This window comes from Devosia sp. FKR38 (assembly GCF_005222805.1).
Classification (GTDB): Bacteria; Pseudomonadota; Alphaproteobacteria; order Rhizobiales; family Devosiaceae; genus Devosia.
Genome location: NZ_STGC01000005.1, coordinates 1,513,638 through 1,626,092, shown reverse-complemented (window position 1 = coordinate 1,626,092; position 112,455 = coordinate 1,513,638). Strand labels below are relative to the sequence as shown.

Annotated in this window: 113 protein-coding genes and 4 tRNA genes (2 of these 117 running past the window's edge); 84 read left to right on the top strand and 33 right to left on the bottom strand. The window is 63.3% G+C overall.

The genetic code is table 11. From position 1 onward, the window contains the following. The 4 genes from E8M79_RS12825 to E8M79_RS12810 form a co-directional block, all read right to left on the bottom strand. On the bottom strand, positions 1-990 hold the 5' portion of the coding sequence (locus tag E8M79_RS12825) for a VCBS repeat-containing protein (RefSeq protein WP_137152274.1). The gene continues 24 nt to the left of window position 1, outside the view; 990 of the gene's 1,014 nt are visible here — the first part of the coding sequence; its start codon is at positions 988-990; the stop codon falls past the left edge of the window. A 145-nt stretch (positions 991-1,135) separates the two neighbouring features. After that, on the bottom strand, positions 1,136-1,897 hold the full coding sequence (locus E8M79_RS12820) for an RES family NAD+ phosphorylase (RefSeq protein ID WP_137152273.1): 762 nt from the start codon (positions 1,895-1,897) through the stop codon (positions 1,136-1,138). Then, a complete protein-coding gene (locus E8M79_RS12815) occupies positions 1,857-2,240 on the bottom strand; it encodes an MbcA/ParS/Xre antitoxin family protein (protein ID WP_205747910.1) in 384 nt (127 codons plus the stop codon). The genes E8M79_RS12820 and E8M79_RS12815 overlap by 41 nt, the downstream gene beginning before the upstream one ends. A gap of 911 nt (positions 2,241-3,151) precedes the next feature. After that, complete coding sequence (locus E8M79_RS12810; protein ID WP_248304985.1) at positions 3,152-3,718, bottom strand: TetR/AcrR family transcriptional regulator; 567 nt, start codon at positions 3,716-3,718, stop codon at positions 3,152-3,154. A 216-nt stretch (positions 3,719-3,934) separates the two neighbouring features. On the opposite strand from E8M79_RS12810, the gene E8M79_RS12805 reads away from it, so the two are divergent. The 8 genes from E8M79_RS12805 to E8M79_RS12770 all read left to right on the top strand — a co-directional run bounded on the left by E8M79_RS12805 (position 3,935) and on the right by E8M79_RS12770 (position 11,076). Further along, on the top strand, positions 3,935-4,489 hold the full coding sequence (locus tag E8M79_RS12805) for a hypothetical protein (RefSeq protein ID WP_137152271.1): 555 nt from the start codon (positions 3,935-3,937) through the stop codon (positions 4,487-4,489). 57 nt (positions 4,490-4,546) lie between these two features. Then, a complete protein-coding gene (locus tag E8M79_RS12800) occupies positions 4,547-5,263 on the top strand; it encodes a DUF4386 family protein (protein WP_137152270.1) in 717 nt (238 codons plus the stop codon). Between the two features lie 33 nt (positions 5,264-5,296). Continuing rightward, the gene (locus E8M79_RS12795; protein WP_137152269.1) at positions 5,297-6,229 is read left to right on the top strand and encodes an NAD-dependent epimerase/dehydratase family protein; all 933 of its coding nucleotides are present in this window, start codon (positions 5,297-5,299) and stop codon (positions 6,227-6,229) included. A 465-nt stretch (positions 6,230-6,694) separates the two neighbouring features. After that, positions 6,695-7,594 carry a siderophore ABC transporter substrate-binding protein gene (locus tag E8M79_RS12790; RefSeq protein WP_137152268.1) on the top strand — a complete coding sequence of 300 codons (900 nt, stop codon included), beginning with the start codon at positions 6,695-6,697 and terminating at the stop codon, positions 7,592-7,594. A 3-nt stretch (positions 7,595-7,597) separates the two neighbouring features. Further along, positions 7,598-8,569, top strand: a complete 972-nt coding sequence (locus tag E8M79_RS12785) for an ABC transporter permease (RefSeq protein WP_137152267.1) — start codon at positions 7,598-7,600, stop codon at positions 8,567-8,569. 52 nt (positions 8,570-8,621) lie between these two features. Then, entirely contained in the window at positions 8,622-9,518 is an 897-nt protein-coding gene (locus E8M79_RS12780) for an iron chelate uptake ABC transporter family permease subunit (RefSeq protein WP_248305063.1), read from the top strand. Continuing rightward, complete coding sequence (locus tag E8M79_RS12775) at positions 9,515-10,288, top strand: ABC transporter ATP-binding protein (protein ID WP_137152265.1); 774 nt, start codon at positions 9,515-9,517, stop codon at positions 10,286-10,288. Before E8M79_RS12780 ends, E8M79_RS12775 begins: the two co-directional genes overlap by 4 nt. Next, positions 10,285-11,076: a siderophore-interacting protein gene (locus E8M79_RS12770; protein WP_137152264.1), complete on the top strand. Its 792-nt coding sequence runs from the start codon at positions 10,285-10,287 to the stop codon at positions 11,074-11,076. The genes E8M79_RS12775 and E8M79_RS12770 overlap by 4 nt, the downstream gene beginning before the upstream one ends. Before the next feature lie 515 nt (positions 11,077-11,591). Here the strand turns inward: E8M79_RS12770 and E8M79_RS12765 are convergent. The 8 genes from E8M79_RS12765 to ugpC all read right to left on the bottom strand — a co-directional run bounded on the left by E8M79_RS12765 (position 11,592) and on the right by ugpC (position 20,314). Continuing rightward, a complete protein-coding gene (locus E8M79_RS12765; RefSeq protein WP_137152263.1) occupies positions 11,592-11,996 on the bottom strand; it encodes a hypothetical protein in 405 nt (134 codons plus the stop codon). Next, positions 11,993-13,861 (bottom strand): DUF2264 domain-containing protein, encoded by a 1,869-nt coding sequence (locus tag E8M79_RS12760; protein ID WP_282568118.1) that lies wholly within the window; start codon positions 13,859-13,861, stop codon positions 11,993-11,995. Before E8M79_RS12760 ends, E8M79_RS12765 begins: the two co-directional genes overlap by 4 nt. 74 nt (positions 13,862-13,935) lie before the next feature. Beyond that, positions 13,936-14,721, bottom strand: a complete 786-nt coding sequence (locus E8M79_RS12755; protein ID WP_137152261.1) for a TIM barrel protein — start codon at positions 14,719-14,721, stop codon at positions 13,936-13,938. Continuing rightward, complete coding sequence (locus tag E8M79_RS12750; RefSeq protein ID WP_248304983.1) at positions 14,721-15,713, bottom strand: hydroxyacid dehydrogenase; 993 nt, start codon at positions 15,711-15,713, stop codon at positions 14,721-14,723. Before E8M79_RS12750 ends, E8M79_RS12755 begins: the two co-directional genes overlap by 1 nt. A 107-nt stretch (positions 15,714-15,820) precedes the next feature. Next, a complete protein-coding gene (locus tag E8M79_RS12745; protein ID WP_137152259.1) occupies positions 15,821-17,389 on the bottom strand; it encodes an extracellular solute-binding protein in 1,569 nt (522 codons plus the stop codon). A gap of 8 nt (positions 17,390-17,397) precedes the next feature. Further along, on the bottom strand, positions 17,398-18,279 hold the full coding sequence (locus E8M79_RS12740) for a carbohydrate ABC transporter permease (protein WP_137152258.1): 882 nt from the start codon (positions 18,277-18,279) through the stop codon (positions 17,398-17,400). A gap of 11 nt (positions 18,280-18,290) precedes the next feature. Then, on the bottom strand, positions 18,291-19,211 hold the full coding sequence (locus E8M79_RS12735; RefSeq protein ID WP_137152257.1) for a sugar ABC transporter permease: 921 nt from the start codon (positions 19,209-19,211) through the stop codon (positions 18,291-18,293). Further along, the gene (ugpC, locus tag E8M79_RS12730; RefSeq protein ID WP_137152256.1) at positions 19,208-20,314 is read right to left on the bottom strand and encodes a sn-glycerol-3-phosphate ABC transporter ATP-binding protein UgpC; all 1,107 of its coding nucleotides are present in this window, start codon (positions 20,312-20,314) and stop codon (positions 19,208-19,210) included. Before ugpC ends, E8M79_RS12735 begins: the two co-directional genes overlap by 4 nt. 266 nt (positions 20,315-20,580) lie before the next feature. Between ugpC and E8M79_RS12725 the strand changes: the two genes are divergently transcribed. The 10 genes from E8M79_RS12725 (at position 20,581) to E8M79_RS12680 (ending at position 33,634) form a co-directional block, all read left to right on the top strand. Continuing rightward, complete coding sequence (locus E8M79_RS12725; protein ID WP_137152255.1) at positions 20,581-21,657, top strand: LacI family DNA-binding transcriptional regulator; 1,077 nt, start codon at positions 20,581-20,583, stop codon at positions 21,655-21,657. A 428-nt stretch (positions 21,658-22,085) separates the two neighbouring features. Beyond that, complete coding sequence (locus E8M79_RS12720) at positions 22,086-24,398, top strand: helix-turn-helix transcriptional regulator (protein ID WP_137152254.1); 2,313 nt, start codon at positions 22,086-22,088, stop codon at positions 24,396-24,398. 213 nt (positions 24,399-24,611) lie between these two features. Next, on the top strand, positions 24,612-26,168 hold the full coding sequence (locus E8M79_RS12715) for an ABC transporter substrate-binding protein (RefSeq protein ID WP_137152253.1): 1,557 nt from the start codon (positions 24,612-24,614) through the stop codon (positions 26,166-26,168). Between the two features lie 97 nt (positions 26,169-26,265). Further along, the gene (locus E8M79_RS12710; protein ID WP_137152252.1) at positions 26,266-27,291 is read left to right on the top strand and encodes an ABC transporter permease; all 1,026 of its coding nucleotides are present in this window, start codon (positions 26,266-26,268) and stop codon (positions 27,289-27,291) included. Next, a complete protein-coding gene (locus E8M79_RS12705; RefSeq protein WP_137152251.1) occupies positions 27,288-28,172 on the top strand; it encodes an ABC transporter permease in 885 nt (294 codons plus the stop codon). Before E8M79_RS12710 ends, E8M79_RS12705 begins: the two co-directional genes overlap by 4 nt. Further along, on the top strand, positions 28,169-29,014 hold the full coding sequence (locus E8M79_RS18725; RefSeq protein ID WP_137152250.1) for an ABC transporter ATP-binding protein: 846 nt from the start codon (positions 28,169-28,171) through the stop codon (positions 29,012-29,014). The genes E8M79_RS12705 and E8M79_RS18725 overlap by 4 nt, the downstream gene beginning before the upstream one ends. Further along, positions 29,011-29,886: an ATP-binding cassette domain-containing protein gene (locus E8M79_RS18720; protein WP_137152249.1), complete on the top strand. Its 876-nt coding sequence runs from the start codon at positions 29,011-29,013 to the stop codon at positions 29,884-29,886. Before E8M79_RS18725 ends, E8M79_RS18720 begins: the two co-directional genes overlap by 4 nt. Positions 29,887-29,905: 19 nt before the next feature. After that, the gene (locus tag E8M79_RS12690) at positions 29,906-31,453 is read left to right on the top strand and encodes a hydantoinase/oxoprolinase family protein (protein WP_137152248.1); all 1,548 of its coding nucleotides are present in this window, start codon (positions 29,906-29,908) and stop codon (positions 31,451-31,453) included. Beyond that, positions 31,443-32,540 carry a DUF917 domain-containing protein gene (locus E8M79_RS12685; protein WP_137152247.1) on the top strand — a complete coding sequence of 366 codons (1,098 nt, stop codon included), beginning with the start codon at positions 31,443-31,445 and terminating at the stop codon, positions 32,538-32,540. The genes E8M79_RS12690 and E8M79_RS12685 overlap by 11 nt, the downstream gene beginning before the upstream one ends. Positions 32,541-32,551: 11 nt before the next feature. Next, positions 32,552-33,634 carry a DUF917 domain-containing protein gene (locus E8M79_RS12680; protein WP_137152246.1) on the top strand — a complete coding sequence of 361 codons (1,083 nt, stop codon included), beginning with the start codon at positions 32,552-32,554 and terminating at the stop codon, positions 33,632-33,634. Positions 33,635-34,461: 827 nt separating this feature from the next. Here E8M79_RS12680 and E8M79_RS12675 read toward each other — a convergent pair. The 3 genes from E8M79_RS12675 to E8M79_RS12665 all read right to left on the bottom strand — a co-directional run bounded on the left by E8M79_RS12675 (position 34,462) and on the right by E8M79_RS12665 (position 36,768). Continuing rightward, complete coding sequence (locus tag E8M79_RS12675; RefSeq protein WP_137152245.1) at positions 34,462-34,971, bottom strand: hypothetical protein; 510 nt, start codon at positions 34,969-34,971, stop codon at positions 34,462-34,464. Positions 34,972-35,175: 204 nt separating this feature from the next. After that, positions 35,176-35,251, bottom strand: a tRNA-Thr gene (locus E8M79_RS12670). Between the two features lie 77 nt (positions 35,252-35,328). Then, the gene (locus tag E8M79_RS12665) at positions 35,329-36,768 is read right to left on the bottom strand and encodes a mannose-1-phosphate guanylyltransferase/mannose-6-phosphate isomerase (protein ID WP_137152244.1); all 1,440 of its coding nucleotides are present in this window, start codon (positions 36,766-36,768) and stop codon (positions 35,329-35,331) included. Between the two features lie 77 nt (positions 36,769-36,845). On the opposite strand from E8M79_RS12665, the gene E8M79_RS12660 reads away from it, so the two are divergent. The 3 genes from E8M79_RS12660 to cysN all read left to right on the top strand — a co-directional run bounded on the left by E8M79_RS12660 (position 36,846) and on the right by cysN (position 39,951). Then, entirely contained in the window at positions 36,846-37,079 is a 234-nt protein-coding gene (locus E8M79_RS12660) for a hypothetical protein (RefSeq protein ID WP_137152243.1), read from the top strand. A 71-nt stretch (positions 37,080-37,150) separates the two neighbouring features. Next, positions 37,151-38,065: a sulfate adenylyltransferase subunit CysD gene (gene cysD / locus E8M79_RS12655; RefSeq protein WP_137152242.1), complete on the top strand. Its 915-nt coding sequence runs from the start codon at positions 37,151-37,153 to the stop codon at positions 38,063-38,065. Continuing rightward, complete coding sequence (gene cysN, locus E8M79_RS12650; protein ID WP_137152241.1) at positions 38,065-39,951, top strand: sulfate adenylyltransferase subunit CysN; 1,887 nt, start codon at positions 38,065-38,067, stop codon at positions 39,949-39,951. The genes cysD and cysN overlap by 1 nt, the downstream gene beginning before the upstream one ends. A 3-nt stretch (positions 39,952-39,954) precedes the next feature. Here the strand turns inward: cysN and E8M79_RS12645 are convergent, their stop codons facing one another. Next, a complete protein-coding gene (locus E8M79_RS12645; protein WP_137152240.1) occupies positions 39,955-41,172 on the bottom strand; it encodes an ROK family protein in 1,218 nt (405 codons plus the stop codon). Between the two features lie 225 nt (positions 41,173-41,397). On the opposite strand from E8M79_RS12645, the gene xylF reads away from it, so the two are divergent. From xylF to E8M79_RS12610, 7 genes are all read left to right on the top strand, one after another. Next, a complete protein-coding gene (xylF, locus tag E8M79_RS12640) occupies positions 41,398-42,441 on the top strand; it encodes a D-xylose ABC transporter substrate-binding protein (protein WP_137152239.1) in 1,044 nt (347 codons plus the stop codon). A 138-nt stretch (positions 42,442-42,579) separates the two neighbouring features. Further along, on the top strand, positions 42,580-43,881 hold the full coding sequence (locus E8M79_RS12635; RefSeq protein ID WP_248305061.1) for a sugar ABC transporter permease: 1,302 nt from the start codon (positions 42,580-42,582) through the stop codon (positions 43,879-43,881). Between the two features lie 12 nt (positions 43,882-43,893). Then, positions 43,894-44,676, top strand: coding sequence for an ATP-binding cassette domain-containing protein (locus E8M79_RS12630; protein ID WP_137152238.1), 783 nt, complete (start codon positions 43,894-43,896; stop codon positions 44,674-44,676). A 58-nt stretch (positions 44,677-44,734) separates the two neighbouring features. Then, positions 44,735-45,370, top strand: coding sequence for a DUF1345 domain-containing protein (locus E8M79_RS12625; protein ID WP_137152237.1), 636 nt, complete (start codon positions 44,735-44,737; stop codon positions 45,368-45,370). 70 nt (positions 45,371-45,440) lie between these two features. Then, positions 45,441-46,568, top strand: a complete 1,128-nt coding sequence (locus tag E8M79_RS12620) for an S-(hydroxymethyl)glutathione dehydrogenase/class III alcohol dehydrogenase (protein ID WP_137152236.1) — start codon at positions 45,441-45,443, stop codon at positions 46,566-46,568. 4 nt (positions 46,569-46,572) lie between these two features. Next, positions 46,573-47,040: a YaiI/YqxD family protein gene (locus E8M79_RS12615; RefSeq protein ID WP_137152235.1), complete on the top strand. Its 468-nt coding sequence runs from the start codon at positions 46,573-46,575 to the stop codon at positions 47,038-47,040. A 165-nt stretch (positions 47,041-47,205) separates the two neighbouring features. Beyond that, complete coding sequence (locus E8M79_RS12610; RefSeq protein WP_248304982.1) at positions 47,206-48,018, top strand: polysaccharide deacetylase family protein; 813 nt, start codon at positions 47,206-47,208, stop codon at positions 48,016-48,018. Between the two features lie 3 nt (positions 48,019-48,021). On the opposite strand, the gene E8M79_RS12605 is transcribed toward E8M79_RS12610, so the two are convergent. The 4 genes from E8M79_RS12605 to E8M79_RS12590 all read right to left on the bottom strand — a co-directional run bounded on the left by E8M79_RS12605 (position 48,022) and on the right by E8M79_RS12590 (position 50,373). After that, a complete protein-coding gene (locus E8M79_RS12605; protein ID WP_137152234.1) occupies positions 48,022-48,414 on the bottom strand; it encodes a hypothetical protein in 393 nt (130 codons plus the stop codon). After that, the gene (rlmB, locus tag E8M79_RS12600) at positions 48,414-49,166 is read right to left on the bottom strand and encodes a 23S rRNA (guanosine(2251)-2'-O)-methyltransferase RlmB (protein WP_137152233.1); all 753 of its coding nucleotides are present in this window, start codon (positions 49,164-49,166) and stop codon (positions 48,414-48,416) included. Before rlmB ends, E8M79_RS12605 begins: the two co-directional genes overlap by 1 nt. Before the next feature lie 93 nt (positions 49,167-49,259). Next, positions 49,260-49,344, bottom strand: a tRNA-Tyr gene (locus E8M79_RS12595). A gap of 174 nt (positions 49,345-49,518) precedes the next feature. Further along, positions 49,519-50,373: a sugar phosphate isomerase/epimerase family protein gene (locus E8M79_RS12590; RefSeq protein WP_137152232.1), complete on the bottom strand. Its 855-nt coding sequence runs from the start codon at positions 50,371-50,373 to the stop codon at positions 49,519-49,521. Positions 50,374-50,470: 97 nt separating this feature from the next. On the opposite strand from E8M79_RS12590, the gene E8M79_RS12585 reads away from it, so the two are divergent. After that, a tRNA-Gly gene (locus E8M79_RS12585) sits at positions 50,471-50,544 on the top strand. Between the two features lie 199 nt (positions 50,545-50,743). On the opposite strand, the gene cydX is transcribed toward E8M79_RS12585, so the two are convergent. From cydX to E8M79_RS12570, 3 genes are read right to left on the bottom strand one after another with little or no spacing between them, the layout of a single operon-like run. Then, positions 50,744-50,839 (bottom strand): cytochrome bd-I oxidase subunit CydX, encoded by a 96-nt coding sequence (cydX, locus tag E8M79_RS12580; RefSeq protein ID WP_137152231.1) that lies wholly within the window; start codon positions 50,837-50,839, stop codon positions 50,744-50,746. A gap of 9 nt (positions 50,840-50,848) precedes the next feature. Continuing rightward, positions 50,849-51,997 (bottom strand): cytochrome d ubiquinol oxidase subunit II, encoded by a 1,149-nt coding sequence (cydB, locus tag E8M79_RS12575; protein WP_137152230.1) that lies wholly within the window; start codon positions 51,995-51,997, stop codon positions 50,849-50,851. Then, on the bottom strand, positions 51,994-53,565 hold the full coding sequence (locus E8M79_RS12570) for a cytochrome ubiquinol oxidase subunit I (RefSeq protein ID WP_137152229.1): 1,572 nt from the start codon (positions 53,563-53,565) through the stop codon (positions 51,994-51,996). The genes cydB and E8M79_RS12570 overlap by 4 nt, the downstream gene beginning before the upstream one ends. A 208-nt stretch (positions 53,566-53,773) precedes the next feature. Here E8M79_RS12570 and cydD point away from each other — a divergent pair, with 208 nt between their 5' ends. Further along, entirely contained in the window at positions 53,774-55,429 is a 1,656-nt protein-coding gene (gene cydD / locus E8M79_RS12565; RefSeq protein WP_205747909.1) for a thiol reductant ABC exporter subunit CydD, read from the top strand. Beyond that, positions 55,426-57,093, top strand: coding sequence for a thiol reductant ABC exporter subunit CydC (cydC, locus tag E8M79_RS12560; protein WP_137152227.1), 1,668 nt, complete (start codon positions 55,426-55,428; stop codon positions 57,091-57,093). Before cydD ends, cydC begins: the two co-directional genes overlap by 4 nt. Before the next feature lie 2 nt (positions 57,094-57,095). Here cydC and E8M79_RS12555 read toward each other — a convergent pair whose 3' ends face one another. From E8M79_RS12555 to E8M79_RS12540, 4 genes are all read right to left on the bottom strand, one after another. Beyond that, a complete protein-coding gene (locus E8M79_RS12555; protein WP_137152226.1) occupies positions 57,096-58,013 on the bottom strand; it encodes an esterase in 918 nt (305 codons plus the stop codon). Positions 58,014-58,057: 44 nt separating this feature from the next. Further along, positions 58,058-60,037, bottom strand: a complete 1,980-nt coding sequence (locus E8M79_RS12550) for a glycoside hydrolase 43 family protein (RefSeq protein ID WP_137152225.1) — start codon at positions 60,035-60,037, stop codon at positions 58,058-58,060. Between the two features lie 160 nt (positions 60,038-60,197). Continuing rightward, complete coding sequence (locus E8M79_RS12545) at positions 60,198-61,553, bottom strand: HAMP domain-containing sensor histidine kinase (RefSeq protein WP_171015843.1); 1,356 nt, start codon at positions 61,551-61,553, stop codon at positions 60,198-60,200. Between the two features lies 1 nt (position 61,554). Next, the gene (locus tag E8M79_RS12540; RefSeq protein ID WP_137152223.1) at positions 61,555-62,232 is read right to left on the bottom strand and encodes a response regulator transcription factor; all 678 of its coding nucleotides are present in this window, start codon (positions 62,230-62,232) and stop codon (positions 61,555-61,557) included. Between the two features lie 199 nt (positions 62,233-62,431). Between E8M79_RS12540 and E8M79_RS12535 the strand changes: the two genes are divergently transcribed. Together E8M79_RS12535 and E8M79_RS12530 are read left to right on the top strand one after the other, a co-directional pair. Then, positions 62,432-63,124 (top strand): ROK family protein, encoded by a 693-nt coding sequence (locus E8M79_RS12535; RefSeq protein WP_137152222.1) that lies wholly within the window; start codon positions 62,432-62,434, stop codon positions 63,122-63,124. A gap of 5 nt (positions 63,125-63,129) precedes the next feature. Continuing rightward, positions 63,130-65,430 (top strand): glycoside hydrolase family 15 protein, encoded by a 2,301-nt coding sequence (locus E8M79_RS12530; RefSeq protein WP_137152221.1) that lies wholly within the window; start codon positions 63,130-63,132, stop codon positions 65,428-65,430. Between the two features lie 418 nt (positions 65,431-65,848). Here the strand turns inward: E8M79_RS12530 and E8M79_RS12525 are convergent, their stop codons facing one another. Together E8M79_RS12525 and E8M79_RS12520 are read right to left on the bottom strand one after the other, a co-directional pair. Further along, on the bottom strand, positions 65,849-66,262 hold the full coding sequence (locus E8M79_RS12525) for a hypothetical protein (RefSeq protein WP_137152220.1): 414 nt from the start codon (positions 66,260-66,262) through the stop codon (positions 65,849-65,851). A gap of 156 nt (positions 66,263-66,418) precedes the next feature. Continuing rightward, entirely contained in the window at positions 66,419-67,327 is a 909-nt protein-coding gene (locus E8M79_RS12520) for a LysR family transcriptional regulator (protein ID WP_137152219.1), read from the bottom strand. A 191-nt stretch (positions 67,328-67,518) separates the two neighbouring features. On the opposite strand from E8M79_RS12520, the gene E8M79_RS12515 reads away from it, so the two are divergent. From E8M79_RS12515 to atzF, 8 genes are read left to right on the top strand one after another with little or no spacing between them, the layout of a single operon-like run. Further along, positions 67,519-68,646, top strand: a complete 1,128-nt coding sequence (locus E8M79_RS12515; RefSeq protein ID WP_137152218.1) for a BMP family ABC transporter substrate-binding protein — start codon at positions 67,519-67,521, stop codon at positions 68,644-68,646. A gap of 4 nt (positions 68,647-68,650) precedes the next feature. Beyond that, a complete protein-coding gene (locus tag E8M79_RS12510) occupies positions 68,651-69,775 on the top strand; it encodes an ABC transporter permease (RefSeq protein WP_137152217.1) in 1,125 nt (374 codons plus the stop codon). Continuing rightward, positions 69,772-70,698 carry an ABC transporter permease gene (locus E8M79_RS12505; protein ID WP_137152216.1) on the top strand — a complete coding sequence of 309 codons (927 nt, stop codon included), beginning with the start codon at positions 69,772-69,774 and terminating at the stop codon, positions 70,696-70,698. The genes E8M79_RS12510 and E8M79_RS12505 overlap by 4 nt, the downstream gene beginning before the upstream one ends. 10 nt (positions 70,699-70,708) lie before the next feature. Further along, positions 70,709-71,386 carry an isochorismatase family cysteine hydrolase gene (locus tag E8M79_RS12500; protein WP_137152215.1) on the top strand — a complete coding sequence of 226 codons (678 nt, stop codon included), beginning with the start codon at positions 70,709-70,711 and terminating at the stop codon, positions 71,384-71,386. Then, complete coding sequence (locus E8M79_RS12495; protein ID WP_137152214.1) at positions 71,383-72,900, top strand: ABC transporter ATP-binding protein; 1,518 nt, start codon at positions 71,383-71,385, stop codon at positions 72,898-72,900. Before E8M79_RS12500 ends, E8M79_RS12495 begins: the two co-directional genes overlap by 4 nt. Then, entirely contained in the window at positions 72,897-73,565 is a 669-nt protein-coding gene (locus E8M79_RS12490) for an isochorismatase family cysteine hydrolase (protein ID WP_137152213.1), read from the top strand. The genes E8M79_RS12495 and E8M79_RS12490 overlap by 4 nt, the downstream gene beginning before the upstream one ends. Then, a complete protein-coding gene (locus E8M79_RS12485; protein ID WP_137152212.1) occupies positions 73,555-73,899 on the top strand; it encodes a cupin domain-containing protein in 345 nt (114 codons plus the stop codon). Before E8M79_RS12490 ends, E8M79_RS12485 begins: the two co-directional genes overlap by 11 nt. Positions 73,900-73,934: 35 nt before the next feature. Beyond that, positions 73,935-75,728, top strand: a complete 1,794-nt coding sequence (gene atzF, locus E8M79_RS12480; RefSeq protein ID WP_137152211.1) for an allophanate hydrolase — start codon at positions 73,935-73,937, stop codon at positions 75,726-75,728. Positions 75,729-75,822: 94 nt separating this feature from the next. On the opposite strand, the gene E8M79_RS12475 is transcribed toward atzF, so the two are convergent. Next, positions 75,823-76,410, bottom strand: a complete 588-nt coding sequence (locus E8M79_RS12475; protein WP_137152210.1) for a HupE/UreJ family protein — start codon at positions 76,408-76,410, stop codon at positions 75,823-75,825. Between the two features lie 201 nt (positions 76,411-76,611). Here E8M79_RS12475 and E8M79_RS12470 point away from each other — a divergent pair, with 201 nt between their 5' ends. Both E8M79_RS12470 and E8M79_RS12465 read left to right on the top strand, forming a co-directional pair. Further along, positions 76,612-77,004 carry an MAPEG family protein gene (locus tag E8M79_RS12470; RefSeq protein ID WP_137152209.1) on the top strand — a complete coding sequence of 131 codons (393 nt, stop codon included), beginning with the start codon at positions 76,612-76,614 and terminating at the stop codon, positions 77,002-77,004. 56 nt (positions 77,005-77,060) lie between these two features. After that, positions 77,061-77,136, top strand: a tRNA-Trp gene (locus E8M79_RS12465). Positions 77,137-77,219: 83 nt separating this feature from the next. On the opposite strand, the gene E8M79_RS12460 is transcribed toward E8M79_RS12465, so the two are convergent. Continuing rightward, on the bottom strand, positions 77,220-77,501 hold the full coding sequence (locus E8M79_RS12460; RefSeq protein ID WP_137152208.1) for a hypothetical protein: 282 nt from the start codon (positions 77,499-77,501) through the stop codon (positions 77,220-77,222). Between the two features lie 278 nt (positions 77,502-77,779). Here E8M79_RS12460 and secE point away from each other — a divergent pair, with 278 nt between their 5' ends. The 40 genes from secE (at position 77,780) to E8M79_RS12260 (ending at position 109,786) form a co-directional block, all read left to right on the top strand. Next, positions 77,780-77,977, top strand: a complete 198-nt coding sequence (secE, locus tag E8M79_RS12455; RefSeq protein WP_137152207.1) for a preprotein translocase subunit SecE — start codon at positions 77,780-77,782, stop codon at positions 77,975-77,977. A gap of 42 nt (positions 77,978-78,019) precedes the next feature. Further along, positions 78,020-78,550, top strand: coding sequence for a transcription termination/antitermination protein NusG (nusG, locus tag E8M79_RS12450; RefSeq protein WP_137152206.1), 531 nt, complete (start codon positions 78,020-78,022; stop codon positions 78,548-78,550). Between the two features lie 222 nt (positions 78,551-78,772). Then, positions 78,773-79,201 carry a 50S ribosomal protein L11 gene (rplK, locus tag E8M79_RS12445; protein ID WP_137152205.1) on the top strand — a complete coding sequence of 143 codons (429 nt, stop codon included), beginning with the start codon at positions 78,773-78,775 and terminating at the stop codon, positions 79,199-79,201. Positions 79,202-79,204: 3 nt separating this feature from the next. After that, positions 79,205-79,897, top strand: coding sequence for a 50S ribosomal protein L1 (rplA, locus tag E8M79_RS12440; RefSeq protein WP_137152204.1), 693 nt, complete (start codon positions 79,205-79,207; stop codon positions 79,895-79,897). 312 nt (positions 79,898-80,209) lie between these two features. After that, positions 80,210-80,731, top strand: a complete 522-nt coding sequence (gene rplJ / locus E8M79_RS12435) for a 50S ribosomal protein L10 (RefSeq protein ID WP_137152203.1) — start codon at positions 80,210-80,212, stop codon at positions 80,729-80,731. Between the two features lie 66 nt (positions 80,732-80,797). Beyond that, a complete protein-coding gene (gene rplL, locus E8M79_RS12430) occupies positions 80,798-81,169 on the top strand; it encodes a 50S ribosomal protein L7/L12 (protein WP_137152202.1) in 372 nt (123 codons plus the stop codon). Between the two features lie 348 nt (positions 81,170-81,517). Next, on the top strand, positions 81,518-85,660 hold the full coding sequence (gene rpoB / locus E8M79_RS12425) for a DNA-directed RNA polymerase subunit beta (protein ID WP_137152201.1): 4,143 nt from the start codon (positions 81,518-81,520) through the stop codon (positions 85,658-85,660). A 78-nt stretch (positions 85,661-85,738) separates the two neighbouring features. Further along, positions 85,739-89,923 carry a DNA-directed RNA polymerase subunit beta' gene (gene rpoC, locus E8M79_RS12420; RefSeq protein ID WP_137152200.1) on the top strand — a complete coding sequence of 1,395 codons (4,185 nt, stop codon included), beginning with the start codon at positions 85,739-85,741 and terminating at the stop codon, positions 89,921-89,923. 446 nt (positions 89,924-90,369) lie between these two features. Further along, positions 90,370-90,741, top strand: a complete 372-nt coding sequence (rpsL, locus tag E8M79_RS12415) for a 30S ribosomal protein S12 (RefSeq protein ID WP_046136734.1) — start codon at positions 90,370-90,372, stop codon at positions 90,739-90,741. Positions 90,742-90,753: 12 nt separating this feature from the next. Continuing rightward, entirely contained in the window at positions 90,754-91,224 is a 471-nt protein-coding gene (rpsG, locus tag E8M79_RS12410) for a 30S ribosomal protein S7 (protein WP_137152199.1), read from the top strand. Between the two features lie 12 nt (positions 91,225-91,236). Next, positions 91,237-93,327, top strand: a complete 2,091-nt coding sequence (gene fusA, locus E8M79_RS12405; RefSeq protein ID WP_137152198.1) for an elongation factor G — start codon at positions 91,237-91,239, stop codon at positions 93,325-93,327. 72 nt (positions 93,328-93,399) lie between these two features. Further along, positions 93,400-94,590: an elongation factor Tu gene (gene tuf, locus E8M79_RS12400; RefSeq protein WP_137152197.1), complete on the top strand. Its 1,191-nt coding sequence runs from the start codon at positions 93,400-93,402 to the stop codon at positions 94,588-94,590. Positions 94,591-94,660: 70 nt separating this feature from the next. After that, a complete protein-coding gene (gene rpsJ / locus E8M79_RS12395; RefSeq protein WP_056232628.1) occupies positions 94,661-94,969 on the top strand; it encodes a 30S ribosomal protein S10 in 309 nt (102 codons plus the stop codon). A gap of 85 nt (positions 94,970-95,054) precedes the next feature. Next, on the top strand, positions 95,055-95,756 hold the full coding sequence (gene rplC / locus E8M79_RS12390) for a 50S ribosomal protein L3 (RefSeq protein WP_137152196.1): 702 nt from the start codon (positions 95,055-95,057) through the stop codon (positions 95,754-95,756). Next, positions 95,757-96,377 (top strand): 50S ribosomal protein L4, encoded by a 621-nt coding sequence (gene rplD / locus E8M79_RS12385; protein ID WP_137152195.1) that lies wholly within the window; start codon positions 95,757-95,759, stop codon positions 96,375-96,377. Then, positions 96,374-96,667, top strand: a complete 294-nt coding sequence (locus E8M79_RS12380; RefSeq protein WP_137152194.1) for a 50S ribosomal protein L23 — start codon at positions 96,374-96,376, stop codon at positions 96,665-96,667. Before rplD ends, E8M79_RS12380 begins: the two co-directional genes overlap by 4 nt. A gap of 16 nt (positions 96,668-96,683) precedes the next feature. Further along, positions 96,684-97,523, top strand: a complete 840-nt coding sequence (gene rplB / locus E8M79_RS12375; protein WP_137152193.1) for a 50S ribosomal protein L2 — start codon at positions 96,684-96,686, stop codon at positions 97,521-97,523. A 3-nt stretch (positions 97,524-97,526) separates the two neighbouring features. Continuing rightward, a complete protein-coding gene (gene rpsS / locus E8M79_RS12370) occupies positions 97,527-97,805 on the top strand; it encodes a 30S ribosomal protein S19 (RefSeq protein ID WP_137152192.1) in 279 nt (92 codons plus the stop codon). Position 97,806: 1 nt separating this feature from the next. Beyond that, a complete protein-coding gene (gene rplV, locus E8M79_RS12365; RefSeq protein ID WP_137152191.1) occupies positions 97,807-98,187 on the top strand; it encodes a 50S ribosomal protein L22 in 381 nt (126 codons plus the stop codon). After that, positions 98,187-98,927 carry a 30S ribosomal protein S3 gene (gene rpsC, locus E8M79_RS12360; RefSeq protein WP_137152190.1) on the top strand — a complete coding sequence of 247 codons (741 nt, stop codon included), beginning with the start codon at positions 98,187-98,189 and terminating at the stop codon, positions 98,925-98,927. Before rplV ends, rpsC begins: the two co-directional genes overlap by 1 nt. Before the next feature lie 15 nt (positions 98,928-98,942). Continuing rightward, positions 98,943-99,356, top strand: coding sequence for a 50S ribosomal protein L16 (rplP, locus tag E8M79_RS12355; protein ID WP_108398529.1), 414 nt, complete (start codon positions 98,943-98,945; stop codon positions 99,354-99,356). A gap of 11 nt (positions 99,357-99,367) precedes the next feature. Further along, a complete protein-coding gene (gene rpmC / locus E8M79_RS12350; protein ID WP_137152189.1) occupies positions 99,368-99,562 on the top strand; it encodes a 50S ribosomal protein L29 in 195 nt (64 codons plus the stop codon). Between the two features lie 12 nt (positions 99,563-99,574). Continuing rightward, positions 99,575-99,832, top strand: a complete 258-nt coding sequence (gene rpsQ / locus E8M79_RS12345) for a 30S ribosomal protein S17 (protein WP_137152188.1) — start codon at positions 99,575-99,577, stop codon at positions 99,830-99,832. Continuing rightward, positions 99,829-100,197, top strand: a complete 369-nt coding sequence (gene rplN, locus E8M79_RS12340; protein WP_035102635.1) for a 50S ribosomal protein L14 — start codon at positions 99,829-99,831, stop codon at positions 100,195-100,197. The genes rpsQ and rplN overlap by 4 nt, the downstream gene beginning before the upstream one ends. Beyond that, on the top strand, positions 100,197-100,508 hold the full coding sequence (gene rplX, locus E8M79_RS12335; protein WP_137152187.1) for a 50S ribosomal protein L24: 312 nt from the start codon (positions 100,197-100,199) through the stop codon (positions 100,506-100,508). Before rplN ends, rplX begins: the two co-directional genes overlap by 1 nt. Continuing rightward, positions 100,501-101,058, top strand: coding sequence for a 50S ribosomal protein L5 (gene rplE / locus E8M79_RS12330; RefSeq protein ID WP_137152186.1), 558 nt, complete (start codon positions 100,501-100,503; stop codon positions 101,056-101,058). Before rplX ends, rplE begins: the two co-directional genes overlap by 8 nt. 30 nt (positions 101,059-101,088) lie before the next feature. Next, a complete protein-coding gene (gene rpsN, locus E8M79_RS12325; RefSeq protein ID WP_137152185.1) occupies positions 101,089-101,394 on the top strand; it encodes a 30S ribosomal protein S14 in 306 nt (101 codons plus the stop codon). A gap of 12 nt (positions 101,395-101,406) precedes the next feature. After that, complete coding sequence (gene rpsH, locus E8M79_RS12320; protein WP_046172880.1) at positions 101,407-101,805, top strand: 30S ribosomal protein S8; 399 nt, start codon at positions 101,407-101,409, stop codon at positions 101,803-101,805. Positions 101,806-101,844: 39 nt separating this feature from the next. After that, the gene (rplF, locus tag E8M79_RS12315) at positions 101,845-102,378 is read left to right on the top strand and encodes a 50S ribosomal protein L6 (RefSeq protein WP_137152184.1); all 534 of its coding nucleotides are present in this window, start codon (positions 101,845-101,847) and stop codon (positions 102,376-102,378) included. Between the two features lie 12 nt (positions 102,379-102,390). After that, positions 102,391-102,753, top strand: a complete 363-nt coding sequence (gene rplR / locus E8M79_RS12310; protein WP_137152183.1) for a 50S ribosomal protein L18 — start codon at positions 102,391-102,393, stop codon at positions 102,751-102,753. A gap of 22 nt (positions 102,754-102,775) precedes the next feature. Next, complete coding sequence (rpsE, locus tag E8M79_RS12305; protein ID WP_056232660.1) at positions 102,776-103,309, top strand: 30S ribosomal protein S5; 534 nt, start codon at positions 102,776-102,778, stop codon at positions 103,307-103,309. A 23-nt stretch (positions 103,310-103,332) separates the two neighbouring features. Then, entirely contained in the window at positions 103,333-103,521 is a 189-nt protein-coding gene (gene rpmD, locus E8M79_RS12300; RefSeq protein WP_137152182.1) for a 50S ribosomal protein L30, read from the top strand. A gap of 14 nt (positions 103,522-103,535) precedes the next feature. Continuing rightward, positions 103,536-104,036, top strand: coding sequence for a 50S ribosomal protein L15 (gene rplO / locus E8M79_RS12295; protein ID WP_137152181.1), 501 nt, complete (start codon positions 103,536-103,538; stop codon positions 104,034-104,036). Positions 104,037-104,165: 129 nt separating this feature from the next. Next, entirely contained in the window at positions 104,166-105,506 is a 1,341-nt protein-coding gene (gene secY / locus E8M79_RS12290; RefSeq protein ID WP_137152180.1) for a preprotein translocase subunit SecY, read from the top strand. Next, positions 105,503-106,066: an adenylate kinase gene (locus E8M79_RS12285; protein WP_137152179.1), complete on the top strand. Its 564-nt coding sequence runs from the start codon at positions 105,503-105,505 to the stop codon at positions 106,064-106,066. Before secY ends, E8M79_RS12285 begins: the two co-directional genes overlap by 4 nt. Before the next feature lie 176 nt (positions 106,067-106,242). After that, entirely contained in the window at positions 106,243-106,611 is a 369-nt protein-coding gene (gene rpsM / locus E8M79_RS12280) for a 30S ribosomal protein S13 (RefSeq protein WP_137152178.1), read from the top strand. A 78-nt stretch (positions 106,612-106,689) separates the two neighbouring features. Further along, on the top strand, positions 106,690-107,082 hold the full coding sequence (gene rpsK, locus E8M79_RS12275; RefSeq protein WP_137152177.1) for a 30S ribosomal protein S11: 393 nt from the start codon (positions 106,690-106,692) through the stop codon (positions 107,080-107,082). Between the two features lie 100 nt (positions 107,083-107,182). Continuing rightward, entirely contained in the window at positions 107,183-108,208 is a 1,026-nt protein-coding gene (locus E8M79_RS12270; protein WP_224703708.1) for a DNA-directed RNA polymerase subunit alpha, read from the top strand. A 32-nt stretch (positions 108,209-108,240) separates the two neighbouring features. Next, complete coding sequence (gene rplQ, locus E8M79_RS12265) at positions 108,241-108,672, top strand: 50S ribosomal protein L17 (protein ID WP_137152175.1); 432 nt, start codon at positions 108,241-108,243, stop codon at positions 108,670-108,672. A gap of 76 nt (positions 108,673-108,748) precedes the next feature. Next, positions 108,749-109,786: an NAD-dependent epimerase/dehydratase family protein gene (locus E8M79_RS12260; RefSeq protein WP_137152174.1), complete on the top strand. Its 1,038-nt coding sequence runs from the start codon at positions 108,749-108,751 to the stop codon at positions 109,784-109,786. On the opposite strand, the gene E8M79_RS12255 is transcribed toward E8M79_RS12260, so the two are convergent. Together E8M79_RS12255 and E8M79_RS12250 are read right to left on the bottom strand one after the other, a co-directional pair. Continuing rightward, positions 109,783-110,322: an AAA family ATPase gene (locus E8M79_RS12255; protein WP_248304981.1), complete on the bottom strand. Its 540-nt coding sequence runs from the start codon at positions 110,320-110,322 to the stop codon at positions 109,783-109,785. The two genes, E8M79_RS12260 and E8M79_RS12255, sit on opposite strands and share 4 nt — an antisense overlap. Before the next feature lie 169 nt (positions 110,323-110,491). Beyond that, positions 110,492-111,673 (bottom strand): type III PLP-dependent enzyme, encoded by a 1,182-nt coding sequence (locus E8M79_RS12250; protein WP_137152173.1) that lies wholly within the window; start codon positions 111,671-111,673, stop codon positions 110,492-110,494. A 198-nt stretch (positions 111,674-111,871) separates the two neighbouring features. Between E8M79_RS12250 and E8M79_RS12245 the strand changes: the two genes are divergently transcribed. Continuing rightward, positions 111,872-112,455 carry the start of a Do family serine endopeptidase gene (locus E8M79_RS12245; RefSeq protein ID WP_171015842.1) on the top strand. Its footprint extends 880 nt past the window's final position, so 584 of the gene's 1,464 nt are visible here — the first part of the coding sequence; its start codon is at positions 111,872-111,874; its stop codon lies off the right edge, out of view.

Sequence of the window (112,455 nt, the reverse complement as noted above, 5' to 3'; positions counted from 1 at the left end):
CGCCGTGCTCAGGCGATAGGCGCGCCAGCCGCTGGCGGTTTCGAGCAGCAGGTCGTCAATGCCGTCCTTGTCATGGTCTTCCACGGCCACCAGCTTGAGGCCGTTGTAATCGCCCAGCGACAGCGCCTTGCCGGTGCCCAGGGCATAGAGCCAGCCGCTGGGCCGCTGCAGCAGCACCTGGGCGGCGCCATTGCCCTCAAACTTGCCGACCGCCAGGGGCTGGCTGTCGCCGGCCTTGCCCAGATCCAGCGCACCGGCCTTGAGGCTGAGGGCGAAGAGCCAGGCGGAATCGTCGCGGCGCAGCACCACATCGGCCAGGCCATCGCCATCCACATCGCCCAGGCCGACGACGCTCATGCCGGCCACCGAGCCGATATCGACTGTGCTGCCGTCGGGCTTGGCGAGATAGAGCCAGTCGCCGGCGCGCAGCAGCGTGTCGGGCGCGCCGTCGCCGTCGAGGTCGGCTGCAGGACCGCCCAGGAGGGCGGCAACCGACAGGCTCTCCGGAGGCGTGGATGCGGCGGGCTTGCTCTTGCCGACCGGCTCGGCTGGTGCTGTGATTGCGGCGGTGGCGATGGGCGCCGCGCCATCGAGCAGCTGGCCGATCGGACCTGCGGCAGCGGGGGTCAGCGGGCCGGCGCTGCACAGCGTCTGAATGCCGCCCTTGGCGCAGAGCGCATTGATCTGGGTGATGGTGTCGGCGGTCAGCAGGCCCGTGGGCCCGGCCCTGCGCAGGCCCTGGTCCACGAGACCCTGCTGGACCAGATAGACATAGAGATTGGCATTGACCGCCACCAGATCCGGCAGCAGCGTGCCCAGGGCGGCCCCGGCGGCCTTGATGTCGCTGCTGGCTTGCTCAAAGCCGGCGGGCCCGTTGATGCCGCCGAGGCCGGCGATCAGGTCGGCCTGTGAACTGGACTGCCCCAGGGCTGGTCCGACCGTCGGCCCAGCCAGAAGAATGGCGAAGGCGAGAGCTTGATGGGCTTTCATAGCGCGTCTCCATTGCATGGTAAACGCAAGGTTACGGTTTTTGCATCCAAACAACCAGAGCCTGCAGCGCAGTAACAATCCCAGTAGACGCAATGCAGCCGTGAAGTAGGCGCGAGTGCGGGTCAATGCCATGCGGCGCGTTAGCTCAGACTACTGCGCCCCCTAGCCGCGGATCGGCGGCGAAGTCGGCAATGGCGAATTCGAGCGATGCCCGGGGGAAATCACAGAGCGCCTGCACAAGGCCTGGGCCGAGGCGGATCTTCCAAGTCTGGCGTGCCAGCGGGGCTGGCCGGGCGAAGGCGCTGCAGCTCAGCACGGCCAGATTGGCGCCCCGGGCGGGATCGCGCACGGATTGGTAGCGCAGAATGTTGACCGAAGCGCTGCGCGCGGCGTCGGCCAGGCTCTGGCAGGCGGCGTAGTCGACGGGGTCCGACCACAGGGCGGCGTCGCCCGAAAGCGGCGGCGCGGTCAGATCCAGCGCCAGCGCAGTATCGAGCTCGACCGAGAAGGCGGTGTAGTCGGCCGCACCCTTGGGCGGGTCGGTGTCCGGGGATTCGGCAAAGAACAGCACGCGATAGAAGGCCAGTTCGGCCACTGCAGTCTCGACGGCTTCGGCGGCATAGAACACGCCCAGGGTCTTGCCGGCCCGGCGGAAGCGCGAGCCATGGGGATAGGCGGCGCCATAGCGGAAGGGCGCGGCCAGCAGATAGTCGAGCCCCTGGCATTCGGCCGGCACGGTGGGCTTGCTCTCGTCGAGGATCTGCTCGAGCAGATGCTGCTCGGCCAGATTGTCGACCAGCCGCAGCGTCGAGACGCGGTGCTGCGCCTCCACCAGGCGCCAGGCGGTGCCGGCATAGGGGCGGGCGCTAGACGAGAGCGCGGCGGGCGTCCAGATAGGCAAGGACATCGGTCAATCCGGCAATGGTCTGGAGCTTGTCGATGGGCTTGCCACCCAGCGCGGTATTGGGGTTGGCCAGCCATTGCTGCATGACGCGGCTGTCGCCACCCACAATGGCATCGAGCGAGCGAAACAGCCGGATCAGCAGCACGGCGAGCTCATAGGGCTTGCTCTGGGGAGCCAGCACAAAGCCGCCCGCTTTCATGCGCGAGACCGTCGGTTCGCTGGCGCCGATGACCGCAGACAGCCGCCGGGCCGTCAGGCCCATGGCATCAGCGGCCCGCAGCACCGCCTTGGTGACCACCGGGCCCATCTGGGGCTGTTCATGTATCGGCAGTCCTGCCGGGTCCATCGTTCCCTCCGAAAGTTTCCTACGTTTCAATTTCTTCAGAAAGGTAGTTTGCCCTGCGGTGAAATGCAAGACCGCAGGCTTGATTGGGGTTGCGACTGCGCCAGGTCGACGTTTCGCTGCAGCACGGGCCGCGCGGCCCGCAGACGCTGCGCGCCAACAGGCCGACAGACGCATATTGGCGAGGTCGAACCGCAACGCGTGAGGATTTCAGAACGGGTGATGGTCGGGAGAAATCTGGTGCCGGCAGCAGGGTTCGAACCCGCGACCCCCTGATTACAAATCAGGAGGTAAAGTCGCGAAACCCTTAGGAAAATTGGGGGATTTTGTCCTTTGGTTTACAGGGCAGGGTTATATCGTCGGCCGTTTTGCAAGCGTCTCCGGTATCCACTGTAAACCAATCAATTGCCACGGAAGGCCCTCGGCCCGCGTTTGCGGTGGTTCGGCATGACGTTCTTTACCTTCACCCACAGCGAGCCTGTCGGGACCCGTCGACGTCTGAGAGACTTGGAACGCCACGGCCTGCGCGTTGACTTGCTGGCGCGCAAAAATCTGAGGCTAGCCTCGCATGCTTCCGCCGTTTGCCCAGAGCCGACCGTCTCCACGGCACAGGTCGGCTCGGTCAAAGACCGGCAATGGCTGCATCGGGCCCAACCTCGGCGTGACAGCATTTGCGTCCGATCGCGCAACATCATTTGCATGCAGTGGTTCAGGTCTTCGGCGAGCTCGAGTGAATGTCCACAATCTGCGGCGTCGGCAACGCGCCCCATTCCGGCCGTTGGCGCGGGCTCGACCGTGTCTCGAAAGCGGTCGTCCCCCTGACAGGCTGGCGCCGCATTAACGGGTTGGGCGGCGAAGAATCCGCGCAATGTTCCGACGTGCGACGTGCGACGTGCGACATGGACGGGCACGGACTATCGTGAGCCGTAGACCAGCTGGATCATGTGGCCAATCGCGGTTTCCAGGCGGTCCCAGTCTGCGTCAGATTCGAGCGCGAGGCCGGCAAAGACGCCCTTCGCCTGTGCCGAGACGACCAGATGCTGGACCGCCGCGATGATGATGGCGTTCATCGCCGGCGCATCCACGCCGGTTGGCGGGGCCAGATCGCCGCGTTGCGCCGCCATCCATGTCGTCAGGGCCCTAGACCGCGCCGCATTGAGCTTGGCAACGAGCGGGGAGGGCGCCGCCAGTTCCCAGACGATGATCCTTTGCAGCAGCGCGTCGCACCGCAGAACCGCGATCAGGCCGCTCGCCAGGCGCTGCATGAGGTCGGCATAGCTCGCCGCCGGTTCCCCCACCGGCGGAAGCGCATCAGCGAGGTCGGTCGACAATCGGGTGCCCAGGGCCTCGATCAAGCCGTCCAGGCCCCCAAAATAGCGATAGATCAGTTGCTTGTCGCAACCGGCGCGGCGCGCCACCGTATTGATCCCAAGCCCCTGGAAGCCAGTTTCTGCCAGCACGGCGGTGGCAGCCGAAATCAAGAGTGCCTCTGTGCCATCCCGGTCCTTGGTTCGGGGCGCTGAAACGGTCTTGTTGTCGCTATCAGGCATTGAACCTCCCTGTCGTCACTGCGTGGTGACTTACGCCAGGGGCTGCTGATTGTCCATGTCAAACACGCCCCGAAAAAGGAAGTTGCCAAATGTCACCGACCGGTGATATGCGATGTGTCACCACGCAGTGACACTAGGAAATGCGCGATGCTGACCTCCGCCAATCTTGACCTTCGCTTTTATGGACTATGGACCGTAGTCTTCCTTGCCTTCCCCATTGCCGGTCTTGTGGCGAACTGGGCGACCGGTGGGATCACCGATGTAGGCCGCGCCTTGTTAGGTGGCGCGTTCGCTGGTCTGATCCTGGGCGCAGCGCAATACGGGGTGCTGCGCACTGTCCTGCCGCTCACGGCCGTCTGGATCGTAGCCACCGCCATCGGGCTGGCCCTGGGCCTCGCCGCGGCCACGCTCGGCCTCGGCACCGCGGTCAACGACAACAGCTTGCTGTTTCGGGGCCTTGTCACCGGGGGCGTTCTCGCCCTCGCACAGGCTGCCGTGCTGCTCCCACTCGGTCCGCTTGCCGCCGTGTGGGCCGTGGTGGTTGCCCTGGCCTGGCCACTCGGATGGTGGGTCACGCGCAGCATCGGCGTCGATCTGTCGCCGCGCTGGGTGGCCTTTGGCGCGTCGGGCGCAATCGTCTTTCAGTTGCTGACCGGTGCTGCACTCCGCCTCGGCCTCGGCTTGCTCATGTCAGGCCGCTGACCGCCTCACGACCCAATACAACCTCGTCCCTTCACCGATAAACAAAGGATCTGCACCATGACCATCCTGATCAAGCCTCAGTCCACACTCGCGCTTGTGACCATTGCCTATGCCGTCGCCTTCAACCTGCCCTATGCCAACCTCACGCGCATCTTCGACTATCCCGGCATTCTGCGCGAGCCGGCGGGGGTCGTGATGACCCTCTTTGCCGAGCGCGGCACTGAACTTATCCTGACCTGGCACGGCTTCGCTCTGGCGGGACTGCTCCTCGTGCCCTTCGCTGTGGCACTGGCCATCACGCCCTCCCGGATGGCCCAGCGTCCCGCTCTGGCAATAGGGGCAGCGATCGCCGGTGCGCTGGCGGGACTGGCGCAGGCATTCGGCCTCTGGCGCTGGGTCTTCGTGGTGCCGGACCTTGCACGCACCTATCTCGGTGATACCACCAGCGAGGCAGGCCGGATTGCTGCCGAGCAGGCCTTCACCATTCTCAACCTTTATGGCGGAGTCGCCATCGGCGAGCATATGGGCCAATTGCTCACCGCGCTCTTCGTCGTGCTGATGAGCATCCTGCAACTAGGTGAACGCCGTCGGCTGACCGCCATCTTCGGCTTTTTGACCGCGGGGGCCATTGCTGTTGGCACAACGGAGGGGCTCGCCATTGCCCTCGGACAGTCGGGCGATCTGTTCAGCCTTTTTACCATCATCGGCTTCCTCGGCCTCACGGCGTGGCTGATCGCTACCGGCATCACGCTGCTGCGGCCGGCCCAGGCTTGACCAGCCCGACGCCCTCTTTCTCTGGAGACCACCATGTACACCTCCATTCACGTGATCGGTTACGGCGCCCTTGGCCAGGACGTCGTGCGTCAACTCGTTGCCCAGGGCCGCACGGTCACCGTGCTGCAACGGTCCCGCCCGCGGGCTCTTCCCGTCGGGGCTGTGTTTGCTGCCGCTGACACACTTGATGCCGCGTCTCTCACCCAGGCGCTTGCAAAAGCGCGGGTTGTGGTTTGCGCTCTCGGTTTCCCTTATTCCGCTTCGGTCTGGCGCGATGCCTGGCCAACCGCCATGGCCAACGTGCTCGAGGCCTGCGCTGCCAGCGGTGCGAGACTGGTCTTCGCCGACAATCTCTATCTCTATGGCCCTCACGACGGGCCGTTGACCGAAGATCTTCCCGCGGTCGATTATGGCATCAAGCCGGCGGCACGGGCACAGGTCACCCGCCTCTGGCAAAGCGCCCATGCTACGGGTCGCGTCCAGGTCGCTGCAGTGCGCTCGCCGGATTTCTATGGCCCGGGCGTGACCCAGTCCGTCTTGGGGGAGGGGTCGCTCATGGCTCTGGCCCGCGGCAGGAGCGCCGTTCTGCTTGGAGAGGCCGACCTCCCGCACGATGTCGCCCATGTCCGCGACTACGGGCGGGCTGTGATCAGCCTCGTCGACGCCAGCGATGACGCTTACGGTCAGGCGTGGCATGTGCCCTGCGACGACACGCTGACCTTGCGGCAGCATCTGGAAATCGCGGCAAAGGCACTCAACGTGCCACTTCGGCTGACCCTGCTCCCGAGGTGGACTGCACCGATCCTTGGCCTGGCCGTCCCCATCGTCAAGGAGGGTATCGAAATGCACTTTTTGTTTGATCGGCCCTATAGAGTCGATGCGACCAAGTTCCGGAACCGGTTTTGGTCCGACGTGACGCCCCTGCATGTCGGCATCGCCGAAGCCGCCTTGTCGTTCAGGCAATAGGCGTGGTGTCCCAGCAGATATCCTGAGATCCGCGCAGGGCTCCGACCTTTGCCAGGCAACATGCGGTGCTGTCGCCACACGATGAGGCCGAACTGCAGGTCAACGACCACTACAGATATTCTGGTCAGAAGCCGCGCTGATTGTTCCCCGCACCGACGCTGCCCAGCGTAGCTGGAACCGGCCGCAACGCGGCCCACATTGGCCGTTCAGACCACCTCTCCGATTTCCTAAAAGCATCCGATCCTCGCAACGCCAAGCAATGACAAATATGGGGAGGACAAAGCCTCGTGTGCTTTCAGCCTGCGGCTCAACAACCCGCCATTGAATTGTCAACGGCGCCCCCAAGATGGTGGGTCAGCTTTCTCGCCTTGACGACACGGGTGCCACTCGGAATAGGGTGGAATTTATCTTGATCAAAATACTCATGTTATATAGTGGAGGGCGACAACCAGAGGAGTCGTTCAGATGAAATCCCTTGCAATCCTGGCCTTGAGCGTTGCGCTGGCTTTGGCCGCGCCGACGATGGCAGAAGACATCGTCGTTGCCCATGCCCAGGGCGAGACCACAATTGCGCAAAATCCACAGAAGGTGATCACCTTCGACTTCGCCTCGCTCGACACGCTGGACGCACTTGGGGTGGAGATCGCCGGACTGCCCGGTTCCAACCTGCCTGAATACCTGGGCAAATATGCCGACGAAAAATACCTCAAGGTGGGCACACTCTTCGAGCCCGATTACGAGGCCGTTGCAGCCGCAGCACCGGACCTGATCATTGTCGCCGGCCGCTCTGCCGGGGCTTTTCCCGAGCTTGCCAAGATCGCTCCGACCATCGATTTGACCAATGACTGGACGCGGTTCGAAGCCTCGATCAAGGACAATAGCCGGATCCTCGGCGAAATCTTCAACAAGACCGCCGAAGTCGAGGCGATGATCGCAGCCCTGGACAGCAAGGTCGCTGCCATCAAGGCCAAGGCCCCCGAAGCCGGCACCGCATTGGTGGTGCTGACCAATGCCGCCGAGGTCACCGCATTTGGTCCCGGATCACGCTTCGGCTGGCTCCACGACACCCTGGGGCTTGCACCGGCCGGCGCCAAGGTGCTGGCCGAAACCCATGGCGACGTGATCTCGTTCGAATATTTCCTTGAGGCCAATCCCGACTGGCTCTTCGCCATCGATCGCGATGCGGCCACTGGTACGGGGTCTTCGGCCGCCATCCTCGACAATGAACTGGTCAACCAGATCAATGCCGCCAAGGCCGGACATGTGGTGACGCTCGACCCAGTCCGCTCCTATATCATCAACGGCGGACTGCCGGCCTTCACGGCGCTTGTCGACCAGGTCGGCACCGCCATCGGCGCTTTCTGAGGGTTGTCGCCGTCCCTCAAACTTGGACTGGGGCTGCTGGCCGTGCTCGCCTTGAGTGCGGTCAGCCTGTTCATTGGCGTCAGCGACGTGTCGCTGGCGAGCCTGCTCTCGTCGGCTGACGAGGACCGGCCAATGCAGGTATTGCTGATCAGTCGCGTGCCGCGCACTGTGGCGCTGATCCTGGCGGGCAGCGGCCTCGCGGTTTGCGGCCTGATCATGCAGATGCTTGCACGCAATCGCTTCGTCGAGCCGTCCACCGCTGGAACGGTCGAGTCGGCGAGCCTGGGGCTCCTGGTCGTTACCCTCCTGGCGCCGGGCTGGCCGCTGTTTGCCAAGATGCTGGTGGCGGCGGTCTTCGCGCTGGCGGGCACAGCGCTTTTCATGCGCCTGCTCGCCGCGGTGCCGTTGCGCTCGCCCTATATGGTGCCGCTGGTCGGCATCATGCTGGGCGGCGTGATCGGCTCGCTCACCAATTTTGTTGCCTATCGATATGACCTGCTGCAGACGCTGGGGGCCTGGACCATGGGGGACTTCTCCGGAATTCTGCGCGGCCGCTACGAACTGCTCTGGCTGAGTGCCGGGCTCACCATCGCCGCCTGGTTTGCCGCCGACCAGTTCACCCTCGCCGGCCTGGGCGAGGCCTTTACCACCAATCTGGGCCTCAACTATCGCCGCGTGCTGAGCTTGGGCCTTTGTATCGTCGCCATGGCGACGGCCGTGATCGTCGTTACCGCTGGCGCCATCCCTTTCCTGGGGCTCATCGTGCCCAATCTGGTCAGCGCCCTTATGGGCGACAACATGCGCCGCTCGATCCCCTGGATTGCGCTGATGGGCGCGGGCCTGGTGCTGGCCTCCGACATCGTCGGGCGCCTGATCCGCTTCCCCTATGAGATTCCCATCGGGACCGTCTTCGGGGTGGCCGGCAGCCTGGTGTTCCTCTGGCTGCTGCTGGGGCGGAGGCGGCACTTTGACTAGTCTGCGTCCGCGCCAAGTCCTGCTCGGCCTTGCTGGCCTGGCCCTGTTCAGCATGGTTCTGTTCATGGTCTGGAATGCCAAGGGGGCCTGGGACTTTGTTCTGCCCTTCCGTGGCCGCAAGCTCTGGGGACTGTTGCTCTGCGCCTGGGCAATCGCGGTTTCGACCGTGCTGTTCCAGACCGTGACCGGCAACCGCATCCTCACGCCGGCGATCATGGGCTTCGATGCGCTCTACCAGATGGTGCAGACGCTGTTCGTCTTCGCCTTTGGCGGCTTCGCCTATCTGACATTGCCCGCCGAACTGCGCTTCCTGGGCAATGCAGTAGTCATGGTCGGGCTGTCAACGCTGCTGTTCCGCTGGCTGTTTGGCCGTCATGGTGGCAGTTTGCACCTGCTCGTCCTGGTGGGCATTGTCTTCGGCGTCCTGCTCCGGTCGCTGGCCGGCCTCATGCAGCGGCTGATCAACCCCAATGATTTTGTCGTGCTGCAGGACGCCATGTTCGCCAGCTTCGGCGCTATCGCGCCGACCTTGTTGCTGATCTCGACCATCGTCCTGGGGCTCGCGAGCCTCGTCATCCTGCCGCTGCTGCCGCAGCTGGATGTGCTGCTGCTGGGCCGGACGCCGGCGATCGGCCTGGGCGTCAACCATAAACGCACCGTGTCGCTGGTGCTTGGCGTGGTCGCGGTGATGGTCAGCGTTTCGACCGCTCTGGTCGGTCCGGTGCTGTTCTTTGGCCTGCTGGCGGCCAACCTGGCCTATCTGATCATGCCGACCCATCGTCACGCCGCCGTGCTGCCGGCCGCCGCGCTCCTTGCCGTGATCGGGCTGGTGGCTGGCCAGGCGGTGCTCGAACATGGCTTCGGCTTCGACACCGCGCTGTCGATCATCATCGAGTTCGCCGGCGGCCTCGTGTTCCTTATCCTGCTGCTGAGAGGAGGCAACCGATGATCCGCATCGCGGGCCTGCGCAAGTCCTATGGTTCGACGCTGATCGTCGATGACGTCTCGCTGACGCTGCCGGCGGGCGGCATCACCGCAATCATTGGCCCGAACGGCGCCGGCAAGTCGACCTTGCTGGGCATGATCAGCCGACTGCTGCCCATGGATGCCGGCACGGTCACTGTCGACGGGCTGGACGTGACCCGCACGCCCTCCGACGTGCTGGCAAAACGCCTCGCCGTCCTGCGGCAGGACAATCACATCGCTGCGCGGCTCACCGTCCGCGATCTCGTCGCCTTCGGCCGCTACCCGCACGCCAAGGGCCGCCCGACAATTGCCGATGAAAACAAGATCAATGAGGCCATTGCCTTCCTCGATCTGGGCGCGCTGGAGCACCGTTTTCTCGATGAGCTCTCTGGCGGCCAGCGGCAACGGGCTTTTGTCGCCATGGTGCTGGCGCAGGACACTGACTATGTGCTGCTCGACGAGCCGCTCAACAATCTCGACCTCAAGCATGCCGCGCGGATGATGCAGCTGCTCCGGCGGGCGGCGCGCGAACTGGGCAAGACCATCGTCATCGTGCTGCATGACATCAACTTCGCCTCGGTCTATGCCGACCACATCGTCTGCATGCAGGCCGGGCGCGTCGCCCATCAGGGGCAACCCGAAACCATCATCACGCCCGAGGTTCTGTCCTTAGTCTACCAGCTGCCGGTGCGCGTCGAGCTGATCGACGGCCAGCGCATCTCGATTTACTATCAAGAGGATAGAACGCCATGAAGCCATCCGTCGAACGCATTCGGCACGAGCTCAAGTTTCGCATCGCCGAAGTTGTCCGCTGCCAGCGTCTGACCCCACGCATGGCGCGCATCACGCTGCACCATTCCGATTTCGCGCAGTTCCCCTCGCTGGCCTATGACGACCACGTCAAGCTGTTCATTCCGCAGGCCGGAGTGCCGCTGGCCATGCCCATGGCAGGCCCCAACGGCCTTGTCTGGCCCGAGGGGGCCGCGCGCCCGGAGGGGCGGGACTATACGCCGCGCAGCTTCGATCAGGCCCGGCAGGAGGTGGTCATTGACTTCGTGCTGCATGGCGACGGACCGGCCTCCACCTGGGCAGCCAGGGCGCAGCCCGGCGACCGGCTGGGCATTGGCGGGCCGCGCGGCAGTTTCGTGGTCAAGGGAGAATTCGACTATTATCTGCTGGTCGGCGATGAGACTGCGTTGCCCGCCATCGGGCGGCGCATCGAGGAACTGCCGGCCGGCGCCCGGGTCATCGCCTACATCGAGATTGCCGATGCGGCCGAGCGACAGGCCTTTGCCACTGCGGCCACCGTCGAGATCCATTGGCTCGAGCGCGCCGCTGGCGCGCCTGGCCTGCTCGCGGCTATCGGCGCGGCGGACCTGCCAGATGGCCGCGGCTATGCCTTCATTGCCGGCGAGTCCGCCACGTCGACCGCCATCCGCGACCACCTCGTCACCGATCGCAATCTTGATTCAGACCTGATCAAGGCTGCTGGCTATTGGCGGCGCGGCGAAGCCGACCATGATGACGGCCACGAGCACTAGCGCCCGGAGCCTTGGCTCGGCACCAGGTGAGAGACTACTTGCCGGCCACCGAGAGCCCGTTGATTCCCCGGTCGGCGGGCACGCCTGAGCCACTTGGCGCGCGCTGCAGTCTGGCAACGCGACCCACTATCCAGAGCAGGGGGCCGCAAAGGCTCCATTTAGCCATTCTGGCGGCAGCCGGTCGTTGGCGAATTACCTTTCCAGATGGATCGACGGTGGTCTGAAACAAGCTGTTGCGTATTGGGCTTCGCACCGGCAAGTCCACCATCATGTGAGCCGGCAAAGGGTACAATGTGGCCGATGTCTTGCAAGGCGGCCAATAGGAACCACATCTGCCTACCCATGCGCCGAGTGTCCGCTATTTCGCGCAGGACACCAAGACCTGCCGTTCCGCTATCGGCCCCGAAGAAGTCCAACCCCATGCGGTTCTGGTCGGGTCTGTTTGATCTTGCCCCGACGAGACCATGGCAACATCGCTGCGGCAAGACTGAGAGTTAGCCGAAAGGGGTGCTGCTTCACTTCGAATGGACTTCGACAATTGCGGACCAGGCCATCCTGGTCGGCGCGAGTTCCAGGCGTCGAGCATTCGACAAGCGACCAGAAGGTGTGGTCTTCAGGGCGGTCAGCAGGTCTGGCGTGGCGCCCAATTCCAGTCGTTCCCAGCCACTGCGCGAGCCGACGACGGGCTCTGCGGCGAGAACTCGGGCTATGTCGCGCAGGCGATCGTCGCCCTCGTCCCGCAAATCCCCATAGATTGCTGATACCTTGGTATCATGCCGCTCGAGCAAGGACCTAAACCGCATGGTCCCCAGAGCTTCCACTGTCGCCAGAGCAATGCTGACCGATGACAGGCCAGCGGCGGCGGCCATCTGCAGTTGCACGTCGACGGCCACATCGCCGCGAATAAACAACACGGTCATGATCGCTCTCCGGCCAGGCCGTACAGCTTATGCGCAAACCAGTCGGGCAGTTCGGGGCCGGCCGCCAGCAGAGGCTGAAGGTCGCGCGCCTGGGTACTGGTGACGATCGCTGTCGCCAAGACCATGACGCCGGGAGCATGTTTGCCGCGCAGCGACGGAATGGCCGACCGGGGAAACAGCAGGTTGGAATTGGCGGAGGCATAGATGACCTCCCCCTGCCGCCGACCCAGCAAGTCTCGGATGGCCGACCCACCAGCCGGAAAGGCGGCGATAGCATCGGACCCGCCGACGGCGGATGCATCGGTATTGCCGACATGGTCGTCCCCGCTCCGATCGACTGCGAAGCCGCCCTCGATGCTTTCGAGCGGTCGGTCCGTATGGATGATATGCAGTCGAACCAGCCAGGGCGCGGCGACCAGCAACCAGGTCTCGATGGGGATATCGGGCCAGGGACGCCACGTTGCCACCATGGCGTTCCGCTCGCGGCGGAAGCTCTCATTCCCCTCCCGCACCCGCCAATGGGCGTCGCCGCTGGACTTCAAGGCAAGCGCATTGTCGAAGGCGCCGTTCTGGGGATGGCGCGGATCGAGCTCGACGCTGAAGCCATGCGCGGTGGAATAGGCAAATTTGGCATATTTGGCCGCAGCATTGCGGAACGACGCCCCGGCCCCCGAGGAGATCGCCGATTGTCCCCCCGCAGCCGCAAAGACCGCCCCCTCATGCCGGAACAGCGCGAACTTGGGATCGGGCTGGAAGGTGACATGACTGGCCGCGAGCGGGTGCGGCTCCTCTTCGGCGGTCCAGAATGGGTGATCGGCCGGCAGCGCGAGCGGCAGCATGGCCTTGAGCGCCCAGAGGGGAGATCCGTCCGTGCTGTATTCCTCGATCATCGCTGGGTTGGCGTAGCCATAGCCCAGGCTCAAGACCCCGTTCGGATGCGCGATGGGCTGGTGCGACCAGTACCGCAGGTTGCGCAGGGCCAGCCCCTTGAGCGTGCCCCAGCTATAGGGCGTGCAGCCGGCATAGGCCAGGGCACCCCAGAAGCTGGCATGGGCAAACCGATAGGTGAGGCTGCGGCCATAGGGGAGACCGGCGCCCCCGTCGGCAAACCAGGCGGCATAATCGGGGGCAAATTCGGCGGCGCGCTGGCGGAACCGGCTGGCACGCTCCGGATCGCGCTCACCGGCCAGCTGGGCGTAGATCAGACCATAAAAGTGCATGGCGAAGGCAATGTAATGGTCATAGCGGCCCATGACGCCATCTTCGTACCAGCCCTTGGCGATAAAAAAGCTCTCCAGCCGCTCGAGATGCGTCTCGACAGCCTGGGCATCGAAGTCCACGCCGACGCGCGACAGGCCAAGCGACACCATGACGCGGAAGAACAGCCAGTTGTTGTCGTTATAGGGACGCGCCATACAGAGCTTGAGCCAGTGCGCCAGCCGCTCCTTTTCGGCGGGCGCCAGCGGGTCCCAGAACAATTCCGGGCAGAGGGCCAAGGCCAGGCCGATGGGTGCCATCTCGACCAGGCGCTGGTCGCGGTGGCCGCGCAGCAGGTCTCCAGGCTCGCCCCAGAAGCTGTCATGATCGGGATCGGTTCCGGCAATGATGCCGGCGCGCAGGGCCTGCTCCGCCGCCTCGTAGCGAAAGCCACCGGCGAAGAAGGGCAGCAGACCCCAGAACAGTCGGGCAAAGCCCTCGAATTCTGCCACGACCGTCTCATAAACCGCCGCGGTCGATCCCAGGGCCAATCGGCCGGGCCGTTCCATGAGGAATGGCAGGCAAGGCGCGACCAGGTCCCGGGTGGCCCGGGCAAGGTCGCCCCGCGTTCTTAGGGGATTGCGATGAAGGGGATTGAATGGCGACATCGGCGATAGGTCTGGCATTTTTGTCTTCCCGTCGGACTGAGCGGTCCAAGGCGCGGCAACAGGCCGAAGGCCGGTCAGGTCCAGGACCTGGCATGGCCGAGGGCGGTTTGCAGATCGGTAAGCTCCGGATGCCAGAGCAATTCCCATTCAAGGCTCACAGCGGCGGCGGGCAAGCTCGGGCGGGCCAGCAGCGCCATGAGCCTGTCCATGGGGAAATCCCCCTGTCCGGGCAGCATGTAGTGGCGCTTGCCATCGACCATTCGGCTGTCCTTGACATGCAGATGCGCCAGGCGCGGCCCGATAATCTCCAGCGTGTGCTCCAGCGCATTGCCCGCAGCCCAGCTGTGATGAGTGTCCCAGAGGATTGGCTGGTCGGCAAAGCGGGTGCAGAATTGCTCCAGGGCCTGGTCGTCACACAGCGCGCCATGCGTTTCGATGATCAGGTCGACCACCAGGCCCTTGCTGACCTTCAGGTCGCGCCAGAACTGCAGCCGTCTCGCGGCCTCGTCCAGGGCCGACTCGTCCAGCGTTCCGGTCTCGCCGTCGAATACCCGGATATGGCGAGCCCCGGCGGCCTCGGCCCAATCGGCCAGATCCTCCAAAGAATCACGGTCGAACGTGTCGCCCCAGAGCCGGTGTGAACTGCCGACCACCGGGATGGATAGAGGCACTCCGGCAAGATAGGCGGTCAGCTGCGTCGGCGTGCCGAACTCGGCGGCGAGAACGCTTGGCAAAGCCGTCGATCCGGACAAGGCCCGAATTTCGAGCATCGGCAGGTCATTGGCCTGGGCCAGCGCGATCGCCTGGCGCAGGCTGAGCTGCGGGCATCCCAGGGTCGAAAAACAGGTTATCAAGGTCATCAGGCAATCCTGTCCAGTGCTTGCTGGTAGACCGGTTCCAGTGCCGGAATGCCGGCGGCGAAGCGCTCGATCTCCGTGATCGCGGCGTCCGAGAGGCGATGCAGCTCATTGCCCATGGTTCCGGCGATATGGGGTGTCAGCACCACATTGGGCAGGTCATAGAATGGGCTGTCCGCGGGCAGCGGTTCGGGTTCGGGCGTGTCGATCCAAGCCCGGATGCGACCGCTTTCGAGTTCGGCCAACAGGGCGTCGTGATCGACCAGCCAGCCACGCGCCGTATTGATGAGGACCGCGTTGTCACGCAGCAGTGCCAATTGGCGCGCCCCGATCATGTGCCGGGTTTCGGGGAGGATAGGCGCATGCAAAGAGACAGTGTCGGACCAGGCCAGCAACTGATCGAGATCAAGCACCTGCGCGCCCATCCGCCTGACTTCGGACAGGCTGGCGAAGGGATCGTAGACGGCGACCGAAAAGCCCGACCGGACCAGCATCTCGATTACCAGCCGGCCGATGCGCGAGGCGCCGACGATGCCGACGCGGCGGCCATAATTGCCCAGATGGTCCACATCGAGATTGATGCGGATGCCGTACCCCTGCGCGCCCCGCCGACTGCGATTGATGTCGCGGATGTTGAAGATGTCCTTGCCGGTCATGATGATGGCAGCATAGGTGAACTCGGCCACGGGGATGGCCATGGCCGAAACGGCCGAGGTAATGGTGATGCCGCTGCGCCAGAAGGCGGGCGTAGTAATGGCCCGGATCGAGGCGGCGGCATAGGCCACGAGCCGCAGGTTCGGTGCCTGCGCCAGCAGAACCTCATCCAGTGGGGCCGCACCCCAGGCAGCCAGCATCACGTCGGCTTCGCCGAGCAGGGCTGCCGCCTCCGGGGCGTCGAAATCGGTGAAGGCCTGCCGCGACAGCACCTGGGCATAGGCATCGAGCCGGTACCATTCGTCAGCACCGAAAAAGCGCGGTACGAGATCCGCATGCATGGCCAGAACGACCTTCGGTTTCGTTTTTTGAGGAAGCATTCCAGCACTCATAGAGGGGATGATCGGCGGCAGAGCCTCGGGCTCTGCCGCCTCTGGTTGGACAGTTTCTACTGGTCGGCGCCATATTGGCGCTGGTAGGCGGTCTGCATGACGTCCAGCACTTCACCATAGCCCATCTGCTCGAGGCGGCTCTGGTAAGCGTCCCAGGTGCTGTCCACGTCCTGCGCACCAAGCAGCCAGGTCTGCTGCATCTCCTGCATGTAGGTCAGAATGCTGGGCCAGTAGCGGTCATAGACCGCCTTCTCGTTATCGGTCAGCGCCACGCCCATAAAGTCGGGCTTGAGGCAGTCGCAGGCCTCGTAGAGCTGCATCCCCGCCAGCGCGATTTCATTGGACCACTGCAGCTCGTAGTCGTAGTCCATCACATAGCCGCGCGGCACCTGGGCACCGATCTCCCACAGCTGGGCATTGACCGGCTGGCTGTCCGTCAGCACGGCTTCGGTGAAGGTCGGCTTGCCATCAACGATGGTGTAGGTATCCCCCTCGACGCCGAAATTGGCCATCTGGCGACCCAATTCGGTGAACCAGAAGTCGAAATACTTGATGGTCTCCACCGGGTGCTCGTTGGCCACGGAAATGCCCCAGCCCTCGGCCGTGACGATCTGCCGGCGCGCGTCCTCGAAGCGATCCCCCGATATGGTCTTGGGGGGCAGCATGGGCCGGAAGCTGAAGCCCTCGATCGTGTCGGCCAGCGACACATTGTAGGTCGAGGTACTGGGGAACCAATCATGGGTCATGCCGCCCAGATTATTGCCCAGCAGGTATTCGCGGGCCCGCGGGCCGCGCGTGAAGATTTCGGGATCGATAAGGCCTTCCTTGTACCACTGCGCCAGGTTGGACATGGCCGTCTTGTAGTTTTGCTCGGCCCATGGGTGGCGCAGTTCGCCATCATAGACGGCAAAGTCGCCATAGGTTGCCGAACCGGAGACCCGAGCGTCCCAGAGATTCATCAGCCGCAGCGTGTTGCCCAGGTTGCGGCTGAAATAGGGAACCTCATCCTTCTGTCCATTGCCATTGGGGTCCTGCTCCCGGAACGCCTTGAGGACCGCATAGACTTCTTCAGGGGTCTCAGGCGTTTCGAGGCCAAGTTTTTCGAGCCAGTCCTGGCGAACGAACCACCCTTCGGAGAGAGTGCCGTCCTGGATATAGGGGATGTAGTAGAGCTTGCCGTCGGCACCGGCGGCGGCGTTGTGGAAGGCCGGGTGAGCCTCGAAAAAGGCCTTGATATGCGGCGCATGCTCGGCGATCAGGTCGTCCAGCGGCAAGAACGCGCCCTCGCGGCCGTAGCGGTTGAAGTCGTCCTTCAAGCCTCCCACGATATCGGCAAGGTCACCCGAGGTGATCATCAGGTTGAATGCATCCTTGCTGTTGGTCGAGGCAGACGAGGCGACATTGCGCACGCGGACATTGGTGAGTTCGGCTGCCTTCTGTTCGACGGGCCAGTCCTGCGTGTAAACGTACTGGTCGCGGAAATGGTAGTGCACCGTCAGCTCGAGCGGATCCGCGCTGGCGCGATAGTTGGCCTCCTGCGCCAATGCGGTGGTGGCCTGGCACGCCGATGTTAAGGCAATTAACGAAATGAATATTCGAGATGTCTGCACAATATTCCTCCTCATTTGCGCATTCATTCTTTGACTCCTCCCAACAGTATTCCTTTGGTGAAATATCTCTGGGCGTAGGGGTAGATCAGTAGAACCGGTATTATGGATGCAACCATGATGGCTGCGCTCACTGTCTCGAACGAAAACTGCGAGGTCAGCAGGCTTCCGGCAAATTCGTCTGATGCGCTGAGATCGACAATTATCTTCTTGAGATAGACCTGCAGCGGAATCTTGTCTTCGCCACGCAGGAGCACCATGGCCCAGAAATAGCCGTTCCAGCGCATCACCACGCAGAACAGGGCGACGGTGACAATGGCCGGACGCGACAGGGGGATGAACACTTTCCAGAGCAGCTGGAGCTCGTTGGCGCCGTCCATCTTGGCGGCTTCTTCAAACGATTTGGGCACCGCTTCGAAGAAATTGCGCAGCAGGATCACGTTGAAGGCGGTGACCGCAAAGCCGACGACGATGCCGGTCCGGCTGTCGAGCAAGCCCAAATCCCGGAAGTTGAGGAAAAACGGGATCATGCCGGCGTTGAACCAGAGGGTGAAGGCGATGGCGAGGTTAAAGATCATGCGCCCGCGCAGCCGCCGGCGCGACAGCGCATAGGCGCCTGGGATCATGATCAGCAGGCTCGTGATGGTGCCGGCGATCGTATAGAAAAAGGTGTTGGCATAGGCGGTCCAGAACATTTTGTCGGACAGCACCCGTTCGTAGGCCGCCAGGGTGACATCCACAGGAAGCAGTGTGACACGGCCGGCCGTAACGGCGGCGCCGGACGAGATCGACGCCGAGAAAATGTAGATGAACGGATAGAGGGTGGAGACCACCACCAAGGCGATCAGGGCCGCATTGATCCAGCCGAAAATCCGGTCGCCACGGCTGTAGAGATTGAAATTGGACATGGCTGGCCTCGTCACCACAGAGACGTTGACGACAGGCGGCGGCTGATGCGGTTGGCCGTGTATACGAGCACGAAGGCGATCACCGCGTTGAACAGACCAGCTGCGGTGGCGATGTCGTATTGGGTGCCCTGCAGGCCTGTGCGGTAAATGAAGGTCGAGACGACGTCGGCCGTCGCGTAGGTGGACGGCTGATACAGCAGAATAATGTACTCGAACCCCACCTCGACCAGGTTGCCGATGCGGATGATCAGCATGATCAGGATGGTGGGCAGGATGCAGGGAAGCGTGATCCGCCAGATCATCTGCCAACGCGAGGCCCCGTCGACGCGCGCGCTTTCATAAAGCGTGGGGCTCACCCCAGCGATGGCGGCCAGATAGACGATCGACTCGAAGCCTGCTTCCTTCCAGATATTGGAGCCGATGAAGATCGTCCGGAACCATTCGGGCTGCGTCAGGAAATAGATCGGCTCGAACCCCAGCGCGCGGATGACGAGGTTGACCACCCCGGTCGATGGCGAGAGGAAGGTGATGACGATACCGGCCACGATAACGGCGGAGATGAAGTGGGGCAGATAGACAATGGTCTGCGCCCAGCGCTTGGCCGCCGCATTCTGGATCTCGTTGAACATCAGCGCGAGGATGATCGGCACCGGGAAGGCGACGAAGAGCCCGAGGCCGCTCAGGATTATGGTGTTCCAGAATGAGCGGATGAACAGATCGTTGGCGAAGAGCTCGCGGAAATTGTCAAACCCGACCCAGGGGCTGCCCTCAAGGCCGCGGAAGATGGAATAGTCCTTGAAAGCGATCTGCAGCCCCGCCAGCGGACGGTAGGCGAAGACCGCAAACCAGATCAGCATGGGTGCCAACAGCAGGTAGAGCTGCCAGTCGCGCCGGATATCGGCCCACAGAGTGGAAAAATATCGTTTCATCATGCTGACGCCGTCTTGAGGGAACGGCCCGAGCCGGCGTCGAAGACATGCAGTCCGGACAGGTCGACGCCCAGCCACCGAACCGCCGCAAAATCGCGGACACCGCTCAAGGTCTCGACCTTGGCGATGATGGGCTGCCGCCCGACCTCGCCGTGCAGTAGCGCTTCGGCCCCAAGCGGCTCAACCAGTTCGATCTGGCAGGCGAGCCCAGGCGTCGAAGGATCGGCGTCGACGCGCATCAGCTCGGGGCGGATGCCCAGTTTGACCCGCTGGCCGGCGGCGGCCTGGTCGCGGAAAGCGTCCGGGATAGGGAGGGGCGCGGTGTCGGCACCTTTGATCCGCGCCAGCGGACCGGCATCGCCGATCTCGATCGTGGCATCGAGCAGGTTCATCGGCGGCGAGCCGATGAAGCTGGCGACGAAGGTGTTGGCTGGCTCGAGAAACACTTCCATGGGCGATCCGACCTGCTCGATGCGGCCGCCATTCATGATGACAATCCGGTCCGCCAGGGTCATAGCCTCGACCTGGTCATGCGTGACATAGATGCTGGTGCTCTGCATGCGCTGGTGCAGGCGCTTGATCTCGGCGCGCATGTGGGTGCGCAGCTTGGCATCGAGGTTGGAGAGGGGTTCGTCGAACAGAAAAACTCGGGGGCGACGTACGATGGCGCGACCCATGGCGACGCGTTGCCTCTGCCCGCCCGAGAGGTCGGCCGGCTTGCGCTTGAGATATTCCGTTAGACCCAGGATCTCGGCAGCTTCTGCGACGGCCTGTTTGATGACCTTGCGCTTTTCGTGGCGCACACGCAGGCCGAAGGCGATGTTTTCCGCCACATCAAGATGTGGATAGAGCGCGTAGTTCTGGAACACCATGGCCACATCGCGATCTTTGGGGGCGACCTGGCTGACTTCCCGGCCGCCGATCATCACTGTGCCCGAGGAGATGTCTTCCAGCCCCGCGACCATGCGCAATGTGGTGGATTTCCCGCAGCCGGAGGGTCCGACCAGCACCACAAACTCCCCCGGCTCGATGGTGAGGCTGATGCCGTGGACGACCTCCATCACGCCATAGCGCTTGACGACCTCCGACAACTCGACTTCGGACAAGGCAATTCCTCCAGAGGTGATGAAATGGCCGCCTGCGATCGTTCATTCGATCGACTTGTCCGTTCCCGGCGGCTGGTCATCTCTATTTTAGGGTAACGTAACACCATTCTAGATTAGACTGTCAAGCCAGCATAAATGGCGGGAAATAGAGGAGAATTGTGAATTATGGCAGATATATTGTCCAAATTGCACGACTCAAGAGACGCTTTTGGTGCATCGATAAACAAGGGTGTGCATTCGTGTTTGTCGCGTGGTATCGCTAGTGCATGAAGGTAGCGGCGATCGGCATTCAGGAAGTTGCGCGGGCGGCGGGCGTATCGGCCACAACGGTGTCGAACGTCATCAACGGCCGCGACGCCAAAATGCGTGCAGAGACGCGTGATCGCGTGATCAGCGCCATGAAGGCGATGAACTACACGCCCAACGCACTCGCGCAGCAGTTCAAGTCGGGACAGAACAAGACGATCGGTCTCATGGTCCCTTCGGTCGCCAGCCCCTTCTGGGGGGCGGTTGCCCATCATGTAGAGCGGGCCGCGCATCTGCGCGGCTACAGGGTGCTGATCGGCAATACGACGCGCGACCATTCCGAGGAGGTACGCTACGGCGAAATGCTCCTCGCCTCGGGGGTAAGAGGGGTGATCCTCGGTTCGGCGCATGTGCCGTTCGACCATTTTCGCCCGCTTCTCGACCGGGGCATGCAACTGGCGTCCTTTGGCGGCAGGCCGGCCGAAGGCAATGATCTGTTGGGTGCCAGCGTTAGCGTCGATGCCGATCTGGTGGGCCGGCTGTCGGCCATGCACCTGCTGGGCCTTGGCCACCGCCGCATCGCCGTGCTGACCGGGCCGATCCGTTCCGAAGCGCACATGCAGCGGCTGGCCGGCATTCGCTCAGCGCTTGCCAGCCAGGGGGTCGAGTTGGGCGAGGACCTGATCTGGAGAGCCCAAAACCGAGGCAGTTCGGACGACAATGAGGGATTGGAACAGGGACGTATCGGGGTCCGTGAATTGCTCGCGACCCCCGAGCCACCTACAGCCATTATTGCGCAGAACGACATCTTCGCAATCGGTGCCTATGCTGGCGCCGCCGACCTTGGCTTTTCCATCCCTCGTGACCTGTCGATTGTTGGGTTCGACGATATCCTGTTTGCCGCCGTCCTGCGGCCGGGCCTGACCACAATCCGCCAGTCCGTGCCTGATATGGCGGACGGCATCGTCGCCGTGCTCGTCAATCAGCTCAGCGGGAAAGGTGATGCGCATCCCCACATCCGGTCCACGCCTGAACTCATCGTGCGTGGCTCGACAGCGCCGCCAGGAGCCGCCAATACCAGACTGGCGTCGAGCTAGTCCTAGCCTCCGAAGCAGGACCAGGCGGTCAGCGAGCAGTCGTCATGGAACGACCGGAGGCTTCAGTTCTCCTGAAGTCCCTGACAAATCCCGCCGCTCCCAATTCGGCACCAAACTCGTCGCAAGGTCGCAAGATGGACTAGCAGTGTGTGTCTGCTCTTGCCAGCATTCGCCTGAAAGCCGACAGTCTGCACCCGGCCCCGTTTCTGCCATCAGTCTGATCAGATGGAAGGACAGGGTAGGGGCCGGTTGCGGACTGTCCGCTTTTGTTTGCCGTATGGTGGAAAGCCGCCCCTGCGAGCTTGGCTGTCGGCACCTAGCAATGCACTTCGACGCCGCATGTAGTTCGGGCTGACAAACTTCTGCTAGCAGCAGTGCATGACCCAAAAGCCTTAGGGACGCCGCGCGAAATCGACTAAGCTTGCGGCATGCCGCTCCTTGATCGTCCTGAACTGGCTGCAAAAATCCTGGCCCGACCAGAACCGGTGGTGGTGCTTGAGGCGCCCGCCGGCATGGGCAAATCGACTTTGCTGCGTCAGATGGCCCGTTCGGCCGGCATCGCGGTCCATCTTGGGCCCGACGCGCCCAAACCGGAAGATCTCGTCCTATGGGACTTGCCACCGGGCACCATGCCGGAGGCGCTGCCGGAGGCCTTCCTGGCCGGATCGGGCAAGCTGGTCTTGGCCAAGCGCCAGGAGACCCTGCTTCCAGGCTTGGTCCGCGCCCTTGCCTATGGCCAGGCCGCCGTTTTGAAGGCAGAAGAACTGCTGTTTTCCGAGGCCGAACTGGCGCAGCATTTCCCCGGCACCACCAACCTGCTGGACCGAACTGGGGGCTGGCCGCTGCTGGTCGCCTACGCGGAGGCGGGGCGCGCCCATATCGCGCCTTTCCTGCGCGTGGAGTTCCTGCAGTCGATGCCGACGGCGGATCTGCTCGCGCTGCGCGATCGCCTGGAAGGCGTCGCGCCTCAGATCCTTCCACAGCTGCCACTGGTCAGTTCGCCCAAGATCCTGCGGGAAGCACTCGCCGAGGGGCTGCATGACGTCATCGAGCAGCGCATATCAGACCCCGACCAAGCGCAAGAACTGGCCGCGGCACTGGCCGAGCGCGGGGACATGACCCGGGCCATCACCACGCTGCAGCGCGCCGGCCATCTCGACGCGGCGCTGGACCTGTTCACCAAGGCGTCGGATCGGTTCTATATCTACCGCTATGGGCCTGAGGCCTTTGGTGCCGTGTTGTCGGGCTTTCCGACCGACTACGCCAAAAATAGCGATACGATCACCATGAGCCTAGCCATGCAGGCGCTCAAGCGCGGCGAACTGGCGCGCGCCCATCGTCTGCTGACCGAGCGCTTTGGCGAGGGCGTCAACGACCTGACCACAGTCTTTGCTGATCGCACGGCCTATTCGCCCGATTTCCTGGCCTTTCGTCTCGTGATGATGATCTACGAGGATTACCTGCTCACCGACACGCTGTTTGAGCAGGTCTTTGCCTTGGCCGACGACTTCCCGCCCGATGCCCATCTGCTGCAGGGCACATTCTACAATGCCGTGCTTGAGTTCTATATCCGCAGCCGGCGCTTTGCTGCGGCCGAGGATGTGGCGGCCCATGCCCTGCGGCACTATCGGCAGGCCAATGTGCCGCATCTGTGCTTTTACATCAGCCTGCATCAATCGCTGATGCGCCTGATGATGGGCGACGCGGTTTCGGCCAGGACCCGGGCGAACGAGGCCCGGCAATTCCTCGAAAGCGTGGATTTCGAAAGCCCGGACGACGATCGGCTGCTGGTCCTGCTGGATGCCTGCATCGCCTATGAGGGCGGCAGGGCGGAGCCGCTGGCGCAATTCCTGCACTACGATATGGATGCCTTTGCCCATGGTGAAATCTGGCCCAGCCTGATCGAGTTCGCCCTGCACTATGGTAGCCAGGCGCTGAGCGAGCATTTCTCGACCATCGCGGCGCGCTCGTTTCTGGATCGCTGGCGGGTCTACCAGATCCGCAACCGCCAGTTCGGCATGATGATCGAGATGCGGGAGGCCGCTATCCTTCAAAACGCCAATCGCTGGCAGGAGGCCGCCGAAAAGCTGGCCCCGGTGCCGTCGCGCATCACCCGCGACTGGGTGTTGGGCGCCGCCGAGGCGCTGGAGCGGCTGCAGGATCGCGACGAGATCGCGCTGGCGCTGATCTGGCTGCGGCACCACGTGTTCGAGATGCCGACCCGCCCCGGTCTTGATCGGCAGCTCGAAGCCATGCTCAACAATCTCAACATGACCGGTCGTCAGCGCATGGGCGTCGAGATCTGGCTGGCCTTCGTCGCCAAACGGCAGCGCAACCTAACCCGGGCCCGGTCGCTCCTGCTCAAGACCTTTGAGGAAGCCGCCCGGCTGGGCGCCGTTGCACCCCTGGCCGAAGAGCGTCACTTCTTGTCTGAACTGATCGAGCATCAGCGCATCGGGGAGTTCCTGGAAGCATCTGGCCCCGCCCGGCAGGCCTTGCGGCGACTGCGCGACAGTGGCCTGCCCAACTCGTCGCTCGGGGCACAAAACGGATTGTCGCGCCGCGAGACCAAGGTGCTGATGATGGTGACCGAAGGGGCATCCAACAAGTTCATCGCCAATACGCTAGGACTGAGCGAAGCGACGGTGAAGTTTCATCTGGGCAATGTCTATCGCAAGCTCGGCTGCACCAAGCGCCGCGAAGCCATCAGCGCCGCCCGTGCCCTGGGGCTGGTGGGCTGAACATATCGCCGCGAGGCATCCCGTAGCGCGACCTGGCGAGAGCGTGATCCAGAGCTCGAACCCCTGCCTCTGGACCGCAATTCAAACCTATACCTTTTTGTCGAAAACCTAGCCATCGACATGCTTGAGCGTGACGGATGGCTGCGCGACAGTTTCATGAAATGGCAGGGGGCAATCCTGCTCGGGCTTAAGTGGGAACAGGGAATAATCAGCATGAACATGCCTAGAATTCTTGCCGCCAGCACGCTGGCGCTGTTGATGACATCGGTCGCCGCGCCTGCCATGGCCCAGGTCGTTGTCACCATGAATACGGTGCAGATCTTTGGCACCATCGACCCTGCCAAGATCTCCGACTACACCGACTACATGGCTGGCGTGAACCTCTATGACGGTCTGGTCAGTGTCGATTCATCGGGCAGCATCATCCCCGAACTGGCCGAAAGCTGGACCGTTTCCGACGACGCCAAGGAAGTGACCTACAAGATCCGCGACGATGCCACCTTCGCCGATGGCTCGCCGGTTGAGGCTAGCGACGTCGTCTATACCGTCGAGCGCCTGCTGCGCATCAACCAGGGGCCGGCAAACCTCTTCGCCGACGTCCTGGCGCCCGGCTCGGTGGTCGCCGTCGATGCCAAGACGGTCAAGTTCACGCTGTCCAAGACCTTCGCGCCCTTCCTCACCACCGTCCCGGCAATTTTCATCCTCAATGCCGACGTGGTCAAGGAACACGAAGGCACTGACGACGCCCAGGAATGGCTGGCCAACAATGTCGCCGGCGCCGGGGCCTACTCGCTCAAGAGCTGGGATCGCGGCAGCCAGATGACCATCACCCGCAATCCCGACTACTACAAGGGCTTCACCGGCAAGCCGATCGACGAGGTCCGCTGGATCATCACCAATGACGAGGCCACCGTGCGCTCGCTTGCCGCGTCCGGTGAGCTGACCATGTCGAGCCAGTTCCAGTCGCCCGAGACCTACAAGGCACTCGTGGACATGGGCCGGTTCAACCTGGTGACCCAGGACACGGCGACCGCGTTCTATCTCAAGCTCAACACCCAGATCGCGCCGACGGACGATATCCATATCCGCAAGGCGCTTGCCCTGGCCACCGACTACCAGACCATCCGCGAAGTCATCCTTCCGGGCGGCGAGCTCTCGACCCCGCTGCCAAAGGTCTTTGCCGAATTCCACGCCGGTGACATTCCGGCGCCAGTCTATGACCTCGAGGCCGCCAAGGCAGAAGTCGCGCTCTCCAAATATGCCGGACAGCCGATCCCGATCACGCTGGGCTATGTGGCCGACACCAAGTTCGAGGAAGAAATCTCTCTGCTGATGCAGGCCAATCTGGAGCAGCTGGGCTTTGTGGTGACGCAGAAGGCCGATCCCTGGAACGTCATCACGGAAATCGCCAGCAAGCCAGAAACTACGCCGGCCGTGAACCAGATCTTCTTCGGCCCCACCTATCCGTCGCCCGACTCCATGTTCTTCACGCAGTATTCGTCCAAAGCGGCGGGGACATGGTCGTCGATGGAATGGGTCAATGATCCCGAGATCGACCAGTTGATCGAGGATGCCCGGGGCACCGGCGACGTGGCCAAGCAGGCCGAGATCTACAAGACCTTGCAGCACAAGCTGGTCGATCTGCAGCCCGACGTCTTCCTGCAGACCCAGACCGTGCAGCACGCCATGGACAAGTGCCTGACCGGCTTTGAAGCGGTGCCGATGCAGTCGTTCGACTATGACTTCACGCGCTATCAGTGGACCTGCTGATAACCCTCCGACGCCTCTGCCCACTCCTGTCTGATCCGGCAGGAGTGGGACACCGGCCCCTGATCTGCTTTCCCCCATTCTAGCGAGGGCCATTCGCTTGGAATTTCTCGCTTTCCTCGTCCGGCGTGTCCTGTGGTCGCTCCTCGTTCTGGTGGGGCTTTCCATCGTCATTTTCGCCATTGCCCGCATCGTGCCGGGCGATCCGGCCCGCATGGCGCTGGGCCCGACCGCCACGGCTGAGCAGGTCGCCGATCTGCGCGCCGATCTCGGCCTGGACCGTCCGATCGTCGAGCAATATGGCCGCTTCATTGCCGGCCTGGCCCGCGGCGACCTGGGGCGTTCCCTGCTCAACGAGCGCCCCGTCGCCTCCGATATCCGCGACACCTTTGCGGCGACCTTTGAGCTGGTGCTGTTCACCATCATGCTGGCCTTCGCCTTCGGCGTGCCGCTTGGTGTTGCCGCCGCGCGCTGGAAGGACCGCTGGCCCGACAATCTCGTGCGCGTTTTCGCCATCTTCTGCGCCGTGACGCCCGGCTTCTTTCTGGCGCTGCTGCTGCAGATCCTGGCGGGCTATGTGCTCCATATCCTGCCCACCACCGGACGCCTGCCGCCGAGCATGGACTTTGCCGCCGATATCACCGGGCTCGTGACCATTGACGGCCTGCTGCGGGGGCGCCTCGACGTGGTTCTTGAAGGCCTTCGCTACCTGTTGCTGCCATCGATCGCGCTGGCGGCGGCCACCATGGGCCAGATCGCCCGCATCACCCGTAGTTCCATGATCGACGTCGCCAGCCAGGACTATATCGAGGCGAGCCGGGCCTTTGGCGTGCCGGAGCGGGTGCGGGTGTTCAAATACATGCTCCGCCCCAGCTTCGTGCCGCCCCTGACGATCATGGGCCTCGAATTCGCCTCGCTGATTGGCAATGCCTTCGTGGTCGAACTGGTCTTTGCCTGGCCCGGCATGGCCGCCTATGGCATCCGCACCATCCTGCAGAAGGATCTCAACGCCATCATGGGCGTGGTCATGGTCTCGGGCGTGTTCTTCGTGCTGGTCAATCTGCTCATCGACGTGCTGGTCGGCTTTGTCGACCCGCGCGTCCGGATCCGCGGGAGGCGTGCATGACCGAGATACCAGCCGATAACTCCCCCAGGCGGCTCTCGAACGCCTATCAGAACTGGTACCGTTTCTCGCGCAATCCGACAGCCGTCATCGGCGCGGCCATTGTCGTGATCGTCATCCTCGCGGCCATCCTGGCGCCCTGGATCACGCCCTATCCCGAGCATGTGGGGGCGGTCGTAAACTTCCGGGCCCGCCACCTGCCGCCATCGGCCGAATACTGGTTTGGCACGGACAATGTCGGGCGCGATATCTTTACGCGCACCATCTTTGGCCTGCGCATCTCGCTGCTGCTGGCGCTGGTCGTGCTGGGCACCGCAGTGCCGGTCGGCACGGTGCTGGGCCTATTGGCCGGCTATTTCGGCGGCTGGGTGGAAATCGTCATCATGCGCATCACCGATATCGCGCTGGCCATTCCCCCGCTGGTCATGGCCCTGGCGGTTGCCGCCGTGCTCTCGCCCGATCTGATCAATTCCATGCTGGCTATCGCCGCCCTGTGGTGGACCTGGCATACGCGGCTGATCTATTCGATCACCCGCCAGATCCGCACCCAGGAGTTCATCGAGGCGGCCGAGACCCTGGGCGCCAGCAAGTTCCACATTCTCATCCGCGAGATCCTGCCCAATTGCGTGTCCGCCCTGGCGGTCAAGACCTCGCTCGATTGCGGCTTCGTCATTCTGGTCGGCGCCTCCCTGTCTTTCCTCGGCCTGGGCATTCAGCCGCCCACGCCGGACCTGGGCACCATGGTGGCCTCGGGCTCGGCTTTCCTGCCCGATTCCTGGTGGGAATCGGTCCTGCCGGGCTGCGCAATCCTTGTGGTCGCGCTTGGGTTCAATCTTCTGGGCGATGGTCTGCGCGACCTGTTTGATGTGCAGGAGGTGCGATGAGCCAGGCCCTGCTCAGCGTGGACAACCTGTCGGTGGATTTTTCCACCTATGGACAGACCCACCACGTTCTCAAGAACGTCTCGCTCGATGTCCCCGCGCGGTCGCAGATCGCCCTCGTTGGCGAAAGCGGCTCGGGCAAGACCGTGACCATGAAGGCCATTATGGGTCTGCTGCGTCAGCCCCCCGCCACCATAGCGGGCGGCCGGATCTTCTACGATGGCCGGGACCTGCTGACCCTGCCGGACAAGGAGCGACTCAAGCTGCGCGGCACGGCCATGTCCATGGTCTTCCAGGACCCGATGAGTTCGCTCAATCCGGTCTTCACCATTGCCGACCAGATGACGACTATCCTCAAATATGCCGACCGGCGTCTCGACCGCCAGCGCAATGGCCGCGACCGGCTGGCGCGTGTGCATGAGGTACTGACTCAGGTGCGCATGCGCGATCCCGAGCGGGTTGCGCGGTCTTATCCCATCATGTTGTCGGGCGGCATGCGCCAGCGCGTGCTGATCGCCATGGCGCTGCTCAGTGAACCCAAGCTGCTGATTGCCGACGAACCGGGCACCGCCCTCGACGTCACGACACAGGCGCAGATCCTCAAGCTGCTCAAGGACCTGGTGGAGGCGCGCGGGCTGGCCCTGCTGATGATCACCCACAATCTGGGCGTGGTGCGCGAAACCTCGAGCTATGTCTATGTCATGAACAAGGGCCAGGTGGTCGAGCACCGCCCGACAGCGGAGCTGTTTGCCGCGCCGCGCGAGGACTATACCAAGGCCCTGATCGCTGCCGTGCCGCGGCTGACCGGCGGCACAAGGTTTGGCACTGCAGAGGTGGCGCCATGAGCGCCCCCATGCTGGAGATCGTCGGCCTGACCAAGACCTTTCCGGTGCGCGATGGCCTGGGCCGCTCGGCCGGCGCCGTGCGCGCTGTCGACAATGTCACCTTCTCCATTCCCCGCGGCCAGGTCTATGGCCTCGCCGGGGAGTCGGGTTCGGGCAAGTCGACCATCGCCCGGATGATCATGGGTCTGACGCCCCCGACCGCGGGCGACATCCTGCTCGATGGCGAAAACATCACCGGCCGCACCGGTACGCGGGCTTATGGCCGCAAGGTGCAGATGGTGTTCCAGAACCCCGGCTCCTCGCTCAATCCGCGCCGCACCGTGGCCCAGTCGATCGCCGTGCCGCTCGATGCCCATGGCCACCCGCGGCGGGAGCGGGCAGGGCGCATTGCCGAATTGCTGGACATGGTGCAACTGCCGGCCGATTTCGCCGAGCGCTATCCCCACGAACTCTCCGGCGGTCAGAAGCAGCGGGTCGCTATTGCCAGGGCGCTGGCTGTCGCGCCAAAACTGCTGGTGCTCGACGAACCGACCTCGGCGCTTGATGTCTCGGTGCAGGCGCGTGTCATCGATCTTTTGGTCGACCTCGGTCGCCAGCTCGATCTGACGTTCCTGTTCATCTCCCATGACCTCAGCCTGATGCGCAATTTCGCCCAGCAGGTCGGGGTGCTTTATCTGGGGCAGATCGTCGAGACCGGCCCGACGGCCGAAGTCTTTACCGATCCGCAACACGACTACACGCGCCTGCTGCTTGCCTCCGTACCGGTCATCTCGGCCGAAGAGGAAGCCATGCGGCCCAAGATCCCGCTGATCGACGGAGAAATCCCGACAGCCGAAAAGCTGCTCGCCCTGCGCCAAGCGGCCAAACCATAAAGCCCGAAGGACCAAAACAATGATCAGAATCGGCATCGATGTCGGCGGCACCAATACGGATGCGGTCATCATGGACGGCACCACCGTCATCGCGGGCGTCAAGGCGGGCACCACGGCCGACGTTATGACCGGTGTGGTCAACGCGCTGCAAAAGGTCCTGGCGGCTTCGGGGCTCGACGCCAGCGCAGTGGATGTGGTCATGATCGGCACCACCCATTTTACCAATGCCGTCGTGCAGCGCCGCGACCTGGCGCAGACCGCTGCCGTCCGGCTCGGCCTGCCGGCCACCGCGTCCCTGCCGCCCATGGTGGATTGGCCGGAAGACCTCAAGCAGACCATCGGCAATCATGGCTATCTGGCCCATGGCGGCAACGAGTTCGACGGGCGCATCATCTCCCCGCTCGATGAAGCTGAACTGCTCGGCATTGCCGCTGACATCAAGGCCAAGGGCATCAACTCGATCGCCATCACCTCGGTCTTTTCACCGGTTTCGAGCGACTTCGAAAAGCAGGCCGGGGAGATCTTCGCCAAGGCGCTGCCGGGCGCGCACATCACGCTGTCGAGCGAGATCGGCCGGATCGGCCTGCTCGAGCGCGAAAACGCCGCCATCATGAATGCCTGCCTGCGCGACCTCAGTGCCCATGTTATCGAGGCCTTCCGCAAGGCCATCACCGAAACCGGCATCAAGGGGCGCTTCTATCTGACCCAGAATGACGGCACGCTGATGGATGCCGCCTTTGCCGAGAAATTCCCGGTGCTGACCTTTGCCTCTGGCCCCACCAATTCCATGCGCGGCGCGGCATTCCTGTCCGGTGTTGCCGACGCCATCGTCGTCGATATCGGTGGCACCACTTCCGATGTCGGCTCGCTGCACAAGGGTTTCCCGCGCCAGGCCACCGTCGCCGTCGAAGTGGGGGGCGTACGCACCAATTTCCGCATGCCGGACGTCTTTTCCATCGGTCTGGGCGGCGGTTCCCATGTCGTCGAAACCGACAAGGGCATCACCGTCGGCCCGACCTCGGTCGGATATCGCATTGTCACCGAGGCGCTGATCTTTGGCGGCACCACGCTCACCACCTCCGACGTCATCGTTGCTGCCGGTCGCGCCGAGCTGGGCGATCGCTCCAAGGTCGCCCATCTGACGGCAGATTTCATTGCGCGCACCCAGGACAAGATCACCAGCATGCTCGAGGATTGCGTCGAGCGCTCGCGCCTGTCGCCCGATCCGCTGCCGGTTATCGTTGTCGGCGGCGGCTCGATCCTGGTCGATGGACCGATCGGCGGGCTCGAAGTGATCAAGCCCAATCACTTTGCCGTCGCCAATGCGGTCGGCGCGGCCATCGCCCAGGTATCCGGTGAGGTCGATCGCGTCTATTCCCTGGCCGAGATCGGACGCGACGAGGCGCTGAACGATGCCAAGCAGCGCGCCACCGATGCCGCCGTTGCGGCCGGCGCGCTGCGGGAGACCGTTGCAATCGTCGATGTCGAAGACGTCCCGCTGGCCTATCTGCCGGGCAATGCCACGCGCGTCCGCGTCAAGGCCGTGGGTGAACTTCATGTCGGATAAGGGCTATCTGCTCAAGGAGGACGATCTCCTTCCGCTCTCGATCGGCGCTGCGCTGCTCGGCACCGGTGGCGGTGGTAATCCCTATGTGGGCATGTTGCGCGCGCGCGAGCTGATCCGTCAGGGCGCCCAGGTCCGTGTCCTGCCGCTCGACGCGCTGCCCGATGACGCCTGGATCGGCGAATGCGGCGGCATCGGCGCGCCCGTGGTGGGTGTCGAAAAGATCGAGGAAGGCCGCGAATGCTATCGCGCCATCCGCGCCGTCGAGGATGTGTCGGGCGTCAGGCTGTCTGCTCTGATTTCGGCTGAAATCGGCGGCTCCAATGCCCTCGAACCCGTGATTGCCGCAGCCTATGCCGGCCTGCCGGTGATCGATGGCGATGGCATGGGCCGGGCCTTTCCCGAAGTGCAGATGACCACCTTCTTTATCTACGGCGCCAAGGCGGCGCCGGCGGCGATCGCCGATGACAAGGGCAATGTCGTGGTCTTCAAGGAGGTCATCGACATGTTCTGGCTGGAGACCTTCGCCCGCGGCGTGTCGGTCAACATGGGGGCTGCTGCCGGTCTTGCCATCGCGCCGATGCGCATGGACTTTGTCCGCCGCACAGCCGTGCCCGGCACGGTCACCCAGGCCTTGCAGATCGGCCAGACGGTGCTCGATGCCCGCAAGAAGCGACAGAATGTCGTCGAGCGGGTCGTCGCCGCCACCGGGGGGAAGCTGTTTTTCACCGGCAAGGTCACCGATGTGCGGCGCGACCTCGTCGGCGGCTTCTCGCGCGGCCACGCCCACCTGTCCGGAGTTGGCGATTGGGCGGGCTCGGAAGCGCGCATTGCGATCCAGAACGAGAACCTGGTTCTGTGGGTCGACGGCGTGCCGGTCATCATGGTGCCCGATCTCATCGTCAACCTCGAACTCGACACGGGCGAGCCGATCACCACCGAAATCCTGCGCTATGGCCAGCGCATCGCCGTCATCGGCCTGCCGGTGCACGACCTGATGAAAACGCCGCAGGCCCTCGACATCGTCGGTCCCGCCGCCTTCGGCTATCCCGAACTCACCTTCATTCCCCTCACGTCGTCCGCAGCATAAGGGTCAAAGCCATGGAAATCTTACGCACCATCTATGCTGAGGATATGGAAGACATCGCCACCGGCGGCGCCATTTTGGGCACCGGCGGCGGCGGCGACCCCTATGTCGGCAAGCTGATGGCCCAGCAGGCCATCCGCAAATATGGCCCGGTCCAGCTGATCGATATCGACCAGTTGCCCGACGATGCCCTGGTCGTGCCCGTCTGCATGATGGGCGCCCCCACCGTCATGACCGAGAAGCTGCCGCAGGGCGACGAACTCATCAACGCGTTCCGCGCGCTGGAAAAACTGCTTGGTCGCAAGATCGATGCGGTGCTCTGTGGCGAAGCTGGCGGTGTCAACTCGACGACGCCGTTCGTTGTCGCCTCGATGGCCGGGCTGCCGCTTGTCGATGGCGACGGCATGGGCCGCGCCTATCCCGAACTGCAGATGGTGACCTTTTCCATGCATGGCGTCTCGGCAACGCCCATGGTCCTCTGCGACGACAAGGGCAATTCGCTGGTGCTCGAAACCGTGTCCAATGGCTGGACGGAGCGCCTCGCCCGCGCCGCCACCGTCGAAATGGGCGGCTCGGCCCTCCTGGCCTTTTATTCCATGTCCGGGGCCACCGCCAAGAAGGCCATCGTGCGCGGCACGCTGACCCTCTGCGCCGCGCTGGGCCAGACGCTGCGCGAGGCCAAGGCCGCCCATGTCGACCCTGTCGCGGCCATCGTCGACAAGCTCGAAGCCAAGGTGATCTTCCACGGCCGCGTCAAAGATATCGATCGCCGCACCGTCGGCGGTTTCGCGCGCGGTACGGCCCGCTTTGAAGGCGTCGAGGAATGGAAGGGCCACGATTTCCGCCTCGACTTCCAGAACGAGTTCCTGATGGCCGAGCGGGACGGCAAGGTCCTGGTCACCACGCCGGATCTGATTACCCTGGTCGAAGCGGAATCAGGTCTGCCCGTGACCGCGGATTCGCTGCGCTATGGCCTGCGGCTGATCGCGCTGGCGCTGCCCGCCAATCCCCAATGGCTGACGCCGGCAGGCATTGAGCTGGTTGGCCCGCGCTACTTCAAATACGACGTCGACTACACGCCCTTCTTTACGGACTGACTTTCGGTCACGTCACTGCCGATCAATGGCCGCTTCATGGGGGGCTGACAGCCGGACTTCGCATTGTCTGGCCGCCCGGCATGAATTCTTGGGTATTGATTTTCCCGTCTAGTAGAGCGTCTCTGCCCCGCATGGTTTGCAGAAGGTTCAAAACCGCGGCTTTGCCACTGAACCGCACTGACCACGGTCTTGGTCTGGCGGCGGCTTTTGGGAACTTCTGGCAGCGTCCGGATGAACGGAGTGGGGCGCGAAGCTGCCGGTCCGTTACTGGGAGTTGTGTTATCCCGCTGAGGTTTTCTGGCTTCGAGTTTAGACGCCCAGGGTCCAACCAACCTCCCCACTGTCAAATGCCGCTCCGATATAACCCGGCACGCTAGTGCTGTGCCGGGGAAAACTGGATGCTTTCGCTGCGCGCTGACGCCCGCGCATTGGACAGTGGGACCCTTGCGGTTGGCCTTGACCCCGGATCTTCCCGCTTGCGCCTGCGGCGCTGCCCCAGCAGCTCGTACTGCTGGGGTTGGGGATGATAGGCGGGCTGCTCCGGCGTCAACCCTGCGCTTGGTTGCCAACAGCTCTGGGGGGGTGACGGGACTCCTGTCGTCGTTGCGCGGACGCCTGGACGGCATCCGCCAGCGACCGCCACCTTTCGACTGGGCGTCTTACGCCGGTCGAAAGAACCGTCCCCGCAGCCTGCACTATGGTTGCAGTCGCCACCACCGGTCACCCCGCACCCTTTCTTCTCTTTTCTTATTGTCAAAGATACCTTCGGCGCTTGCGCCGTGTCCTGCCTGGGCCTCGAGGGCCCGGGCAGGACATCTCTTTGCTTTCTATGCGGTGCCGCTAAGCTGCGGCAGCTTGGGTGCGAACTTCGGCGCCTTGGCGAGCAGGTGGTAGGAAAGCCACGGGTAGAGGATCGCCAGCATGCTAACCCACCGCGAGAGCTGCGATCCGCCATGTTCGCTGGTCGCCTTGCGCAGCTGCGTGGCCTGAGCCCGGGTCATGATCGAAGGGAAGGCGGGGACGAGCTTTTCCACCAGCGCGACCAGCGGCGCCCAGCCCCAATGACCGAGCACGAGGTCGGTGCGGCGCCGCAGGTCGTCGAGCATCGCGGTGTCCGTCTCGACGGTCAGGTCGATGCAGCAGAGTTCTACCAGTTGCAGGAACGCCAGGACGTCGCCGACACCGCTGCCGATGGCGCGTTCATACTTGTCGCCGTCGACGAAGGCGGCGATTGAGCGCCAAGCCGGCAGCACCATCTTGAGGGGCTGGCCTGCCGCGGCATTGGCACGGATGCGATGGCGCAGCGCGCCGAATGCGGCGTCTGCCTGGATCTCCATCGATTAGACAAAGAAGGAATGTGAGTGCGTGATCCGCCATCACTACCTCGCGGGCGCTCTGACACCGTGACTCAAAAACTCGAACTCGCGGACTCGCACGCGGCGAAGCCGGGCAAACTATAATCCACGTCAAAAACTGTGAACTGAGAGGCTAAGCAAGCGAGAATGCAGATGGCTGAAGAGCGCACAAATGCTGGAGAAATCTGGTGCCGGCAACAGGGTTCGAACCCGTGACCCCCTGATTACAAATCAGGTGCTCTACCAACTGAGCTATACCGGCATGCGCAGGCGTGTAGCATCGACGGCGGCTGGCTGCAATGGTGGCGTTTCGAGTTCGCGCGGTCCATTGGCGGCGCCCTATGGGCCCTCGGTTGTCCGGCCGAATTCGTCGTCGAGGCGTACGATATCGTCCTCGCCGAGATAGGAACCAGTCTGGACCTCGATCAGCTCCAGCTCGATGCGGCCGGGGTTGGCCAGGCGATGGATGCAACCGGCGGGCAGGTCGATGGACTGGTTTTCGGTCAGGGTGGACACCCTTCCATCTATTGTGACCTCCGCTGTTCCGCGCACCACGATCCAGTGCTCGGCGCGGTGGTGGTGGCGTTGCAGGCTGAGCCGACGGCCGGGCCTGACGAAGAGCCGCTTGACCTGAAAGCGCTCGCCGCTGAGCACCGAGTCATAGCCGCCCCAGGGGCGATATTGCCTGCGATGCACCTTGGTGAGCGGCGCGGTATCCTTGCCGGCACGCAGCCGCTGCACCATCGCACCAACGCGCTGCGCATCGGCCAGACGGCCGACAAAGACGGCATCATGGGTGGCGATCACGGCGATGTCGTCGAGGCCATCGACGGCGACATGGGGATGGTCCGACACCACCAGGGCATTGTGCACCGCGCCCAACGTCACCGGTCCACGGGTCAGATTGTTGTCGGCGTCGCGCGGCCCGGCTTTCCACAACGCGTCCCAGCTGCCCAGATCTGACCACGCGAAGTGCACCGGCAGCACCACGGCGCGCTTGGTGTGCTCGAAAACAGCATGGTCGACTGAGATATCCGGCGCCGAGGCGGTCGCGTCGGGGGCGAGGCGGAGGAAGTCGAGATCGACCCGGGCCTGCGCCAGGGCCTGATGCGCAGCGCTGGCGGTCTGCGGCGCCAGGCTGGCGCATTCGGCGAGAAAACTGCCGGCGTGCAGCATGAACATGCCCGAATTCCAGAGATAGTCGCCGTCGGCCAGCATGCGCTGGGCCGCTTCGGCGTCGGGCTTTTCGACAAAGGCATCGATGGGCCGGACCCCCACCGCGGGGCCGGGTGCGGCCCTGATATAGCCATAGCCGGTTTCGGGGCGGTCCGGGGCGAGGCCGAAGGCCACCAGGGCGCCGGCGCGCGCGGCTTCCGCCGCCTGGCTGACGGCGGCGAAATAGGCAGCGTCGCATTCGATCAGGTGGTCGGAGGGCAGCACGAACAGCGTGGTGTCGTCGCCCCAGAGCGTCGCGGCATGGGCGGCGGCAATGGCGATGGGCAGGGCCGTGTTGCGCATCACCGGCTCGAGCAGGATGGCGCCCAGTGTCATGCCCAGGGCCGCCGCCTGCTCGGCCACCTCGAAACGGTAGTCGGCATGGGTCATGATCAGCGGCGGTGCATAAAGGGCAGGGTCGTCCACCCGCTGCAGCGTCTGCTGGAACAGGGTGAGCGTGGCATTGAGGGGTAGAAACTGCTTGGGTCGGGCCGTCCGCGACAAAGGCCATAGGCGCGTACCCTGACCGCCGGCCAGTATCACGGGTACAATCAAATTCGACATCAGTAACCCCCAAGTTGTGATGAGCGAACGATTTTATTGTTTGCTTAGCATGTTGGTGTTCGACAGTGGAAGTCGGCATGAAGACTGTCGGATCGGCACGCTTCGGCCTGCGCATCACGCCGGCCACCGCCGTCAGGGTGCTGGACCCCGAACTGTGGGGAGAACTTTTTTTCTGCACCGGCCAAGTCCGACGCATTTTCCTGCGCGCGATGCCGGTCGACAAAGTGGCGCCTTGGCACGGTTGGCAAGCCCTTGAGACGATTGTGCTAATCGCCTCGTTAGCCCCGGATTTCCGGCCTTTTTCGCCTTGATCGACGCTGGCGCCCGTCATACCTACAGAGCCTGTTTCAGGCCTGGTCCACAGGCGTGCCTCCGGAGCGTGATGACAGTGCAGAGCCAGTCGCTGACCCATTTGCAGGCCCTTGAAGCCGAGAGCATAGAAATCCTGCGTGAGGTGGCGGCCAGTTTCGAGCGGCCGGTGATGATGTATTCGATCGGCAAGGATTCGAGCGTCCTGCTGCATCTGGCGCGCAAGGCGTTCTATCCCAGCAAAATTCCGTTTCCGCTGCTGCATGTGAACACGACGTGGAAGTTCCGCGAGATGATCGCCTTCCGCGACAGCATGGCGGAAAAGTACGGCTTCGACCTGATCACCCATACCAATCCCGAGGGGCTGGCCAACAACGTCAACCCGTTCGACCACGGCTCCTCGCGCTATACCGACATCATGAAGACCCAGGCGCTGCGCCAGGCGCTCAATGCCGGGCGCTATGACGCGGCCATCGGCGGGGCCCGGCGCGACGAGGAAAAGTCGCGCGCCAAGGAGCGCATCTTCTCCCACCGCAATGCCAACCATGCCTGGGACCCCAAGAACCAGCGGCCCGAGCTGTGGAAGGTGTTCAACACCCGGCTCAATCCGGGCGAGAGCATGCGGGTGTTCCCCATCTCGAACTGGACCGAACTGGACGTGTGGACCTATATTTACGACCAGGGGATCGAACTGCCCTCGCTCTACTTCGCCAAGCCGCGCCCGGTGGTTGAGCGCTCCGGCACGCTGATCATGGTGGACGATGCGCGCATGCCGCTCGAGCCGGGCGAGGCCGCCCGCATGGAAATGGTGCGCTTCCGCACGCTGGGTTGCTATCCGCTGACCGGCGCCATTCGCTCCGACGCCGCCGATCTGCCCTCGATCATCATGGAAATGCAGGCCAGCCGCACCTCGGAACGCGAAGGCCGGCTGATCGACAGCGACAGCGTCGGTTCGATGGAAAAAAAGAAGCAGGAAGGGTACTTCTGATGAGCCTTTCCGCACCCAATGCCAATACCGATATCGCCCTGTGGCTGCAGCAGCAGACCGACAAGTCGTTGCTGCGCTTTCTGACCTGCGGCAGCGTCGACGACGGCAAGTCCACGCTGATCGGGCGGCTGCTCTATGACAGCCAGTTGATCCTGGATGACCAGTTGGCGAGCCTGAAGAAGGAAAGCCACAACCGCACGACGGGCGATGAGGGCATCGACTTTTCGCTGCTGGTGGATGGGCTGACCGCCGAGCGCGAGCAGGGCATCACCATCGATGTGGCCTATCGGTTCTTTTCGACCGACAAGCGCAAGTTCATCGTCGCCGACACCCCCGGCCATGAGCAATATACCCGCAACATGGCGACCGGCGCCTCCAATGCCGATCTGGCGCTGGTGCTGATCGATGCGCGCAAGGGCGTTCTCACCCAGACCCGCCGGCATAGCTTCATCCTGTCGCTGATCGGGGTGAAACACGTCGTGCTGGTGGTCAACAAGATCGACCTGGTTGACTATGAGCAGGCGGTATTCGATCGCATCGTTGCCGAATACCGGGCCTTTGCCGCGCCGCTGGGCTTCAAAACGCTGGAGGCCATTCCGGTCTCGGCCCTGCGCGGCGACAATATGCTGGCCCAGAGCCCGAACACGCCCTGGTATGGCGGCCCGGCGCTGGTGCCATATTTGGAAACCATCGATGTCAGCGAGGATCGCTCGGCGCAGCCGTTCCGCTTCCCCGTGCAGTGGGTGAACCGGCCGAACCTGGATTTCCGCGGTTTTTCGGGCACGGTGGCCTCCGGCGCCATTGCGGTGGGCGATGAGGTGCTGATTGCCTCCTCGCGCAAGCCGGCCGTGGTCAAGCGCATCGTCACCATGGATGGCGATCTCGACCAGGCCATTGCCGGGCGGGCGGTGACCCTGGTGCTTGATCGCGAGGTCGATATTTCCCGCGGCGATGTGCTGTCGTGGCCCGGCGAGACCCCGGAATATTCCAATCAGTTCCAGGCGCGCGTGATCTGGATGAGCGAAGAGCCGGCCTATCCGGGCCGCTCCTATCTGCTCAAGGTCGGGGCGCAGACCATTTCGGCGACCATCACCGATCTCAAATTCCGCACCAATGTGAACACGCTTGAGCAGACTGCGGCCACCAAGATCGACCTCAATGAGGTGGCGACGGTGACCCTGGCCACCGACAAGCCGATTGCCTTTGACAGCTACAAGACCAATGCGCTCACCGGCGGCTTCATCCTGGTGGACCGGCTGAGCAATGCCACGCTGGGCGCCGGCACGATCGACTTCGGCCTGCGCCGCGCGCAGAACCTGACCTATCAGGCCTTTGACGTGAACCGCGACGTGCGCGCGGCCATGAAGGGGCAGTCACCGCAGATTGTCTGGTTCACGGGCCTGTCCGGTTCGGGCAAGTCGAGCGTGGCCAATCTCTTGGAACGGCGCCTGACCGCCGAGGGCAAGCACCTCTATATCCTCGATGGCGACAACGTCCGCCACGGCCTCAACAAGGACCTTGGCTTCACCGAGGCGGCGCGCGTCGAAAACATCCGCCGGGTCGCCGAAGTGGCGCGGCTGATGGCCGATGCCGGGCTGATCGTGCTGGTGTCGTTCATCTCGCCATTCCGCAATGAACGCCGCCTGGCGCGCGAAATCGCCGGCGACCTGCGCTTCTCGGAGGTCTATGTCGATACCCCCATCGAAGTGTGCGAAGCGCGCGACCCCAAGGGCCTCTACAAGCGGGCCAGGGCCGGCGAGATCAAGAACTTCACCGGCATCGACAGCCCGTTCGAAGCGCCCGAGCACCCCGATCTGGTGCTGCACGGCGCCCAGTTCGAGGTCGCCCAACTGGCCGACCAGCTCTACGACTGGCTCAAGCTCTAACGTCTAGACCAGGCCGGCAAACTCGGCCTGGTCGATCTCGGTCAGCGTCTTCATCAGCAGGCCCTTGAAGATCGGCTCCTTCTCGTCGCGATGCGCGACGACGGTGGGCAGGCCGTTGATGCGGCAGACGAGGGCGCTCGACAGCGCCGTCATGATCTCGGCCTGCATCAGGCCGAAGGCGCGGGCGCCGGGGCCGACGATCAGGATGTGGGACGGGTCGAACACGGCCATCATCCGGCTCAGGCCAAAGCCGATCGCGCGGCCCGCCAGGTTGAACGCATGGGCGGCGGCGCGGTCGCCGGCCTCGGCCCGGGCGATCAGTCCCTCATATTCCTGCAGTGGCACGGCGGGCGCGGGCAGGGTGGTCTCGGGCACCGAATAGGCATTGCGCAGGACGCCATAGTCAGCCGCATAGGCTTCAACGCAGCCGCGCATGCCGCAGCGGCACAGGGCGCCATTGGGCACGTGGTTCATGTGGCCGAACTCGGTGGCGCCCTCGTCGCCGCGGCCTGTGATCTGGCCGCGAAAGGTCATGCCCATGGCCACGGTCGAGCCGACAAAGACGGTCGCGACGCTGGCATCATGCAGGTTGGGGTCGAGCCAGCGCGCCCCCTCGGCCAGGAGGCGGCCGCGCTTGTGTAGCGTCACCGGCAGGCCGAAATGCTCCATCAGGTCGAGCCCGAAGGGCCTGCCGGCGAGACGGGCAATGGGCGACCATTTCAGCGACATGCCGTCGCGGTCGAGAATGCCCTGCACGGAAATGGCGATTCGGCGCAGCGGCACGCCCGGCGCCGCATTGCGCGAGCGCAGATAGGTCAGGCGCTCCGTGAGGAAGGCCGTGGGGGTGGTATCCTCAAAGCTTGTGGGGTGCAGAGGCGTCTCGATGCGGTCGACCAGCACGCCGCCATAGTCGACCAGCGACAGCCGCGCGCGATTGACGTCGAGTTCCACAAGGGCGGCGGCGGCGGCGGGGCGATGGAAGCCGATCAGCGTTGCCGGGCGTCCGCGCATGCGCGCGTCGGGCTTTTCGGTGGGCGCCAGTTCCTCGATGATGCCCTGTGCGATCAGGTCATGGGTAATCGCCGTGATGCTGGCATGGCTCAGGCCCGTCGTGCCCGCCAGGGCGGTGCGCGCCATTTCCCCCTGCGTGCGCAAGGCGCCCAGCACCAGTCCCCGGTTCTGTCGCCGGACGCTGTCACTATCGCTGACATTCCGCGCCAAGCAGCCTACTCCCTACGTCGATCTGCAACACACCATTGTCCGCTTCATAGCGCAAACGGTATTTAGTGCGGGTTGCGGAATTGATGTTGACTCAATCCCATCCATGATGCACTTCTTTTTTCGAGCATTGAAATTAATGCTTGGGCGCCGGTGGAGGGGGCCCGCTGGGGTTGTACCACCGGCACGAATGTGGGCAGGAGGACTGGCCCACGAGGGAGGACAGACATGAACAAGTTTCTAGCGGTTTTGCTGTGCAGCACCGTGATCGCTGGCGCCGCGAGCGCCGCATTCGCTCAGGATGACGTCGTTGTCGGCGTGTCCTGGAACAACTTCCAGGAAGAACGCTGGAAGACCGACGAAGCCGCCATCAAGGCCGTGCTCGACGCCGCTGGCGCCAAGTACATCTCGGCCGACGCCCAGTCGTCTGCGGCCAAGCAGCTGACGGACATCGAAAGCCTGATCAGCCAGGGTGCTGATGCCATCATCGTGCTGGCCCAGGACAGCGAAGCTGTTGGTCCGGCCGTTGCTGCGGCTGTGGCTGAGGGCATTCCGGTGGTCGGTTATGACCGCCTGATCGAGAACCCGGACGCTTTCTACCTGACGTTCGACAACAAGGAAGTCGGTCGTCTGCAGGCTCAGGGCGTCTTTGCCGTGCAGCCCAAGGGCAACTACGTCTTCATCAAGGGCAATTCGGCTGATCCCAATGCCGACTTCCTGTTTGCTGGCCAGATGGAAGTGCTGCAAGCCGCCGTTGATGCCGGCGACATCAAGAATGTCGGCGAAGCCTATACCGACAACTGGAACCCCGAAGTGGCCCAGGCCAATATGGAGCAGTTCCTGACCGCTAATAACAACGAGGTCGACGCTGTCGTGGCCTCCAATGACGGCACTGCCGGTGGCGCTATCGCGGCGCTGACCGCACAGGGCCTGGCTGGCTCGGTGCCGGTCTCGGGCCAGGACGGCGACCATGCCGCCCTCAACCGCATTGCCCTGGGCACCCAGACCGTTTCGGTGTGGAAGGATGCCCGTGAGCTGGGCAAGAAGGCCGCTGAAGTGGCCCTCGAGCTGGCTGGCGGCAAGGCCCTGGGTGAAGTGACCGGCGTCGTGCCCTTCTCGGGCGGTCCGAAGGGCGTTGAGATGAACGCCTTCTTCATCGCTCCGGTGGCGATCACCAAGGACAACCTCAACGTCGTCATCGACGCTGGCTGGGTGTCCAAGGATGTGGTGTGCCAGGGCGTTGCCGCTGGCTCGGTTGCCGCCTGCAACTAGACTTGCAGGGCTAAAGGCTCAAAAAGGATGGTGCCGCAGCGTTTGCGCTGCGGCACTGTCGTAAAAGGTTGGCGCCGCCGGTGATCGGGCAGGGCGCCTTGCCTTCGGGGGAGACCAGACTTGGCTGATCAGCACGCCGTGCAGACTATCGTTCATCCCAGCGCGCATGCGCGCAATCCGCTGCAGCGCTTCCTGATGGCCACGGAGCTCGACACCCGCCTTCTGGGCATGGTGGGCGCTCTGGCCATCATCTGGATCGGCTTTCACGTGTTCTCGGGCGGGCTGTTCCTGACGCCGCGCAATCTGTGGAACCTATCGGTGCAGACCGCCTCGGTGGCCGTGATGGTCACGGGCATGGTGCTGGTCATCGTTACCCGCAATATCGACCTGTCGGTCGGCTCGATCCTGGGCCTGGTGGCCATGGTGATGGGCGTGATGCAGACCGATATTCTGCCCACCCAGCTGGGTCTGGGGCTCGGGCACCCGCTGATCTGGGTGCTGTCGCTGGCCGTGGGCCTGATCGTGGGCACCGGCATCGGCGCGCTGCAGGGCAGCATCATCGCCTATCTGCGGGTGCCGGCCTTCATCGTGACGCTGGGCGGCTATCTGGTGTGGCGCGGCGCGGCCTGGTGGGTCACCATGGGTCGCACGGTGGCGCCGATGGATCCGACCTTCCAGCTGATGGGCGGCGGGCCGACCGGCTCGGTCGGCTGGCTGTGGAGCTGGATCGTGGGCGTTCTGGCCTGCTGCGCCATTATCGCCGGGCTTTACATGGGCCGCCGTCAGCGTCGGCGTTTCAATTTCCCGCTGCGCCCAGTCTGGGCGGAAGCGGCGCTGGCTGTCATTGGCTGCGGCCTGACCATTGCGGCCGTCTGGGTGGCCAATGCCTATCCCTGGCCGGTGCGCATCGCCGAGAAATATGCCGAGGCCACGGGCATGACGATCCCGCCCGAAGGCCTGTTCATCTCCCATGGTATTGCCGTTCCGGTGCTGATTGCCATGGGTGTGGGCATTGCCATGACCTTCATCTCCACCCGCACGCGCTTCGGCCGCTATGTCTTTGCCATGGGTGGCAATCCCGAGGCGGCCGAACTGGCCGGCATCAATACCCGCTGGGTGACGGTCAAGATCTTCATGCTGATGGGTGCGCTCTGCGCCATCGCCGCCGCTATTTCCTCGGCGCGTCTGAATGCTGCGACCAATGCCATGGGCACGCTGGACGAGCTCTATGTGATTGCTGCGGCCGTCATCGGTGGCACTTCGCTGGCCGGCGGTGTGGGCACCATTGCCGGGGCGCTGCTGGGTGCGCTGGTCATGCAGTCGTTGCAGTCCGGCATGGTGCTGATGGGGCTCGACAGCCCGTTGCAGTCCATCGTCGTGGGTATCGTTCTGGTCTTTGCGGTGTGGCTCGACACGCTCTACCGCCGAAATAAACACTAAGGAGTCCTTGTGATGCTGGACGCCCGTACGCCCCTGGTCGAGATGACCGATATCTCGATCTCCTTCGGCGGCATCCGCGCCGTCGACCACGCTTCAATCGACCTGTTCCCCGGCGAGGTTGTCGGCCTTCTGGGCCACAATGGCGCGGGCAAGTCGACGCTGATCAAGATCCTGTCGGGCGCCTACAAGCGCGATGCCGGCTCGATCCGCATCAATGGCGAGGATGCCACGATCAACAATCCCCGCGATGCCAAGGGCTATGGCATCGAGACCATCTACCAGCAGCTCGCCGTGGCCGATAATGTGGACGCGGCGGCCAATCTGTTCCTCGGCCGGGAGATCACCACATCCATTGGCACGCTGGACGATGCGGCCATGGAGGCCAAGGCCCGCGAGGTCATGGGCCGGCTCAACCCGAATTTCCGCCGCTTCAAGGAGCCGGTGAAGGCGCTTTCGGGCGGCCAGCGCCAGTCGGTCGCCATTGCCCGGGCGATCCTGTTCAATGCCCGCATCCTGATCATGGACGAGCCGACGGCAGCCCTCGGCCCGCAGGAAACGGCGCAGGTGGGCGATCTCATCAAGCAGTTGAAAGCCGATGGCATCGGCATCTTCCTGATCAGCCACGACATCCATGATGTGTTCGATCTGGCGGACCGCGTGGTGGTGATGAAGAATGGTCAGGTGGTGGGCAGTGCGCGCACCAGCGACGTCACCAAGGACGAGGTGCTGGGCATGATCATCCTGGGCAAGGTGCCGGCCGGCGCCGTGCCCGGGCCGGGCGCATTGCAGAGTTAGGACTGGACAAGCGGGCCGCTCTGCTGCTGTTTCGGCGGGTTCGCAGCCGGAGCGCGTCATGATCAATCCCCGTCATCGCCTGTTCTATATTGCCATGCTGGCCGGTGTTGTGGGCGGCGCCGTCACTCTGGTGGTGGCGCCAGACCGCGCGATCACCATTGGGGCGATTGTCTTCTTCCTGTTCTATCTGGCGCTGGCGCTGCAACGCCTGCCGCAGTTCACGGCCAAGCATCTGCGCACTGCGGCGGTGGACGCCGATGTGCCCATGGGTGCCATCTTCGGCGTCACGGCGCTGATTATCGGCGTCTGCGTGGTGTCGCTGTTCCAGGTGATTGATGCGCCCGATGGCCATGACTGGCCGCAATTGGCGCTCAGCATCGGCGCGGTGCTGCTGAGCTGGTTTGTGGTGCACACCATGGCCACCTATCATTATGCCTATGAGTTCTATGAGGGCGATGGCGGCGAGGTCATTGCCGGCGGGCTGGATTTTCCCGGCGGCGACGAGCCGGACGGTCTGGCCTTTCTTTATTTCGCTTATGTGATCGGCATGACGGCCCAAGTTGCCGATGTTGCCATCACTACCAACAAGATGCGCCGGCTGGTGCTGATCCACAGCGTCTTCTCCTTCTTTTTCAACACGCTGATCGTCGCCGCCACGGTCAATGTCGTGGTGTCGATCGGCCCGGGGGGCTAGCAAGCCGGTTGCCGCATCACCGGGGGCTGTGCCACACAATGGGCAAAACGCCCTCTGGAGAATCCACGCTATGAAAACCCGCGCCGCAGTTGCCTTCGAGGCTGGCAAGCCGCTTGAAATCGTCGAGCTGGACCTTGAGGGCCCCAAGGCGGGCGAGGTGCTGATCGAGATCAAGGCCACCGGCATCTGCCACACCGATGATTTTACCCTGTCGGGCGCCGACCCCGAAGGCCTGTTCCCGGCCGTGCTGGGCCATGAAGGCGCCGGCGTGGTGGTCGAGGTCGGGGCAGGGGTGACGAGTCTCAAAGTGGGCGACCATGTCATCCCGCTCTACACGCCGGAATGCCGCGAGTGTTACTCCTGCCGCTCGGGCAAGACCAATCTGTGCACCGCCATCCGCGCCACGCAGGGCCAGGGCCTGATGCCCGATGGCACCTCGCGCTTCTCGCTCAATGGCAAGCCGATCTTCCACTATATGGGCTGCTCGACCTTCTCCAATTTCACCGTGCTGCCCGAGATCGCGGTGGCCAAGATCGATGCCGCCGCAGCCTTCGACAAGGTCTGCTATGTCGGCTGCGGCGTGACCACCGGCGTGGGCGCGGTGATCAACACCGCCAAGGTCGAGATCGGCGCCACCGCCGTGGTGTTCGGCCTGGGCGGCATTGGCCTCAATGTCATCCAGGGCCTGCGCCTGGCCGGCGCCGACATGATCATCGGCGTCGACATCAACAATGACAAGAAGGCCTGGGGCGAGCGCTTCGGCATGACCCATTTCGTCAACCCCAAGGAGATCGAGGGCGACATCGTCCCCTACCTCGTCAATCTCACCAAGCGGCGCGGCGATTTGATCGGCGGTGCCGACTACACGTTTGACTGCACCGGCAACACCACGGTGATGCGCCAGGCGCTTGAGTGCAGCCATCGCGGCTGGGGCAAGTCGGTGGTGATCGGCGTGGCCGGCGCCGGCAAGGAAATCGCGACCCGTCCGTTCCAGCTCGTCACCGGGCGCACCTGGATGGGCACGGCCTTTGGCGGCGCCAAGGGGCGCACCGATGTGCCCAAGATTGTTGACTGGTACATGAACGGCAAGATCGAGATCGATCCGATGATCACCCATACGCTGCGTCTGGAAGACATCAACAAGGGCTTTGAGCTGATGCGCGCCGGCGAGAGCATCCGCAGCGTCGTGGTCTACTGACGCCTTGGGCGTGGCGCCGACCATTTTTGTCGATGCCGATGCCTGTCCGGTCAAGGACGAGGCCATGCGCGTTGCCGAACGCCTGGGCCTCGTCATCACGCTGGTGAGCAATGGCGGGGTGCGGCCCTCGCGCGACCCCATGGTCAAGGTGGTGGTTGTGCCCGCCGGCGCCGACGCCGCCGATGACTGGATCGTCGCAGAGGCGCAGGCCAATGACATCGTGCTCACCGCCGATATTCCGCTGGCCAGCCGGGCCATCGACAAGGGCTGTCATGTGCTGGGCTTCACCGGCAAGCCCTTCACCCCCGCCTCGATCGGCATGGCGCTGGCCATGCGGGAGCTCAACCAGCATCTGCGCGAGACCGGCGAGAGCAAGGGCTACAATGCCGGCTTCCGTCCGGCCGATCGCTCCGCCTTTCTCAGCGCGCTCGATACACTGGGACGGAAGGCTAAAGTGCTGGCCGGTAAGTAGTTCTTAAGGCTTTGCAAGCCGAATATTAACCATAATCGTAAAAACTGGGCCGGTCGCAATAGTACCGAGTTCAGTCCTGTGTCGCTGTCACGCTTCGTCTTGTCGCTCGTTGTTGTCGGCGCTGCACTGGGTGGTTGCGCTAAGCCGCCCTCTGAGCGGGATTTGATGTCCCGGACAGGCAAGGGCGACGTCACCGGTTCGATCATCGACCCCGCCCTGGGGTCGGCGATGCAGGCCTATCAGCCTCTGTTGGAGCAGCCCATGCCGGACCGAATTTTTGCCTCCGGCAAGCTGGGCGGGCGCACGCTGGCCGTCGGCACCACGTCGGACATTATCCTGCGTCCTGGCGAAGTCGTGCTGACCTTCGACGATGGTCCGCGGCCGGGCAAGACCAGCGAGATCCTGGCGACGCTGGACGAGTTCGGCGTCAAGGCGACGTTCCTGATGCTGGGTTCGGCCGCGCAGGCGCATCCGGACCTGGCCCAGCAGGTGGCGCTGCATGGCCATACCGTGGGCAGCCACACCTTCTCGCACACAGATCTCAGCACGCTGGACCGCCAGGCGGCCATTGATGAGATCGCCAAGGGCGAACGAGCGGTGTCACAGGCGCTCGCCGGGGCAGGGCAACGCCTTTCGCCCTTCTTCCGCTTCCCCTATCTGGCGCAGACCGGTTTCCTGCGCACCAATCTGTTGCAGGGCAATGTCGTGGTGCTCGACGTCGATATCGACAGCAAAGACTATTACAAGGACGATGCCGCCACGATCACGGCCCGCACGCTGGCGCGGCTCGATGCGCGGGGCAGCGGGGTGATCCTGTTCCACGACATCCACCAGCGCACCGTGGATCTGCTGCCCGGCTTCCTGGCCGAACTGCAGCAGCGCGGCTATTCGGTGGTTCGCCTGGCACCCAAGGACAATTCGATCTTCGGTCGTGACATCATCACGGCCGAAGGCGCGGCCCTGCGCGGCAGCCTCTAGCGCCTAGTCTTCCTCGTCTTCCTCGACGTCGGTGAGATAGACCGAGACTTCGATGTCGATGTCATGACCGGCAATGGCAGCGGCAGCATGGGCCGGGATGCGGGCCGACATGGCCTCGCCCTCTTCGGGAAAGTCGAAGGCCAGGTCCAGCACGGCCTTGCCGATGCGGCGATCTGCCAGCATGGCGGCAATCGCCGGGCCGGAGCGTTCGGCCAGCTCAAGCAGGCTGCGCACGGGGTTGGCCGTGGCGATATCCACCTGGGCGTAGAAGCTGCCCTCGGCATCTTCCCGCTCGTAGCGGCTGCACAGCTGGCGCAGCGCTGCATCAAGCTCATATTGTCCGATGGTCACGCCCGACAGGCGCAGGGCGATGGCAAAGGGGGCAAACTGGCTCATCAGCTTCGTCCGGCAGTGACCGCAAACAGCGCAATGGCGGCGGCGTTGGATACGTTGAGCGACTTGATCGGGCCGGGCATGTCGAGCTTGACCACTTCGTCGCAGAGTTCGCGGGTGCGCTGCCGCAGCCCCTTGCCTTCGGCGCCCATGACGATGGCCATGGCGCGGTCGTCGCTGCGCGGCTTGAGCTGAAGTTCTGATTCAGAATCAAAACCCAGCACCAACATGCCGCGTGCCTTGAGCTTTTCGATGGCGTCGCCCAGGTTGCGCACCTCGATCATGGGCACCAGGTCCAGCGCGCCGGAGGCCGATTTGGCCATGACGCCGGTTTCGCGCGGTGAATGGCGCGCGGTGGTGATGACGGCATCGGCGCCAAAGGCGCAGGCGGTGCGCAGGATGGCGCCGACATTGTGCGGATCGGTGATGTGATCAAGGATCACCACCAGGCGCAGCGGGTGGATGTCATCGAGGCCAAAGCGGCTGACCGGATCGACTTCCAGCGCGGCGCCCTGGTGCACGGCATCGTCGCCCAGCAGGCGATCGAGTTCCTTGGGCGTGGTCTCCTTGACGGTGACCTTGCCGATTTCACCGGTTTCCTTCAGCCGATTGAGGGCATTGGGCGTGGCCAGTAGCACCTTCTTGATGCGGTTGGCATTGTCCAGCGCGGCGCGCACCGTGTGCAGACCATACAGGTACACCGGGCCGTCATCGGGGTCGTAGCGTTTCTTGGGCGGGAATTTGTTGAAGCTCATGAGCCTTGCCTAGCGCCTTTGCGCAACGCCAGCAAGCGGCTCGCCGTGCAGAGCGGCCGAGTGGCAAGGTCTGGCCATTCTGGGGATGGGCGATGGTGGAGGGGACTGGATTCGAACCAGTGTACGCTAAGCGGTCAGATTTACAGTCTGATGGATTTAACCACTCTCCCACCCCTCCACTACATCGTCGTCTGGGTAGGATGACAACGCGCCGAGGCGTGTCGTCGGGGCGGTTTATGGTGGTCTGTGACAACAGTGTCAACACCCCAAGCGCATAGCTCGACAAAAAACCACTGCACTGTGTGACTAGGCCAGGTTTGCCGGGCCTTTCGGCGGGACGATGTCGCCGCGATCACGGTGCCGCGTCGGCCCATTGCTGGCGCAGGAAGAGGATGGATTCGGCAAACAGCGTCTCGAAGTCGGGGAAAAGCGGCCGCCACACGCGCGTCGCTGCCGCCAGTTCCGGCAGGCCGGCGCCAAAGGCCTCCAGCGTCACCCAGCCATCGTGGCCAGTGGCGCGAATGGCGGCAAACACTGCGGCAAAATCGATCTGGCCCCGGCCGGGAATGCCGCGATCATTCTCGGAGACATGCAGCACGCCCAGATGCTTACCCAGGCGGGCGATGGCCCTGGGCTGGCTCTGTTCCTCGATATGGGCATGGAAGGTGTCGTACATGATGCGGAAGGCGGGGTGGTCGACCCGCTCGGCATAGGCGGCGGCCTGTTCGGTGGTGTTGAGGAAATAGGTCTCGAAGCGGTTGAGCGGCTCGAGGCTGATAATCATGCCATTGGCCTGGGCCCGCTCGGCCAGGGCGCGATGCGCCTCGGCGCCATGGTTGAGTTCGTCTGCGGTGGCGCCCTGGCCAGTGAAATGGCCGATGGGGGCATGCACCGGTCCGCCCAGGCTCTCGGAGCCCAGCGCGATGGCGCAGTCCATGGCCCAGTCGAGATGTTGCCGCCCGGCCTGGCGCTCGGCCGGGTCGCTGCTGACCGGATTGGCCAGGGCAGAGGGAATGACCGAGGTGGAGGTGCGGCGCAGCCCGATGCGGTCCAGTTCGCGGCCGAGCCACTTGTAATGCGCCGGTGCGCCGCGCAGCACGGGCACTTCCACGCCATCATAGCCGAGGTCCTTGAGGCGGTGCAGATGGTCCAGATGCTCGGCCTCGATGAAGCCGCTCAGGCACAGTAGATTGATCCCGACCTGCATGCGTCTCTCCCGTCCCGATATCTGTCCGCAGACCGGCCTGAGGGGTTGCGGGCGCGGCGCTGTCGAGCTAATGGCATTCCTGTCGGTCACCGACCGAGCGGGTATAGCTCAGTGGTAGAGCAGCAGCCTTCCAAGCTGAATATGCGGGTTCGATTCCCGCTACCCGCTCCAATCCTCATCCTTGCACATCCGTCAGCCCACTGAAATGGCTGACCGTTTTGCGTCCGCACAGCAGCGCGGCTGCGGCGTGTTGCGCGTGGGTTTGGGCGGACAGTGTCAGGGGAGGGGCCGGCCGGGGGCGTCGGGCGCTGGCGCGCGGCGGGCAAAAAGACAACCGCCGCGCCAGGGTTCCGGCGCGGCGGCTGATGGGTCAGGGTTTGTCTTCAGTCAGTTCATACCACATCGCATTCAGGATGCCGAAGCTGCAGGCCAGGCTCATGCCCAGTATCCAGGCAAAGTACCACATGATGATCTCTCAATACGCGTTGGGGTTGCGGTGCAGGCTCGCCGTGGTCACCGGGCCGCGCATCACGCGGAAGACCCAGGCGGTGTAGAGCAGGATGATGGGCAGGAAGAGCAGCGTCACGCCCAGCATGATGAACAGGGTCAGCTGGCTCGACGAGGCGTCCCATACCGTCAGGCTCGACACAGGGTCGATCGAGGACGGCATCAGGAACGGATAGAGCGACAGCCCGGCCGTTGCGATAATGCCCAGGATGGCGAGGCTCGAGGCGAGGATGGCCAGCACATGGGCCCGGATGGTCAGGGCGACATAGGCCAGCAGGCTTCCCAGCACCGCAACAATGGGGGCGGCCATGGTCCAGGGCATGGTCGTATAGTTGCTGGCCCAGGCGCCGGCCTCGACCACCACGGTTTTGCCCAGCGGATTGGATGGACCACCGACGTCGATGGCGCTGGTGATGCGGTAGCCGCTGAGCACATACAGGGCAATCACCCCGCCGAGCACGAACAGCACAGCGGTGGCCAGGGCCGCCCAGCGGCCGTAGGTGCGGGCGCGGTCGGCAATCTCGCCCTGGGTGCGCGCCGCAATGACGCTGGCGCCCTGGGTGAGCAGCATGGCGAGACTCACCAGACCGGCCAGCAGGGCAAAGGGCGTCAGCAGGCCGAAGAAATTGCCCTCGTAGCTGACCCGCAGCGTGTCATCGAGCCGGAAGGGGGCGCCCAGGAACAGATTGCCCACGGCCACGCCGAACACCACCGAGGGAACAAAGCCGCCGATGAACAGGCCCCAGTCCCACACTGACCGCCAGGTCGGGTTGTCGACCTTGGAGCGGAACTTGAAGCCCACGGGCCGCAGGATCAGCGCCAGCAGAATGGCGATCATGGCGATGTAGAAGCCCGAAAAGCTCGCCGCATAGATGGCCGGCCAGGCGGCGAAGATGGCGCCGCCGCCCAGCACCAGCCACACCTGGTTGCCTTCCCAGGTGGGGCCGGACAGGTTGAGGATAACGCGGCGCTCCTCATCATTGCGGGCAACGAAGGGCAACAGCGCGCCCATGCCCAGATCCATGCCGCCCATGATGGCAAAGCCGATCAGCAGCGTGCCGAGCAGCGCCCACCAGATCAGGCGCAGGGTTTCATAGTCGAGAGGAAGTGCGCTCATTCTGCAGGCTCCGGAAAAGCGGTTGCGGGAACTGGCTCATTGTCGAGCGCCGTGCGCTCGGCGGGGCCGTGCTTGACGACGCGCAGCATCAGCCAGACCATGACGATGGCGAGCACCGTGTAGACCGTGACGAAGAACGCCAGCGAGATGATCAAATCCCAGACATGCAGGCCCGAGGCGGCATAGAAAGTGGGCAGAACCCCTTCAACCGCCCAGGGCTGACGGCCATATTCGGCGATCAGCCAGCCGGCCTCGGCGGCCAGCCAGGGCAGGGGCAGGGTGAACAGGCCGATCCGCAGCAGCAGCGGGCTGGATGTCAGCGTGTGCCGCGAGGCCTTCCAGAACCACAGGCCGAAGAAGGCGATGAAGAAGAAGCCGATACCCACCATCAGGCGGAAGCTCCAGAACAGGGGCCAGACATCGGGGACGGTGTCGAGCGCGGCCTGGGCAATCTCCTCGCCAGTGGCGTTCTCGACGTCCGGGCGATACTTCTTGAGGAGCAGGGCATAGCCGAGGTCGGCCTGGGTGGCGGCAAATTCCGCCCGGGCGGCGGCATTGGTCTTGTCCTGCTTGATGACCTCAAGCGCCTTGTAGGCGTTGATGCCATTGGCGATCCGGCCGGCAGCGATCTCGGTCAGTTCGGTGATGCCCGGCAGGTCGCGGTCAAGCGAGCGCGTGGTGATCAGGCCCAGGATAAAGGGGAATTTCACCTCGTAGGTGGGCCGACCATCGGCGCCGGGGATGGCAAACAGCGTCAGCGCGGCCGGGGCCGGCTCGGTCTCATACATCGCCTCCATGGCGGCGATCTTCATCTTCTGGTGTTCTGTGGCGACATAGCCGGACTCATCGCCCAGCACGACCACCGACAGGGCCGCGGCGAGGCCGAAGCTGGCTGCGACCACCATCGAGCGCTTGGCCATTTCCACATGGCGCTCGTTCAGCAGGTAGAAGGCGCTGATGGCCAGCACGAAAACCGCGCCGGTCACATAGCCGGCGCTGACCGTGTGCACGAATTTGGCCTGCGCGGTGGGATTGAACAGCACAGCCATGAAGTCGGTGACTTCCATGCGCATGGTGTCGGGGTTGAAGGCGGAGCCCACCGGGTTCTGTATCCAGCCGTTGGCGATCAGGATCCAGAGCGCGGAGAAATTGGCGCCCAGAGCCATCAGCCAGGTGACGGTCAGGTGCGCCACCGGGCGCAACCGGTCCCAGCCGAAGAAGAACAGGCCGATGAATGTGGCTTCCAGGAAGAAGGCCATCAGGCCCTCGATAGCCAGCGGGGCCCCGAAGACGTCGCCGACATAGTGGCTATAGTAGCTCCAGTTCATGCCGAACTGGAATTCCATGACGATACCGGTGGAGACGCCCACCGCGAAGTTGATACCGAACAGGGTGCCCCAGAACAGGGTCGCCTTGCGCCAGATGGCGCGACCGGTCATCACATAGACGCTCTCCATGGTGGCAACCAGAATGGAAAGTCCCAGCGTCAGAGGGACGAAGAGAAAATGGTACATCGCGGTAGCAGCGAATTGCAGCCGCGACAGTTCGACGACGAGTGGGTCTGTCATGTCGCATTACCTTTGGTTGACCGGACAGCGCCGGATACCATCAGGCATAGGCCCGCACGCGTAGAAGGCCCTTGATATGGATCAATGCTCCATCGCCCATAGCTGCGATGAGTGATGTATTGCCCTTTTTGCCTTAGGTAGTGGTGCCATGCGTTCCTTGCTGACCCTGCGGACTCTATCCGCCCCGACGGCCGCCGGCCGAACTGCCATGGCACTGCCGCTGATCTCGGGCCTGCTGCTCATCCCGCAGGCTTGGCTGCTGGCCGATCTGCTGCAGGGCACGGTGGTGGATGGCTTCTCGGTGAGCTTGGTGGGGGCGCCGCTGGTCTATCTGGCTCTACTGATGCTGGCGCGCGTCGCCTTGGGCCTGGGCGCCGATGTGCTGGCCATTGCCAGCGCCGAGCAGACCAAGTCGCGGCTGCGGAGCACGCTGGTCGAGAGCTTGTTCCAGAAAGCCCCGATCTGGACGGCCAGCCGCTCGAGCGGCGCGCTGTCGGCGGCGCTGGTGGATCAGGTCGAGGCGCTGGACGGCTATCTGACGCGTTATATGCCCGCCATGGTGCAGGCGGCGCTGCTGCCGGTGGCCATCGCCGTGGCCGTGCTGCCGGTGGACTGGTTTGTCGCCCTGCTGTTCGTGATCACCGCGCCGCTCATTCCAGTGTTCATGGCGCTGGTCGGCTGGGGCGCCGAGGCGGCCAATCGCCAGCAGGCCGCCGCCCAGGGACGGCTCAGCGGCTATTTTGCTGATCGCTTGCGCGGGCTGGTCACGCTCAAGCTGTTCGGGCGCGATGCTGCCGAGATCGAGCAGGCCGGCGCCGCCAGCGAGGCGCTGCGCAAGAGCACCATGGGGGTGATGCGGATCGCCTTTCTCAGCTCGGCAGTGCTTGAGTTCTTTGCCGCGCTGGGCGTTGCCGGCGTCGCGCTCTATATCGGCCTGAGCTATCTCGGCCTGGTCAATCTGCGCTTCTCGCCCTTTTCGCTGCAGGCAGGACTGTTCTGCCTGCTGATGGCGCCCGAGGTCTATCAGCCGCTGCGCCTGCTGGCGGCGCATTATCATGATCGGGCGACGGCCAAGGCTGCTGTTGCCGAGATTGTGGCACAGTTCGACGGGGAGGCCATCGTCGAGGCGTCTCCCGTGCCGGTGGCTGCCGCGGCCATTGCGCTGGGCACCGGCCTGGCGCTGCATGATGTCGCAGTCGATGCGCCCGATGGCCGCGCCGTGGTGCGTGGCGCCAGCTTCGCGCTCAAGCCGGGCGAACACATCGCCATCATCGGCCCCAGCGGCAGCGGCAAATCCACCCTGCTGGAGGCGCTGGCTGGCCTGCGTCCCTATCGTGGCAGCGTGCTGCTGGGTGATCGCGAGCTTGACGATATCCCGCCGGAACAGCTGCGAGACATCATCGGCATGGTAGGGCAGCGGCCGCTGATCTTTGCCGGCAGTATTGCCGACAATATCGGTCTGGGCGATCGCTCCGCCGACGCTCTGCGCCTCAATGATGCGGCCCGCCGGGCACAGGTCAGTCGTTTTGCCAGCCTGCTGCCAGGGGGGCTGAACACGCCGCTGGGCGAAACGGGCCTGGGCCTCTCGGGCGGCGAACGGCAGCGTGTGGCGCTGGCGCGGCTCTATCTGCGCACGCCCGGGCTGATCCTGCTCGATGAGCCAACCGCCCATCTCGATGTCGAGACCGAGCAGGCCGTGCTGGACGAGCTGATGGGTTTTGCGCGCAACCGCGCCATGGTGGTGGTCACGCATGCCGATGCGGTGGCGGCGCGGATGGATCGCTGCTTCCGGCTGGTCGATGGCCAATTGTTGCCCATGCCAGTGCCCAAGCTGCCACCCGCCGGACGGAGGAGCGCAGCATGAAAGCGCTCCTGAGCTTCTTCCCGGCCTTCCGCCCGGTGCGCGGGCTGTTCCTGCTCACCATTGTGCTGACCACGATCACGGTTGCGGCCGGCATTGGCCTGTTGGGTCTGTCGGGCTGGTTCCTGACGGCGGCGGCGCTGTCGACCGCTGGGGTGGCGTTCAACCTCTTTGGTCCATCGGCCGGGGTGCGTGGCCTCTCCTTCGTGCGCATTCTGTCGCGCTATTTCGAGAAGCTCACCGGGCATGGCGCTACCTTGCGAGCGCTGTCAGACCTGCGTCGCTGGCTGTTTGGCCGCATGTTTGCGCGGTTGCCGCTGCCGGTGTCGATCGGGCGCGGCGATCTGGTCAGCCGCTTGGTGGCCGATCTCGACGCGCTGGATACGGTTTTTCTGGTTGCCCTGGGGCCGATCGCTGTGGCTGTCATCACCGGCATCGGCATGAGCCTGCTGCTGGTCGTGCTGCTGCCGGCGGCGGCGCCGGTCTATGCCATCGGCTTTTTGCTGGCCACCGTGGCGGTGCCGGTCGGGCTGGTGCAGCTCTCGCGCAAGCTGGGCAACCAGACCGCCCGTGCCAGCGCCCAATTGCGGACCACCATTCTGGAAAGCCTCGACGGGCATCGCGACCTCGCCCTCTTTGGTGCGCTGGAGGAAACCTCAGCGCGGATTGCCACGCAGGCCGAGGGCCTGTCGACGGTCAAGCAGCGGCTGGGCCGGCTGGGCAGTCTGGCCGCAGCAGCCGTGCAGATGATCTCGGTGGTCATCGTGATTGGCACGCTGGTCGCGGGCATTGATGCGGTCGCCCAGGCGCGCATGGATGGGCCTATTCTGGTGGGCCTGGTGCTGGCGGTCATGGCGAGCTTTGAAGTCTCGGCCGTGCTGGTGCGCAGTGCGGGCCGGCTGGCCGGCTCGATTGCGGCGGCCGAGCGGCTGGTGGATGTGGCCGGTAGCGGGCCGAGCGTTGCGGAACCCAGCTTGCCCGTGCCGCTCGATGCCGGTGCTGGCCTCTCGTTCCAGGGTGTCGATTTCTTCTATGATGCGCGCGCCAAGGTGCTCGACGGGCTCGACTTTGCCCTTGCCGAAGGCGAATGCGTCGCCCTGCGCGGCCCCAGCGGGGCGGGCAAGTCCACCGTGGCGCAATTGCTCGTCGGGCTGTTGCAGCCACAGGCCGGCGCCATTGTGGTCGGCGGCGTCGACAGCCGCCAGATCCCGCTGGCGGCGCTGCGCCAGCATGTGGCCCTGATGACGCAGGACGCGCCGGTGTTCCACGACTCCGTGCGCAACAATCTCCGCATCGGTCGTTCCGATGCCGATGATGCCGCGCTCTGGGCGGTGCTCGATGCGGTGCGGCTGGGCGAGGCCATCCGCAGCCTGCCGCGTGGGCTTGATGCCGTGCTGGGCGAGGGCGGGCAAAGCCTCTCGGCCGGCCAGGCTCGACGCATTTGCCTTGCCCGCACGCTGCTGTCGCAGGCGCCGGTTGTGGTGCTGGACGAGCCGACCACCGGGCTCGACCCGCAGGCAGAGGCCGATTTCCTCGCCGATGTGCCCCGGCTCACTGCCGGGCGCACCGCTTTGGTCATCACCCATGCCGATGTGACGGCGACCGGCTTCCGCGTCCTGACCCTTCGGGCAGGACGCATCATGGCGGACGCCGTCCGTCCAGCCTGAGGTCAGGGCCGCGAAAAGGCCCGGAACGGGTTGGCGTGAGTCAGTTGCACGATGGTCTCCTGCGTCACGCCGTGGGCCAGGAGTTCCGGAATGAGCTCGGTGCTGACCACAGTATAGGGCTTGGGCGTTCCGCCGCCGGGCAGGGCGGGGTCGAACCAGCCGCGGTCATGGCTGATCAGCAATTGCGGCCCGAGCCCCGCCTCAAGCGCGCGGACAATCAACGCCGCACTCTCGGCCACCGGCACGGCGCCAATATTGTCATATTCGATCCAGGCGCCGCGTGCCGCGATGGCCTTGTGCAGCCCGAAATCGGGCTCGGCATGGGTGTGGATGGAGACAAAACGATCGATGGCACCGCCCTCGGCGGCGATGATATCGAGCTGGTCCATCACCACCCGTCCACGGATGGTGTGGCTGCCGATCAGGGCCCCGGTGGCCTTGGAGGCGCGCACGGCGGCGCGCAGGATGCGGGTCTCGAGCGGGGTGATGCCGTCATCCCCGGCGCTGATCTTGATCCAGCCGGCCGGCACGCCCGTCTCGTCCATGCCATCGGTGAGTTCGCCCAGCATCCAGTCGCCCAATTCGGCCTCGCTGGCCTCGCGCACCCAGTCCGGAATCCAGGGTTCGCGATAATTGCCGGTCGGCACGACGATGGGGAAATTGGTGGCGAGGCTCACCGCGATGTCCATGTCGGCGCGGCGTCCGACGCCGCCGGTGGAGCATTCCACCAGCGCCGTGACGCCCAGCGCCTTGATGGCCTCGATCTCGGGCACCATCAGCGCCAGCACTTCGGCCTCGTCGGCCTCGGCATAGCCCGGCTGGTCGGGCGTGCGCAGGTCCACGAACACATGTTCATGCGGCAGGATCATCCCGAACTGGTCGGCACTGCGCTTGCCCAGGGTGGTGTAGAGATAGGTCATCGATCTTCTCGCGGCTTGGGTTGCGGGGCCAGGATTGCGGACAATCAGCTGACGATAAAACGGAAACGAACGCCGTCCAACCCATCGGGCCGGGGCCCGGGGCTGTCGGCGCGCACCATGCCATCGGCATGGATGTGCAGATAGCGGTGAGTGACGAGCGACATCAGGATGATCTCGCCGGTCGGCGTCTCCATCCATTGGAATTCGGTGGCACTGCCGGTCAGCCCGCCCAGGCTCACCACGCCGCCTGCCGTCACTGACAGCGGACCATCGGCATGGCGGAGGATCACGCGGCCCAGCGCGACGGCCTCGACACTGAGCGTCATCGGCGGGCCGGCCACTACGGTACCGACGTCCACCGCCAGCCCGACGCTTGGGTCTTGCGCCAGCACCAGCGTGCCGCTGGCCCCGGCCGGAATGGGCTGCATCAGGCCGCGCGGATGCGGCTCGTCGAGGGTGAAGCTGTCGAAATCGGCGTGGCCACCGGCCTGACCCTGGGCGTTATAGGCAAACAGCGCATAGCGGATGCCCTGGAAGGTCTTGAGCTGGAAGATCATGATGTGGCGGGGACCGATGGGCGCAAAGTGCGCGCCATCGATCGAGACCAGAAGTTGCGCCTCTTCGCTGAGAAAGTCGCTGTCCGCCCGCAACCAGATAGTGCTCGCCTCTGTCGCCTGGGTCAGTGTTTCGCCGGTCTGATAGTCAAAGTGCCGGATTTCAAAGCCGGTGGTGGTGCGGGCCAGGCCCGCCCAGCGCCAGGGCATGCCGAGTAGCGCGAGACCCGCCACGTCGCCTACCGCCAGTCCTGACGCATCGAGTTGTGCGGTCGCTATGGAGCGTGGGCCGATAGCGCGCTGGGTCAGGCTGTTGCGGGCCGACCAGAAGTCCTTGGCGGGCATTGTGTGCAGCCGCAGGTAGCCAGGCCGCTTGGTGAGCGACCATTTGTCCGCCACCGGCACATGGTTCCATTGCCAGAGCGGGTTCAACTCGGTCGCGTCGAAATCATCGCTGCGCTGTGGCCAGGGCACGGCAATGGCGGTCTCGGGCACGGCGGGCTTGACCCAGGTGCGCGGGGTGCGGCCCAGGTTGCCGGGCAGGCCGAAATAGGGCCAGCCATCCTGCCAGGTGATCGGCGAGAGGCAAGTGAGCCGGCCCAGCGCGTTATAGTCCATCATGGACCAGCCCCACCATTGCCCGTCGGGCGTGTCAACAATGCCGCCCTGGTGCAGGTTGAGGCGGCCATTGTTGCCGGGGTTGGGCGGCACGATTTCAAAGGGTGGCTCGGGCGTGAAGGGAATGCCGGCCCCCTTGATCTTGTGGCCGTCGACGAGGCCAAAGTCCTCATCGATCGAGATCGCCGGATTGACCTCCCAGGGGCCATCGAGATGCTCGGCCCGGGCGCAGGGCATGCGCATGCGGCCGACGAACCAGGCGCTGGTGATCAGATATGTGCCGTTGACCTTATAGAAATGGGCGCCTTCGCCCATCAGGCTGTCCGGTGGCGTCAGGTCGCGCTCGGTGCCGGGCAGCACATGGTGCAGCGTTGGGTCAAGTTCGGCGATCTTGAGATTGCGATAGCCCCAGACAACATAGGCGCGGCCATCGTCGTCAAAAAACACCGTCAGGTCATGGTAATTGTAGCTGGCTTCGCTGTGCTGCCAGGGGCCGCGCGGATCGCTGGCGGTGAATATCTGCGTCTTCTGCTTGTTGACGTTGGAGAAGATGTAGAACTGGCCATCGCGATAGCGGATGCAGGGCGCCCAGATGCCCTGGCCATAGATTTCGCCGCCCTCCAGCCGGAATTCGGGCCCGAGGTCGAGCTGATCGAGCGCATAGCCCAGCAGCGTCCAGTTCACCAGATCGGTCGAATGCAACACCGGCAGGCCCGGCATGGTGTGCATGGTGGTGCCGGTCATATAGAAGTCGCTGCCGACCCGGATGATGTCGGGGTCGGAAAACTCCTCGTAGAACAACGGGTTGGTGAACGTGCCGTTGCCGTTGTCCGCGGTCCAGGTGGTGGCCATGGGGCTGTCTTTTCGCGATGGTGCGGCGCGCGTGAGGCGGCGGGCACGGTGTGATGGGAGAGCGACCGTCCTCCAACAGTCATTCGCATCATAGCCGTTGATATGGATCACGCAATCGGCGCGCCGCACTTTTGTCGCCCTGCGCAGGACTTTGGCTCGGTCAGGCCCGGGAAAAGGCCGCTTGCGGCAGCAGCGTCAGGCGAGCGGTCAGGCCCGGATTGGCATCCTCAAGCACGATGCCGGCGCGGTGGCGGGCGGCGATGGCCTTGACCATGGCCAGCCCCAGCCCGGTGCCGCGTTCGTCGCGCTCGGCATTCATGCGGTAGAAGGGCGCGAACACGCTGTCGCGCTGCTCGGCCGGAATGCCGGGGCCGCTGTCGCTGACCCACACCACCGGCGCGCTGTGGCCTTCGGCAAGGCCCAGGGTGATGGCCGCGCCCGGACCTGCATAGCGGGCGGCATTCTCGATCAAATTGACCAGCAATTGCTGCAGCATGCGGCGGTCGCCGAAGGCGGGGGACACCGGCCCGCTGGGCGCCATATAGGCGATAGTCTGCTGCTGGTCTTCCATCACCGGCGCAAAGGTCTGCGCCAGATCGGCCAGCATGGCGCCCATGTCGAAGGGGGCAAAGGCTGAGGTGTCGTCCGAGGCCTCGATGCGCGAGATGCGCAGGATGGTGTCGAGCGTCGCCTTGAGCCCCTCCATCTCGTCCTCGACCCGTTCGAGATAGCCCGCGGTTTCCTCGGGCGGGGCGGCAACGGCGTTCTGCAGCAGGATGGAGACGCGGTTGAGCGGGGATTTCAGGTCATGGGCGATGGCGATGGCCGTGTTGCGCAGGCTCGCCATCAGTTCGGACAACCGGTCGAGATAGGCGTTGATCTCGCGCGACACGAAATCGAACTGGTCGTTGCGGTCGCTGATCGGCAGGCGCACCTCGGTATTGCCGCCGGCCACGCTTTCCAGCGTCCGGGCCAGCTGCCGCAGCTTGCGCGAGGCGCTCTGGCTGGCGATGTAGCCGACAGCAAGGCCGGACAGGGCAATCACCAGCCCCGCCAGCGTCAGCGTGCCCAGCACGGCCTCGCCCACCTGGCTGGCCGCCTCATTGGCGCCCGCGACCACCACGATATGGTCGCCGATCATGCCGGCACGGGCCAGCATGGCGCGGGCCGGCTCGGTTGCCGTGGCGGGGAGGGTGATGGTGCCCCAGCCGGTGAAAGCGGGTGCGGTGGCGATATTGCCGGCGACAGCGACGCCGCCCTGGGTGAACAGGCCAAAGGCAAAGCTGGGCGCGGCGCGGGTGGCGCTGGCCCAGGTGATGAACTGCGCCAGGCCCAATTCGCCCGCCCGCTGCTCGGCATCCTGCATCAGCACAAAGTCCTCTGCCACGCTGGCACGCAGCTGCTCGGTCAGGGCGCTCGAAATGCGGTTATAGGCAAACAGACCGGCAATGCTGAGCACAATGACGAGCACAGCCGTCACCAGCAGCATGGAGCGAAAGGTCTCGCCCGAGGTCACATTAGCGTGGTGCGTGAATCGAATAGCCCGAATTCCTCGTGGTGTGGATGAGCGCAACATCGAACGGCTTGTCCACCTTGCTGCGCAGCCGGCTCATATGGGTTTCCACCACTGTGGTGCGGGGGTCGAAGTTGAAATCCCATACCTGTTCGAGCAGCATGGTCTTGGTCAGGATGCGCCCGGCATTGCGCATCAGCACCTCGAGCAGGGCATATTCCTTGGCCAGCAGCTCGATCTGCTCGCCACCGCGGCGGGCCACATGGGTCAGCAGGTCCAACTCCAGGTCATGCACGGTCAGCCGCGTGGTCTGCCCGGTTTCCTGCGGACGGCGGGTGAGGGCGGTGATGCGGGCCATCAGCTCGGAGAAATGGAATGGCTTGACCAGATAGTCGTCGCCGCCGGCGAGCAGGCCCTCGACCCGATCGTCGACATCGCCCATGGCGGTGAGAAAGATCACCGGCACGGCGCAGGCCGCGGCGCGCAGCGCCTTGAGCACCGATAGGCCATCCATGCCCGGCATCATGCGATCCAGGATCAGCAGGTCACAGCTGTTGTAGAGGCAGAACGAGAGCGCATCGCGGCCGTCGGTCACATGCTCGACGCTGTGGCCCTCCTGGCTCAGGCCATTGATCAGGAACTGGGCCGAGGTGCGGTCGTCTTCGGCAATCAATATCTTCATGGTCGCGCCACTGGTCCGGTTCTTAACAGCCCTCTGGGGAGCCTTGTTGGCGCTATCATGGCATGTCCAGCCAAAGCTGCAATTGGCGCCCGGCTTACAAATCTGCAAGATTGGCCGCAGATCCCGGCTGGCCGCAAATGGACCACAGTCCTTCTGGCATGTCGGACGCTCACTCGCCCGAACAAGGGGACTCAGCGAAATGGACGATAGTGCCAAGGCGCCGGCAATTGTGCTCAGCGTTGATGTTGGGGGATCGCATGTCAAATGCCTCACCAGCGCGGGCGGTGCGCCGCTGCGGGCCGTTTCCGGCCCGGACATGACGGCCGAGGCCATGTGCGCGGCGGTCAGGACCATGATGGATGGTCAGGCCTATGACTGTGTCACCATCGGCTATCCAGGCCCGGTGGTGCATAACCGGCCCATTGCCGAGCCGCACAATCTGGCCGCCGGCTGGGTGGGTTTTGACTATGCGGCGGCGCTGGGCAAGCCGGTGCGGATCGTCAATGATGCGCTGATGCAAGCCCTTGGCAGCTACGAGGGTGGGCGCATGCTGTTTCTCGGACTGGGCACGGGGCTGGGCGCAGCAATGATCGTCGATGGTATTGCCGAGCCGATGGAGCTGGCGCATCTGCCCTATAAGAAGGGCAAGACCTTTGAGGATTATGTCAGCGAGGCGAGCCGCGAATCCCGCGGCAACAAGGCATGGCGCAAGGCGGTTTTTGACGTGGTGGAGCGCCTCACCGCGGCGCTGGAGCCCGACTATGTGGTGATCGGGGGTGGCAATGTGGACCACCTCAAGGAGCTGCCGCCCAAGTGCCGCCGTGGCGAAAATGACAACGCCTTCGCTGGCGGATTCCGCGTTTGGGCTGACACAGCGTTGACCGAAGAGTGACCGAAATGCAGCCGATCAAGAACGCGCCGCCCGGTGCTCCCGGAATTGCCCCCACCTGGTCGTCCAGCGACAAGGATGCAGTGACCACGGCGCTGGGCAGTAGCCGCATCTGGGCGACCATCGGCCATGGCATCGTCAACGAGGTCTATTGGCCCTCGACCGGCCATCCGCAGATCCGCGACCTCGGTTTCATCGTCGCCGGCCCCGATGGCTGGACCGAAATCAAGCGGGCCAATCGCTATGCCATTTCCACCCCGCATGATGGCGTGCCGCTGCCCAAGGTGGTGCATGAGGGGCCGGGCTATCGGCTGGAACTGGAATTCCTCTGCCATCCGCTGCGCGACACGCTGCTGATCCGCTATGCGCTGTCGGGCGACGGCATGCGCCTTTATGCCCTGTTGGCGCCGCATCTGGGCGGCAACGCCAGCAATGATGCCTTTGCCAGCGACGAACTGTCGGCGCTGGGCGCCAATGTGGCGCTGTGCCTGCGGGCCGATAGCGGCTTTTCGCGCAGCAGCGCCGGCTATGTCGGCTACTCGGATGGCTGGCAGGATTTTCACGCCAATGGCGCCATGGCCTGGAGCTATCCCGAAGCACGGGATGGCAATGTCTCGCTGATGGGCGAGCTGGCGGCCAATAGCGGCACGCTGTCACTGGGCTTTGCCGAAACGGCGGAGGGCGCGCGGACCCTGTCGCGCTCGGGCCTGGCGGATGATTACGATGAGACGCTCGATCTCTTCGTGGCGCAGTGGCAGCAATGGACGGCAGGGCTGCGCATTCCCTATGCCACGCCGCAGTTGACGCGGGCGGCCGAGCTCTCGGCTTCGGTCATCAAGGTGCATGAGGATCGCACCTATGCCGGCGCCGTGGTGGCCAGCCTCAGCGTGCCCTGGGGCAGCAGCCATGATGATGCCGGCGGCTATCATCTGGTGTGGACGCGCGACACGGTCGAGGCGGCCTTCGCTCTGGTCACCATCGGCAAGCTTGAGGATGCCGGGCGCACTCTAGATTATTTGATCGGCACCCAGGCCGATGACGGCAGCTGGGCGCAGAACTATTTCCCCGACGGTCGTGGCTATTGGACCGGCAAGCAGCTCGACGAGGTGGCGCTGCCGGTGCTGCTGGCCGCCAAGCTGCAGGCGGCCGGGCACCTGACCTTCAGCGCGCCCGAGCAGGCCATGGTGCGCAAGGCGATTGGCTTTATCGTCCGCAACGGGCCGATGAGCGATCAGGACCGCTGGGAAGAGAATGCCGGCGCCAGCCCCTTTACCCTGGCGGTGGTGATTTCGGCCCTCGTGGTTGGCGCAGAATATTTCGGCGACGCCGAGCGGGACTATCTCTTGGCGCTGGCTGATTGCTGGAACGAGCGCATCGAGGACTGGACCTATGCTGCCCAGGGGCCACTGGCCGCTGATGCCGGCATTGCGGGCTATTATGTCCGCATGTCGCCGCGCCCGGCCGAAGGCGGGCTGGCCGGAGCCATCGACCGGCGTAATGTTGCCAATGGTCGGGTTGAGGCCAAGGCTTTGCTGGGCATGGAGTTTCTCTATCTGGTGCGCACCGGGCTGCGCTCGCCGCATGACCCGCGCATCGCCGACACGGTCAAGCTGGTCGATCATGTGCTGCGCCGGGAGACGCCGAGCGGGCCGAGCTATTATCGCTACAATGGCGACGGCTATGGCGAAAAGGACGATGGCAGCGCCTTTGACGGCATTGGCATCGGCCGGCTGTGGCCGCTGCTGACCGGCGAGCGCGGCCATTATGCCGTCGCGGCCGGGGAGGACCCGGCGCCCTATCTTGACGCCATGGTGCGCATGGCCGGGCCGGGAGGCCTGCTGCCCGAGCAGATCTGGGACAGCGCCGCCATCCCCGAGCGGGGCCTTGAGCCCGGCAAGCCGAGTGGCAGCGCCATGCCGCTGGTCTGGGCGCATGGCGAATTGCTCAAGTTGCTGGCCGCCTCGGTCACGGGTCGCAGCGCCGAGAGCTTTGCTCAGGTCGAGACCCGCTATGGCGGGCAGGCGCCCCAGGCGGCGTGCTGGATCTGGCGGGAAAGCAGCGCCTTTGCCAGCGTGCCCCAAGGGCGGTCTGTGCGCATCGAAAGCGAAAAGCCCTTCGTGCTGCATTTCGGCGATGGTGACTGGAAACAGGTCAGCGAGCGCGATGCCACCCCGCTGGGTTTCGGCATGCATGGCGTTGAGTTGGACAGCGCGGTGTTGGCCCAGTTCGGCATGGTCCGCTTTACCCTGTTCTATCCCGACCGGCAGGCGTGGCGCGAACAGGACTTTGCCATCGCCATGCGCGACTAGATCGTCTCAAGTTTAGATGGACGTGGTTCTATCGCCCCTCCCCCCCTGAGGGGGAGGGTTGGGGAGGGGGGTGGTGCCGTGGGCCACCGATGGACCCCCTCCCTCGTTCCCTCCCCTCAAGAGCTTGCACTCGGGCGCGCCGAGGCGCGACCCGGGTGGGGAGGGAGGCAAAGGCGCCGGAAATCCACTGAAGAGTGACCCGATCTATTGCGGTCCGGAATTTCCGCGAAGCGCAAGGACGGTATTCGCCCCTGCATGACGTGTTGGAGTGCACACCAAAACGCCCCGGCAGAGGGCTTGCCGAGGCGTTTGGCAGATCAGGGGCGGCGCGGACGCGGGACGTCGTCCGGCCGCCGCACCAGCGGTCAAAAGCGGCCCTTGGGAGGATCAGGCCGAGAGGGTTGACCGCCGGGATGGCTTACGAGACGTAGATCGACACATTGCCGGCGCCGTCCGACACCAGGTCGACAACGTCATTGATGGCGATGTGGTTGGCTTCGAGCAGCTTGGCGGCTTCCGCATTGGCCTTGATGGCTTCGCGGAGCTGGCCGATCGACTGCGCATCCGTGGTCAGCAGGTCCACCGCCTTGGCCGTATCGTCGTCCTTGCTCCAGGCCGTATCATACTTGATGACCGACACCGTCTTGGCGCCGACCAACTCGGTGACTTCGGACGGGTTGAAGACGCCCAGCTGGCTGCGGAAGTCCGCGATCGCCATGCCACTGCCCGGGTTGGCCGTGGTGAACGTCGGGGCAGCGAAGGCCGCGCCGGCCGAAACGATCACGGCAAAGGCAACAATGGCGGGGGAGGCAATCTTGGCAAAGCTCTGCATTTTGATCTCCTATTGCGAGGCTTGAAACGGATCGGGGCGGAGAAACCGTTGGCCGGTCGCGGTTGATGCATCGGCATCAACACAAACAGGATTAGGCGCGTCAGTTTGCCTGCACTTCGCCTGAGCTATACTTTTTTGTCAGGTTGGCGGTCGCCGTCACGCCAGCTCATATTCGTCGGCAAAGGCGGCTGAGAGCTGGGCGGCGAAGCGGGCGGCGGCGACGGGCAGGGTGCGGCCCTTGAGCTGGCCCATATAGAGAATGCCGGCGGGCACATCGCGCTTGTCGAGCGGGGTGGAGACCACCATGCCGCCGGTCTCGGACAGCGACAGGCCGATGGGGATCTGGAACGACACCAGATGCTCCTGGGCTGCGTAGTGGCGCAGGAAGTCGAAGCTGTCGGATTCGATCATCGGCGTCAGCGCGCGCGATGTGCGCAGCGCCGCCAGTTCGAGCAGATTGCGCACGCCATAGGGCAGGGTGGGCAGCGCAATCGGATAGTTGAGGCAATCGCCCAGCCTGAGGCTCGGCCTGTCGGCCAGCGGATGATTGCGGGCCATCACCGCATGCACGGGCTGGCGCACGCTGATGATGGTGTGGAACTCGGCCATGCGCACCGGCTCGAAGACGATGGCGAGATCGGCCGTGTGATCGGCCAGCGCCCGCTCGGCGGCTTCGCGGTCGCGCACATGCACGCCAAAGCTCACATTGGGATGGGCCTGGCGGTAGAGCGCGATCTGGCTGGGCAGGAAATAGGGCACCAGCGCCTGGCTGCAGGCGATCGAGACATGGCCACGGCGGACGCCGGAGAGGTCGGCGATCTGCGAGCGCACCCGGTCCATGTCGCTGAGCTGGTTGCGGATATAGTGGATCAGGATTTCCCCGGCGCTGCTCAGGCGCACGCCGCGCGGCAGGCGCTCGAAGATCGGCGCGCCCAGCTCTTCCTCAAGATCGAGTATGCGCCGGTTGAGCGCGGTGGAGGTGATCGAGAGCGCCTCGGCGGCCTTGCGGATGGAGCCGGCCTTGGCCACGGCGACGATATAGCGGGCCGATGTCAGGTAGCGCATGGCGTCCTCGCGGCTGGGGATTTCGAGTGATGCGTTTTTTGCAGCACTCAAGCCAAAAGATAGCACCAGACATGCGCAGTAACATCTGAAATCGTCGGCCTCGGAACAACAGTGTGGATCGAAGCGCGGGCCTTGGGGGCACCGCCCGATCTGTGGACGCAGCCGTTTTCCGCCAGCTGGAGGCAGAGACAATGATCGATGACCGTCAATTCAATCGCCGTGGCTTCTTGAAGTCGGGGGCAAGCCTGGTCGGGCTGGCCGCCGCAGGCAGCCTGCTGCCGCTCTCGGCGGCGCGCGCCGCGCCGCTCACCGTGGGCTTCATCTATGTCGGGGCCAAGGATGACTTTGGCTACAACCAGGCCCATGCCGAAGGCGCCGCGGCGCTCAAGGCCATCGAGGGCGTGACTCTGGTCGAGGAAGAAAACGTCCCCGAGACGGTCGATGTGCAAAAGACCATGGAGAGCATGATCAATTTTGATGGTGCGAGCCTGATCTTCCCGACCTCGTTCGGCTATTTCGACCCTCATATCCTGGCCATGGCGCCGAAATATCCTGATGTCCGCTTCCAGCATGCCGGTGGCATGTGGAGCGCCGACAAGCATCCGATGAACGTCGGCTCGTACTTCGGCTATATCGGCATGGGCCAGTATCTGAACGGCATTGCCGCCGGCCATGCCACCAAGACCAAGAAGATCGGCTTTGTCGCGGCCAAGCCCATTCCGCAGGTGCTGCTCAACATCAACTCGTTCCTGCTGGGCGCACGCTCGGTTGATCCCACCATCACCTGCCAGGTGATCTTCACCGGCGAGTGGTCCATGGCGGTCAAGGAAGCCGAGGCGGTCAATGCCCTGGCCGACCAGGGCGCTGACGTCGTCACCTGCCATGTCGATGGCCCCAAGGTTGTGATGGAGACCGGCGCCGGTCGCGGCATGTTCCTGTGCGGCTATCACGCCAGCCAGGCGTCGCTGGCCCCGGACAAATATCTCACCGGCGCCGAGTGGAACTGGGCGCAGGTCTATACCGAGATGGTGAACACGACGCTCTCGGGCGGCACCATTCCCAATTTCGTGCGCGGCGGGCTGGCGCAGGGCTTCATCAAGATGAGCCCGCTGGGTCCGGCGGTGTCGGCCGAGGCGCGCACCCAGTTCGAGGCCACCCAGGCCGAGATCATGAAGGGCGGCTTTGCCGCCATCAAGGGCCCGCTCAAGGACAACAAGGGCAATGTGATCGCCACCGAAGGCCAGAGTTTCGCCGAAGACGATGTCGCGCTCGAGAGCATGGACTATCTCGTCGAGGGCGTCGTCGGGTCGATCTCGTAACGCCATGGATACGGGCACTCCACAGGGCCTGTCTTCCAGCAGCACGGCAGGGGCAACAGCGCCTGCCGGGCCATCCCTGGCGGCCATGATGCGGCGCAGCGAGGCGGTGGCCCTGCCGCTGCTGGCGCTGATTGCGGGCCTCGCGGCCTTCGGCGTGTTTCTGCTGCTGCTGGGCAAGTCGCCGATCGATTTCTACGGCTATGTGTACCAGGCCGGGTTCGGCTCAGCCTTCTCCTGGGAAAACACGCTGTCGCGGGCAGCACCACTCCTGCTGGCCGCGCTCTGCGTGGCGATCCCGGCCCGGCTGGGCCTGGTGGTGATCGGCGGCGAGGGCGCCATTGTGCTGGGCGGCGTTGCCGCCGGGGTGACCGGCGCCAGCTTTCCGGGCCTGGGCCTGGGCGGCATTGCCCTGATGGCTGTGGCGGGGGCGCTCACCGGCGCCTTGTGGATCGGCGCGGTGGGCTGGATGCGCGTGCGGCGCGGCGTTAACGAGACCATTTCGAGCCTGTTGATGGCCTATATTGCCATCGCGCTGATGAACCACTTCGTCGAGAGCGTGTTCCGCGATCCGGCAAGTCTCAACAAACCATCGACCGCCCCGCTGGAGGAGGCCTATCGGCTGGCCGACATGCCGGGCATGGCCGTGCATTGGGGGCTGGGCATTGGCCTGGTCGCCTGCATCGTCAGCTATATCGTGATGGAGCGCACCACCTGGGGCTTTGCCGCGCGCATCGTCGGCGGCAATGTGCGGGCGGCGCAGATCCAGGGCCTGCCCACCGGCCGGCTGATCCTGGGCTTTACGGCCCTCGCGGGAAGTTTTGCCGGGCTGGCCGGCATGGTCGAGGTCAGCGCCGTGCATGGGTCGGCCAATGGCTCGCTGGCGGCGGGCTATGGCTATACCGGCATATTGATTGCCTTCCTCGCCCGCCACAACGCGCTGGCCATCATTCCGGTGGCGGTGCTGCTGGCCGGGTTCGAGGCCTCCAGTGGCCTGGTGCAGCGGCGGCTCGACCTGCCCGACGCCACCATGCTCGTGCTGCAGGGCCTGGTGTTCGTGGCGATCCTGGTCAGCGAGACGCTGGTGGGCCGCTTCCGCCTGTTCAAACCAGAAACATGGGTGCGCGCATGAATGGGCTCGACATCGGCTGGTGGGGCGTGCCCATCGCCATCATTGGTGGCGCGATCCGCGTCTCCACACCCTTTATCTTCGTTAGCCTGGGCGAATGCCTGACCGAGCGCTCGGGGCGCATCAATCTGGGGCTCGAAGGTACGCTGGTGTTTGGCGCCATGGCTGGCTATGCGGTGGCCTTCCACACCGGTTCGCCCTGGGCCGGGGTGGCTGCCGCCGCCTTGGCCGGCATGATGTTTGGCCTGCTGCATGGCTGGTTGTGCAGCCTGCCCAAGGTCAACGACATTGCCGTGGGCATTGCGCTGATGCTGTTCGGCACCGGCATCGCCTTCTTTTTCGGCAAGCCCTATATCCAGCCCGTGGCGCCCGACCTGCCGGCCATTCCCTTGGGCTGGTGGACCGACATTCCCCAGCTCGAGGCAGCGCTGCGCGTCAATGTGCTGTTCGTGGTGGGCGCGATCCTGGCCTTTGCCATGGCCTGGATGTTCAAGGCGACGCGCATCGGACTGATCGTGCGGGTGGTCGGCGACAGCACCGATGCGGCGCGGGCCATGGGGCTTGACCCCAATTGGGTGCGGCTGTGGTCAACGGCGGCCGGTGGCGCGCTGGCCGGCATCGGCGGCGCTTATCTGTCGCTCTATTATCCCGGCAGCTGGAACGAGGGCATTTCCTCCGGCCAGGGCCTGATGGCCGTGGCGCTGGTGATTTTTGCCCGCTGGAACCCGATCAACTGCCTGTGGGCTGCGCTGCTGTTCGGCGGCGCTGGCGCGCTGGGGCCGGCCCTGCAATCGGTCGGCGTGTCGGAAGGCTATTACCTCTTTTTCGCGGCGCCCTATGTGCTGACGCTGGGGCTGCTGGTGGCAACCAGTTCTCCCACCCAGGCCATTTCCGGCGCGCCGGGCGAACTCAGCATTACCAAATAGGAGCGGCATCATGCCCACCATCGCGGCAGACCCCTATAACTGGCCCTATAATGGCGATCTGCGGCCGGAAAACACGGCGCTGGTCATCATCGACATGCAGACCGATTTCTGCGGGGAAGGCGGCTATGTCGACTCCATGGGCTATGATTTGAGCCTCACTCGCGCGCCGATTGAGCCGATCAAGGCGCTGCTGGCGGTGATGCGCCAGAAGGGCTTTCACATCATCCACACCCGCGAGGGGCATCGGCCCGATCTGGCGGACCTGCCGGCCAACAAGCGCTGGCGCTCGCGCCAGATGGGGGCAGGGATCGGCGATCCCGGCCCCTGCGGCAAGATCCTGATCCGGGGCGAACCGGGCTGGGAGATCATCGACGAGCTGGCGCCGCTGCCGGGCGAGGCCATTATCGACAAGCCGGGCAAGGGCAGCTTTTACGCCACGGACCTTGACCTGTTGCTGCGCAACCGGGGCATCGAGAACCTGCTGCTCACCGGCATCACCACGGACGTGTGCGTGCACACCACCATGCGCGAGGCCAATGACCGGGGCTATGAATGCGTGCTGGTGGAGGATTGCTGCGGCGCCACCGATCCGGGCAATCACGCCGCGGCCATCCACATGGTCAAGATGCAGGGCGGCGTGTTCGGTTCGGTCAGCAATAGCGCCGCCATCATCGAGGCGCTGGCATGACTGCGCTGGCGCCCATTGGCGTCGAAACGGTCGGAATGACCATGAAATTCGGGGCCTTCGTGGCCTTGGATAATGTATCGATTCAAGTGCGGCCGGGCACATTCCATGCGCTGCTGGGTGAGAATGGCGCCGGCAAGTCGACCCTCGTCAAATGCATGATGGGCTTTTACCACCCCACATCGGGCCAGTTGATCGTGGGCGACCGCGAGGTGAGCATTGACGATCCCCGTGCCGCCCATGCCCATGGGCTGGGCATGGTCTATCAGCATTTTACCCTGGTGCCGTCGCTGACCGGGGCGGAGAACCTGGTCATCAACCGGCCCGACGTGCCGGCGGTGATCGACTGGGCGGACGAGCGCGGCGCGCTGGCGGACTTCATGGCCACCATGCCGTTTGCCGTGCCGCTCGATGTGCCGGTCAGCCGGCTGTCGGCGGGCGAAAAGCAGAAGCTCGAACTGCTCAAGCAACTCTATCTCGGCCGCAAATTCCTGATCCTGGATGAACCCACCTCGGTGCTGACGCCGGCGGAAGCCGACGAACTGCTCGGCATGGTGCGGCAGATGACGGTGCAGGCCGGGCTCACCGTGCTGATGATCACGCACAAGTTCCGCGAAGTGACCGCCTATGCCGACGAGGTCTCCGTGCTGCGGCGGGGCCGCTATGTCGGCGGCGGCAAGGTGGCCGAGCTCAGCCATGCCGATATGGCGGCGCTGATGATCGGCGAAAAGACCCTGTCGCAGAAGGCGGCGCGCAGCGGCGTGCCGGGCGATGCCGTGCTCAGCTTGCGCGGCGTGCAGGCGGTGGACCGCTCCGGGCTCAAGCAGATCAGCCTCGACAGTCTCGATGTTCGCGCTGGCGAGATCGTCGGCGTGGCCGGAGTGTCGGGCAATGGCCAGACCGAGCTGATGGAGCTCTTGGCCGGCCAGCGCCCCTATCAGGCCGGCGCCATTGCAGTGAAGGGCCACGCCTATGACGCCAGCCGCACCCAGGCGCGCGCGGCCAATGTGCGCTATCTGCCCGAGGAGCCGCTGCACAATGCCTGTGCCCCGCGCATGAGCGTGGCGCAGAACATGGCTTTTCGCGATTTCGACGAAGACGCCCAGGGCAAGCCGCGCTTCTGGCTCGACACGGGCGCCATGCGGGCCAAGGCCCGTGAGCTGGTGGCCGCCTATAACGTCAAGACCACCTCGATTGACAGCCCGATTGCCGCGCTGTCAGGCGGCAATGTGCAGCGGGCCGTGCTGGCGCGCGAGCTGACCGGTCCGGTGGATCTGCTGGTGATTTCCAATCCCTGCTTCGGGCTGGATTTCTCGGCGGTGGCCGAAATCCGGGCCCGCATTATGGCGGCGCGCAATTCGGGAACGGCAGTGTTACTGATCAGCGAGGATCTCGATGAAATCCTTGAACTATCGGACCGGGTGCTGGTGATGTCGGAAGGGCGCATTGCCTTTGAGACGCCCATCGGCGCCGCCGATATCGGCGAAATCGGCCAACACATGGCGGGGCACGCATGAGCCTACTATCCGCGCGTCCCTTCGCCATCGACATCGATCCGGCCCGCACGGCGCTGATTGTCATCGACATGCAGCGCGATTTCGTCGAGCCGGGTGGCTTCGGCGCGAGCCTGGGCAATGATGTCACGCTGCTGCAGGCCATCATTCCCACCGTGGGCCGGCTCATCGCGGGTTTCCGCGCGGCCGGCGTTACCGTGATCCACACGCGCGAATGCCATGTCCCGGACCTCTCGGACTGTCCGCCGGCCAAGCGCAACCGGGGCAATCCGGCGCTGCGCATTGGCGATGCCGGTCCGATGGGCCGCATTCTGGTGGCCGGCGAGCCCGGCGCCGATATCGTGCCCGAACTGGCGCCAATTGTCGGCGAGATCGTCATCGACAAGCCGGGCAAGGGGGCCTTCTACGCCACCGAGCTCGGCAAGATCCTCGCCGATCGCGGTATTCGCCAATTGGTATTTGCCGGCGTCACCACCGAGGTCTGCGTGCAGACCAGCATGCGCGAGGCCAATGACCGTGGCTTTGAGTGCGTGCTGGCGACCGACGCCACCGAGAGTTATTTCCCCGCCTTCAAGCAAGCGACGCTGGAGATGATCGCGGCGCAGGGTGGCATTGTCGGCTGGCTGGCGACCACCGACGAGATTGTGAGTGCCCTGCATGGCTCCTAGCATCACCCATCCCGGCTTTCTCGCCGGCGCCTGGCGGGATTTCCCCTTCGAGCCTTTCCATCCCGGCGTCGAGATCTGCCGCCTGCATGATGAGGGCGAGGGCGGGGCGGTGGCCCTGCTGCGCTATGCCAAGGGCGCCAGCGTGCCGCGCCATCTGCACCAGGGCATCGAGACCATCTTGGTGCTCGAGGGCGGCCAGAGCGACGATGCCGGCAGCTATGGCGCGGGCGCGCTGGTCATCAATCCCACCGACACATCCCATGCGGTCGCCTCGGCACAGGGCTGCGTCGTCCTCATCATCTGGGCCAAGCCGGTCCTGATGCTGACTTCCTGACTGTGTGACTATTCTGAACTGCAAGGACTTTGCCTATGTCTGCCATTGCCCTGACGCTGCCCAGCCTGCGCGCCGCCTATGCGGCGGGGACATCGCCCCGCGAGATTGTCGAACAGGTGTTCGCCGGCATAGCCGCGGTCGCTGATCCAGCCATTTTCATCCATCTGCTGGACAAGGCCGAGGTGCTGGCGGCGGCCGATGCGCTGGGCGCCTATGATCCCACGCGGCCGCTCTGGGGCGTGCCTTATGTCATCAAGGACAATATCGATGCCGCGGGCAAGCCGACCACGGCGGCCTGTCCGGCCTATGAATATGTCGCTGCCGAGGATGCCTTTGTCGTTGCGCAATTGCGGGCGGCCGGCGCGCTTTTGATCGGCAAGACCAATCTCGACCAGTTCGCCACCGGCTTGGTCGGCGTGCGTTCGCCCTATGGCGTGCCGCGCAATTCCATCGACCCGGCCATCGTGCCGGGCGGTTCATCGGGCGGGTCGGGCGTGGCCGTGGGCCATGGGCTGGTGACGTTTTCGCTGGGCACCGATACGGCGGGCTCGGGCCGCGTGCCGGCGGCGCTCAACAATATCGTGGGCCTCAAGCCGACGCTGGGCACGCTTTCGGCTTCGGGCGTGGTCCCGGCCTGCCGGACGCTCGATACCATCTCGATCTTCGCCCTCACGGTGACGGATGCCTATGCGGTGTTCTCCGTGGCCAGTGCCTATGACGCCTCCGATGCCTATGCACGGCGCTTTCCGACGCGGGCGCTGACGGCGGCGCCGGCTCGGCTGCGGGTGGGTATTCCCGATGCCGGCAGCGTCGAGTTCTTCGGCGACAGCGTGCAGGCGGACTCCTTTGCGCGCAGCGTCGATGCGCTGCGCCAGTCTGGCGCCGAGATCGTCGAGATCGATTTTGCCCCGCTCTATGCCGTCGCCCGCATGCTCTATGAAGGCGCCTGGGTGGCCGAGCGCTATACGGTGATCGAGGATCTGCTCAAGACCAATCCCGACGCCATCCACCCGGTGACCCGCAAGATCATCACCGCGGCCGAGCAACTCAGCGCCGCCGATGCCTTCCGGGGCATCTATCGGCTGGCCGAGCTCAAGCGCCTGGCCGAGCCGGCGCTGGCGGGGGTGGACCTGCTGTGTGTGCCGACCATTCCGACGTTCTATTCGGTGGCTGATCTTGCGGCCGATCCCATCGGGCCCAATTCGCGGCTGGGCACCTATACCAATTTCGTCAATCTGCTCGACATGTGCGGCATTGCCGTGCCGGCGGCGCGGCGCAGCGATGGCCGGCCGGGCAGCGTGACCCTGCTGGCCCCGGCGGGCGCCGATGGGCTGGTTGCCGCCGTGGCGCAGGGGCTGGAGCGGCATTTCCCGCACAATCTCGGGGCCACCGACTGGGGTTTTGCCGATGCGGCGCCGATGGCGCCCGCAATCGAGGCCGACGAGATGGAGATCGCCGTCTGCGGCGCGCATATGACCGGCCTGCCGCTCAATGGTCAGCTGACCAGCCGCAAGGGCCGCTTCCTGCGCGCTGTCGAGAGCGCGCCCGAATATCGCTTCTATGCGCTGGCCGGCGGCCCGCCCAAGCGGCCGGGCATGGTGCGGGTGTCCTCGGGTGGCAGTGCCATCAAAATGGAGATCTGGGCCTTGCCGCGCGCGGCCTTTGGCGATTTCGTCGCCGGCATCCCGTCACCGCTCGGTATCGGATCGGTGGTGCTGGCCGATGGCAGCAGCGTCAAGGGTTTCATCTGCGAGGCCATTGGCGCCGAGGGCGCCACTGACATCTCCCATCTCGGCGATTGGCGGGCGTTCCTGGCGCAGCAGGCGTAAGTCAGTCGTAACGTAGGCGTTACGGATAGTTCCGGACGCAAAAAAGGGGAGACGGCGATTGCCCGTCTCCCCTTTGGCTTTGTGGGTGTGAGGCCTAGAGCCAGCCGGCCAGGATGCCAACGCCGCCCAGAGCCGCAAGGCCACCGGCCAGGCGCGTGATCCCATCGGCATGGCGACCGGCGAGCCGGGTCACGCCGAGCGTGGCGGCAATGCCGGAGAGATGCAGCAGGCCCGTGGCCAGCAGGAAGCCGGCGGCATATTCCAGCGCCGCGGCCGAGGCCGGCATTTCGGCGCCATGGGCATGGCCGTGGAACAGGGCGAAGATGCCCACCAGGGCCATGGCGGCCGTCTGGGGCAGGGGGCGGCGCAGCGTGGCGGCCGCGCCGATGGCAATGCTGGAGAGCGCGATGCCGGTCTCGACCAGCGGCAGACCCGTGCCGGCAATGCCCAGGCCAAAGCCGACCACCATCATGGCCATAAAGCTCAGCGGCACCGCCCAGAGCGCGCGCCCGCCCAGGGCCGCGGCCAGAATGCCAACGGCAACCATGGCCAGCAAATGATCCAGCCCGCCCAGCGGATGGGCCAGGCCGTGGGAAAAGCCCATCACATGGTCAAGACCAGGGTGGGCGAATGCCATTGTGGGGGTGAGCAGCACCAGGGCCAGCGAGAGAACGAAACGCATCAGCTTCCTTCCGGGACCGGTCGATCCCTGAGTGAACAATATCGGCGCCCGCCGCGGATTCCCAAACTCGCCTAACCTTTATTGGCCGGTGACGCAGATTTGTAAATAAGGGGCGCGGCATTGCCGGCATGATCGGCTGGCGGAGCAGGCCGGTTGGTCGTATGCAGGCGCATTGCCGACCCAATCTTACAGGTAACCCCCATGTTATTGATCATTCTTCTCGTGCTGGCGCTCACGGTCGTTCAGGCCTTGCTGCCGGGCAAATATCTCACCGAACAAGTGGGCCCCGCCGCCCAGATGGGCCCGCGCGATGAACTGCCGCCGCCCTCGCTGATGCTGGCGCGTTCGCGCCGCGCGCTGGCCAATCTGCACGAGACGCTGCCGGTCTTTCTGACTCTGGCGGTGCTGTCGATCGTGCTGGGCGAGCAGGGCTGGCTGTCGCTGGCCGGTGCCGCGCTGTTCCTGGTCGGCCGGGCCGTGCATGTGGTGTGCTACCTCAAGGCGCTGTCGCCCTGGCGCTCGCTGGCCTTTTCGGTGGCCTTTGTGGGCCTGTTGCTGCTGGTTGTCCCGCTGGTGCCCCATATCTTCGCCTAGCCTGCGCAAGGCTCTTGCGAAACGGCCGTTTTGCCATTAGACACGGCCTCGCCTGAAGGGGTTTAGCTCAGTTGGTAGAGCATCGGTCTCCAAAACCGAGGGTCGTGGGTTCGAGTCCCCCAGCCCCTGCCAGGCACAAATCTTCCAAAATCACATGATCTGCTGGCGCGCCCGCATGGGTGCGCTGCTGGCTTTGCCGGCAGGGTCAGCCAGGCCTATTCGGCTGCGACAGCCAGCTTCGTGGTGTGGCGGGTCTTGAGCTTGTTCAGCTGATGGGCGGCATGGGCGAGCAGGGCGGTGCGCACCTCGGCCGTGGATACGGCGCCGACATCGGCCTTGACCTTGAGGTCGAGGTGATAATTGGTGACATTGCCCAGGAACAGTTCCTGAATCTGCACGCGCACAAGCCCGGTGATCCGGCCGGGAATGGCACGGTGCGGCCCAAAATGGCGGATTTCGCAGCTCTTCACGACAAAGTCGGATGCGGACGCAGTCATGGCACGCCCCCTGCAGCCATTACGTTCCCTAGTAAGGTCTATAAAATCCAATGCATCGGGCGAATCAAGAGTGATTCGTCGAGTTCTCCCACTGTCGTTAACGTGGGGTGGAGCCGGAGCCGCCTGCCGACCGGGAAAAGGCCGCGCCGGCGGGGCAGATTCTTGGCCGGGCATGTTGCAATTGGCCGGGACTTTCTCTAGATAGCGACATTCGAGCCGTGCGGGAGTCCTGCGCGGCCTTTGGTTTTGCGCCAAAAATACGAAGAGTAGATTTGCCGATGGCCCGTACAAACCCGATCACTTTTCTGCAGCAGGTGCGGCAGGAAGTTTCCAAGGTCACCTGGCCGGGTCGTAACGAAGTCCTGATCTCGACGATCATGGTCATCGTTCTGGTCACCGCGGCAAGCCTGTTCTTCCTGGCTGCAGACCAGATCATTTCCTGGCTGGTCGGGCTGATGCTGTCGATCCGCGCTTAGGCCGGGTACTGAACTTAGTTGAATTAGGAGCGGCGGCGCTTAATGGCCATGCGGTGGTATATCGTTCAAGCTTACTCGAACTTCGAGCGCAAGGTGGCGGAAGACATCCGTCAGAAGGTTGCGCAGAAGAAGCTCGAGCACCTGTTTGAAGACGTGATCGTGCCGACCGAAAAGGTCGTCGAGATCCGCCGTGGCCGCAAGGTCGACGCCGAACGCAAGTTCTTCCCCGGCTATGTGCTGGTCAAGATGGACATGACCGACGAGGCGTTCCACCTGATCAAGAACACGCCCAAGGTCACCGGCTTCCTCGGTTCGGACAACAAGCCGATGCCGATCTCGGAAAAGGAAGCCCTCTCCATCCTGCAGCAGGTGCAGGAAGGGGTCGAGCATCCCAAGCCGTCGGTGTCCTTCGAAGTGGGCGAGAATGTCCGCGTGTCCGATGGCCCCTTCGCCAGCTTCAATGGCGTGGTGGAAGAAGTCGACGAAGAGCGCGCCCGCCTCAAGGTGGAAGTGTCGATCTTTGGTCGCCCCACCCCGGTGGAGCTCGAATACGGTCAGGTCGAAAAGGTCTGACCGCCTGGCGCCTGACGGGCGCTGCACCAATTCTGGCTTGCGCCAGATGGCTGCCGGGTTTATCCGGCGGCACCCGCCAGCGTGCTGGCGGTAAATCTGTGGAAGAGGGCGGTTGCTGCCAGGCATCCGGATAGACCTCGGACCACAGCGTCAAACGGTCCGCGTGACAGCGGACGAACCGGGGCGTTGCGCAAGCACGCCACCAGAAACTGAAGGACGATTATGGCAAAGAAAATCGTTGGCTACGTAAAGCTGCAGGTGCCCGCGGGCTCCGCGACGCCGTCCCCGCCGATCGGGCCGGCTCTCGGTCAGCGCGGCCTGAACATCATGGAATTCTGCAAGGCCTTCAATGCCGCCACGCAGGAAATGGAAAAGGGTTCGCCCATTCCGGTCGTGATCACCGCCTATGCCGACAAGAGCTTCACCTTCGAGATGAAGCAGCCGCCGGTCACCTACTTCATCAAGAAGGCCGTCAACCTGAAGTCGGGCAGCAAGCTGCCGGGCAAGGAATCGGCTGGTACGATCACCGTGGCTCAGCTGCGCGACATCGCCCAGAAGAAGATGAAGGATCTCAACGCCGACAATATCGACGCTGCTGTGTCGATGATCGCCGGCTCTGCCCGTTCCATGGGCATTCAGGTCGAGGGCTGATAGATGGCACACGTTGGTAAGAAGATCGCCAAGGCCCGTGAGGGCATCGACCGCAACAAGCTCTACAAGCTTGATGAGGCCGTGAAGATGGTCAAGGCGCGCGCCTCGGCCAAGTTCGACGAGACCGTCGAGATCGCCATCAACCTGGGCGTTGACCCCCGTCACGCCGACCAGATGGTCCGTGGCGTTGTCACCCTGCCGAACGGCACGGGCAAGACCGTCCGCGTTGCCGTGTTCGCCAAGGATGCCAAGGCAGACGAGGCCCGCAAGGCTGGTGCCGACATCGTTGGCGCCGAAGACCTGATGGAACAGATCATGGCCGGCAAGATCGATTTCGATCGTTGCATTGCCACCCCCGACATGATGCCGCTGGTCGGCCGTCTGGGTAAGATCCTGGGCCCGCGCAACCTGATGCCGAACCCCAAGGTTGGCACGGTTACCCCCGACGTCGCCGGCGCCGTCAAGGCTGCCAAGGGTGGCGCTGTGGAATACCGCGTTGAAAAGGCCGGTATCCTGCATGCTGGTGTTGGCAAGGTGTCCTTCTCCGAGGAAGCCCTGCTGCAGAACATCAAGGCGTTCACTGACGCCGTGCAGCGGTCCAAGCCCGCTGGTGCCAAGGGCACCTACGTCAAGCGCGTCGCCGTTTCCACGACGATGGGCCCGGGCGTGCATGTGGAGCCGGCTTCGGCTCTGTAAGAGAATTTCGGGCGGCTTCGGCCGCCCGGATAGCTCCCCGCAAGGGGAGTTAAGTCCTGTCCGAGACTGCAGGTGCCAGCCGATCCGGGTTGGCTTAAAATCGCAAGATGCCAGCATAGATGGGGTGACAACCAGGATTTTCCGGCCCGCAAGGGCAGGGGTGATCAGGGTTCGAACCAGGCCAGTTGCCCTTTGGGCAGCACGGTTGACAGGCATGTAACCGTTGCTCCTCTCCTCCAGTTCTGGAGATCGGAGGGCAGCAATTGGCAATGGCCCGACAGACTTTCGTCGGGCTCAATGTGGAGACTAGCAGTGGAAAGAGCGGAAAAGCGTGAGCTTGTCGCATCGCTTCAGTCAGCCCTGTCGGGCGCTGGATCGATCGTCCTTGCGCAGAATGCCGGTCTGACCGTCGCCAACCTTGAATCGCTTCGTCGCGAAATCAAGGCCGCTGGCGGCCAGGTCAAGGTCGCAAAGAACCGTCTTGCCAAGCTTGCTCTTAAAGACACCGACAATGCGGACATGTCGGCCCTTCTTACCGGGCCGATCGTCATCGCTTATGCGGCCGACCCCATGACTGCGCCCAAGATTGCGGCGAAGTTTGCTGAAAAGAACGCGAAGTACGTCGTTCTTGGTGGCGCCATGGGCAAGACCGCGCTTGACGCGAACAACGTCAAGGCGCTGGCGACCATGCCCTCGCTGGATGAACTGCGTGCAACGCTGGCCGGGATGCTCAAGCAGCCCGCAACGCGTATCGCGTCGGTCATCGTGGCACCGGCAGGCGGCATTGCCCGCGTGCTGGCCGCCCATGCGGAAAAGAGCAACGAAGCAGCGTAACCCCCATCGGTCCTCTCAAGGGACCATCTGGTTTGAACTGAACACCTAAAAAGAGAGATTTATCAAATGGCTGATCTCGCCAAGATCGTAGACGACCTGTCTGCCCTGACCGTTCTGGAAGCTTCCGAGCTGTCCAAGATGCTCGAAGAGAAGTGGGGCGTTTCCGCCGCCGCTCCGGTTGCCGTTGCCGCCGCTGCTGGCGCTCCGGCCGCTGCCGTTGAAGAAAAGACCGAATTTGACGTGATCCTCGCCTCCTTCGGCGACAACAAGATCAACGTCATCAAGGAAGTCCGTGCCATCACCGGTCTGGGCCTGGGCGAAGCCAAGGCGCTGGTTGAAGCCGCTCCCAAGGCTGTCAAGGAAGGTGTCAACAAGGCTGAAGCCGAAGACATCAAGAAGAAGCTGGAAGCTGCCGGCGCCAAGGTCGAATTCAAGTAATTTCGACTTCTGCCTTGAAATTTGCGAGATGGCGCTTTATGTGCCATCTCGCATTCTCGTTTTGCGGGACATGATTCGCCGGACCGGTTGCATGGGTCCCTGGCGCCAATTTGCGGAATATATGACCAATTTGATGTCTGAGGCACGCTGACGTCCACGTTGCCCTGTGGTTGCTGACCACGGGGTGTTTTGGCGTTTCGTGCCTTTCCTGTCCTTGGCTGGGGCAGGGCCCAGGCATCACCAGCCCAACCTAGTGCCTATCAAGGGCAAATATCCCGAGACCCGACGGCTGATAGTCGGATTTTTGGATATCTGCCTCCGAGACAATCGCAAGAAACAGGAGCTTTCATGGCTACCACGTTCAACGGCCGCCGCAAGGTACGCAAGTCCTTCGGGTCCATTCGCGAAGTCACGGAGATGCCCAATCTGATCGAGGTCCAGAAGGCCTCCTATGATCAGTTCCTCCTCGTGGATGAGCCCAAGGGTGGCCGTCCCGACGAAGGGCTTCAGTCCGTGTTCCGTTCGGTCTTTCCGATCACCGACTTTTCGAACACCGCATCTCTCGAATTCGTGAAGTACGAATTCGAGCAGCCCAAGTATGACATCGATGAGTGCCGTGCGCGCGACATCACGTTCGCTGCCCCGCTCAAGGTGACGCTGCGCCTGATCGTGTTTGAGGTGGACGAAGAAACCGGCGCCCGTTCGGTCAAGGACATCAAGGAGCAGGACGTCTACATGGGCGACATGCCCTTCATGACCTCCAACGGCACCTTCATCGTCAATGGCACCGAGCGCGTCATCGTTTCGCAGATGCACCGTTCGCCGGGCGTGTTCTTTGATCACGACAAGGGCAAGACCCATTCGTCGGGCAAGCTGCTGTTTGCCGGCCGTATCATTCCCTACCGCGGCTCCTGGCTCGATATCGAATTCGACGCCAAGGACGTGGTGTTTGCGCGTATCGACCGTCGCCGCAAGATCCCCGTGACCAGCCTGCTCAAGGCGCTGGGCATGGATACCGAAGAGATCCTGGCCACCTATTACAACACGGTGACCTATTCGAAGACGTCCAATGGCTGGCAGAAGCCCTACGACGCCGAGAAGATGAAGAATGCCAAGCCGAGCCATGACCTGATCGACGCCAAGACGGGCGACGTCGTGCATGAAGCCGGCAAGAAGCTCTCGGCCCGCCAGGCCAAGAAGCTGGCCGAAAACGGCCTGACGCACCTGCTGGCGGTCAATGAAGACCTCTATGGCATGTATGTCGCCGAAGACCTGATCAACTTCAAGACCGGCGAGGTCTATATGGAGGCAGGTGACGAGCTCGACGAGAAGACCCTGACCAAGATGATCGATCTTGGCTTCGACGAGCTGCCGATCCTGGACATCGATCACATCACCATCGGCGCCTATATCCGCAACACGCTGGCGATCGACAAGAACGAATCCCGTGAAGATGCGCTGTTCGACATCTATCGCGTGATGCGTCCTGGCGAGCCGCCGACCGTGGACACCGCCGAAGCCATGTTCCAGTCGCTGTTCTTTGACAGCGAGCGCTATGACCTGTCTGCCGTTGGTCGCGTGAAGATGAACATGCGCCTTGAGCTCGACGCTCCCGACACCATGCGCACGCTGCGCAAGGAAGACATCGTGGAAGTCGTGCGCACGCTGGTGGACCTGCGCGACGGCCGCGGCGAGATCGACGACATCGACAACCTCGGCAACCGTCGCGTTCGCTCGGTTGGCGAATTGATGGAAAACTCCTACCGCCTTGGCCTGCTCCGCATGGAGCGCGCGATCAAGGAGCGTATGAGCTCGGTCGAAATCGACACCGTCATGCCGCAGGACCTGATCAACGCCAAGCCGGCTGCCGCCGCCGTGCGCGAGTTCTTCGGCTCGAGCCAGCTCAGCCAGTTCATGGATCAGACCAATCCGCTCTCGGAAATCACCCACAAGCGTCGCCTGTCGGCGCTTGGGCCGGGCGGTCTCACCCGTGAGCGTGCGGGCTTTGAAGTCCGCGACGTGCATCCGACCCATTATGGCCGTATCTGCCCGATCGAGACGCCGGAAGGCCCGAACATCGGTCTGATCAACTCGCTGTCGACCTTCGCCCGCGTCAACAAGTACGGTTTCATCGAGACCCCGTACCGCAAGATCGTGGACGGCGTGCTGACCGAGGACGTGGTCTATCTGTCGGCCATGGAAGAAGCCAAGCACTACGTGGCGCAGGCCAACGTGCAGTTCAACAAGGACGGCACCCTCAAGGACGATCTGGTCGTGGCGCGCCATGCTGGCGACAACGGCCTGACGCCCAAGGAAAACGTCGACCTGATGGACGTTTCGCCCAAGCAGATGGTGTCTGTGGCGGCTTCGCTGATCCCGTTCCTCGAAAACGACGACGCCAACCGCGCTCTGATGGGCTCGAACATGCAGCGTCAGGCTGTGCCGCTGCTGCGCGCCCATGCTCCCTTCGTGGGCACGGGCATGGAAGCCGTCGTGGCCCGTGACTCCGGCGCCGCCATTGTGGCCAAGCGCAAGGGCATCGTGGACCAGGTGGACGCGACGCGTATCGTTATCCGGGCAACCGAAGAAACCGATGCGTCCAAGTCGGGCGTCGACATCTACAATCTGATGAAGTTCCAGCGGTCGAACCAGTCGACCTGCATCAACCAGCGTCCGCTGGTTGTGGTGGGCGATCACGTCAACCAGGGCGACATCATTGCCGATGGTCCGTCGACCGAGCTGGGCGATCTGGCCCTGGGCCGCAACGTGCTCGTCGCGTTCATGCCCTGGAACGGCTACAACTTCGAAGACTCCATTCTGCTGAGCGAAAAGATCGCCATGCAGGACGTCTTCACCTCGATCCACATCGAGGAATATGAAGTGATGGCCCGCGATACCAAGCTTGGTCCTGAGGAAATCACGCGCGACATTCCGAACGTGTCGGAAGAAGCGCTGAAGAACCTGGACGAAGCCGGCATCGTGCATATCGGCGCCGAAGTGGCGCCTGGCGACATCCTGGTCGGCAAGATCACCCCCAAGGGTGAATCGCCGATGACCCCGGAAGAAAAGCTCCTCCGCGCCATCTTCGGCGAGAAGGCCTCTGACGTTCGTGACACCTCCCTGCGCGTGCCGCCGGGCGATGCTGGTACTGTCGTTGAAGTGCGCGTGTTCAACCGCCACGGCATCGACAAGGACGAGCGCGCCATGGCTATCGAGCGCGAGGAAATCGAGCGTCTCGCCAAGGACCGTGACGACGAACAGTCGATCCTGGACCGCAACGTCTATGCGCGTCTGAAGGAAATGTTGTTCGGCAAGGCGGCGACGGCTGGCCCGAAGGGCTATGTGGTCGGCACCAAGCTCAATGACCAGATGTTCGAGGCTCAGCCCCGGTCGAAGTGGTGGCAGTTTGCCGTCGACGACGACAAGGTGATGAGCGAGATGGAAGCCCTTCATGCCCAGTATGAAGAAAGCCGCCGTCTGCTCGAGAAGCGCTTCATCGACAAGGTCGACAAGCTGCAGCGCGGTGACGAACTGCCGCCGGGCGTGATGAAGATGGTCAAGGTCTTCATCGCCACCAAGCGCAAGATCCAGCCGGGCGACAAGATGGCCGGCCGTCACGGTAACAAGGGCGTGGTGTCGCGCATCGTGCCCGTGGAAGACATGCCGTATCTGGAAGATGGTACGTCGGTCGATATCGTGCTGAACCCGCTGGGCGTGCCGTCGCGCATGAACGTGGGCCAGATCCTCGAGACGCACCTGGGCTGGGCTTGCGCCGGCATGGGCCGCAAGATCGACGAGATGGTCCGTGCCTATCAGCGCAATGGCGATCTCAAGCCCCTGCGCCTGGAAATCCAGGACCTGTTTGCCGGTGATGAATCCATCACCGACCTCGACGACGACGGCATGGTGCGTCTGGGCGAACACCTCTCCAAGGGTGTCTCGATCGCGACGCCGGTGTTCGACGGCGCCAAGGAAGCCGACATCGTGGTGATGCTGGAGCGGGCAGGGCTGAAGGCCTCGGGTCAGTCGACGGTGTTCGACGGCCGTACGGGCGAGCAGTTCGATCGTCAGGTGACCGTGGGCTATATCTATATGCTCAAGCTCGACCACCTGGTGGACAACAAGATCCACGCCCGTTCGATCGGTCCGTACTCCCTGGTTACCCAGCAGCCGCTGGGCGGCAAGGCCCAGTTCGGCGGTCAGCGCTTCGGCGAGATGGAAGTGTGGGCTCTGGAAGCCTATGGCGCGGCTTATACGCTCCAGGAAATGCTCACCATCAAGTCGGACGACGTTGCCGGCCGTACCAAGGTGTACGAAGCCATCGTGCGTGGCGACGATACGTTCGAAGCGGGCATCCCCGAGAGCTTCAACGTTCTGGTCAAGGAAATCCGTTCGCTCGGTCTCAATGTCGAACTCGACATGCGCGACCTGGGCGACGATGGCAGCCAGGCCGAAGCGGAGCTCGCACCTCCTCAGGAAGCGGCGGAATAATCCGGCACTTCCTACCCCCATTCACTTCCTGAAGGAGCGGGCCTGGTGGCCCCTCCCGAGGGAAAGAGGAGAGAATTGATGAATCATCATTCCCACGTCATGGACCCGTTCAATCCGGCCGTTCCGGTGCAGACCTTCGACCAGATGAAGATCTCCATCGCGAGCCCGGAAAAGATCCTGTCCTGGTCCTACGGCGAGATCAAGAAGCCGGAAACCATCAACTATCGTACGTTCAAGCCCGAACGCGATGGCCTGTTCTGCGCGCGCATCTTTGGCCCTGTGAAGGACTATGAGTGCCTGTGCGGCAAGTACAAGCGCATGAAGTTCAAGGGCGTGATCTGCGAGAAGTGCGGCGTTGAAGTCACGCTCAGCCGCGTCCGCCGTGAGCGCATGGGCCATATCGAGCTGGCCGCTCCGGTTGCGCACATCTGGTTCCTGAAGTCCCTGCCGTCCCGTATCGCGCTGCTGCTCGATATGACGCTCAAGGACATCGAGCGCATCCTGTATTTCGAGAACTATGTCGTTCTCGATCCGGGCCTGACCCCGTTCACCCAGCATGAGCTGCTGAACGAAGAGCAGTTCCTTGATGCCCAGGACGAATATGGTGCCGACAGCTTCACCGCCAAGATCGGCGCCGAAGCCATTCGCGACATCCTGCTCGCCCTGGATCTGGAAAAGATCGCGGCCGACCTGCGCGTGGAAATCGCCGAGTCGACCACCGAACTGAAGCCCAAGAAGCTGGCCAAGCGCCTCAAGATCGTCGAGCAATTCATCGTGTCGGGCAACAAGCCCGAGTGGATGATCATGACGGTGATCCCGGTCATTCCGCCCGAGCTGCGCCCGCTGGTGCCGCTGGATGGTGGACGCTTTGCTACGTCGGACCTCAATGATCTCTATCGCCGCGTCATCAACCGCAACAACCGGTTGAAGCGCCTGATCGAGCTGCGTGCGCCTGACATCATCATCCGCAACGAAAAGCGCATGCTGCAGGAAGCTGTGGATGCGCTGTTCGACAACGGCCGCCGTGGCCGCACCATCACCGGTGCCAACAAGCGTCCGCTGAAGTCGCTGAGCGACATGCTCAAGGGCAAGCAGGGCCGCTTCCGCCAGAACCTGCTCGGCAAGCGCGTGGACTATTCGGGTCGTTCGGTGATCACCGTGGGTCCGAACCTGAAGCTGCACCAGTGCGGCCTGCCCAAGAAGATGGCGCTTGAGCTGTTCAAGCCCTTCATCTACTCGCGCCTCGAGGCCAAGGGCTTCAGCTCGACGGTCAAGCAGGCCAAGAAGCTGGTCGAGAAGGAAAAGCCCGAGGTTTGGGATATCCTGGACGAGGTCATCCGCGAGCACCCGGTTCTGCTGAACCGCGCGCCCACGCTGCACCGTCTGGGTATCCAGGCCTTTGAGCCCATGCTGATCGAAGGCAAGGCCATCCGTCTGCACCCGCTCGTCTGCTCGGCTTTCAACGCCGACTTTGACGGCGACCAGATGGCCGTGCACGTCCCGCTGTCGCTCGAAGCGCAGCTGGAAGCACGCGTGCTGATGATGTCGACCAACAACATCCTGCACCCTGCCAATGGCCAGCCGATCATCGTGCCGAGCCAGGACATCGTGCTGGGCCTGTACTACCTCTCGCTCATGAATGAGAACGAGCCGGGTCAGGGCATGGCGTTCGGCTCCTATGCCGAGCTCGAGCATGCGCTCGACAACAAGATCGTCACGCTCCACACCAAGATCAAAGGCCGTGTCACGGCCTTCGACGCGGACGGCAAGGAAACCACCGAGATCATCGAGACCACGCCTGGTCGCATGCTGATCGGTCAGATCCTGCCCAAGCATCCGGCTGTGCCGTTCGCAACGGCCAACCAGCTGATGACCAAGAAGATGATCTCCAAGATGATCGACACGGTTTACCGTGGCTGCGGTCAGAAGGAGACCGTGATCTTCTGTGACCGCGTCATGCAGCTGGGCTTCAAGAACGCCTGTGACGCCGGCATCTCGTTCGGCAAGGACGACATGGTTATCCCTGCGTCCAAGTACACGATCGTGGACGCCGCCCGTAAGCAGGTCGAAGAGTTCGAGCAGCAGTACAACGACGGCCTGATCACGCAGGGCGAGAAGTACAACAAGGTGGTCGACGCCTGGGCCAAGTGCGGCGACAAGGTTGCCGAAGAGATGATGGACGCGATCCGCACCGTGCAGATCGACAAGGAGACGGGTCGTCAAAAGCCGATCAATTCGGTTTACATGATGAGCCACTCCGGCGCCCGTGGTTCACCGGCCCAGATGAAGCAGCTGGCCGGCATGCGCGGCCTGATGGCCCGTCCGGACGGCTCGATCATCGAGACCCCGATCACGGCTAACTTCAAGGAAGGCCTGAACGTGCTGGAGTACTTCAACTCCACCCACGGTGCCCGTAAGGGTCTGGCTGACACCGCTCTGAAGACGGCAAACTCGGGTTACCTGACCCGTCGTCTGGTGGACGTGGCGCAGGACGCGATCATCGTGTCCGTCGACTGCGGCACCGAGCGCGGCCTGACCATGGAACCGATCGTTGATGCCGGCCAGGTTGTGGCCTCCATCGGCCAGCGCGTTCTGGGTCGTACCGCTGCCGACGACATCTTCCATCCGCTCAGCGGCGATCTGATCGCGGCCAAGGGCACGCTGCTGGAAGAAAAGCACGTCGAGGTCATCGAAGAGGCCCGGATCCAGTCGATCCGTATCCGGTCGCCCTTGACCTGCGACATGCGCCAGGGCACTTGCGCGGCCTGCTATGGCCGTGACCTTGCTCGCGGTACGCCGGTGAACATGGGTGAAGCTGTGGGCGTTATCGCCGCACAGTCGATCGGTGAACCCGGCACGCAGCTGACCATGCGTACGTTCCACATCGGTGGCACGGCTCAGGTGGTTGACTCCTCGTTCCTGGAATCGGGCGCAGAAGGCACCATCGCCATCCGCAACCCGAACGTGGTCAAGGTCGAGGGCGGCAAGCTGGTCGTCATGGCCCGTAACGTTTCGCTCGCCATCCTGGACGCCGAAGGCAAGGAACGCGCCACCCACAAGGTGACCTATGGTTCCAAGCTGCTGGTCAAGGAAGGTGATGCGGTTCGCCGCGGTCAGCGTCTGGCTGAATGGGACCCCTACACCCGTCCGGTTCTGGCCGAGGTCGAGGGCGAGGTCGTGTTCGAGGATCTGGTGGACGGCGCTTCGGTTGCCGAAAACACCGACGAGGCGACCGGCTTCACAAAGCGCGTTGTCATCGACTGGCGCACCAACCAGCGTGGCGAGGGCCTCAAGCCCGCGATCGCCATCGCTCGTGGCGGTGCCGTGCAGAAGGTGGAACGTGGTGGCGATGCCCGTTACCTGCTCTCGGTTGACGCCGTTATCGCGGTCGAGCCCGGCGAGAAGGTGTCGCCCGGTGACGTGCTGGCGCGTATTCCGCTGGAAAGCGCCAAGACCAAGGACATCACGGGCGGTCTGCCGCGCGTGGCGGAACTGTTCGAAGCCCGTCGTCCCAAGGATCATGCCATCATCGCCGAGATCGATGGTACCATCCGCTTTGGCCGCGACTACAAGAACAAGCGTCGCGTCATCATCGAGCCGCATGATGAGGGTGCTGAGCCCGTCGAATATCTGATCCCCAAGGGCAAGCCGTTCCACCTGCAGGAAGGCGATGCCATTGAAAAGGGTGAGTATATCCTCGACGGCAACCCGGCGCCGCATGACATTCTGGCCATCAAGGGCGTGGAAGAGCTTGCTCGGTACCTCGTCAATGAAATCCAGGAAGTCTATCGTCTGCAGGGCGTGCTGATCAACGACAAGCACATCGAGGTGATCGTTCGCCAGATGCTGCAGAAGGTCGAGATCGTCGATCCCGGTGAGTCCGGCCTGCTCAAGGACGAGCAGCTCGACAAGCTGGACTTTGACGAGCTCAACGACGCCTTGGTCGCTGACGGCAAGAAGCCGGCAACGGCCAACCCGGTGCTGCTCGGCATCACCAAGGCGTCGCTGCAGACCCGTTCGTTCGTGTCGGCGGCTTCCTTCCAGGAAACCACCCGCGTGCTCACCGAGGCTGCAGTGTCCGGCAAGGCCGACCTGCTCGAAGGCCTCAAGGAGAATGTGATCGTGGGTCGTCTGATCCCGGCCGGTACCGGCGCAGGCATCTCCTCGGCCAAGCTCATCGCCTCCAAGCGCGATGACCTGATCCTGGACGAGCGCCGCCGCCAGGCCAGCACGCCCAAGATTGCCGCTCCTGCTGCCGAATAGGCCCGAGCGAAAATGTGAATGAGGGAAGGGGGCCGCGAGGCTCCCTTTCTTTTTGCCCTATGTGGATCCCGAGATCGGTCGGGGTCAGGGCAGGGGGCGGTCAAGACACCGACGGAATGGCTTGGCAAGCCCGTGCATAGCAGCAGCACGGTTTTTTCACGAAAGAATCCTTGACGCAAAAGAGAGTCGGCACTAAACAGCCCCTACCTAAGCGGTCGGTCGTGATTGTCACACCGGGTACCTGCCATCTTGTGCGGGCATCCAGGACACTCAAACACACTGTCGGGTAACTAGACGAAGCAAATCCTTGTGCGCATGACTGCTCCTTTTTTGGGGTGGTCCGCTGCAATTAAGGCGCCGCCGTTCCCCTTGAAGGGGTCGGATGAGCGCCGTTTTGGTTTGGTTTGTTTAGACCGCAATGAATTTTGGACGATGGAAAGAGCGAAATGCCCACCATTAATCAGCTGATCCGCAAACCACGCGCCAGCAAGCCAAAGCGGAACAAGGTTCCGGCAATGGAAGCGAACCCGCAGAAGCGCGGCGTTTGTTCTCGTGTGTATACGACCACCCCGAAGAAGCCGAACTCGGCCCTGCGTAAGGTTGCCAAGGTTCGCCTCACCAACTCGCGTGAAGTGATCTCGTATATTCCGGGCGAAGGCCACAACCTGCAGGAGCACTCCGTGGTCCTGATCCGTGGCGGCCGCGTTCGCGACCTTCCGGGCGTTCGCTACCACGTGCTCCGCGGCGTCCTCGACACGCAGAGCGTCAAGGACCGCAAGCAGCGCCGGTCCAAGTACGGCGCGAAGCGTCCGAAGTAAGGAGATAGATCTATGTCCCGTCGCCACCGCGCAGAAAAGCGTGACGTTATTCCGGACGCAAAGTTCGGCGATCTCGTCCTTACCAAGTTCATGAATTCCCTCATGAAGGACGGCAAGAAGTCGGCTGCCGAAAGCATCGTTTACGGTGCCTTCGACATCGTCGAAGCCAAGTCCAAGCAGGACCCGATCACGGTGTTCCACACTGCCCTGGACAATATCCGTCCTTCCGTCGAAGTGCGTTCGCGCCGCGTTGGCGGTGCTACGTACCAGGTTCCGGTTGAAGTCCGTGCCGATCGTCAGCAGGCCCTGGCCATTCGCTGGCTGATCGAATCCGCCCGCAAGCGCGGCGAGAACACCATGCGTGAACGCCTGTCCGGCGAGCTCATGGATGCCCTCAATGGCCGCGGTCAGGCCGTCAAGAAGCGCGAAGATACGCACCGTATGGCTGACGCCAACCGTGCCTTCTCGCACTACCGCTGGTAGTAGGAGCGCCCCATGGCACGCGAATACCCGATTAAGCTGTATCGTAACTTCGGCATCATGGCTCACATCGATGCTGGCAAGACGACCACGACCGAACGCATTCTGTTCTACACCGGCAAGTCCCACAAGATCGGCGAAGTCCATGACGGCGCCGCGACTATGGACTGGATGGAGCAGGAGCAGGAACGCGGCATCACGATCACCTCGGCTGCCACGACCACGTTCTGGAAGGACCGTTCGGGCGTCCAGCACCGTTTCAACATCATCGACACCCCCGGCCACGTGGACTTCACCATTGAAGTCGAGCGTTCGCTGCGCGTGCTCGACGGTGCTGTGGCTCTGCTCGATGCCAACGCCGGCGTTGAGCCCCAGACCGAAACCGTCTGGCGCCAGGCTGACAAGTACAACGTTCCCCGTCTTGTGTTCGTCAACAAGATGGACAAGATCGGCGCCGATTTCTATCGCTGCGTCGAAATGATCGGTACCCGTCTGGGCGCCAAGGCCGTTCCCGTGCAGCTGCCGATCGGTGCTGAGAACGAGTTCAAGGGCGTTGTCGACCTGATCGAGATGAACGCTCTGGTGTGGCGCAACGAAGAGCTGGGTGCCCAGTGGGACGTTGTCGAGATTCCGGACGACCTCAAGGCCGCTGCCACCAAGTATCGTGAGCAGATGATCGAGGCTGCCGTCGAACTCGACGACGATGCCATGGAAGCCTATCTGAACGGCGATCTGCCGAACAACGACACCATCCGTCGCCTGCTGCGTCGCGGCACGATCGATGCCAAGTTCTTCCTGATCTTTGCCGGCTCGGCGTTCAAGAACAAGGGCGTGCAGCCCCTGCTGGACGGCGTGATCGACTTCCTGCCGTCGCCGCAGGACGTGCCCGCCATCCAGGGCATCGATGCCAAGACCGAACAGCCGATCGAGCGTCATGCTGACGATTCCGAGCCGCTGTCGATGCTGGCGTTCAAGATCGCCAACGACCCGCACATGGGCTCGCTGACCTTCTGCCGCATCTACTCGGGTCACATCGAGCAGGGCGCCATGCTGGAAAACACGGTCAAGGAAAAGCGCGAACGCGTTGGCCGTATGTTCCAGATGCATGCCAACAGCCGCGAGCAGATCACGGAAGCCTTCGCTGGCGACATCGTGGCCATCGTGGGCCTGAAGGACACCACCACGGGTGATACGCTGTGTGCGCAGAACTCGCAGGTTATCCTTGAACGCATGATCTTCCCGGAGCCGGTTATCGACATCTCCGTCGAGCCGAAGTCCAAGGCCGATCAGGAAAAGATGGGCCTGGCGCTCAACCGCCTGGCTGCTGAAGATCCGAGCTTCCGCGTCAAGACCGACGAAGAATCCGGCCAGACCATCATCTCCGGCATGGGTGAACTTCACCTCGACATTCTCGTTGACCGTATGCGTCGCGAGTTCAAGGTTGAAGCCAACGTCGGCCAGCCGCAGGTGGCTTACCGCGAAACCATCACCAAGCCTGCCAATGTGGACTATACCCACAAGAAGCAGTCCGGTGGTTCGGGCCAGTTCGCCCGCGTCAAGCTCTCCATTGAGCCCGGCGAAGTGGGCAAGGGCCTCGAGTTCGTCAACGCCGTCGTCGGCGGTTCGGTTCCCAAGGAATATATCCCGGGCGTCGAAAAGGGCGTGAAGTCGGTGATGGGCGCCGGTCCGCTGATCGGGTTCCCGATCGTGGACGTCAAGGTGACGCTCACCGAAGGCGCGTACCATGACGTTGACTCCTCGGTGCTGGCGTTCGAAATCGCCGGTCGCGCCGGCTTCAACGAAGCGATCCGCAAGGCATCTCCCAAGATCCTTGAGCCGATCATGAAGGTTGAAGTTGTCACGCCGGAAGATTACATGGGCGACGTCATCGGCGACCTGAATTCTCGGCGTGGTCAGATCCAGGGCACTGAAAGCCGTGGCGTCCTCCAGGTCGTGAATGCCTTCGTCCCGCTGGCGAACATGTTCGGCTACGTGAACTCCCTGCGCTCGATGAGCCAGGGCCGTGCACAGTACTCGATGACGTTCGATCATTACGAGCAGGTTCCGCAGGCAGTCGCCGACGAAGTCCAGGCCAAATACGCCTAAGGCCAAGTCCGCCTAAAACAATAAACTGAAACTCAAGGTTGGCCGCAGGGCTAACGAATACGGAGAGAAGCGATGGGCAAGGAAAAGTTTTCCCGCAATAAGCCTCACTGCAATATCGGCACCATTGGTCACGTTGACCATGGCAAGACCTCGCTGACCGCAGCGATCACCAAGGTCCTTGCTGAAACCGGTGGCGCGACCTTCAAGGCGTACGACCAGATTGACGCTGCCCCTGAAGAGAAGGCCCGCGGCATCACCATCAACACTGCCCACGTCGAGTACGAGACGACCAATCGTCACTACGCCCACGTGGACTGCCCCGGCCACGCCGACTATGTGAAGAACATGATCACCGGCGCTGCCCAGATGGACGGCGCGATCCTGGTCGTGTCGGCTGCCGACGGCCCGATGCCCCAGACCCGCGAGCACATCCTGCTGGCCCGTCAGGTTGGCGTGCCCGCTCTGGTGGTGTTCCTGAACAAGTGCGACATGGTCGACGATCCGGAACTGCTCGAACTCGTTGAGCTCGAAGTCCGTGAACTGCTGTCCTCGTACGAATTCCCCGGCGATGATATCCCGATCGTCAAGGGTTCGGCTCTGGCCGCTCTCGAAGACTCCGACAAGAAGCTCGGCCATGACGCCGTTCTCGAGCTGATGGCTGCTGTGGACTCCTACATCCCGCAGCCCGAGCGCCCGGTTGACCAGCCCTTCCTGCTCCCGATCGAAGACGTGTTCTCGATCTCGGGTCGCGGTACTGTGGTGACCGGCCGTGTCGAACGCGGCATCGTCAAGGTTGGCGAAGAAGTCGAAATCGTCGGCATCAAGGCAACCCAGAAGACCACCGTTACCGGCGTCGAAATGTTCCGCAAGCTGCTCGACTCGGGCCAGGCTGGCGACAACATCGGTGCCCTGATCCGTGGTATCGATCGTACCCAGGTTGAGCGCGGCCAGGTGCTGTGCAAGCCCGGTTCGGTTACCCCGCACACCGACTTCGTTGCTGAGGCTTATATCCTCACCAAGGAAGAAGGCGGCCGCCACACCCCGTTCTTCGGCAACTACCGTCCCCAGTTCTACTTCCGTACCACGGACGTGACGGGCATCGTGACCCTGCCGGAAGGCACGGAAATGGTTATGCCGGGCGACAACATCAACATGAACGTTCAGCTCATCGTTCCGATCGCCATGGAAGAGAAGCTCCGCTTCGCTATCCGTGAGGGTGGCCGCACCGTCGGCGCCGGCGTCGTCGCGAAGATCCTGAAGTAAGCCTCATTGAGACATTCGCAGCGCGCGGATCAACGCGCGCTGCGATCCATTTTCGTCAGGATTTACAAAGATGAACGGTCAGAATATTCGCATTCGCCTCAAGGCGTTTGACCATCGCGTTCTCGACGCGTCCACGCGTGAGATCGTTTCGACGGCCAAGCGTACGGGCGCGCAGGTTCGCGGTCCCATTCCGCTGCCGACGCGAATCGACAAGTTTACCGTCAACCGCTCGCCGCACATCGACAAGAAGTCGCGCGAGCAGTTCGAGATCCGGACCCACAAGCGTCTGCTGGACATTGTGGACCCGACCCCTCAGACGGTTGATGCGCTGATGAAGCTCGATCTCGCCGCCGGCGTCGACGTCGAAATCAAGCTCTAAAGACACAGAAGTTTCCGCGCCTACCAAACAAAGGGTCCTCTGAAACCATGACCCGGTACGGCGCCAAGAGAGAAGGTAATAACCGATGCGTTCTGGATTGATCGCACAGAAGCTGGGCATGACCCGCATTTTCGCTGAGGACGGCTCGCACGTTCCGGTGACGGTGCTGGGCCTGCAGAACTGCCAGGTGGTGGGCCAGCGGACGGCTGACAAGGACGGCTATGTCGCATTGCAGCTTGGCGCAGGCCAGGCCAAGGCGAAGAACACGAGCAAGGCCGAGCGCGGCCAGTTCGCTGCTGCCAAGGTCGAGCCCAAGCGTCATGTCGCGGAGTTCCGCGTTGACGAGGCAAACCTCATCGAGGTTGGCGCAACGCTGCAGGCAGACCACTTCATCGAAGGCCAGCTGGTGGATGTCACCGGTACGTCGATCGGTAAGGGCTTTGCCGGCGGTATGAAGCGCTGGAACTTCGGCGGCCTGCGTGCAACGCACGGCGTGTCGGTTTCGCACCGCTCGATCGGTTCTACCGGTGGTCGTCAGGACCCGGGTAAGACCTTCAAGAACAAGAAGATGCCGGGCCACATGGGCGATCGTCGCATCACCACGCAGAACGTCAAGGTCGTCAAGACCGACGTCGAGCGCGGTTTGATCATGATCCAGGGTTCGGTTCCCGGCGCCAAGGGCGCTTGGATCATGATCAAGGACGCTGTGAAGAAGCCTGCCCCCAAGGGCGCTGCTTTCCCGGGTTCGTTCAAGGCCGCCGCTGAAGTCGCGGGGGAAGGTAACTAAATGGAACTCAAGGTCACAACCCTCGACGGCAAGGCCGCTGGTACCATCCAGCTCGCTGACGACGTCTTCGGTCTGGAAGTCCGCCAGGACATCCTGCACCGCATGGTTCGCTACCAGCAGCTCAAGGCGATGGCTGGCACGCACGACGTCAAGAATCGTTCGGAAGGCGTCCGCACGGGCAAGAAGTTCGTCAAGCAGAAGGGCTCGGGCGGCGCACGTCATGGCGATCGCAAGGCTCCGCAGTTCCGTGGCGGCGGCCGTGCATTCGGTCCGACCCCGCGTAGCCATGCTATCGACCTTCCCAAGAAGGTCCGCGCCCTGGCGCTCAAGCATGCCCTGTCGTCCAAGATCAAGTCTGGTTCGCTGATCGTCGTTGACAGCGTTGCCCAGAAGGAAGCCAAGACCGCTGGCCTGCTCGCCACCTTCGGCAAGCTGGAATGGTCGAACGCCCTGATCATCGACGGTGCTGCAGTGGACCAGAACTTTGCTCTGGCTGCTCGCAACATCCCGCACATCGACGTGCTGCCGGTGCAGGGGATCAACGTTGTGTCGATCCTCAAGCGCGACAAGCTCGTCCTGACCAAGGCAGCGCTCGAAGCGCTCGAAGCGAGGTTCGCATGAACAAGCTTGCCGCATACGACATCGTTCGGAACCCCGTCGTGACTGAAAAGTCCACGATGGCTTCGGAAAACAACCAGGTCGTTTTCGACGTGGCGATCGATGCCAACAAGACCGAGATCAAGGCTGCCGTCGAGCAGCTGTTCTCGGTGAAGGTCAAGGCAGTCAACACCCTGGTCCGCAAGGGCAAGGTGAAGCGCTTCCGTGGCAAGATTGGCACGCGCAACGACGTCAAGAAGGCGATCGTGACCCTCGTCGACGGCCAGTCGATCGACATTTCGACCGGCCTCTAAGGGAAGAGACAGAAAAATGGCTCTTAAAACTTACAATCCCACCTCCGAAGGCCGTCGTCAGCTCGTGACGACTGATCGTTCGGAACTGTGGAAGGGCAAGCCGGTCAAGACCCTGACCGAAGGCCTCTCCAAGTCCGGTGGTCGCAACAACCGCGGTCGCATCACTGCCTACCATCGTGGTGGCGGTCATAAGCGCACCTACCGCATGATCGACTTCAAGCGCGTCAAGTTTGACGTGGTCGGGACGATCGAACGCCTGGAATATGATCCGAACCGTACGGCCTGGATCGCTCTGGTGAAGTACGAAGACGGCGAACTCGCCTATATCGTTGCGCCCCAGCGTCTGGCTGCCGGCGACAAGGTCATCTCGTCGATGAACACCGTCGACGTGAAGCCGGGCAATGCCATGCCGCTCGAGCGCATGCCGGTCGGTACGATCGTGCACAACATCGAGCTCAAGCCCCGCAAGGGTGGCCAGGTGGCCCGTTCGGCTGGTGCTTACGCCCAGTACGTCGGTCGCGACCAGGGTTGGGCGATCCTTCGCCTGAACTCGGGTGAGCAGCGTCGTGTGCATGGCTCTTGCCTTGCCACCGTCGGTGCCGTGTCCAACCAGGACCACTCCAACACCTCGCTCGGCAAGGCCGGTCGTTCGCGTTGGCTCGGTCGTCGCCCGGTCAACCGCGGCGTGACCATGAACCCGGTCGATCACCCGCATGGTGGTGGTGAAGGTCGTACCTCTGGTGGCCGTCATCCGGTGACCCCGTGGGGCAAGCCGACCAAGGGCAAGAAGACCCGCAGCAACAAGGCAACGGACAAGTTCATCGTTCGCAGCCGTCACGTGAAGAAGGGCAGGTAAGCCATGACCCGTTCAATCTGGAAGGGGCCGTTCGTCGACGGCTACATGCTCAAGAAGGCCGAGAAGGCCTTGGCATCTGGCCGCAACGATGTGGTCAAGATCTGGAGCCGCCGCTCGACCATCCTGCCGCAGTTCGTGGGTATCACGTTCGGCGTTCACAATGGCCAGAAGCACATTCCGGTCAGCGTCACCGAAGACATGATCGGTCACAAGTTCGGCGAATTCGCACCGACCCGTACGTACTACGGTCACGCGGCCGACAAGAAGGCCAAGAGGAAGTAAGATGGGCAAGCCAAAAACTGAGCGCGCTCTCAAGGACAACGAGGCTAAGGCTGTTCTGCGCATGCTGCGCATCAGCCCTCAGAAGCTGAACCTCGTCGCGCAGTTGATCCGTGGCAAGAAGGTCGAGAAGGCTCTGGCCGAACTCGAATTCAGCCACAAGCGGATCTCCGGCCAGGTCAAGAAGGTGCTGGAAAGCGCCATCGCGAACGCCGAGAACAATCACGGCCTGGACACCGACGCCCTCGTCGTTGCCGAAGCCTTCGTTGGTAATTCGCTCGTCATGAAGCGCTTCACCGCTCGTGGTCGTGGCCGGTCCTCGCAGATCCAGAAGCCGTTTGCGCATCTGACGATCGTCGTCCGGCAAGTTGAGGAGGCCGCATAATGGGCCAGAAGATCAATCCAATCGGCTTCCGTCTGGGCATCAACCGCACCTGGGACAGCCGCTGGTACGCCAACAAGGGCGAATATGGTTCGCTGCTTCAGGAAGACCTGAAGATCCGCACCATGCTGCTTGAAGATCTCAAGGCTGCTGCAGTCTCCAAGATTGTCATCGAGCGTCCGCACCGCAAGTGCCGCGTGTCGATCCACACCGCCCGTCCGGGCATCGTGATCGGCAAGAAGGGCGCTGACATCGACAAGATCCGCGCCAAGGTGAAGCAGTTCACCGACAGCGAAGTGCACATCAACATCGTTGAAGTGCGCAAGCCCGAGACCGATGCGACGCTGGTTGCCCAGGGCATTGCCCAGCAGCTCGAGCGCCGTGTGGCCTTCCGTCGCGCCATGAAGCGCGCCGTGCAGACCGCAATCCGCATGGGCGCCGGCGGTATCCGCGTCAACGTTGGTGGCCGTCTTGGCGGCGCCGACATTGCGCGTACCGAATGGTATCGCGAAGGTCGCGTTCCGCTGCACACGCTGCGTGCGGACATCGACTATGGCACGGCCGAGGCGAAGACCACCTACGGCATCATTGGTATCAAGGTCTGGGTCTTCAAGGGCGAAGTCCTTGAGCATGATCCCTCTGCGCATGAGCGCCGCGCCACCGAAGGTGGCGAGGGTGGCCAGCCGCGCAGTGAACGCGGTCCGCGCTCCGAGCGTGGCGACCGTGACCGCGAACGCGCATAAGAAGGTTAGTTCATTATGCTGCAACCTAAGAAGACCAAGTTCCGCAAGGCTCACAAGGGCCGTATCCATGGCGTTGCCAAGGGCGGTACCGAGCTGGCTTTCGGCCAGTATGCCTTGAAGGCCACCGAACCCGAGCGCGTCACGGCTCGTCAGATCGAAGCGGCTCGCCGCGCGATCACCCGTGAAATGAAGCGCCAGGGCCGCGTGTGGATCCGGATTTTCCCGGATCTGCCGGTGTCCAAGAAGCCGACCGAAGTGCGTATGGGTAAGGGCAAGGGTTCTGTTGAATTCTGGGCCGCCCGCGTCAAGCCCGGTCGTATCGTATTCGAGATCGACGGCGTCCCCGAGGACGTTGCCAAGGAAGCCCTGCGCCTCGGCGCAATGAAGCTCCCGATCATGACGCGGGTTGTTACCCGCATTGCCGACTAAGGACGATGAGCATGAAAGCCAGTGATGTGCGGAGCAAGACCGCAGACGAACTGAAGGACCAGCTCGTCGACCTGAAGAAAGAACAGTTCAATCTGCGTTTCCAGCGTGCTACCCAGCAGCTGGAGAAGCCGACCGAGGTCAAGAAGGTTCGTCGCGATATCGCGCGGATCAAGACGATCTTGGCCGAAAAGAACGCAGCGAAGTAAGGAGCCGCGACCATGCCAAAGCGCGTTTTGCAGGGGACTGTGGTCTCCGACGCCAATGATAAGACGGTCGTGGTGCGCGTCGAGCGCCGTTTCACGCATCCGGTTATGAAGAAGACCGTGCGCCGGTCCAAGAAGTACCACGCTCACGATGAGGCCAACGTGGCCAAGGTCGGTCAGATCGTGTGGATCGAGGAATGTGCACCGATTTCCAAGAACAAGCGCTGGACGCTGGTTCTTGGTGCGGCCCAGCAGGAAGGCGTGACGTCATGATCCAGATGCAGTCCAATCTCGACGTCGCCGACAATTCCGGCGCCCGTCGTGTCATGTGCATCAAGGTACTGGGCGGTTCGCACCGCAAGTACGCTTCGGTCGGCGATATCATCGTCGTTTCCGTCAAGGATGCCATTCCGCGTGGTCGTGTCAAGAAGGGCCAGGTCATGAAGGCCGTGGTCGTTCGTACCGCGTTCGACATCCGTCGTCCCGATGGCACGGTGATCCGCTTCGACAAGAACGCCGCGGTTCTGATCAACAATCAGAAAGAGCCGATCGGCACCCGCATCTTCGGACCGGTTCCGCGCGAGCTCCGCGCCAAGAACCACATGAAGATCATTTCGCTCGCACCCGAGGTGCTGTAATGGCTGCCAAGATCAAGAAGGGCGATAAGGTCGTCGTCCTTGCTGGCAAGGACAAAGGCAAAACTGGCCAGGTCCTGTCGGTGATCCCGACCGAAACGAAGGCTCTCGTCCAGGGTATCAACCTGGTCAAGCGTCACACCAAGCAGACCGCGTCGACCGATGCCGGCATCTTCACCAAGGAAGCGCCGATCCATCTGTCCAACCTCGCGATCGCCGACAAGGATGGCAAGCCCACCCGCGTTGGTTTCCAGATCAAGGACGGCGTGAAGACGCGCGTCGCAAAGTCGACCGGAGATTCGATCGATGGCTGAGACCGCTTACATTCCTCGTCTGCGGACCGAGTATGACACCACGATCAAGGCCGCCCTGCGTGAGCAGTTCGGCTACAAGAACGTGATGGAACTGCCGCGTCTGGACAAGATCGTGCTGAACATGGGCGTTGGCGAAGCCGTCAACGACACCAAGAAGGTCAAGTCGGCTGCTGCCGAGCTCGAGAAGATTGCTGGCCAGAAGCCCGTCATCACTTATGCTCGCAAGTCGATCGCCGGTTTCAAGGTGCGCGAGAACATGCCCCTGGGTGTGAAGGTGACGCTGCGCAAGGCTCGTATGTACGAGTTTCTTGACCGTCTCGTGAACATCGCTCTGCCGCGCGTTCGCGACTTCCGCGGGCTCAACGCAAATTCCTTCGACGGCCGTGGCAACTATGCTATGGGCATCAAGGAACACATCATTTTCCCCGAGATCAATTATGATCAGATCGATCAGATCTGGGGCATGGACATCGTGGTTGCCACGACGGCCAAGACCGATGATGAAGCGCGTGCGCTGCTGAAGGCATTCAACTTCCCCTTCCGCCAGTAAGCGGATAGGGAAGGGCAAAGGAATCAGGACATGGCAAAGACCAGCTCCACCGTTAAAAATGAAAAGCGTCGCGCGCTCGTCAAGCAGTATGCTGGCAAGCGTGCCGCTCTGAAGGCTGCGACCAAGGATCAGTCGATCCCGATGGATCAGCGCTTCGCTGCTCAGCTCAAGCTTGCTGAACTGCCGCGCAATTCCGCCAAGGTGCGCATCCGCAACCGTTGCGAAGTCTCGGGTCGTCCCCGCGGCTTCTACCGCAAGCTCAAGCTGAGCCGCATTGCGCTGCGTCAGCTGGGCAACCTGGGGCTGATCCCGGGCCTCGTGAAGTCGAGCTGGTAAGGAGAACCGAAGATGAGCTTTTCCGATCCCATCGGCGACATGCTGACCCGTATCCGCAACGCCCAGATGCGTCGCAAGAATTCCGTTTCGACGCCGGCCTCGACCCTTCGTGGTCGTGTGCTGGACGTTCTCCAGTCCGAGGGTTTCATCCGCGGCTATTCGGAGACCAAGTTCGAGAACGGTGCTTCCGAGTATGAAATCGAACTGAAGTACTCGGACAACGAAGCCGTCATCCGCACGATCGAGCGCGTTTCGCGTCCCGGCCGTCGCGTTTACGCTTCGGTGAAGAATATTCCGCAGGTTGCCAACGGTCTGGGTGTTTCGATCCTCTCCACCCCCAAGGGTGTGATGGCCGACCACGAAGCCAAGGCTGCCAATGTTGGTGGTGAGGTACTCTGCCGCGTCTTCTAAGACGGCGCGGTAAGACGACTACTCAAGAAAGAAGATAGAATGTCACGTACTGGCAAGAAACCGGTTGCACCGGTGAGCGGCGTCACGGTCACGATCGATGGTCGGACCGTTACCGCAAAGGGCCCCAAGGGTGAGCTGAGCATCGTGCTCATGGATTCGGTCAATGTCGAGAACGGGGCCGAAGGCCTGGTCGTTTCTCCGGCCAATGACTCGCGCTTTGCGCGCGCTGCCTGGGGCACCACCCGTGCACTGATCCAGAACATGGTCACCGGCGTCTCGGCTGGCTTTGAAAAGAAGCTGGCGATCCAGGGCGTGGGCTATCGCGCCGCGCTGCAGGGCAAGGATGTCAAGCTGTCGCTTGGTTTCAGCCACGAAGTGATCTACGAAGCCCCCAAGGGAATCACCCTGGCGGTTCCGGTTCCGACCGAAATCGTCGTCACGGGCATCGACAAGCAGCAAGTTGGCCAGGTTGCGGCCGATATTCGCGCATGGCGCAAGCCAGAGCCCTACAAGGGCAAGGGCGTTCGCTATGCTGGCGAGTACGTCTTCCGCAAAGAAGGCAAGAAGAAGTAAGGAGCGCCTGCAATGGCTATCAGTGCAAAAGGTGCGGACCGCCGCAAGGCTCGTGTCCGCAAGGCGCTCAAGGCTCGTGCCTTCGGTCGTCCCCGTCTCAGCGTTTTCCGCTCGGACAAGAATATCTACGCCCAGATCATCGACGATACGACCGGCCGTACGCTGGCCGCTGCGTCCACGCTCGACAAGGACATCAAGGCTACCGTCAAGAACGGTGGCACGGCTGAAGCCGCTGCTGCGATTGGCAAGCTGATCGCCGAGCGCGGTTCCAAGGCCGGCGTCGCTGAAGTGATCTTTGATCGTGGGTCGTACATCTATCACGGCCGTGTGAAGGCCCTTGCAGACGCTGCCCGTGAGGGCGGCCTGCAGTTCTAGAACACGGCGAGGAAAGAGAATTATGAGCAGAGACGTTCAAGAGCGCGAAAGCGAATTCGTCGATCGCCTGGTCCACATCAACCGCGTGGCCAAGGTGGTCAAGGGTGGCCGTCGGTTTGGCTTCGCCGCACTCGTCGTTGTTGGTGACCAGAAGGGCCGTGTTGGCTTTGGTCACGGCAAGGCCCGTGAAGTTCCAGAAGCAATCCGCAAGGCGACCGAGCAGGCCAAGCGCCAGATGATCCGCGTTCCGCTGCGCGATGCCCGCACGCTGCACCACGATGTGCAGGGTCGCCATGGCGCCGGCAAGGTCATCCTGCGTGCAGCCGTTCCCGGTACCGGCATCATCGCCGGTGGTCCGATGCGCGCCGTGTTCGAAACGCTTGGCATCAACGATATCGTTGCCAAGTCGCAGGGCACTGCCAACCCCTACAACATGGTGCGTGCTACCTTCGATGCGCTCAAGCGCGTTGATAGCCCACGGTCGGTTGCATCCCGCCGCGGTCTGAAGGTTTCCGAACTGCAGGCTCGCCGTGGCGAGACTGCGGTCGAAGCGTGATCGCTGAGGTCCGGAGAAACATCATGGCTGACAAGAAGACCCTCATCGTAGAGCAGATCGGTTCGCCGATCCGCCGCGACAAAGTGCAGCGCGCGACCCTGATCGGTCTCGGGCTCAACAAGATGAACAAGCAGCGCGAGCTGCTCGATACGCCAGAAGTGCGCGGCATGATCAACAAGCTGCCGCACCTCGTCCGCGTCGTCGGCGAGTAAGAAAGGTCCATCTGATGACCCGTTTGAACGAACTTCGCGACAACCCCGGTTCCTCCAAGACCCGTATCCGCATCGGTCGCGGTATCGGCTCCGGCAAGGGCAAGACCGGTGGTCGTGGCGGCAAGGGCCAGACCGCGCGCTCGGGCGTGGCGATCAACGGCTTTGAAGGCGGCCAGATGCCCCTTCACATGCGTATGCCGAAGCGCGGCTTCAACGCGCTCAATCCCGGTGACTGGAACGAGGTCCGTATCGACCGCCTCCAGGCCTATATCGATGCTGGCAAGCTCGACCCCAAGGCTGTCATTGATGCTGCAGCGCTGATCGCTGCCCGCGTCATCCGTCGTCCCAAGGACGGCGTGCGCCTGATCGGTTCGGCTGGCTTCACCGCCAAGAAGGTGACGTTCAACGTCAACTACGCTACGGCCGGTGCAACTGCTGCTATCGAAGCTGCCGGTGGCAAGATCGATCTCATCCCGGCCAAGGCGCCGTGGAAGAAGACCCCATACGCCGGTTAATTCCGGTTTGGCGCACCCGGCCGCTGGTCGGGTGCGCCTTTTTTTGGTTTGTTGCGTTAGGGATGCAGATGCATCTGCGTCCTGAAGCGCTCCGAGCGCACCTGGCATTGAAGCCATAGGGAGCGATACATGGCGTCCGCAGCCGAACAGCTGGCACGTAATCTCAATTTCTCGACGTTCTCCAAGGCGAAGGCCCTGCAGCAGCGCATCTGGTTCACACTGGGCGCGCTGCTTGTCTATCGTCTGGGTACTTTCATTCCGGTCCCCGGCATTGACCCGGCTGCCTTTGCGCAAACCTTCGAGGCGTCGCAGCAGGGCATTCTGGGCATGTTCAACATGTTCGCCGGCGGTGCCGTGCAGCGCATGGCGATCTTTGCCCTCAACCTGATCCCCTATATTACCGCGTCCATCGTGGTGCAGGTGGTTGCTACCGCATCGCCGCGGCTCGAGGCCCTCAAGAAAGAGGGCGGCGAGGCTGGTCGTCGCAAGATGAACCAGTACACGCGCTATCTCGCCGTGGTGTTTTGCGCCGTGCAGGCCTATGGCATTGCCGTTGGCCTGGAAGCCAGCCAGGGCGTCGTGCTGAACCCGGGTTGGTTCTTCCGCATTTCCACCGTCATCACGCTGGTTGGCGGCACCATGTTCCTGATGTGGCTGGGTGAGCAGATCACCTCGCGCGGCGTCGGCAATGGTATTTCGCTGATCATCTTTGCCGGCATCGTGGCCAATCTGCCCACCACCGTGGTGCAGACCCTCGAGCTGAGCCGTACGGGAGCGCTGCCGCCGCTGGCTGCCGCTGGCGTGCTGCTGCTGGCCCTGGTGGTGATCGCGGGCATCGTGTTCTTCGAACGCGCCCAGCGCCGGCTGCTGATCCAGTATCCCAAGCGCCAGGTCGGCAACAAGATGTTCCAGGGCGACACGTCGCACCTGCCGCTCAAGCTGAACACCTCGGGTGTTATCCCGGTGATCTTTGGCTCCTCGCTCCTGCTGCTGCCGGCGACCATTGCGTCGTTTGCGGCCCAGGGCAATGCGCCGGAGTGGCTGCAGGTGACGACGGCTCTGCTGGGTCGCGGTCAGCCGCTGTATCTGGCGCTGTTCGCCTTCTTCATCATCTTCTTCTCGTTCTTCTACACCGCGATTGTGTTCAATCCGGTCGAGACGGCGGACAATCTCAAGCGCTCCGGCGGCTTTATTCCGGGCTATCGCCCGGGTGAGCGGACGGCCGCGCATATCGACTATGTGCTGACTCGCATTACCGTGATCGGCGCGCTCTATCTTACCGTGGTGGCACTGATCCCTGAGGTCGTGCACAACCAGCTGGCCGTCAGTCAGTTCATTGGCGGTACGTCGCTGCTCATCATGGTCACGGTCACGCTCGACACAGTCAGCCAGATCCAGAGCCACCTGATCGCGCAGCAATATGAGGGGCTGGTCAAGAAGTCCCGTCTTGGAGGAGGCAAGCGTCGATGAGGTTGATACTGCTCGGACCGCCGGGAGCGGGGAAGGGGACGCAGGCCAAGATTCTGATCGATGCCTATGGCATTCCTCAGCTGTCGACTGGCGATATCCTGCGCGCCGCGATTCAGGATCGCACCCCGCTTGGCCTGGCGGCCAAGGAAGTGATGGACCGCGGCGACCTGGTGTCGAACGATATCGTCAACGGTATTGTTTCGGAGCGCCTGGACGCTGAGGATTGCAAGGCCGGGTTCATCCTGGATGGCTTTCCGCGCACCATCGGCCAGGCCGAGGCGCTCGACGGCATGCTCAAGGAAAAGGGCATGGTGCTGGACGCCGTCATCGAGATGACGGCCGACGCCGATGTGCTGATTTCCCGCGTGATCAACCGCGCCAAGGAAAGCAATCGTCCCGATGACAATCCGGAAGTGATCCGCAAGCGTCTGGACGTCTACAAGAATGATACCGCTCCGCTGGTGGACTACTACCGTCAGCGCGGTCTGGTGAAGACGGTCGATGGCATGGCGCCGGTCGACCAGGTGACCGCTGCCATTCAGGCCGCGATCGCTCCGTAAAATTTCGGGCTTGACTTGGCGGTTGACTCCGCGGAATCGAGCCCTTAAAGAACCGCTTCAGTCTCACGGATTATTGGGCTGGATTCGGTTCTCCAGGTAGTTGGGGTCGAATTCCGGTCCCTTGTTGTTTTAGGGCGCCAGCCGTGATGGTTCGCGCTGAATGAAGGAGAGCAGACGTGGCTCGTATTGCTGGCGTCAATATCCCGACGAACAAGCGCGTTGTCATCGCGCTGCAGTATATCCATGGGATCGGCGACAAGTTCGCTGAGGATATCTGCAAGAAGGTTGGCATTCCGCTGGAGCGTCGTGTGAACGAACTCACCGATGCGGAAGTCATCAACATCCGCGAGACCATCGACAGCGACTATGTCGTTGAGGGTGATCTGCGTCGCGGCGTGGCGATGAACATCAAGCGCCTGATGGACCTGGGCAACTATCGTGGCCTGCGTCACCGTCGCGGTCTGCCCGTGCGCGGTCAGCGGACCCACACCAATGCCCGCACCCGCAAGGGTCCGGCCAAGGCAATCGCCGGCAAGAAGAAGTAAGAACCCGCATTCTGGGTTCTTCGATGTAGCTGCCGGGGCTTTGCTGACGGCAGCGCTGATATCGAATAGAGGAAGTACATGGCTAAGACTGAAGTCGCGCGCGTTAAGCGCAAGGAACGCAAGAACATCATTTCGGGCGTCGCCCACGTGAATGCTTCGTTCAACAACACCATGATCACCATTGCGGACATGCAGGGCAATACCATTGCCTGGTCGTCCTCGGGCGTGATGGGTTTCAAGGGCTCGCGTAAGTCGACCCCCTATGCAGCGCAGGTTGCTGCTGAAGATTGCGCCAAGAAGGCCCAGGAACACGGCATGAAGACCCTTGAGGTCGAAGTGCGTGGTCCCGGCTCGGGTCGTGAATCGGCGCTTCGCGCCCTGCAGGCTGCTGGCTTCAACGTCACGTCGATCCGCGACGTCACCTCGATCCCGCACAATGGCTGCCGCCCGCGCAAGCGGCGCCGCGTCTAGTCTAGACCGTTTAGAGAGCTCCCGGCCGATTGAATGGGCCGGGAGTCTTATTGCGTTTGCGGCGGAGCGGCTCGGGCTGGGGCCGCGATTTTGAAAGGACATAACCGTGACGATCCAGAGGAACTGGCAAGAACTGATCAAGCCGACCAAGCTGGAGATTGTTTCGGGCAGCGACAACGCGCGCGTGGCCTCGGTCGTAGCCGAGCCGCTTGAGCGCGGTTACGGGCTTACCCTTGGTAATGCCCTGCGTCGCGTGCTGCTGTCGTCGCTTCAGGGCGCGGCAGTGACTGCAATCCAGATTGACGGCATTCTGCATGAATTCTCCTCGCTTCCGGGCGTGCGGGAAGACATCACTGACCTGGTTCTCAACGTGAAGGAAATCGCGTTGAGCATGGGTGGCGAGGGCCCCAAGCGCCTTGGCCTGTCCAAGCAGGGTCCGGGTGCTGTGACGGCTGGTGACATCAAGGTCACCGGTGACATTGAAGTGCTGAACCCCGAGCTGGTGATCTGCCATCTCGACGACGGCGCCGAGATCAATATCGAGTTCACCGTGGACACCGGCAAGGGCTATGTCGCTGCCGACAAGAACCGTCCCGAAGACGCACCGATCGGCTATATCCCGGTCGACTCGCTGTTTTCCCCGGTTCGCCGCGTGAGCTACAAGGTCGATGCGACCCGTGCCGGCGAAAGCCTGGACAAGGACAAGCTGACCCTGCAGATCGAGACCAATGGCGCTGTGTCGCCGGAAGATGCGCTGGCCTATGCCGCGCGCATTCTCCAGGACCAGCTGTCGGTCTTTGTGAACTTCGAAGAGCCCAGCAAGGAAAAGGCCCAGGATTCGGTTCCCGAACTGGCCTTCAACCCGGCACTGCTCAAGAAGGTCGACGAGCTCGAACTTTCGGTTCGTTCGGCCAACTGCCTCAAGAACGACAACATCGTTTACATCGGCGACCTCATCCAGAAGACGGAAGCCGAGATGCTGCGGACCCCGAATTTCGGCCGCAAGTCGCTCAACGAAATCAAGGAAGTCCTGGCACAGATGGGGCTTCATCTCGGAATGGACGTTGCCAACTGGCCACCCGAGAATATCGATGACCTCGCCAAGCGCTACGAAGATCATTATTGATCCCGCGCTGCCAAGCACTTTAGGAGACCACCATGCGCCACGGTAATTCAGGTCGCAAACTCAGCCGGACTGCCAGCCACCGCAAGGCCATGTTCGCCAATATGTCTGCCGCGCTGATCAAGCACGAGCAGATCGTCACCACGCTTCCCAAGGCCAAGGACCTGCGTCCGATCGTCGAGAAGCTGATCACCCTGGGCAAGCGCGGCGATCTGCATGCGCGTCGCCAGGCCATCGCGCAGATGCGCGACGAGGCACAGGTTGCCAAGCTCTTCGCCGTGCTTGGCCCGCGCTACAAGGAACGTCAGGGCGGCTATATCCGCATCCTGAAGGCCGGTTTCCGCTATGGCGACAATGCGCCCATGGCCGTGATCGAGTTCGTTGATCGCGACGTCAATGCCAAGGGCCTCGACAGCGGCCCGGTGCAGGTCCGTGATGACCAGGACGACGAATACGAAGCCGCATAAGAGCGGTTTCATATAGACTTAACACGGCGGCTGCGGTTCATTCCGTGGCCGCTTTGTGTTTGGGGCTGGAGTGACGATGCCGTCAGATTTGGTGCTGGTGACCGGCGCGAGCGGGTTTGTCGGCAAGTGGACCGTGATCGCCTTGCTGCGAGCCGGCTATTCGGTGCGCGGCAGCGTACGGTCTGAGGAAAAAGCCGAGGCTGTGCGGCGGGCCGTGGTGTCGCAGCTGGGCGAGGACGTGCTCTATCGTCTCAGCTTCGTCAAACTCAACCTGCTGCTCGACTATGGCTGGGCCAAGGCCATGCTGCGGGTCGATGCGGTCATGCATATCGCTGCCCCCGTGCTGCGTGTCGAGCCGCGGGACCGGGCGAAATATATGGATGCCGCCGTTGGGGGCACCGAGCGCGTGCTGCGCTTTGCCGGCATGGCCGGGGTGCGGCGGGTGATCATGACCTCGTCGGTCGCTGCGGCGGCCTATGGCCATGGGCAGCGCTCGGGCGTGCACACCTACACCGAGGCCGATTACACCAATCTCTCCGGCATGCGGGTGCCCAGTGCCTTTCACATCGCCAAGACCAATGCCGAGCGCACCGCCTGGGCCCTGGCGCGCGTACTGCCGCTGGATCTGACCACTATTCTGCCCAGCGCCATCCTCGGGCCCGTGCTGGATGATGATTACAGCGCCACGGTGGGCATGCTGGCTGCCATGCTGATCGGCACCGGTCCGGCCATGCCGAGCAGCGGCTTTTCGGTGGTGGATGTGCGCGATGTCGCGGCGGCCCATGTGGCGGCGCTGCAGAAGCCTGCGGCCGTGGGGCAGCGCTATATGGTGGCTTCGGACTATGTCCGCATGCCCGAGGTCGCCAGCCTGCTGCGCAGCGCCTTTCCCGATCATCCGGTGCTGGCGCCATTCCTGCCCGATTGGCTGGTGCGGTTGCTGGCACGTCTGGGCGGGCCGCTGCGCACGGTCTATGAGGATCTTGGCCACGAAAAGCACTATGCACATGACAAGATCGAGCATCTGCTGGGCCGGCCCTTGCTGCCGGCGCGCGAGGCGATCCTGGCCAGTGCATCGACCCTGCTCGCCTTGCGCCAGGCCGGCGAGCGGGGCTAGCGCAGCGGGGGCAGGGCCCAGGCGGCATAGAGGGCATTCACGTCTTTCAGGCTGTGACAGATCACGCTGGGCAAGCCGCTCTCGGCTGCCATGCGCCGGTATTTGCCGGCATTGCGTGTCTTCCAGATCCAGTTGATCATCAACCACTTCACGCTGTCGCGGCTGCCGGGCAGGGCGCCCACGCGCTGCTTCTGGAACAGCGTGCGGCGGAAATAGCGGACATAGCGTTTGAGAAAATGGTCATCGATGACGATGACGCCGGTGGCGCGGGCAAAGCGCTGCGGCATGATGTCGGTGTAGTTGCCGTCCATCACCCAGGCGTCCTCCAGGGTCGCTGCATCATGCAGCGCGCGGAATTCGGCCTTGTCGCGCGGCACCCAGTTTGTGCCGGGGATATGGCTGAACACGTCGAGATGGATGGCTTCTATGCCCAGCTTGCGCGCCATGGCATCAGCCAGCGTCGATTTGCCGGAATTGGTCGGGCCCAGGATCATGATGCGGCGGCCGAGATCGGCCAGAGGCGGAATGGTCTGCATTTTCAGTTCCGATATAAAGGGGGGATCGGGGTGGAAAAGGCGCTAAAGTCATGGTTGGTCACGTCTCCGAACCGCAAAAGTGGTGTCCACTTCTGCTGGAAACGCTCAATGGCAGAGACGAAAATCCCCGCCGGAGCGGGGATCTCAGAGCGGTGCAGGATCAGCCGGATTATTCGGGCTGCTGGTCCTTGCCGGTATAGGCGTCTTCCACCCAATACTGGTCGCGGCGGTCAAAGCCGTTGAACGGGGTCAGCGAAGCCTGGGTATAGGCGCCCATCAGGCCGAACTCGATCCAGTCGTCCTCATCGATATCGGCCGGCAGGGTGAACACCTGGGGCAGCACGTCATAGCTGTCGCAGGTCGGGCCCCAGACGGTGAAGTCGGAGAATTCCTGGTCATTGTCATGCAGGCGCGGGCCGCGCCAGACGCGCACCGGCGGGGTGAAGTGCATGAATTTGACTTCCATCAGGCTGCCATAGGCGCCGTCATTGACATAGACTGACTGGCCGCCGCGCTGATGCTTGACGCGCAGCAGAAGCGAGGTCGAGCTGGTCACCAGGGCGCGGCCGGGCTCGATGATGAGCTCGGGCTTGCGCTTTTCGCCGAAGTGATCGTTCACCGCCGTGGCAATGGTCTCGAAGTAATAGTCCATCGGCGGGGCTTCGCTGGTCGGGTAGGGGGCCGGATAGCCGCCGCCGATATTGAGGCGCTTGAGCTCGATGCCGGCCTCGTCAACGATACGCGCGGCTGCCGCGATGTGGCGCTCATAGGCATAGGCGTCTTCACACTGGCTGCCGACGTGGAAGCACAGGCTCGGCGTATAGCCCATGGTCTCGACGGCGGCGACGATTTCGGCCGCGCCCTGTTCCATGACGCCGAACTTGATGCCGAAGTCATAGGACTTGAGCGCCTTGCCGGCCTTGAAGCGGGTGGTCACCTCGACGTCGCGGCTGGGCGACACCACGGCCGCCAGCTGGTCGAGCTGCTGGGGATGGTCGATGGTGAAGCTGCGCACGCCGAATTCTTCGTAGGCGCGGGCGATCTCGCGCTTGTTCTTGATGGGGTTGTTGTAGTGCATCACCGCGCCCGGCGCATGGTCGCGCACCAGTTCCATCTCGGTGTTGGAGGCCACGTCGAAGGCCTTCAAACCTTCGCGATGCAGCTGGGCGATGATGTGGGGCGAGGGGTTGCACTTGACGGCGTAGGTCAGCAGGCCGTCAAAGCCCTTCTTGAAGACCTTTGTCGCCCGATGCAGCTCGCGTTCGGAGAACAGGAATGCCGGGAAATCCGGCGCTTCCGCCGCGATCAGGGCGGAGGTGTTCGGGTAAACGTGCTTCGGCTCGGTGGTCATGGACGACTGGCCTTTCGGGCTGGGAGAAGTGCGGAAAACGAGCGCTGCATATAGGGCCGTGTGCCCCCTCGCGCAAACGTTTATTTGGCGAGAAAATACGACGCTTGCATGACGCCATTTTCGTGCCTGAATCCGGGCGTTTGCGTGGACGCCATCAGGGCCGCTCGGACGGCCTTTGCATTGGCCGGAGTTGGGTGAATGTCGTACCGCGCGTTTGTGATCTCGGGTGCCGTCGTGGCGGCCATGGCTGTGGGGGGCACACTGGCCTTTTCGCCGTGGAATGCCCCCAGCCAGGCCCAGGCCGTGGTTGCCGCGCCAGCGCTCACCGACAGCGCCGTGCCGCAGAGCGACAGCCAGATCAAGCTCAGCTTCGCCCCGGTGGTCAAAGCCGTGTCGCCCTCGGTGGTCAATGTCTATGCCACCCGCATCGAGCAGCAGTCGGCCTCGCCCTTTGCCAATGATCCCTTTTTCTCGCGCTTCTTCGGCGAGGGGCAGTTTCAGAGCCGGCCGCGCGAGTCGCAATCGCTGGGCTCGGGCGTGATCGTGGATGCCGGCGGCGTCATCCTGACCAATCGCCATGTCATCGAGGGCGCCACCGACGTGCGCATTGCCCTCTCGGACGGGCGCGAGTTCGCCGTCGACATCGTCATCGAGGATGCCCAGACCGATCTGGCGGTGCTGCGCGTGCGCGATCCGGGCGATGCGCAATTCCCGGCCATCACCTTTGCCGATTCCGATGCGCTTGAGGTGGGTGATCTGGTGCTGGCTATCGGCAATCCCTT

Bases quoted from the DNA above. Each gene is read 5' to 3' on its own strand.
- xylF (WP_137152239.1), top strand. From the start codon at position 41,398: ATGAACAAGTTTCTAGCGGTTTTGCTGTGCAGCACCGTGATCGCTGGC.
- E8M79_RS12505 (WP_137152216.1), top strand. From the start codon at position 69,772: ATGAATGGGCTCGACATCGGCTGGTGGGGCGTGCCCATCGCCATCATT.
- E8M79_RS12590 (WP_137152232.1), bottom strand. From the start codon at position 50,373: ATGCAGGTCGGGATCAATCTACTGTGCCTGAGCGGCTTCATCGAGGCC.
- rpsQ (WP_137152188.1), top strand. From the start codon at position 99,575: ATGCCAAAGCGCGTTTTGCAGGGGACTGTGGTCTCCGACGCCAATGAT.
- E8M79_RS12715 (WP_137152253.1), top strand. From the start codon at position 24,612: ATGAACATGCCTAGAATTCTTGCCGCCAGCACGCTGGCGCTGTTGATG.
- rplO (WP_137152181.1), top strand. From the start codon at position 103,536: ATGACCCGTTTGAACGAACTTCGCGACAACCCCGGTTCCTCCAAGACC.
- E8M79_RS12735 (WP_137152257.1), bottom strand. From the start codon at position 19,211: ATGATGAAACGATATTTTTCCACTCTGTGGGCCGATATCCGGCGCGAC.
- E8M79_RS12740 (WP_137152258.1), bottom strand. From the start codon at position 18,279: ATGTCCAATTTCAATCTCTACAGCCGTGGCGACCGGATTTTCGGCTGG.
- E8M79_RS12550 (WP_137152225.1), bottom strand. From the start codon at position 60,037: ATGGCCACCACCTGGACCGCGGACAACGGCAACGGCACGTTCACCAAC.
- rpsS (WP_137152192.1), top strand. From the start codon at position 97,527: ATGACCCGTTCAATCTGGAAGGGGCCGTTCGTCGACGGCTACATGCTC.
- cysN (WP_137152241.1), top strand. From the start codon at position 38,065: ATGAGCCTTTCCGCACCCAATGCCAATACCGATATCGCCCTGTGGCTG.
- cydD (WP_205747909.1), top strand. From the start codon at position 53,774: ATGGCACTGCCGCTGATCTCGGGCCTGCTGCTCATCCCGCAGGCTTGG.
- E8M79_RS12475 (WP_137152210.1), bottom strand. From the start codon at position 76,410: ATGCGTTTCGTTCTCTCGCTGGCCCTGGTGCTGCTCACCCCCACAATG.
- E8M79_RS12535 (WP_137152222.1), top strand. From the start codon at position 62,432: ATGGACGATAGTGCCAAGGCGCCGGCAATTGTGCTCAGCGTTGATGTT.
- E8M79_RS12800 (WP_137152270.1), top strand. From the start codon at position 4,547: ATGACCATCCTGATCAAGCCTCAGTCCACACTCGCGCTTGTGACCATT.
- E8M79_RS12470 (WP_137152209.1), top strand. From the start codon at position 76,612: ATGTTATTGATCATTCTTCTCGTGCTGGCGCTCACGGTCGTTCAGGCC.
- rplP (WP_108398529.1), top strand. From the start codon at position 98,943: ATGCTGCAACCTAAGAAGACCAAGTTCCGCAAGGCTCACAAGGGCCGT.
- E8M79_RS12770 (WP_137152264.1), top strand. From the start codon at position 10,285: ATGAAGCCATCCGTCGAACGCATTCGGCACGAGCTCAAGTTTCGCATC.
- E8M79_RS12805 (WP_137152271.1), top strand. From the start codon at position 3,935: ATGCTGACCTCCGCCAATCTTGACCTTCGCTTTTATGGACTATGGACC.
- E8M79_RS12725 (WP_137152255.1), top strand. From the start codon at position 20,581: ATGAAGGTAGCGGCGATCGGCATTCAGGAAGTTGCGCGGGCGGCGGGC.
- fusA (WP_137152198.1), top strand. From the start codon at position 91,237: ATGGCACGCGAATACCCGATTAAGCTGTATCGTAACTTCGGCATCATG.
- E8M79_RS12255 (WP_248304981.1), bottom strand. From the start codon at position 110,322: ATGCAGACCATTCCGCCTCTGGCCGATCTCGGCCGCCGCATCATGATC.
- rplX (WP_137152187.1), top strand. From the start codon at position 100,197: ATGGCTGCCAAGATCAAGAAGGGCGATAAGGTCGTCGTCCTTGCTGGC.
- rpmC (WP_137152189.1), top strand. From the start codon at position 99,368: ATGAAAGCCAGTGATGTGCGGAGCAAGACCGCAGACGAACTGAAGGAC.
- E8M79_RS12260 (WP_137152174.1), top strand. From the start codon at position 108,749: ATGCCGTCAGATTTGGTGCTGGTGACCGGCGCGAGCGGGTTTGTCGGC.
- E8M79_RS12540 (WP_137152223.1), bottom strand. From the start codon at position 62,232: ATGAAGATATTGATTGCCGAAGACGACCGCACCTCGGCCCAGTTCCTG.
- nusG (WP_137152206.1), top strand. From the start codon at position 78,020: ATGGCCATGCGGTGGTATATCGTTCAAGCTTACTCGAACTTCGAGCGC.
- E8M79_RS12520 (WP_137152219.1), bottom strand. From the start codon at position 67,327: ATGCGCTACCTGACATCGGCCCGCTATATCGTCGCCGTGGCCAAGGCC.
- rplE (WP_137152186.1), top strand. From the start codon at position 100,501: ATGGCTGAGACCGCTTACATTCCTCGTCTGCGGACCGAGTATGACACC.
- E8M79_RS12745 (WP_137152259.1), bottom strand. From the start codon at position 17,389: ATGAGGAGGAATATTGTGCAGACATCTCGAATATTCATTTCGTTAATT.
- E8M79_RS18725 (WP_137152250.1), top strand. From the start codon at position 28,169: ATGAGCCAGGCCCTGCTCAGCGTGGACAACCTGTCGGTGGATTTTTCC.
- rlmB (WP_137152233.1), bottom strand. From the start codon at position 49,166: ATGAGCTTCAACAAATTCCCGCCCAAGAAACGCTACGACCCCGATGAC.
- E8M79_RS12620 (WP_137152236.1), top strand. From the start codon at position 45,441: ATGAAAACCCGCGCCGCAGTTGCCTTCGAGGCTGGCAAGCCGCTTGAA.
- E8M79_RS12380 (WP_137152194.1), top strand. From the start codon at position 96,374: ATGAACAAGCTTGCCGCATACGACATCGTTCGGAACCCCGTCGTGACT.
- cydX (WP_137152231.1), bottom strand. From the start codon at position 50,839: ATGTGGTACTTTGCCTGGATACTGGGCATGAGCCTGGCCTGCAGCTTC.
- E8M79_RS12555 (WP_137152226.1), bottom strand. From the start codon at position 58,013: ATGACCTATCTCTACACCACCCTGGGCAAGCGCAGTGCCGACCAGTTC.
- E8M79_RS12765 (WP_137152263.1), bottom strand. From the start codon at position 11,996: ATGACCGTGTTGTTTATTCGCGGCGATGTGGCCGTCGACGTGCAACTG.
- E8M79_RS12500 (WP_137152215.1), top strand. From the start codon at position 70,709: ATGCCCACCATCGCGGCAGACCCCTATAACTGGCCCTATAATGGCGAT.
- rpmD (WP_137152182.1), top strand. From the start codon at position 103,333: ATGGCTGACAAGAAGACCCTCATCGTAGAGCAGATCGGTTCGCCGATC.
- E8M79_RS12490 (WP_137152213.1), top strand. From the start codon at position 72,897: ATGAGCCTACTATCCGCGCGTCCCTTCGCCATCGACATCGATCCGGCC.
- E8M79_RS12820 (WP_137152273.1), bottom strand. From the start codon at position 1,897: ATGTCCTTGCCTATCTGGACGCCCGCCGCGCTCTCGTCTAGCGCCCGC.
- rplV (WP_137152191.1), top strand. From the start codon at position 97,807: ATGGGCAAGCCAAAAACTGAGCGCGCTCTCAAGGACAACGAGGCTAAG.
- rpsK (WP_137152177.1), top strand. From the start codon at position 106,690: ATGGCTAAGACTGAAGTCGCGCGCGTTAAGCGCAAGGAACGCAAGAAC.
- E8M79_RS12525 (WP_137152220.1), bottom strand. From the start codon at position 66,262: ATGCAGAGCTTTGCCAAGATTGCCTCCCCCGCCATTGTTGCCTTTGCC.
- E8M79_RS12680 (WP_137152246.1), top strand. From the start codon at position 32,552: ATGGAAATCTTACGCACCATCTATGCTGAGGATATGGAAGACATCGCC.
- rplF (WP_137152184.1), top strand. From the start codon at position 101,845: ATGTCACGTACTGGCAAGAAACCGGTTGCACCGGTGAGCGGCGTCACG.
- E8M79_RS12720 (WP_137152254.1), top strand. From the start codon at position 22,086: ATGCCGCTCCTTGATCGTCCTGAACTGGCTGCAAAAATCCTGGCCCGA.
- rpoB (WP_137152201.1), top strand. From the start codon at position 81,518: ATGGCTACCACGTTCAACGGCCGCCGCAAGGTACGCAAGTCCTTCGGG.
- E8M79_RS12685 (WP_137152247.1), top strand. From the start codon at position 31,443: ATGTCGGATAAGGGCTATCTGCTCAAGGAGGACGATCTCCTTCCGCTC.
- E8M79_RS12610 (WP_248304982.1), top strand. From the start codon at position 47,206: ATGTCCCGGACAGGCAAGGGCGACGTCACCGGTTCGATCATCGACCCC.
- rplR (WP_137152183.1), top strand. From the start codon at position 102,391: ATGGCTATCAGTGCAAAAGGTGCGGACCGCCGCAAGGCTCGTGTCCGC.
- E8M79_RS12625 (WP_137152237.1), top strand. From the start codon at position 44,735: ATGATCAATCCCCGTCATCGCCTGTTCTATATTGCCATGCTGGCCGGT.
- rpsL (WP_046136734.1), top strand. From the start codon at position 90,370: ATGCCCACCATTAATCAGCTGATCCGCAAACCACGCGCCAGCAAGCCA.
- E8M79_RS18720 (WP_137152249.1), top strand. From the start codon at position 29,011: ATGAGCGCCCCCATGCTGGAGATCGTCGGCCTGACCAAGACCTTTCCG.
- E8M79_RS12485 (WP_137152212.1), top strand. From the start codon at position 73,555: ATGGCTCCTAGCATCACCCATCCCGGCTTTCTCGCCGGCGCCTGGCGG.
- rplN (WP_035102635.1), top strand. From the start codon at position 99,829: ATGATCCAGATGCAGTCCAATCTCGACGTCGCCGACAATTCCGGCGCC.
- E8M79_RS12760 (WP_282568118.1), bottom strand. From the start codon at position 13,861: ATGTCGCCATTCAATCCCCTTCATCGCAATCCCCTAAGAACGCGGGGC.
- rplK (WP_137152205.1), top strand. From the start codon at position 78,773: ATGGCAAAGAAAATCGTTGGCTACGTAAAGCTGCAGGTGCCCGCGGGC.
- tuf (WP_137152197.1), top strand. From the start codon at position 93,400: ATGGGCAAGGAAAAGTTTTCCCGCAATAAGCCTCACTGCAATATCGGC.
- E8M79_RS12665 (WP_137152244.1), bottom strand. From the start codon at position 36,768: ATGTCGAATTTGATTGTACCCGTGATACTGGCCGGCGGTCAGGGTACG.
- E8M79_RS12495 (WP_137152214.1), top strand. From the start codon at position 71,383: ATGACTGCGCTGGCGCCCATTGGCGTCGAAACGGTCGGAATGACCATG.
- rpoC (WP_137152200.1), top strand. From the start codon at position 85,739: ATGAATCATCATTCCCACGTCATGGACCCGTTCAATCCGGCCGTTCCG.
- E8M79_RS12750 (WP_248304983.1), bottom strand. From the start codon at position 15,713: ATGCATGCGGATCTCGTACCGCGCTTTTTCGGTGCTGACGAATGGTAC.
- cydC (WP_137152227.1), top strand. From the start codon at position 55,426: ATGAAAGCGCTCCTGAGCTTCTTCCCGGCCTTCCGCCCGGTGCGCGGG.
- E8M79_RS12605 (WP_137152234.1), bottom strand. From the start codon at position 48,414: ATGAGCCAGTTTGCCCCCTTTGCCATCGCCCTGCGCCTGTCGGGCGTG.
- E8M79_RS12530 (WP_137152221.1), top strand. From the start codon at position 63,130: ATGCAGCCGATCAAGAACGCGCCGCCCGGTGCTCCCGGAATTGCCCCC.
- E8M79_RS12515 (WP_137152218.1), top strand. From the start codon at position 67,519: ATGATCGATGACCGTCAATTCAATCGCCGTGGCTTCTTGAAGTCGGGG.
- E8M79_RS12755 (WP_137152261.1), bottom strand. From the start codon at position 14,721: ATGACCTTGATAACCTGTTTTTCGACCCTGGGATGCCCGCAGCTCAGC.
- E8M79_RS12250 (WP_137152173.1), bottom strand. From the start codon at position 111,673: ATGACCACCGAGCCGAAGCACGTTTACCCGAACACCTCCGCCCTGATC.
- E8M79_RS12775 (WP_137152265.1), top strand. From the start codon at position 9,515: ATGATCCGCATCGCGGGCCTGCGCAAGTCCTATGGTTCGACGCTGATC.
- E8M79_RS12675 (WP_137152245.1), bottom strand. From the start codon at position 34,971: ATGGAGATCCAGGCAGACGCCGCATTCGGCGCGCTGCGCCATCGCATC.
- E8M79_RS12510 (WP_137152217.1), top strand. From the start codon at position 68,651: ATGGATACGGGCACTCCACAGGGCCTGTCTTCCAGCAGCACGGCAGGG.
- secE (WP_137152207.1), top strand. From the start codon at position 77,780: ATGGCCCGTACAAACCCGATCACTTTTCTGCAGCAGGTGCGGCAGGAA.
- rpsE (WP_056232660.1), top strand. From the start codon at position 102,776: ATGAGCAGAGACGTTCAAGAGCGCGAAAGCGAATTCGTCGATCGCCTG.
- rplB (WP_137152193.1), top strand. From the start codon at position 96,684: ATGGCTCTTAAAACTTACAATCCCACCTCCGAAGGCCGTCGTCAGCTC.
- E8M79_RS12795 (WP_137152269.1), top strand. From the start codon at position 5,297: ATGTACACCTCCATTCACGTGATCGGTTACGGCGCCCTTGGCCAGGAC.
- E8M79_RS12815 (WP_205747910.1), bottom strand. From the start codon at position 2,240: ATGGACCCGGCAGGACTGCCGATACATGAACAGCCCCAGATGGGCCCG.
- E8M79_RS12705 (WP_137152251.1), top strand. From the start codon at position 27,288: ATGACCGAGATACCAGCCGATAACTCCCCCAGGCGGCTCTCGAACGCC.
- rplL (WP_137152202.1), top strand. From the start codon at position 80,798: ATGGCTGATCTCGCCAAGATCGTAGACGACCTGTCTGCCCTGACCGTT.
- rplQ (WP_137152175.1), top strand. From the start codon at position 108,241: ATGCGCCACGGTAATTCAGGTCGCAAACTCAGCCGGACTGCCAGCCAC.
- E8M79_RS12790 (WP_137152268.1), top strand. From the start codon at position 6,695: ATGAAATCCCTTGCAATCCTGGCCTTGAGCGTTGCGCTGGCTTTGGCC.
- rpsG (WP_137152199.1), top strand. From the start codon at position 90,754: ATGTCCCGTCGCCACCGCGCAGAAAAGCGTGACGTTATTCCGGACGCA.
- rplC (WP_137152196.1), top strand. From the start codon at position 95,055: ATGCGTTCTGGATTGATCGCACAGAAGCTGGGCATGACCCGCATTTTC.
- E8M79_RS12570 (WP_137152229.1), bottom strand. From the start codon at position 53,565: ATGACAGACCCACTCGTCGTCGAACTGTCGCGGCTGCAATTCGCTGCT.
- atzF (WP_137152211.1), top strand. From the start codon at position 73,935: ATGTCTGCCATTGCCCTGACGCTGCCCAGCCTGCGCGCCGCCTATGCG.
- rplA (WP_137152204.1), top strand. From the start codon at position 79,205: ATGGCACACGTTGGTAAGAAGATCGCCAAGGCCCGTGAGGGCATCGAC.
- E8M79_RS12460 (WP_137152208.1), bottom strand. From the start codon at position 77,501: ATGACTGCGTCCGCATCCGACTTTGTCGTGAAGAGCTGCGAAATCCGC.
- rpsN (WP_137152185.1), top strand. From the start codon at position 101,089: ATGGCAAAGACCAGCTCCACCGTTAAAAATGAAAAGCGTCGCGCGCTC.
- secY (WP_137152180.1), top strand. From the start codon at position 104,166: ATGGCGTCCGCAGCCGAACAGCTGGCACGTAATCTCAATTTCTCGACG.
- rpsJ (WP_056232628.1), top strand. From the start codon at position 94,661: ATGAACGGTCAGAATATTCGCATTCGCCTCAAGGCGTTTGACCATCGC.
- E8M79_RS12630 (WP_137152238.1), top strand. From the start codon at position 43,894: ATGCTGGACGCCCGTACGCCCCTGGTCGAGATGACCGATATCTCGATC.
- E8M79_RS12285 (WP_137152179.1), top strand. From the start codon at position 105,503: ATGAGGTTGATACTGCTCGGACCGCCGGGAGCGGGGAAGGGGACGCAG.
- E8M79_RS12780 (WP_248305063.1), top strand. From the start codon at position 8,622: ATGGTTCTGTTCATGGTCTGGAATGCCAAGGGGGCCTGGGACTTTGTT.
- E8M79_RS12690 (WP_137152248.1), top strand. From the start codon at position 29,906: ATGATCAGAATCGGCATCGATGTCGGCGGCACCAATACGGATGCGGTC.
- cydB (WP_137152230.1), bottom strand. From the start codon at position 51,997: ATGAGCGCACTTCCTCTCGACTATGAAACCCTGCGCCTGATCTGGTGG.
- cysD (WP_137152242.1), top strand. From the start codon at position 37,151: ATGACAGTGCAGAGCCAGTCGCTGACCCATTTGCAGGCCCTTGAAGCC.
- rpsH (WP_046172880.1), top strand. From the start codon at position 101,407: ATGAGCTTTTCCGATCCCATCGGCGACATGCTGACCCGTATCCGCAAC.
- E8M79_RS12660 (WP_137152243.1), top strand. From the start codon at position 36,846: ATGAAGACTGTCGGATCGGCACGCTTCGGCCTGCGCATCACGCCGGCC.
- rpsC (WP_137152190.1), top strand. From the start codon at position 98,187: ATGGGCCAGAAGATCAATCCAATCGGCTTCCGTCTGGGCATCAACCGC.
- rplD (WP_137152195.1), top strand. From the start codon at position 95,757: ATGGAACTCAAGGTCACAACCCTCGACGGCAAGGCCGCTGGTACCATC.